Annotated in this window: 104 protein-coding genes, 1 pseudogene and 2 riboswitches (2 of these 107 only partly in view); of the genes and pseudogenes, 57 read left to right on the forward strand and 48 right to left on the reverse strand. The window is 72.1% G+C overall.

Annotated elements, in window-relative coordinates:
- The 3 genes and pseudogenes from ACLQ3K_RS07945 to ACLQ3K_RS07955 form a co-directional block, all read left to right on the forward strand.
- Positions 1-57: the final stretch of a FecCD family ABC transporter permease gene (locus tag ACLQ3K_RS07945; protein ID WP_425998391.1), read on the forward strand. The gene continues 1,044 nt to the left of window position 1, outside the view; the window shows 57 of its 1,101 coding nt (coding positions 1,045-1,101); its start codon lies off the left edge, out of view; it ends in the stop codon at positions 55-57.
- Positions 54-1,145: a FecCD family ABC transporter permease gene (locus tag ACLQ3K_RS07950; protein ID WP_224645288.1), complete on the forward strand. Its 1,092-nt coding sequence runs from the start codon at positions 54-56 to the stop codon at positions 1,143-1,145. The genes ACLQ3K_RS07945 and ACLQ3K_RS07950 overlap by 4 nt, the downstream gene beginning before the upstream one ends.
- Positions 1,142-2,004: pseudogene (locus ACLQ3K_RS07955) on the forward strand (ABC transporter ATP-binding protein). Before ACLQ3K_RS07950 ends, ACLQ3K_RS07955 begins: the two are co-directional and overlap by 4 nt.
- 104 nt (positions 2,005-2,108) lie before the next feature.
- Here the strand turns inward: ACLQ3K_RS07955 and ACLQ3K_RS07960 are convergent.
- From ACLQ3K_RS07960 to ACLQ3K_RS07970, 3 genes are read right to left on the reverse strand one after another with little or no spacing between them, the layout of a single operon-like run.
- Positions 2,109-4,439 carry a serine/threonine-protein kinase gene (locus ACLQ3K_RS07960; RefSeq protein ID WP_336670957.1) on the reverse strand — a complete coding sequence of 777 codons (2,331 nt, stop codon included), beginning with the start codon at positions 4,437-4,439 and terminating at the stop codon, positions 2,109-2,111.
- Positions 4,440-4,445: 6 nt separating this feature from the next.
- Positions 4,446-5,426: a glutamate ABC transporter substrate-binding protein gene (locus ACLQ3K_RS07965; RefSeq protein ID WP_336670958.1), complete on the reverse strand. Its 981-nt coding sequence runs from the start codon at positions 5,424-5,426 to the stop codon at positions 4,446-4,448.
- A complete protein-coding gene (locus tag ACLQ3K_RS07970) occupies positions 5,423-6,760 on the reverse strand; it encodes a hypothetical protein (protein WP_224645284.1) in 1,338 nt (445 codons plus the stop codon). The genes ACLQ3K_RS07965 and ACLQ3K_RS07970 overlap by 4 nt, the downstream gene beginning before the upstream one ends.
- Positions 6,761-6,913: 153 nt before the next feature.
- Here ACLQ3K_RS07970 and ACLQ3K_RS07975 point away from each other — a divergent pair, with 153 nt between their 5' ends.
- Together ACLQ3K_RS07975 and ACLQ3K_RS07980 are read left to right on the forward strand one after the other, a co-directional pair.
- Entirely contained in the window at positions 6,914-7,384 is a 471-nt protein-coding gene (locus ACLQ3K_RS07975; RefSeq protein ID WP_224645283.1) for an NUDIX hydrolase, read from the forward strand.
- A gap of 6 nt (positions 7,385-7,390) precedes the next feature.
- Positions 7,391-7,516 carry a hypothetical protein gene (locus ACLQ3K_RS07980; RefSeq protein ID WP_255602884.1) on the forward strand — a complete coding sequence of 42 codons (126 nt, stop codon included), beginning with the start codon at positions 7,391-7,393 and terminating at the stop codon, positions 7,514-7,516.
- Positions 7,517-7,565: 49 nt separating this feature from the next.
- Here the strand turns inward: ACLQ3K_RS07980 and ACLQ3K_RS07985 are convergent, their stop codons facing one another.
- On the reverse strand, positions 7,566-7,973 hold the full coding sequence (locus tag ACLQ3K_RS07985; RefSeq protein ID WP_425998395.1) for a YybH family protein: 408 nt from the start codon (positions 7,971-7,973) through the stop codon (positions 7,566-7,568).
- Between the two features lie 39 nt (positions 7,974-8,012).
- On the opposite strand from ACLQ3K_RS07985, the gene ACLQ3K_RS07990 reads away from it, so the two are divergent.
- A complete protein-coding gene (locus ACLQ3K_RS07990) occupies positions 8,013-8,387 on the forward strand; it encodes a winged helix-turn-helix transcriptional regulator (RefSeq protein WP_425998397.1) in 375 nt (124 codons plus the stop codon).
- Positions 8,388-8,396: 9 nt separating this feature from the next.
- On the opposite strand, the gene thiE is transcribed toward ACLQ3K_RS07990, so the two are convergent.
- Entirely contained in the window at positions 8,397-9,062 is a 666-nt protein-coding gene (gene thiE / locus ACLQ3K_RS07995) for a thiamine phosphate synthase (protein ID WP_224645280.1), read from the reverse strand.
- A gap of 33 nt (positions 9,063-9,095) precedes the next feature.
- Positions 9,096-9,207: riboswitch (TPP riboswitch) on the forward strand.
- Here thiE and thiO point away from each other — a divergent pair.
- From thiO to ACLQ3K_RS08020, 5 genes are all read left to right on the forward strand, one after another.
- Positions 9,203-10,240 carry a glycine oxidase ThiO gene (gene thiO / locus ACLQ3K_RS08000; RefSeq protein WP_425998399.1) on the forward strand — a complete coding sequence of 346 codons (1,038 nt, stop codon included), beginning with the start codon at positions 9,203-9,205 and terminating at the stop codon, positions 10,238-10,240. (Overlaps the previous riboswitch by 5 nt.)
- Positions 10,231-10,428, forward strand: a complete 198-nt coding sequence (thiS, locus tag ACLQ3K_RS08005; RefSeq protein ID WP_425998401.1) for a sulfur carrier protein ThiS — start codon at positions 10,231-10,233, stop codon at positions 10,426-10,428. Before thiO ends, thiS begins: the two co-directional genes overlap by 10 nt.
- Positions 10,421-11,224 (forward strand): thiazole synthase, encoded by an 804-nt coding sequence (locus ACLQ3K_RS08010; RefSeq protein WP_425998403.1) that lies wholly within the window; start codon positions 10,421-10,423, stop codon positions 11,222-11,224. Before thiS ends, ACLQ3K_RS08010 begins: the two co-directional genes overlap by 8 nt.
- Positions 11,211-12,626 (forward strand): ABC1 kinase family protein, encoded by a 1,416-nt coding sequence (locus tag ACLQ3K_RS08015; protein ID WP_425998405.1) that lies wholly within the window; start codon positions 11,211-11,213, stop codon positions 12,624-12,626. Before ACLQ3K_RS08010 ends, ACLQ3K_RS08015 begins: the two co-directional genes overlap by 14 nt.
- A gap of 11 nt (positions 12,627-12,637) precedes the next feature.
- A complete protein-coding gene (locus tag ACLQ3K_RS08020) occupies positions 12,638-13,993 on the forward strand; it encodes a TetR/AcrR family transcriptional regulator (RefSeq protein ID WP_224645275.1) in 1,356 nt (451 codons plus the stop codon).
- Between the two features lie 4 nt (positions 13,994-13,997).
- Here the strand turns inward: ACLQ3K_RS08020 and ACLQ3K_RS08025 are convergent, their stop codons facing one another.
- From ACLQ3K_RS08025 to ACLQ3K_RS08040, 4 genes are all read right to left on the reverse strand, one after another.
- Positions 13,998-15,347: an MFS transporter gene (locus ACLQ3K_RS08025; protein WP_425998969.1), complete on the reverse strand. Its 1,350-nt coding sequence runs from the start codon at positions 15,345-15,347 to the stop codon at positions 13,998-14,000.
- 144 nt (positions 15,348-15,491) lie between these two features.
- Entirely contained in the window at positions 15,492-16,337 is an 846-nt protein-coding gene (locus ACLQ3K_RS08030) for a LuxR C-terminal-related transcriptional regulator (protein ID WP_224645274.1), read from the reverse strand.
- An 81-nt stretch (positions 16,338-16,418) separates the two neighbouring features.
- A complete protein-coding gene (locus ACLQ3K_RS08035) occupies positions 16,419-17,315 on the reverse strand; it encodes a hypothetical protein (protein WP_425998408.1) in 897 nt (298 codons plus the stop codon).
- The gene (locus ACLQ3K_RS08040) at positions 17,293-18,798 is read right to left on the reverse strand and encodes a serine/threonine-protein kinase (protein ID WP_425998410.1); all 1,506 of its coding nucleotides are present in this window, start codon (positions 18,796-18,798) and stop codon (positions 17,293-17,295) included. The genes ACLQ3K_RS08035 and ACLQ3K_RS08040 overlap by 23 nt, the downstream gene beginning before the upstream one ends.
- Positions 18,799-18,889: 91 nt before the next feature.
- On the opposite strand from ACLQ3K_RS08040, the gene ACLQ3K_RS08045 reads away from it, so the two are divergent.
- The 3 genes from ACLQ3K_RS08045 (at position 18,890) to ACLQ3K_RS08055 (ending at position 21,831) form a co-directional block, all read left to right on the forward strand.
- Entirely contained in the window at positions 18,890-19,828 is a 939-nt protein-coding gene (locus ACLQ3K_RS08045) for an ABC transporter ATP-binding protein (protein WP_425998412.1), read from the forward strand.
- On the forward strand, positions 19,825-20,583 hold the full coding sequence (locus ACLQ3K_RS08050; protein WP_425998414.1) for a hypothetical protein: 759 nt from the start codon (positions 19,825-19,827) through the stop codon (positions 20,581-20,583). Before ACLQ3K_RS08045 ends, ACLQ3K_RS08050 begins: the two co-directional genes overlap by 4 nt.
- 108 nt (positions 20,584-20,691) lie before the next feature.
- Positions 20,692-21,831 (forward strand): AbrB family transcriptional regulator, encoded by a 1,140-nt coding sequence (locus ACLQ3K_RS08055; protein ID WP_425998416.1) that lies wholly within the window; start codon positions 20,692-20,694, stop codon positions 21,829-21,831.
- A gap of 7 nt (positions 21,832-21,838) precedes the next feature.
- Here the strand turns inward: ACLQ3K_RS08055 and thiD (ACLQ3K_RS08060) are convergent, their stop codons facing one another.
- Positions 21,839-22,681 (reverse strand): bifunctional hydroxymethylpyrimidine kinase/phosphomethylpyrimidine kinase, encoded by an 843-nt coding sequence (gene thiD, locus ACLQ3K_RS08060; RefSeq protein ID WP_425998418.1) that lies wholly within the window; start codon positions 22,679-22,681, stop codon positions 21,839-21,841.
- Positions 22,682-22,811: 130 nt separating this feature from the next.
- Between thiD (ACLQ3K_RS08060) and ACLQ3K_RS08065 the strand changes: the two genes are divergently transcribed.
- Positions 22,812-23,276, forward strand: coding sequence for an HNH endonuclease (locus ACLQ3K_RS08065; RefSeq protein WP_425998420.1), 465 nt, complete (start codon positions 22,812-22,814; stop codon positions 23,274-23,276).
- Between the two features lie 66 nt (positions 23,277-23,342).
- Here ACLQ3K_RS08065 and thiD (ACLQ3K_RS08070) read toward each other — a convergent pair whose 3' ends face one another.
- From thiD (ACLQ3K_RS08070) to ACLQ3K_RS08085, 4 genes are all read right to left on the reverse strand, one after another.
- The gene (gene thiD / locus ACLQ3K_RS08070) at positions 23,343-24,236 is read right to left on the reverse strand and encodes a bifunctional hydroxymethylpyrimidine kinase/phosphomethylpyrimidine kinase (protein ID WP_425998422.1); all 894 of its coding nucleotides are present in this window, start codon (positions 24,234-24,236) and stop codon (positions 23,343-23,345) included.
- Positions 24,233-25,915: a phosphomethylpyrimidine synthase ThiC gene (gene thiC / locus ACLQ3K_RS08075; RefSeq protein WP_425998424.1), complete on the reverse strand. Its 1,683-nt coding sequence runs from the start codon at positions 25,913-25,915 to the stop codon at positions 24,233-24,235. The genes thiD (ACLQ3K_RS08070) and thiC overlap by 4 nt, the downstream gene beginning before the upstream one ends.
- A riboswitch (TPP riboswitch) is annotated at positions 25,911-26,023 on the reverse strand. It overlaps the preceding gene by 5 nt.
- 31 nt (positions 26,024-26,054) lie before the next feature.
- The gene (locus ACLQ3K_RS08080) at positions 26,055-27,182 is read right to left on the reverse strand and encodes an ABC transporter permease (protein ID WP_425998426.1); all 1,128 of its coding nucleotides are present in this window, start codon (positions 27,180-27,182) and stop codon (positions 26,055-26,057) included.
- Entirely contained in the window at positions 27,179-28,018 is an 840-nt protein-coding gene (locus tag ACLQ3K_RS08085; RefSeq protein ID WP_425998428.1) for an ABC transporter ATP-binding protein, read from the reverse strand. The genes ACLQ3K_RS08080 and ACLQ3K_RS08085 overlap by 4 nt, the downstream gene beginning before the upstream one ends.
- A gap of 133 nt (positions 28,019-28,151) precedes the next feature.
- On the opposite strand from ACLQ3K_RS08085, the gene ACLQ3K_RS08090 reads away from it, so the two are divergent.
- Complete coding sequence (locus tag ACLQ3K_RS08090; protein WP_224645262.1) at positions 28,152-28,493, forward strand: GNAT family N-acetyltransferase; 342 nt, start codon at positions 28,152-28,154, stop codon at positions 28,491-28,493.
- Here the strand turns inward: ACLQ3K_RS08090 and ACLQ3K_RS08095 are convergent.
- Genes ACLQ3K_RS08095 through ACLQ3K_RS08105 form a run of 3 tightly spaced genes read right to left on the reverse strand, consistent with a single transcriptional unit; the run spans position 28,490 to position 30,454 of the window.
- A complete protein-coding gene (locus ACLQ3K_RS08095) occupies positions 28,490-28,975 on the reverse strand; it encodes a DUF1990 family protein (RefSeq protein WP_425998430.1) in 486 nt (161 codons plus the stop codon). The two genes, ACLQ3K_RS08090 and ACLQ3K_RS08095, sit on opposite strands and share 4 nt — an antisense overlap.
- Positions 28,972-29,862 carry a GNAT family N-acetyltransferase gene (locus tag ACLQ3K_RS08100; RefSeq protein WP_425998432.1) on the reverse strand — a complete coding sequence of 297 codons (891 nt, stop codon included), beginning with the start codon at positions 29,860-29,862 and terminating at the stop codon, positions 28,972-28,974. The genes ACLQ3K_RS08095 and ACLQ3K_RS08100 overlap by 4 nt, the downstream gene beginning before the upstream one ends.
- Before the next feature lies 1 nt (position 29,863).
- Positions 29,864-30,454, reverse strand: coding sequence for a peptide deformylase (locus ACLQ3K_RS08105; protein WP_425998434.1), 591 nt, complete (start codon positions 30,452-30,454; stop codon positions 29,864-29,866).
- Positions 30,455-30,626: 172 nt separating this feature from the next.
- On the opposite strand from ACLQ3K_RS08105, the gene ACLQ3K_RS08110 reads away from it, so the two are divergent.
- The 11 genes from ACLQ3K_RS08110 to ACLQ3K_RS08160 all read left to right on the forward strand — a co-directional run bounded on the left by ACLQ3K_RS08110 (position 30,627) and on the right by ACLQ3K_RS08160 (position 40,267).
- Positions 30,627-30,953: a DUF3263 domain-containing protein gene (locus ACLQ3K_RS08110; RefSeq protein ID WP_425998436.1), complete on the forward strand. Its 327-nt coding sequence runs from the start codon at positions 30,627-30,629 to the stop codon at positions 30,951-30,953.
- A 19-nt stretch (positions 30,954-30,972) separates the two neighbouring features.
- Positions 30,973-31,440 carry a LytR C-terminal domain-containing protein gene (locus ACLQ3K_RS08115; protein WP_425998438.1) on the forward strand — a complete coding sequence of 156 codons (468 nt, stop codon included), beginning with the start codon at positions 30,973-30,975 and terminating at the stop codon, positions 31,438-31,440.
- 118 nt (positions 31,441-31,558) lie between these two features.
- The gene (gene sodC, locus ACLQ3K_RS08120) at positions 31,559-32,293 is read left to right on the forward strand and encodes a superoxide dismutase[Cu-Zn] (protein WP_425998440.1); all 735 of its coding nucleotides are present in this window, start codon (positions 31,559-31,561) and stop codon (positions 32,291-32,293) included.
- Between the two features lie 2 nt (positions 32,294-32,295).
- Positions 32,296-33,432 carry a glutamate--cysteine ligase gene (locus ACLQ3K_RS08125; RefSeq protein ID WP_425998971.1) on the forward strand — a complete coding sequence of 379 codons (1,137 nt, stop codon included), beginning with the start codon at positions 32,296-32,298 and terminating at the stop codon, positions 33,430-33,432.
- 69 nt (positions 33,433-33,501) lie between these two features.
- Entirely contained in the window at positions 33,502-34,569 is a 1,068-nt protein-coding gene (locus ACLQ3K_RS08130; RefSeq protein WP_425998442.1) for a FecCD family ABC transporter permease, read from the forward strand.
- Positions 34,566-35,315, forward strand: a complete 750-nt coding sequence (locus ACLQ3K_RS08135; RefSeq protein ID WP_425998444.1) for an ABC transporter ATP-binding protein — start codon at positions 34,566-34,568, stop codon at positions 35,313-35,315. The genes ACLQ3K_RS08130 and ACLQ3K_RS08135 overlap by 4 nt, the downstream gene beginning before the upstream one ends.
- 27 nt (positions 35,316-35,342) lie before the next feature.
- Complete coding sequence (locus ACLQ3K_RS08140) at positions 35,343-36,344, forward strand: ABC transporter substrate-binding protein (protein ID WP_425998446.1); 1,002 nt, start codon at positions 35,343-35,345, stop codon at positions 36,342-36,344.
- Positions 36,341-37,147, forward strand: coding sequence for a Rossmann-like domain-containing protein (locus tag ACLQ3K_RS08145; RefSeq protein WP_425998448.1), 807 nt, complete (start codon positions 36,341-36,343; stop codon positions 37,145-37,147). The genes ACLQ3K_RS08140 and ACLQ3K_RS08145 overlap by 4 nt, the downstream gene beginning before the upstream one ends.
- Positions 37,144-38,349, forward strand: coding sequence for an MFS transporter (locus ACLQ3K_RS08150; protein WP_425998450.1), 1,206 nt, complete (start codon positions 37,144-37,146; stop codon positions 38,347-38,349). Before ACLQ3K_RS08145 ends, ACLQ3K_RS08150 begins: the two co-directional genes overlap by 4 nt.
- A complete protein-coding gene (locus ACLQ3K_RS08155; protein WP_425998452.1) occupies positions 38,346-39,266 on the forward strand; it encodes a hypothetical protein in 921 nt (306 codons plus the stop codon). Before ACLQ3K_RS08150 ends, ACLQ3K_RS08155 begins: the two co-directional genes overlap by 4 nt.
- Entirely contained in the window at positions 39,263-40,267 is a 1,005-nt protein-coding gene (locus tag ACLQ3K_RS08160) for a pyridoxal-phosphate dependent enzyme (protein ID WP_425998454.1), read from the forward strand. Before ACLQ3K_RS08155 ends, ACLQ3K_RS08160 begins: the two co-directional genes overlap by 4 nt.
- Before the next feature lie 16 nt (positions 40,268-40,283).
- Here the strand turns inward: ACLQ3K_RS08160 and mnhG are convergent, their stop codons facing one another.
- The 6 genes from mnhG to ACLQ3K_RS08190 are packed head-to-tail and all read right to left on the reverse strand — an operon-like array spanning position 40,284 to position 46,775.
- The gene (gene mnhG, locus ACLQ3K_RS08165; protein ID WP_068522911.1) at positions 40,284-40,616 is read right to left on the reverse strand and encodes a monovalent cation/H(+) antiporter subunit G; all 333 of its coding nucleotides are present in this window, start codon (positions 40,614-40,616) and stop codon (positions 40,284-40,286) included.
- A complete protein-coding gene (locus ACLQ3K_RS08170) occupies positions 40,613-40,936 on the reverse strand; it encodes a monovalent cation/H+ antiporter complex subunit F (RefSeq protein ID WP_224645249.1) in 324 nt (107 codons plus the stop codon). The genes mnhG and ACLQ3K_RS08170 overlap by 4 nt, the downstream gene beginning before the upstream one ends.
- Positions 40,933-41,631, reverse strand: coding sequence for a Na+/H+ antiporter subunit E (locus tag ACLQ3K_RS08175; RefSeq protein ID WP_224645248.1), 699 nt, complete (start codon positions 41,629-41,631; stop codon positions 40,933-40,935). Before ACLQ3K_RS08175 ends, ACLQ3K_RS08170 begins: the two co-directional genes overlap by 4 nt.
- A complete protein-coding gene (locus ACLQ3K_RS08180; RefSeq protein WP_425998973.1) occupies positions 41,624-43,279 on the reverse strand; it encodes a Na+/H+ antiporter subunit D in 1,656 nt (551 codons plus the stop codon). The genes ACLQ3K_RS08175 and ACLQ3K_RS08180 overlap by 8 nt, the downstream gene beginning before the upstream one ends.
- A gap of 11 nt (positions 43,280-43,290) precedes the next feature.
- Positions 43,291-43,881 carry a Na(+)/H(+) antiporter subunit C gene (locus tag ACLQ3K_RS08185; protein WP_425998457.1) on the reverse strand — a complete coding sequence of 197 codons (591 nt, stop codon included), beginning with the start codon at positions 43,879-43,881 and terminating at the stop codon, positions 43,291-43,293.
- A complete protein-coding gene (locus tag ACLQ3K_RS08190) occupies positions 43,878-46,775 on the reverse strand; it encodes a Na+/H+ antiporter subunit A (protein WP_224645246.1) in 2,898 nt (965 codons plus the stop codon). The genes ACLQ3K_RS08185 and ACLQ3K_RS08190 overlap by 4 nt, the downstream gene beginning before the upstream one ends.
- 71 nt (positions 46,776-46,846) lie before the next feature.
- Between ACLQ3K_RS08190 and ACLQ3K_RS08195 the strand changes: the two genes are divergently transcribed.
- Positions 46,847-47,296, forward strand: a complete 450-nt coding sequence (locus ACLQ3K_RS08195; protein WP_224645245.1) for a hypothetical protein — start codon at positions 46,847-46,849, stop codon at positions 47,294-47,296.
- Positions 47,297-47,298: 2 nt separating this feature from the next.
- On the opposite strand, the gene ACLQ3K_RS08200 is transcribed toward ACLQ3K_RS08195, so the two are convergent.
- The 6 genes from ACLQ3K_RS08200 to ACLQ3K_RS08225 are packed head-to-tail and all read right to left on the reverse strand — an operon-like array spanning position 47,299 to position 54,136.
- Positions 47,299-49,512, reverse strand: a complete 2,214-nt coding sequence (locus tag ACLQ3K_RS08200; protein ID WP_425998460.1) for an AAA family ATPase — start codon at positions 49,510-49,512, stop codon at positions 47,299-47,301.
- A 54-nt stretch (positions 49,513-49,566) separates the two neighbouring features.
- Positions 49,567-50,421, reverse strand: coding sequence for a CDP-alcohol phosphatidyltransferase family protein (locus ACLQ3K_RS08205; RefSeq protein ID WP_224645386.1), 855 nt, complete (start codon positions 50,419-50,421; stop codon positions 49,567-49,569).
- 38 nt (positions 50,422-50,459) lie between these two features.
- Positions 50,460-51,182, reverse strand: a complete 723-nt coding sequence (locus tag ACLQ3K_RS08210) for a phosphatidylserine decarboxylase (RefSeq protein WP_425998462.1) — start codon at positions 51,180-51,182, stop codon at positions 50,460-50,462.
- Positions 51,183-51,241: 59 nt separating this feature from the next.
- Positions 51,242-51,547, reverse strand: a complete 306-nt coding sequence (locus ACLQ3K_RS08215) for a GlsB/YeaQ/YmgE family stress response membrane protein (protein ID WP_374201266.1) — start codon at positions 51,545-51,547, stop codon at positions 51,242-51,244.
- Positions 51,548-51,560: 13 nt separating this feature from the next.
- The gene (glp, locus tag ACLQ3K_RS08220; RefSeq protein ID WP_425998464.1) at positions 51,561-52,766 is read right to left on the reverse strand and encodes a gephyrin-like molybdotransferase Glp; all 1,206 of its coding nucleotides are present in this window, start codon (positions 52,764-52,766) and stop codon (positions 51,561-51,563) included.
- Positions 52,763-54,136, reverse strand: coding sequence for a M20/M25/M40 family metallo-hydrolase (locus ACLQ3K_RS08225; protein WP_425998466.1), 1,374 nt, complete (start codon positions 54,134-54,136; stop codon positions 52,763-52,765). The genes glp and ACLQ3K_RS08225 overlap by 4 nt, the downstream gene beginning before the upstream one ends.
- Before the next feature lie 77 nt (positions 54,137-54,213).
- Between ACLQ3K_RS08225 and ACLQ3K_RS08230 the strand changes: the two genes are divergently transcribed.
- On the forward strand, positions 54,214-55,377 hold the full coding sequence (locus tag ACLQ3K_RS08230) for a DUF7373 family lipoprotein (protein ID WP_425998468.1): 1,164 nt from the start codon (positions 54,214-54,216) through the stop codon (positions 55,375-55,377).
- 8 nt (positions 55,378-55,385) lie between these two features.
- Positions 55,386-56,570 (forward strand): DUF7373 family lipoprotein, encoded by a 1,185-nt coding sequence (locus ACLQ3K_RS08235; protein WP_425998470.1) that lies wholly within the window; start codon positions 55,386-55,388, stop codon positions 56,568-56,570.
- Positions 56,571-56,639: 69 nt separating this feature from the next.
- On the opposite strand, the gene ACLQ3K_RS08240 is transcribed toward ACLQ3K_RS08235, so the two are convergent.
- Positions 56,640-57,101 carry an SRPBCC family protein gene (locus tag ACLQ3K_RS08240; RefSeq protein WP_224645237.1) on the reverse strand — a complete coding sequence of 154 codons (462 nt, stop codon included), beginning with the start codon at positions 57,099-57,101 and terminating at the stop codon, positions 56,640-56,642.
- 253 nt (positions 57,102-57,354) lie between these two features.
- On the opposite strand from ACLQ3K_RS08240, the gene groL reads away from it, so the two are divergent.
- Positions 57,355-58,977 carry a chaperonin GroEL gene (gene groL / locus ACLQ3K_RS08245; protein ID WP_425998472.1) on the forward strand — a complete coding sequence of 541 codons (1,623 nt, stop codon included), beginning with the start codon at positions 57,355-57,357 and terminating at the stop codon, positions 58,975-58,977.
- 155 nt (positions 58,978-59,132) lie between these two features.
- Here the strand turns inward: groL and ACLQ3K_RS08250 are convergent, their stop codons facing one another.
- Positions 59,133-59,954, reverse strand: coding sequence for a helix-turn-helix transcriptional regulator (locus ACLQ3K_RS08250; protein WP_425998474.1), 822 nt, complete (start codon positions 59,952-59,954; stop codon positions 59,133-59,135).
- Between the two features lie 102 nt (positions 59,955-60,056).
- Here ACLQ3K_RS08250 and ACLQ3K_RS08255 point away from each other — a divergent pair, with 102 nt between their 5' ends.
- From ACLQ3K_RS08255 to ACLQ3K_RS08270, 4 genes are all read left to right on the forward strand, one after another.
- The gene (locus tag ACLQ3K_RS08255; RefSeq protein WP_425998476.1) at positions 60,057-60,794 is read left to right on the forward strand and encodes an SDR family oxidoreductase; all 738 of its coding nucleotides are present in this window, start codon (positions 60,057-60,059) and stop codon (positions 60,792-60,794) included.
- Positions 60,795-60,867: 73 nt separating this feature from the next.
- A complete protein-coding gene (htpG, locus tag ACLQ3K_RS08260) occupies positions 60,868-62,793 on the forward strand; it encodes a molecular chaperone HtpG (protein ID WP_425998478.1) in 1,926 nt (641 codons plus the stop codon).
- A 27-nt stretch (positions 62,794-62,820) separates the two neighbouring features.
- Entirely contained in the window at positions 62,821-63,387 is a 567-nt protein-coding gene (locus ACLQ3K_RS08265) for a hypothetical protein (protein ID WP_425998480.1), read from the forward strand.
- Between the two features lie 40 nt (positions 63,388-63,427).
- On the forward strand, positions 63,428-63,940 hold the full coding sequence (locus ACLQ3K_RS08270) for a mycothiol transferase (protein WP_336670978.1): 513 nt from the start codon (positions 63,428-63,430) through the stop codon (positions 63,938-63,940).
- Here the strand turns inward: ACLQ3K_RS08270 and ACLQ3K_RS08275 are convergent.
- Positions 63,918-65,141, reverse strand: coding sequence for a helix-turn-helix domain-containing protein (locus ACLQ3K_RS08275; protein WP_425998482.1), 1,224 nt, complete (start codon positions 65,139-65,141; stop codon positions 63,918-63,920). The genes ACLQ3K_RS08270 and ACLQ3K_RS08275 overlap by 23 nt on opposite strands.
- 126 nt (positions 65,142-65,267) lie before the next feature.
- On the opposite strand from ACLQ3K_RS08275, the gene ACLQ3K_RS08280 reads away from it, so the two are divergent.
- Positions 65,268-67,223 carry a GMC family oxidoreductase N-terminal domain-containing protein gene (locus ACLQ3K_RS08280; RefSeq protein WP_425998484.1) on the forward strand — a complete coding sequence of 652 codons (1,956 nt, stop codon included), beginning with the start codon at positions 65,268-65,270 and terminating at the stop codon, positions 67,221-67,223.
- Between the two features lie 88 nt (positions 67,224-67,311).
- Here ACLQ3K_RS08280 and ACLQ3K_RS08285 read toward each other — a convergent pair whose 3' ends face one another.
- Together ACLQ3K_RS08285 and ACLQ3K_RS08290 are read right to left on the reverse strand one after the other, a co-directional pair.
- A complete protein-coding gene (locus ACLQ3K_RS08285) occupies positions 67,312-68,238 on the reverse strand; it encodes an LLM class F420-dependent oxidoreductase (RefSeq protein WP_425998486.1) in 927 nt (308 codons plus the stop codon).
- A 17-nt stretch (positions 68,239-68,255) separates the two neighbouring features.
- Positions 68,256-69,539 carry a hypothetical protein gene (locus tag ACLQ3K_RS08290; protein WP_425998488.1) on the reverse strand — a complete coding sequence of 428 codons (1,284 nt, stop codon included), beginning with the start codon at positions 69,537-69,539 and terminating at the stop codon, positions 68,256-68,258.
- Between the two features lie 125 nt (positions 69,540-69,664).
- Here ACLQ3K_RS08290 and ACLQ3K_RS08295 point away from each other — a divergent pair, with 125 nt between their 5' ends.
- A complete protein-coding gene (locus tag ACLQ3K_RS08295) occupies positions 69,665-70,651 on the forward strand; it encodes a Fe2+-enterobactin ABC transporter substrate-binding protein (protein WP_425998490.1) in 987 nt (328 codons plus the stop codon).
- An 82-nt stretch (positions 70,652-70,733) separates the two neighbouring features.
- On the opposite strand, the gene ACLQ3K_RS08300 is transcribed toward ACLQ3K_RS08295, so the two are convergent.
- Genes ACLQ3K_RS08300 through ACLQ3K_RS08310 form a run of 3 tightly spaced genes read right to left on the reverse strand, consistent with a single transcriptional unit; the run spans position 70,734 to position 79,743 of the window.
- Positions 70,734-79,283: an amino acid adenylation domain-containing protein gene (locus tag ACLQ3K_RS08300; RefSeq protein ID WP_425998492.1), complete on the reverse strand. Its 8,550-nt coding sequence runs from the start codon at positions 79,281-79,283 to the stop codon at positions 70,734-70,736.
- Between the two features lie 26 nt (positions 79,284-79,309).
- Positions 79,310-79,510, reverse strand: a complete 201-nt coding sequence (locus ACLQ3K_RS08305; protein WP_224645226.1) for an MbtH family protein — start codon at positions 79,508-79,510, stop codon at positions 79,310-79,312.
- Positions 79,507-79,743, reverse strand: a complete 237-nt coding sequence (locus ACLQ3K_RS08310; protein WP_068522885.1) for a phosphopantetheine-binding protein — start codon at positions 79,741-79,743, stop codon at positions 79,507-79,509. The genes ACLQ3K_RS08305 and ACLQ3K_RS08310 overlap by 4 nt, the downstream gene beginning before the upstream one ends.
- Before the next feature lie 77 nt (positions 79,744-79,820).
- Here ACLQ3K_RS08310 and ACLQ3K_RS08315 point away from each other — a divergent pair, with 77 nt between their 5' ends.
- On the forward strand, positions 79,821-80,441 hold the full coding sequence (locus tag ACLQ3K_RS08315) for a GNAT family N-acetyltransferase (RefSeq protein ID WP_425998495.1): 621 nt from the start codon (positions 79,821-79,823) through the stop codon (positions 80,439-80,441).
- Between the two features lie 3 nt (positions 80,442-80,444).
- Complete coding sequence (locus ACLQ3K_RS08320) at positions 80,445-81,341, forward strand: siderophore-interacting protein (protein WP_425998497.1); 897 nt, start codon at positions 80,445-80,447, stop codon at positions 81,339-81,341.
- 22 nt (positions 81,342-81,363) lie between these two features.
- Here ACLQ3K_RS08320 and ACLQ3K_RS08325 read toward each other — a convergent pair whose 3' ends face one another.
- On the reverse strand, positions 81,364-83,169 hold the full coding sequence (locus tag ACLQ3K_RS08325; RefSeq protein WP_425998499.1) for a DUF222 domain-containing protein: 1,806 nt from the start codon (positions 83,167-83,169) through the stop codon (positions 81,364-81,366).
- Positions 83,170-83,250: 81 nt separating this feature from the next.
- Entirely contained in the window at positions 83,251-84,285 is a 1,035-nt protein-coding gene (locus ACLQ3K_RS08330) for an iron-siderophore ABC transporter substrate-binding protein (RefSeq protein ID WP_425998501.1), read from the reverse strand.
- 117 nt (positions 84,286-84,402) lie between these two features.
- Between ACLQ3K_RS08330 and ACLQ3K_RS08335 the strand changes: the two genes are divergently transcribed.
- From ACLQ3K_RS08335 to ACLQ3K_RS08370, 8 genes are read left to right on the forward strand one after another with little or no spacing between them, the layout of a single operon-like run.
- Positions 84,403-85,695 (forward strand): lysine N(6)-hydroxylase/L-ornithine N(5)-oxygenase family protein, encoded by a 1,293-nt coding sequence (locus ACLQ3K_RS08335; RefSeq protein WP_224645221.1) that lies wholly within the window; start codon positions 84,403-84,405, stop codon positions 85,693-85,695.
- Positions 85,695-86,630, forward strand: coding sequence for a methionyl-tRNA formyltransferase (locus ACLQ3K_RS08340; RefSeq protein WP_425998504.1), 936 nt, complete (start codon positions 85,695-85,697; stop codon positions 86,628-86,630). Before ACLQ3K_RS08335 ends, ACLQ3K_RS08340 begins: the two co-directional genes overlap by 1 nt.
- Positions 86,631-86,645: 15 nt before the next feature.
- A complete protein-coding gene (locus ACLQ3K_RS08345) occupies positions 86,646-87,395 on the forward strand; it encodes an SDR family oxidoreductase (RefSeq protein WP_425998506.1) in 750 nt (249 codons plus the stop codon).
- Positions 87,392-89,008, forward strand: coding sequence for a (2,3-dihydroxybenzoyl)adenylate synthase (locus tag ACLQ3K_RS08350; protein ID WP_425998508.1), 1,617 nt, complete (start codon positions 87,392-87,394; stop codon positions 89,006-89,008). Before ACLQ3K_RS08345 ends, ACLQ3K_RS08350 begins: the two co-directional genes overlap by 4 nt.
- Positions 89,005-89,628, forward strand: a complete 624-nt coding sequence (locus ACLQ3K_RS08355; RefSeq protein WP_224645217.1) for an isochorismatase family protein — start codon at positions 89,005-89,007, stop codon at positions 89,626-89,628. The genes ACLQ3K_RS08350 and ACLQ3K_RS08355 overlap by 4 nt, the downstream gene beginning before the upstream one ends.
- Positions 89,625-90,713, forward strand: coding sequence for an isochorismate synthase (locus ACLQ3K_RS08360; RefSeq protein ID WP_224645216.1), 1,089 nt, complete (start codon positions 89,625-89,627; stop codon positions 90,711-90,713). Before ACLQ3K_RS08355 ends, ACLQ3K_RS08360 begins: the two co-directional genes overlap by 4 nt.
- A gap of 2 nt (positions 90,714-90,715) precedes the next feature.
- Positions 90,716-92,425: an ABC transporter transmembrane domain-containing protein gene (locus tag ACLQ3K_RS08365; RefSeq protein ID WP_425998511.1), complete on the forward strand. Its 1,710-nt coding sequence runs from the start codon at positions 90,716-90,718 to the stop codon at positions 92,423-92,425.
- Positions 92,422-94,200: an ABC transporter ATP-binding protein gene (locus tag ACLQ3K_RS08370; RefSeq protein WP_425998513.1), complete on the forward strand. Its 1,779-nt coding sequence runs from the start codon at positions 92,422-92,424 to the stop codon at positions 94,198-94,200. Before ACLQ3K_RS08365 ends, ACLQ3K_RS08370 begins: the two co-directional genes overlap by 4 nt.
- A 15-nt stretch (positions 94,201-94,215) precedes the next feature.
- On the opposite strand, the gene ACLQ3K_RS08375 is transcribed toward ACLQ3K_RS08370, so the two are convergent.
- Entirely contained in the window at positions 94,216-94,866 is a 651-nt protein-coding gene (locus tag ACLQ3K_RS08375; protein ID WP_425998515.1) for a TetR/AcrR family transcriptional regulator, read from the reverse strand.
- An 87-nt stretch (positions 94,867-94,953) separates the two neighbouring features.
- Here ACLQ3K_RS08375 and ppk2 point away from each other — a divergent pair, with 87 nt between their 5' ends.
- Genes ppk2 through ACLQ3K_RS08390 form a run of 3 tightly spaced genes read left to right on the forward strand, consistent with a single transcriptional unit; the run spans position 94,954 to position 97,647 of the window.
- Positions 94,954-95,892 (forward strand): polyphosphate kinase 2, encoded by a 939-nt coding sequence (gene ppk2 / locus ACLQ3K_RS08380; RefSeq protein WP_224645384.1) that lies wholly within the window; start codon positions 94,954-94,956, stop codon positions 95,890-95,892.
- A gap of 52 nt (positions 95,893-95,944) precedes the next feature.
- Positions 95,945-96,811, forward strand: coding sequence for a hypothetical protein (locus ACLQ3K_RS08385; RefSeq protein ID WP_224645212.1), 867 nt, complete (start codon positions 95,945-95,947; stop codon positions 96,809-96,811).
- Positions 96,808-97,647: an alpha/beta fold hydrolase gene (locus tag ACLQ3K_RS08390; protein ID WP_425998518.1), complete on the forward strand. Its 840-nt coding sequence runs from the start codon at positions 96,808-96,810 to the stop codon at positions 97,645-97,647. Before ACLQ3K_RS08385 ends, ACLQ3K_RS08390 begins: the two co-directional genes overlap by 4 nt.
- A 360-nt stretch (positions 97,648-98,007) precedes the next feature.
- On the opposite strand, the gene ACLQ3K_RS08395 is transcribed toward ACLQ3K_RS08390, so the two are convergent.
- Both ACLQ3K_RS08395 and ACLQ3K_RS08400 read right to left on the reverse strand, forming a co-directional pair.
- Complete coding sequence (locus tag ACLQ3K_RS08395) at positions 98,008-98,403, reverse strand: L,D-transpeptidase family protein (protein WP_425998520.1); 396 nt, start codon at positions 98,401-98,403, stop codon at positions 98,008-98,010.
- Positions 98,313-98,699: a hypothetical protein gene (locus tag ACLQ3K_RS08400; protein WP_425998522.1), complete on the reverse strand. Its 387-nt coding sequence runs from the start codon at positions 98,697-98,699 to the stop codon at positions 98,313-98,315. Before ACLQ3K_RS08400 ends, ACLQ3K_RS08395 begins: the two co-directional genes overlap by 91 nt.
- Positions 98,700-98,800: 101 nt before the next feature.
- Here ACLQ3K_RS08400 and ACLQ3K_RS08405 point away from each other — a divergent pair, with 101 nt between their 5' ends.
- On the forward strand, positions 98,801-99,238 hold the full coding sequence (locus ACLQ3K_RS08405; protein ID WP_425998524.1) for a DoxX family protein: 438 nt from the start codon (positions 98,801-98,803) through the stop codon (positions 99,236-99,238).
- A 12-nt stretch (positions 99,239-99,250) separates the two neighbouring features.
- On the opposite strand, the gene ACLQ3K_RS08410 is transcribed toward ACLQ3K_RS08405, so the two are convergent.
- Genes ACLQ3K_RS08410 through ACLQ3K_RS08420 form a run of 3 tightly spaced genes read right to left on the reverse strand, consistent with a single transcriptional unit; the run spans position 99,251 to position 102,014 of the window.
- The gene (locus ACLQ3K_RS08410; RefSeq protein ID WP_425998526.1) at positions 99,251-99,637 is read right to left on the reverse strand and encodes a VOC family protein; all 387 of its coding nucleotides are present in this window, start codon (positions 99,635-99,637) and stop codon (positions 99,251-99,253) included.
- The gene (locus tag ACLQ3K_RS08415; protein WP_224645207.1) at positions 99,634-99,948 is read right to left on the reverse strand and encodes a thiamine-binding protein; all 315 of its coding nucleotides are present in this window, start codon (positions 99,946-99,948) and stop codon (positions 99,634-99,636) included. Before ACLQ3K_RS08415 ends, ACLQ3K_RS08410 begins: the two co-directional genes overlap by 4 nt.
- On the reverse strand, positions 99,948-102,014 hold the full coding sequence (locus ACLQ3K_RS08420) for a prolyl oligopeptidase family serine peptidase (protein ID WP_425998528.1): 2,067 nt from the start codon (positions 102,012-102,014) through the stop codon (positions 99,948-99,950). Before ACLQ3K_RS08420 ends, ACLQ3K_RS08415 begins: the two co-directional genes overlap by 1 nt.
- Between ACLQ3K_RS08420 and lpdA the strand changes: the two genes are divergently transcribed.
- Positions 102,003-103,385 carry a dihydrolipoyl dehydrogenase gene (gene lpdA / locus ACLQ3K_RS08425; protein WP_224645205.1) on the forward strand — a complete coding sequence of 461 codons (1,383 nt, stop codon included), beginning with the start codon at positions 102,003-102,005 and terminating at the stop codon, positions 103,383-103,385. The genes ACLQ3K_RS08420 and lpdA overlap by 12 nt on opposite strands.
- Before the next feature lie 213 nt (positions 103,386-103,598).
- Complete coding sequence (gene thpD, locus ACLQ3K_RS08430) at positions 103,599-104,474, forward strand: ectoine hydroxylase (protein WP_425998531.1); 876 nt, start codon at positions 103,599-103,601, stop codon at positions 104,472-104,474.
- A 77-nt stretch (positions 104,475-104,551) separates the two neighbouring features.
- Here thpD and ACLQ3K_RS08435 read toward each other — a convergent pair whose 3' ends face one another.
- The 3 genes from ACLQ3K_RS08435 to ramB form a co-directional block, all read right to left on the reverse strand.
- Positions 104,552-104,905 (reverse strand): VOC family protein, encoded by a 354-nt coding sequence (locus ACLQ3K_RS08435; protein WP_224645203.1) that lies wholly within the window; start codon positions 104,903-104,905, stop codon positions 104,552-104,554.
- 2 nt (positions 104,906-104,907) lie between these two features.
- Positions 104,908-105,432 carry a carboxymuconolactone decarboxylase family protein gene (locus ACLQ3K_RS08440; RefSeq protein WP_224645202.1) on the reverse strand — a complete coding sequence of 175 codons (525 nt, stop codon included), beginning with the start codon at positions 105,430-105,432 and terminating at the stop codon, positions 104,908-104,910.
- A gap of 145 nt (positions 105,433-105,577) precedes the next feature.
- Complete coding sequence (ramB, locus tag ACLQ3K_RS08445; protein ID WP_224651743.1) at positions 105,578-106,978, reverse strand: acetate metabolism transcriptional regulator RamB; 1,401 nt, start codon at positions 106,976-106,978, stop codon at positions 105,578-105,580.
- A 402-nt stretch (positions 106,979-107,380) separates the two neighbouring features.
- On the opposite strand from ramB, the gene aceA reads away from it, so the two are divergent.
- From aceA to ACLQ3K_RS08465, 4 genes are all read left to right on the forward strand, one after another.
- Positions 107,381-108,673: an isocitrate lyase gene (gene aceA, locus ACLQ3K_RS08450; protein WP_224651744.1), complete on the forward strand. Its 1,293-nt coding sequence runs from the start codon at positions 107,381-107,383 to the stop codon at positions 108,671-108,673.
- 157 nt (positions 108,674-108,830) lie between these two features.
- A complete protein-coding gene (locus ACLQ3K_RS08455; protein ID WP_224651746.1) occupies positions 108,831-109,700 on the forward strand; it encodes a 3-hydroxybutyryl-CoA dehydrogenase in 870 nt (289 codons plus the stop codon).
- A 77-nt stretch (positions 109,701-109,777) separates the two neighbouring features.
- Positions 109,778-110,728 (forward strand): NAD(P)/FAD-dependent oxidoreductase, encoded by a 951-nt coding sequence (locus tag ACLQ3K_RS08460; RefSeq protein ID WP_425998534.1) that lies wholly within the window; start codon positions 109,778-109,780, stop codon positions 110,726-110,728.
- A 35-nt stretch (positions 110,729-110,763) separates the two neighbouring features.
- On the forward strand, positions 110,764-110,896 hold the 5' end (the start) of the coding sequence (locus ACLQ3K_RS08465) for a class I SAM-dependent methyltransferase (RefSeq protein ID WP_425998536.1). 620 nt of this gene lie beyond the right edge of the window; the window shows 133 of its 753 coding nt (coding positions 1-133); the start codon lies at positions 110,764-110,766; its stop codon lies off the right edge, out of view.

Here is a 110,896-nt window from a genome sequence, read left to right on the forward strand (position 1 = left end):
TTCGGTGCGCCCTTCTTCGTGGCTCTCGTCTGGTGGCGGAAGGCGGTCAAGGTATGAGCACCACCCTCGACACGGTCGACGAGCAGAAGAAGCCGCCGATCCGGCCCGGCCTGCGGTTCGGGAACGTCGTCTCCTTCGTGTGGCGGCCCTGGCCCGTCGCAGTCACCCTGGCCCTCGCCCTGGTGGCGTTCGTCGCCTTCTGCGCGAGTATCCGCCTCGGTGCCTTTCCGATGACCTTCGGCGAGGTCCTGCAGGCACTGACCGGCACCGGCGATTCGACGACGCACTTCATCGTCATGGAGCTGCGCATGCCGCGGGCGCTCGTCGGGCTCCTCGTCGGCGCGGCCCTCGGCATGTCCGGCGCCATCGTCCAGTCGATCGCGCGGAACCCGCTGGCCAGCCCCGACATCCTCGGCGTGACCGCCGGCGCCGGCGTGGCCGCGGTCTTCCTGGTCACCTCCACCGGCACCCTCGCCGCCACCCTCAACACCGACTTCGGGCTCCCCGTCGTCGCGGTCACCGGCGGCCTGCTGACCGGCGGGTTGGTCTACCTCCTCGCCGTCCGGGGCGGCGTCGACGGTATGCGGCTCATCCTCGTCGGCATCGCGATCACCTTCCTCATGCGCGCGCTCGTCGACTGGATGCTGGTGCGCGCCGACATCCGCGACGTGGCGCGCGCGCAGACCTGGCTCGTCGGCTCGCTCGAGAGCCGCGACTGGTCGGACGTGTGGACCGCGCTCGGCCTCGGCCTGCCCGCCGCTCTGCTGGCGCTCGCCGCAGCCTTCCCGCTGCGCGCCGTCCAGCTCGGCGACGACGTGGCGCTCGGCCTCGGCGTCCGCCTGGGCCGCAACCGCGCAGTGCTGCTCATCGCGTCCGTGCTGCTCGCCTCCGCGGGCGTCGCCGCAGCCGGCCCGATCGGCTTCATCGCTTTCGTCTCGCCGCAGTTGGCGATGCGCCTGACCCGACTGCCCACGCCGCCGCTGATCCCGTCGGCGCTCATGGGCGCGGCGCTGCTGTCGTGCGCCGACCTCGCCGCCCGCACGATGTTCTCCGTCGCGCTGCCCGTGGGCATCATCACCGCCGCCGTGGGCGGCCCGTTCCTCGTCTATCTCCTCGTCCGCCAGAACCTCAAGGGGGCCAAGTGACCACCACAGAAACCGCGACGACGGCACCGTCGCGCCTCGGCGCCCGCAAGGTCACCTCCGGCTACGGGCAGGTGACGGTCCTCGATGACCTGGACCTCGACATCCCGTCCGGCGTGGTCACCACGATCATCGGCCCCAACGGCTGCGGCAAGTCGACGCTGCTGCGCACCCTGGCCCGGCTGATCAAGCCCTCGTCCGGGCACGTGGTGCTCGACGGGAACGACATCGCCAAGCTCAAGTCGAAGCAGATCGCCACCACCATGGGCCTGCTGCCGCAGAGCCCCCTCGCGCCCGAGGGGCTCACCGTCGGCGACCTCGTCGCCCGCGGCCGGCACCCGCACCAGTCCTGGCTGCGGCAGTGGAGCTCCGACGACGCAGAGGTGGTCGACGCCGCGCTCGAGCAGACCGGCGTCCGCGACCTCGCGGATCGCGCCGTCGACTCCCTCTCCGGCGGCCAGCGGCAGCGGGTGTGGATCTCCATGACCCTCGCGCAGGGCACCGACCTGCTGCTCCTCGACGAGCCCACCACCTACCTCGACCTCTCGCACGCCCTCGACGTGCTGGACCTCGTCGACGAGCTCAGCAGCCAGGGGCGGACCGTCGTCATGGTGCTGCACGACCTGAACCTCGCCATCCGGTACAGCGACAACATCATCGCCATGAAGGACGGTGCCGTGGTCGCCCAGGGCGCGCCGGCGGACGTCATCAGCGAGGAGATGCTCCGCGAGACCTTCGGACTCCACTCCAAGGTGATCGACGATCCCGTCGCTCCCGGCCGGCCCTGCATCGTGCCGATCGGCACCCGCCGCACCGGCGAGGCGTAGCGGGGCGCCCGGCACCGTCGGGGCGCGTTCCCTAGCGGGACGTGAATCGCCCTCGCGCGCCGTGCATTCCCCACGTCCATGGACATGGGGAGGTGGCCGCCCCGCTAGGGAGCGCGCGAGCGCAGCGAGCGGGCGCGCCTCAGAACAAGGTGCGCGGGCGGATCGCGTTCGCCAGGTCGACGAGGGCGTGCCGCTGCCGCTTGCGTTCGGCGAGCGCCGCGATGTCGCGCAGCGACTTCTCCGTCGCCTTGCGCAGGCCGCGCTCCGTGAGCGCGTGGTCGAGCAGGGTGCGGGTGCCGTCCAGCCGGCCGTGCTGGTTGCGGTGTTGTACCCAGCCGAGGGCCACGCCGAGGACCAGGGCGCGCAGCTGCAGCCGGCGGAACTCGGACTTGGGCAGGGTGCGCACGCGCCGCGCCGCCTCGTGCAGCTGCGCCTCCGTGACGTCGGCCAGGTCGCGGCCGTGCACCAGCGCGACCACCGACGAGCACAGCGCGTTGTGATAGTGCCGACTGGTCGACGGCACCTGGTCGAGGATCTCGACGGTGCCCACGATGTCGCCCGCCGCACGCCTCATCCGAGCGGCGCCGAAGGCCGCAGAGATGATGCCGCGGTCGGTGCGCCACACGTTCTCGTACCGGCATCGCGCCCGGTCCAGCCAGCCTTCGGGGTCGGATTCGCCGGAGACGTAGCAGAATTCGGCGGCCACGGCGGCGGCCAGCTTGGGGGCCGCCTCGCCGGGCGCCTGGTCGGTCACCGTCTCGAAGTAGTCGTAGGCGGCCGCGTAGTCGCCCTGCATGAGAGCCGTCTCTGCGCGGTACCAGGTCACCTGCCAGCGGTGCGGCTCGCGGGAGGCGAGCGAGTCGAGCAGCGTCGTCGCCGCGTCCACCTCGCCCAGCTCCAGGTGCGCGCGGGCCTCCGCGAGATCGATCTCGACGGTGCCCGCCATCGCCTCCCGCAGCTCGGCGAGCGAGTCGAGGATCTGCGTGGGGTCGCTGCGCATGGTCAACGCGAGTACGCCGGCCGCGGGGTCGGCCGGGTTGGCGATCGGGATCGGTAGCGCCGCCAGGACTTCCGGTGCCCGCAGTCGGTCGTCGTGGACCTCCGGGTCGGGATCGACCGCCCGCAGCATCAGCTCGACGCCGAAGGTGGAGCGCTGCGGCGTGAAGACCACTGAGAGGCCGGGACGCGGCTCACCGGACTTGGTGGACAGGCACTCCCGGAGCACGCCGAGCAACTGATCGGTGAGCTCCGCCGCCGAGGAGAAGCGTTCGTCCGGGTCCTCCGCCGTGGCCTTCACCAGCAGCCGGTACAGCGAGTTGTACTTCGCGAGCGTGTCGTCCTCGGTGGGAGAGGGCAGACCGTCGACGTACCGGCCCCCCTCCATCGGCACCTTGGCGACCAGGACCGCGAGGGTGCGGCCCACCGTGTAGACGTCCGAGGCCACCGACGGCCCCGTCTTCGCGATCTCCGGCGCCTGGAAACCCGGTGTGCCGTAGATGTATCCGTAGCCGCCGAGCGGGGCGACGGCGCCCAGGTCGATGAGCTTGACGTCCTCCTCGCTGATCATGATGTTGTCGGGCTTGAGGTCGTTGTAGGCCAGGCCCAGGCTGTGCAGGTAGCCGAGGGCGGGCAGCACCTCGAGGATGTAGGCGATCGCCTGCTCGACCTCCACCTTGGCGCCCGCGTCGGCGTCGTCCGCGGCCTCGGCGAGGATGTCCTTGACCGTCTTCCCCGGGACGTACTCCATGACGATGTAGCCGATCTGGGTGCCGTCCGGATCGGGGTGCTCGACGAAGTTGTAGATCTTGACGATGGACGGGTGCGTCATCTCGGCGAGGAACCGTCGCTCCGAGACGGCGACGGCCTGCGCCTGGGCGTCGCCCGAGTTGAGCAGGCCCTTGAGCACCACGGGCCGGTCCACCACGTTGAGGTCGGTGGCCAGGTAGATCCAGCCCATGCCGCCGTGCGCGATCGCGCCCTTGATCTCGTACTGGTCGGCGACGATGTCGCCGGGCTTCAGCGCCGGCTCGAAGGAGAACCGGGCGCCGCAGTGCGGGCACGAGCCGATGAGCTGGCCGGGCTCGCCGTCGTGCGCGCGGCCGACGGGCTTGCGACAGTTCCAGCAGTACCGCTTGCCCTCCGCGATGATCGGGTTGGTGCGGATCGCCTCCGACGGGTCGACCTCGGTGATCCGAGGGATCTCGACGAGGCCGCCGCCCACGCGCCGCCGCGCCGCGACACGGGTGGTGCTCGCGGTCCGCACGGGACCGTTGCCGAACCGCGGCGTGGCCTCGGTCGCCACGGCGGGGGCGGGCGGCGGCACCGTCGTCACCTGGGTGCCGACGGGCGGCGGCTCGGTGTCGTCGAACAGGTCCACCATCGGCGCGCCGACGGTGCCCTGCTCGGGCTCCTCGTCGTCGTCGAAGGAGACGGCCTGGGCCTGCGTGTGTTCCTCGACGTCGTCAGTCATCGTGCATCACCCCTCGTACCTCGCCGCCGGCGCCGACCAGACCTGGCCGAGCGACGGCGCGAACCACTGGTTGTACAGGCGCATCCACGTCCCGTCGAAGGCCATCCGCAGCAGCACCCCATTGATGAAACGCACGAGGTCGGTCCGGTTCTTCCCGACGCCGACCGCGTAGTACTCGAGCCCCATCGACGGCCCGGTGATGGTGAGGTTCGGGTCCTGGTCCTCGAGCCCGGCGAGGATCGCGTCGTCGGTGGAGATCGCGTCCACCTGCGACTGCTGCAGCATCACGAGGCAGTCCGACCAGGAGTCCACCGCGACGACGGAGGCGCTCGGCACCAGCCGGCGCACCCGGTCGAGCGAGGTGGTGCCCCGCACCTCGCACACCCGCCGGCCGGAGAGGTCGCCGACGGTGTTGATCGGCGCGCCCCGCGGCGCGAGGATGCGCTGCTGCGCGATGAAGTAGGTGGCGGAGAAGGCCACCGACTTCGCCCGCTCGCAGGTGGCCGACATCGTCTTGACCACCACGTCGACGGTGCCCTCCTCGAGCGCCTTCTGCCGCTCGGCGGTGGAGAGGATCCGGAAGTGGATGCGGTCGGGGTCGCCGAAGATCGCGGCGGCGATCTGGTGCGCGACGTCGGCGTCGAAGCCCTTGATCTCGCCCGTGATGGGGTCGCGGAAGGAGAGCAGGTTCGAGCCGATGTCGATGCCCACCACGAGGCGGCCGCGGTCCTGGATGTCGGCCATCGTCGTGCCCGGCACCATCTGCCCCGGCGCGGGCAGGCCCGACGGGGACGGCGTGGCGGTGCACATCGACACCTCGGACGGGATAGGCGCGTCGGTCGGGACGAGGGAGCCGGAGCCGGGCACCGGCTGGACGACGCCGGTCACCGCGTCGCCGGGGGCCTCGGGGGCGGCGACGACGCAGCCCGTCGACGCCAGCGCGACGGTCAGCGCGAGGGCGATCCCCTGCAGTGTGCGGCGCATCATCGGTACTCCCTGACCCGGGGGTAGAAGCCCGCGGCGACCCCGGCGGCCGCGAGCACGCAGAGGATGAACGCGCCCGGGCCGGAGAAGGCGATCGCGAAGCGGGCGGTGTTGACGTTGTCGCGGTACAGGGTGCGGGCCCGGTCGATCGCCGCCGTGAGGTGCCCGTCGAGGGAGCGGTAGGCGACGGCCGCGGAACCGGGGTCGGTGCCGATGGCCAGCCGCGTCGCACCCAGGTAGTCGCCCGTCGCCTCGCGCGCGGCGATCTGCTGGTGCGCGGTGACCCAGCGCTGCGCGTCGGCCCGCGCCGCCTCGACCGCGGCGGCGATCTGCGGGTCGGAGTCGCCGACGGACTCGAGGTCCTTCTCCGCGCTCTGCAGCGTCTCGGCGAACGCCGACGCGGGCACGCCGCGGCCGGCGCCGCGCTGCACCAGCCCCATCGTCTCCATGGATCGGGCCTTCTGCGTCAGGGTGCGGGCCTGCGAGAGCGCGTCGACCGCGGCGGTCCCGCGCTGCTCGGCGCGCAGGGAGTAGGTCGACGAGGTGAAGCCCGCGACCACCACCCAGGTCATCGCGATCGTCAGCGCCGCGGCCGCGACGACCAGGCCCCGGTTGACCCGGCGCTGCGTGCGCCGCGCGAGATACTGGTGGGTGAGCAGCACCGACGCCAGCGCGATGCCGAGCACCCCGTAGATCGCCCATGGCGGCGAGGCGAACTGATCGTGCGTGCGGCGCAGGTTCTCGGTCTCCTCGCGGTAGAAGCTCTCCGCCGCGGGCAGCAGGGTGTCCTGCATCAGGGTGGACGCGGTCGCCAGATAGGCGGCCGCCACCGAGTTGTCGAGCCGGTTGTTCGTGCGCGCCGTCTCGACCAACCCGGTGTACACGGGCAGGTTCATCGCGATGGTGTCGAGGTTGTCGTGGGCGCGGCCGTCGTCGGCGGGCAGGCTCGTCGCGGAGGTGATGAGCGCCTTCCCCGCCGTGGCGAGGGCGACGCTGTAGCTGCCCTGGATCTCGTCGGACGGGAGGCCGCCCGCGACGAAGGCGGCGTTGGCGGACTCGTTGGCCGCCGACAGCGAGCTGTAGAGCACCTGCGCCGCGTGCGCGCGGGGCTCGTAGTCGGCGAGGTTCTGCTGCAGCACCTCGGTCCGGGACAGCTGCGCCGCGGAGGTGAACCAGCCGGCGAACAAGCACATCGTGATGAGCACGAGCGCCATGGAGACGAGCTTGCCCGGGCTCGAGGTGAAGAACTCCCGCAGTTCCGCGAATACCGAGGATTCCGGGAAGGATCGGAGGCGCAGGGACGACAGCTGCCGATTCTTCGACGCCTGGGCTGTCACCGTCTGCTCCTTCCCTGAGAGCCACCCTTCGGCCGGGGTCGGGCCACTGCGAACTTCGTGCCTTCGACCCTATCGCGAGACCCCCTCCCGAAGACGGGATGACGCGCATTGTGCGCGCCCCGAGTGGCCCCTTCGTCCGCTACGGTGGGTGTCGTGTTGGGTGACGGGAACGGCTGGGTCCGCGACCCGGACGGCTCCCGGTTCTGGGGCCGGTTCGGCGCCGCGGGTCTGTTGGCTCTGTCGCCGGACGAGAGCCGGGTGTTACTGCAGCACCGCGCGTGGTGGAGCCACCAGGGCGGAACCTGGGCGCTGCCCGGCGGAGCGCGCGACTCGCACGAGTCCGCCGCCGACGCCGCGCTCCGCGAGGCCTTCGAGGAGACGGGCCTCCCGCCCACGTCGCTCGAGGTGCTCTCCGAGGTGGTCACCGCCCGCTCGCAGGTCGGCTGGACCTATACGACGGTGCTCGCCCGTCTCGTCGAGCCGCGGGACCTCGTGCCCAACGAGGAGTCCACGGCGCTGGAGTGGGTCTCGCTGGGTTCGGTGACCGACCGCAAGCTGCACCCCGCCTTCGCCGCCGCCTGGCCGGACCTGCAGGTCCAGGTCCGCGCCCTCGCCGAGGACTGACCGTCCGTGTACGGGGTAGCGCTGTGGGCGCTGCTGCTGGTCCTCGTCGTCACCGCGGTCGTGCTGATCTTCCTCGTCCCACCGCGCTCGCGTCGCCGCGGCGAGCGGCCGCGTTCGCCCCGCCGGCACTGATGCCCACACGGCTCGTGCAAGCGCCGTCGATGGCAGGCGGTAGGCGACGTCACGAACGTTCGGCCACACCGAACGGGTTGTCGATGACGTACCTCCACCGCCCGTCCCGCCCGCGTCGAGCCACATCGGTGGCAGTTCCGCTGACGTCGACGTCGTCTCCTGCGGCGGTTCGCCCGACGATCTCCCAGTCGACGATCAGCAGCGCGAGTGCGTCGTCGAACACGTGCACCTGCTGCACCGCAATGCGGATCGGGACGCCGAGCGACTGCAGAGCGGTGTTCGCGGACCGTCGTTCGTCGCCGGTGACCGCGGCGCCTTCGCGCGGGATGAAGACCGCACTCGGCTCGTACACCCGCTCCAAAGCCGCCGGATCGCCGGAGTTGAAGGCCGCGGCGAAGACGTCCGGATGCAGATGCGGCTCGGTGGTCAGCTCGATAGCGTGGGCTGTGTGGTCCATGAGCACACGCTGGCAGCCGTTTCCGTGGCTCACCAAACGGTGAGTGCGGCAGTGGTCGACGATCTCGTCCCGGACGGTGCGGGAAACCACAGCGCGCCCTCGGACGACTGCCCGGTGGAGACCGCGCTGGCAGCGATCGCGGGGAAGTGGACGACGCTCCTCCTGCGGGAACTGAGCCGCGGCGAGCTCACCTTCGGCGGCCTGAAAGCGGCGCTTCCCGACCTCTCCGACAAGGTGCTCGCCGAGCGCCTGGCCGCACTGGTCGACCTCGGCATCGTCGATCGGATCGCCCATCGCGGCTACCCGAATCGCGTGACGTACTCGCTCACCGAGGCGGGACGCACTCTGCGGCCCCTACTGATCGAGCTCTACCGGACGGGAACCCGACTCCAGGAGCTGCACCGCGGTCGGTGAACCGTGCGGCTATCCGAGGGCGGCCTTGAGGGCGCGGGCGGCGGACTCGGGATCCTCGGCGGCGGTGATGGCGCGGACGACGACGATGGCATCCGCGCCGGCGGCGGTCACCTCGGGAACGCGGGCCAGGTCGATGCCGCCGATCGCGAACCACTTCCGCGTGGGTGCGGCCGCCGCGGTCTCGCGGACCAGCGGCAGCCCCGGCGCGTAGCGACCCGGCTTGGTGGGCGTGGGCCAGCAGGGACCGGTGCAGAAGTAGTCGACGCCCTCCTCGGCGGCGGCCGCGAGGGCCTGGGCACCGTCGTGCGTGGACCGCCCGATCACGACGTCCGGCCCGACGATCTCCCGGGCGACTGGCACCGGCAGGTCGTCCTGGCCGAGGTGCAGCACGTCGGCCCGGGCCGCGAACGCGACGTCGGCGCGGTCGTTCACCGCGACCAACGCGCCGTGCGCGTGCGCGATCTCCCGCAGCTGCGCGACGATCTCGATCTCCTGCGCGGCCTCGATCGCCCCGAACTCCCGCTCGCCCGCCGAGCCCTTGTCGCGCAGCTGCACGATGTCGACGCCGCCGCGCAGTGCAGCGGCGACGAACTCGGCCAGGTCGCCGCGCTCGCGGCGGGCGTCGGTGCACAGGTACAGGGAGGCGGAGGCGAGCCGCTCGCGGGGGGAGATCATGGCCCCAGCGTAGGCCCGGCGGAGTAGGCTGGATCACGTACACACGGGAGCTCCCGCCGCGGGGCTGAGAGTGGGGCACGTCGCGCCCCTGACCGTCAGACCTGATCCGGGTAATGCCGGCGAAGGAAGGATTCATAGGTGTGAAGAAGACTGTGACCGTCGTGGGCGGAGGCGCCGTCGGCCTCACCGTCGCCTGGACGCTGGCGCGGCGCGGGAGCACCGTCACCGTCGTCGATCCCCGGCCCGGCTCGGGCGCCTCGTGGGTGGCGGGCGGCATGATCGCCCCGTACTCGGAGGCATGGCCCGGCGAGGAGGAGCTGTACCGGCTCGGGGTCGAATCCCTGGGCCTGTGGGAGGGATTCGCGCGCGACCTGCAGCCCTACGCCGACGGTCCGCTCGTCACCTCCCGCGGCACCGTGCATCTCGCCGTCGACGAGGGCGACGCCGCGGACCTGCAGACCGTCGCCGATGCCGTCGGCGATCCCGCGGTGTTCGCGCCGCTGCGTCCGTCGGCCGCCGCCCGCGCCGTTCCCGGTGCGGCGCCGCGGATCCGGGCCGCCGCGACCGCGCCCGACGAGATCTCGGTCGACAACCGCCTACTGCACCGGGCACTCCGCGCGGCGTGCGCGGCGGAGGGCGTGGCCTTCCGCGCCGAGGAGGTCGACGGTGCCGCGGCGCTCGACGGCCTCCCGGGTGACGCCGTGATCGTCTGCGCGGGTGCGGATTCCGCCGCGCTCGCGCCGGGGCTGGGCGTGCGGCCGGTGAAGGGCGAGGTGGTGCGGCTGCGGCGCGGCCCCACCTGCCTGCCGCCCCCGACGGTGACGGTGCGCGCCCGGGTCCGCGGCCGGCAGGTGTACGTGGTGCCCCGCGCCGACGGCGTGGTTGTCGGCGCGACGCAGTACGAGAACGACCACGACCTCGGCGTGCGGATCGGTCCCGTGGTGGAGCTGCTGGACGACGCCTTCGCCGTGCTGCCCTTCCTCCGCGAGTACGAGTTCGTGGAGGTCGCGGCCGGACTGCGGCCGACGACGGCGGGCAACGTCCCCGTGATCGCGCCGCTCGGCGGCCGCGTCTTCGCGGCGACGGGGCACGGCCGCAACGGATTGCTGCTCGCCCCGGTGACCGGGGCGCGAGCGGCGGATATGGTTCTGAAGCAGGAGGTGCAGGCATGGAACTGACGGTGAACGGTGACGACCGGCAGGTGCTCGACGGGACGTCCGCGCAGACGCTGCTCGAGCAGCTCGGGCTGCCGGACAAGGGCGTCGCGATCGCAGTGAACGGCGCCGTCTACCCGCGCTCGCGGTGGGACGAGGCGCTGCCGGCCTACGCCGACATCGAGGTGCTGACGGCGGTCCAGGGTGGCTGAGCACTCCGATCCGCTGGTCATCGCCGGCCGGGAGTTCGGCTCGCGTCTCATCACGGGCACCGGCGGCAGCGCCAACCTCGAGCATCTGCGGGCCGCCCTCGTGGCGTCCGGCACCGAGCTGACCACCGTCTCGCTGCGGCGCACCAGCCTGGCCGAGGGCGGCGGCGTCCTCGAGACAATCCGCGAGCTGGGCGTCATGCCGCTGCCGAACACCGCGGGCTGCCTCGGCGCCGCCGAGGCGGTCCTCACGGCGCGCCTCGCCCGCGAGGCGCTGCACACGGATTGGATCAAGCTCGAGGTGATCGGCGACGAGCGGACCCTGCTGCCCGACGCGGTCGCCCTCGTGGAGGCCGCCGAGGAACTGGTCGCCGACGGCTTCACGGTGCTGCCCTACACCAACGACGACCCGATCCTCGCCCGCCGCCTCGCCGACGTCGGGTGCGCCGCGGTCATGCCCGCCGGCTCGCCGATCGGCACCGGCCTCGGGATCCTCAACCCGCACAACATCGAGATGATCGTGGCGCAGAGCTCCGTTCCGGTGATCCTGGACGCCGGGATCGGCACCGCGAGCGACGCCGCGCGCGCGATGGAACTCGGCTGCGACGCCGTGCTTCTCGCGTCCGCGGTCACCCGCGCCGCGGATCCGGCGGCCATGGCGACCGCCATGCGGCTCGCGGTGGAGGCCGGCCGGCTCGCCCGCGGTGCCGGCCGGATCCCACAGCGCCGCTGGGCCGTGCCCTCCTCCCCGATGGACGGCCGGATGGCCGCGGCGACGGGCTCCCGTGGCGGGGCCTGAGCGGGGCGGGCTGCCGGACGGGGCGTCGGAGGCACCGTCGGGCCGGATCCGCCGCAGCGCGCAGATCGGCGGTGTCGCGGTGCGCCACGCCGCCCGGACGGCGGGCACCCTGGCCACCGGACGGTTCCGCGACGATCGGGCGGCCCGGGACGCCCGCGACGCGACGCTCCTCGCCCTCGCCGACGACCTGGTGACGGTGCTCGGCGGCATGCGCGGCGCGGCCATGAAGCTGGGCCAACTGATGGCCGTGATCGACATCGGGATCACCGGGAGCTCGGCGCGGGAGGCCTTCGCGGAGCGCCTGCAGCCGCTGTTCCGGTCGGCGCCCCGGTGGACCGACTCCGCCATGATGACGGTGCTCGACCGGGAGCTGGGGGAGCGGCGGGGGCGCATCGTCCGGCTCGACGGGCCGATCGCGTCGGCGTCGATCGGGCAGGTCTACCGCGGCGTTCTCGACGACGGTCGCGCCGTGGCGGTGAAGATCCAGTACCCGCGGATCGACGCGATGGTCCGGGCGGACCTGAAGAACATGCGACTGCTGCTCAAGGTGTTGGGCAAGTACATCCCCGCGACGAACGCCGCGGCGCTGTCCGAGGAGATCGCCCGCCAGGTGCTCGCGGAGCTGGACTTCGTCGCCGAGCTGCGCCACCACCGCTACTTCGCCGACCTCTTCGCCGGGCACCCCGGCATCGTCGTCCCGCCGCCCGTCGACGAGCTGTGCACCGGCCGGGTCCTGGTCACGGAGTTCCTCGAGGGCGAGCCCTTCGCCGCCGCCTCCGCGCTGGACGGGCCGGCGCGGGACCGGATCGGCGAGGCCGTGTACCGCTTCTACTGCGGCGAGATGTACCGCACCGGACGGTTCTGCGCAGACCCGCATCCCGGCAACGTGCTGGTGCTGCCCGACGGTCGCGCCGGATTCGTCGACTTCGGGATGACGGTGCACCTGACCGACGAGGAGCACGCCTTCGAGCGGGACCTGTTCACCTCGCTGCTGCGCGGCGACACCGAGCGGGTGCACGACCTCGCCGTGCAGGCGGGTTTCATCGGCCGCCCGGACCTCATGGACGCCGACGACCTCGCCGAGTACATCGACCACGTCGTCGGCTGGCACCTGCGCGAGGGCACGGTGACCATCACGCCGAAGACCGCGCGCGACGCCGTGATCGCCGCGACGCTTCCCGCCGGCGGCTTCTACGACAAGTTCGAGGGCCAGATGCTGCAGGCGGAGCACGCCCTCGGCCGGCGCACCGACATGTCGACGGTGGCGCTGCTCGGCGAGCTCCGGGCGAGCGCGCCGTGGCGGGCGATCGCCTGCGAGGTCCTGGAACTGGGGGAGCCCGCGACGCCGATGGGCGTTGAGATCGCAGAGTGGCGGACTCGCCGGGAGGCCGAACCGCGATAGAATCTTCAACCATGTCGGTAACGGAGTCGGGCGTCGCGGAGGCCCCCAGGCCGCGCCGCGGCCGTCCGCCGTCCGTCGGCCTCGCCGAGCGGCGCCGCGAGGAGCTGACGGACGCCGCCTTCACCGTCTTCGCCGAGCAGGGCTACGAGCACGCCTCGGTCGCCGACATCGCCAAGCGCGCCGGCATGGGGCAGGGCACGCTGTACCGCTACGTCGAGGGCAAGCGCGAGCTCCTCGACCTCGTCTTCGATCGCTGCGTCGACGAGCTGATGACCGCCATCGCCCCGGACCGCGTCGTCGACGTGACCGCGAGCGGCGACCTCGCCGCCGCCGAGGAGATGGTCGAGGGCGTCGCCGGCCGGCTCTTCGGATTGGTCGATTCGCGGCCCGACATCCTCAAGGTGGTCATGGTGCAGTCCGGCACCGTCGACGAGGAGCTCCGCTTCCGGATCCAGGGCCTCTACCAGACCTTCGACTCGATGATGGGGCGCGCGCTCGGCCACGCCCGCGAGCTCGGGTGGATCGTGACCCGCACCGAGCACCCGGAGACCGAGACCGTCCACCTGGGGCGCCTGCTCCCGGCCCTCGGTGTGCCCGGCCTGGTGATGGCGCTGACCGCCGGCGACGATCCCGAGCGGCGGCGGGACTACGTGCGCGCCGCGGTCCGGATGTCGGCGAGCGGGATCCTGTCCGGCGAGGCGCGGGCGGCACTGCCACCCCTGGCACCGTCGGGCGAAGAGGCGCCCGCGGAGCCCGACGCCGCCGCGCCGGTGCCGGTGGCCGGACGGTCCGCCGAGCTGCTCGACGCCGCGATCGCCGAGTTCGTGGAGAAGGGCTACGCCGCGGTCGGGGTCCGCGAGATCACCGAGCGCGCCGGGGTCAGCCACGGCACCTTCTACAACTACTTCGACAGCAAGCGGCACATGCTGACGGTGCTCGTGGAGCGGAACCGGCAGGCCGTCCTCGGTCGGCTCGATCGCGTCGTGGCCGATCCGCCCGCGGCCACCGTGGAGGCGCTGCAGGCCGCGGTGTTCGACCTGAATCGGGATGTGCTCCAGGACATCGCGGAGCGACTGGACGAGTTCCGCTTCCTCGCGCTGGAAGTACCCGGCGTCGACGTCGAGGCCTTCGACACCTACCTGGTCCTGTACCGGGAGGCCGCGTCGAGATTCGAGGAGATCCTCGGCGGAGCGCTGGCAGTGGGCCTGCTGCACGAGAGTCTCGGCATCGGCGACATCGCGGAGGTGTGGCTGGGCTACATGCTCGGCACCGCGGCGGCGATGGTGAGCGACGTCGACGTGACGAGCCCCGCCGAGAGCGCTCGTGTGGTCACGAATCTGCTTCTCGGCGGGGCCCGTACGCTCTGATCGGTCAGACGCTGGCGAGGTCCTCGCCGGGGCGCGCGTCGTCGCGGTCGGCAGGCGTGGACTCGACGATGTCGTGGTCCTTGGTCTCCGCCATCAGGTAGCAGCAGAGCACGCTCACCGCGGAGAGCCCGGCCAGCATGAAGCCGACCCACAGCTGGTTGCCGTCCGCCACCCACTTCGCGGCGATCAGCGGCGGGATGGCGCCGCCGAAGATGCCCGCGAGGTTGTAGCCCAGGCCGGCGCCGGTGTAGCGGTAGCGTTCGTGGAACATCTCGGGCAGTGCGGCACCGGCCGGGCCGTAGGCGATGCCGAAGATGATCAGCGTGCCGATCAGCCCGACGGCGTACATCGGAAGGCTCTTGGTGTCGAGGATCGGGAACAGGACGAGCGACCACACCACGGCCAGCCCGCAGGAGGTCATGATGACCTTGCGACGGCCGATCTTGTCGGAGTAGATCGCCGACGCGGCGATCGCGAGGCCGAAGAAGACCGCGCCGGCCATGCCCATCGCGAGCACCGTGGTGCGCGGGAAGCCGAGGTTCTTGGTGGCGTAGTTCGTGAGGAACGCGGTGCCCATGTAGAACAGCGAGAACAGCGACGCCAGCGCACCGGCGGCGACGAGGATCTCCTTCCACTGGAAGCGGATCGCGTCCAGGAAGGGCAGCTTGGTGCGGTTGATCTCGCTCATCGCGCGCTTGCGGACCTCGGTGAAGACGGGGGTCTCCTCCACGGTCAGGCGCACCCACAGGCCGACCAGCACGAGCAGTGCGGACAGCAGGAACGGGACGCGCCAGCCGATCGTCATGAAGGCGCTCTCGGCGTTCTTGGTGTCACCGGCGGTCAGCGTGAACAGCAGGAACGTGCCGCTGGAGAGGAAGAACGCGAACGACGGGCCCAGCTGCGGGAACATCGCGTACAGGCCGCGCTTGCCCTTCGGGGCGTACTCGGCGGTGAGCAGCGTGGCGCCGGCCCACTCGCCGCCCACGGCGAAGCCCTGGAAGAAGCGCATCACCACGAGCAGCACCGGCGCGAGCGTGCCGATGCCGTTCGGGAACAGCCCGAAGACGCCGGTCTCGCTACCGGGCAGCAGGCCGATCATCACCGTCGCGGCGCCCATGATGAGCAGCGTCCACACCAGGGTGCGCTTGCGGCCGATCCGATCGCCGAAGTGCCCGAACAGGATCGCGCCGACGGGCCGGGCGAAGAAGGCGACCGCGAAGGTGGCGAACGAGGCCAGCGTCGCGACGCCGGGGCTCATGTTCGAGAAGAAGATGGTGGGGAACACCAGGGCGGCGGCGGTGCCGTAGATGAAGAAGTCGTAGAACTCGATCGTGGTTCCGATCGAGCTGGCCATCGCCACCCGGCGGAGCCGGGCTTTCGGGACGGCGGGGAGTTCGGGTGCAGTCACGTGCGCTCCTCGGGTCGGTGAACCCCACGAACGGTAGTGACCGCGGTCACACCCCCGATACCCCCGAAAGGGGGTAGACGGTGCCCGGGCCTACGGCAGGAGTCCGAGGCTGCGGGCGCGGGTGACCGCCTCGAACCGGGTGCTCGTGCCCAGCTTCTGGCCGGCGCTGCGCAGGTACGCCTTGACGGTCTCCGCGCTGATCGACAGGCGCTGCGCTACCTCGGCGTTCGTGCAGCCCAGGGCCACGTGGGCGAGGGCGTCCAGCTCGCGGGCGGTGAGCGGACGCTCGGGCCGGGCGGCACCGCCGGACGGGCGGCCGAGGTCGGTGATCCGGCCGCACGCCGATTCGAGGCGGGTCCGCACGGCACCGTCGGTGATCTCCCCGGCGAGGGCGCGGAGCTCGGAGAAGACCTCGCGCAGGAGCTCCCGGTCGACGCCCCCGAGGGCGGAGCGCTCCGCTGCGGCGGCCTCGGCGAACTGCATCCGCCGCTCCACCTCGTCGCGCACGCGGAGCTCGTAGGCGAGATCGCGGACGGTGCGCGCGACGGCGCCCAGGACCGCATCGCCGAAGGTGGACTGCCGGTGGTCTGCGGCGTAGAAGACGGCCCGCACCACCCCGTTCACCGCGAGTGGGACCGCGACCATCGAGCGCAGGCCCTCCGCCTGGACGTGGGCGTGGTAGTGCTGGGTGATCCCGGCGGTGCCGTAGTCGGCGACGGCGGTGGGGCGGCCGGTGCGCAGGACGTGCCCGCCGAGGCCCGCGCCGCGCGCGACCGGGAGGCCGTTGAGCGCGGGGGTGCGCAGCCCGACGCCGCCGCCGAGGACGACGTGGTCCTCGTCGACCAGGCCGACGAAGGCGACCGGAAGTTCTGTGCGCGTACGAATGGTTCGCAGGGCGGACCGGGTGACGTCGGCGTCGATCGTGCTGGCGGTCATCGGTCTCTCCGGGGTCACAGCGGGTGATTCATCATCGCATGACCGGTTCGTCCGTGTGATGGGAACCACAGCCGGGCGGCGTCAGCAGGGCGCCGCCGGCAGGGCCCCGAGCTGCGCGCGGACCGTCTCCGCGAGCCGGGTGAGTGCGTCCTTGCCGGATGCGAACGAGCCGTCGGCGGGCCGCGCGGACAGCATGAGCCCGGTGTAGCCGCGCGGCGTCTGCACGACGGCCAGCTGTCGGACCACGTAGGCGCCGTCGGTGCCGGGGCCCCAGCCGCCCTTCACACCCACCGACTGCGCGCCGCGCAGACCGAACGCGCCCCACTGCTGGTTCGCGTCGACCTCACGCATGAGTCCGGCGGCGATCCGGCCCGACGGCGAGCAGGGGAGGCGGGCGGCGAAGGTCGCGGCGGGGCCGTCCTCCCAGAGGGTCTGGCCGAAGGCGGAGTACTCGGGGCGCACCTTGCTGGACTGCACCACGGTCTGCGCGTCGCCGCCCTCCCGCAGCACCTGCTGCACCGCGAGGCCGGCCTTCGCGGGCGGGCCGAGGGAGTCCCAGATCGCCTCCGCGGCGGCGTTGTCCGAGTGGGTGATCGCGGCACGCATGTCCGCGGTGGCGGTGGGCTTCTCCGCCCGCTCGAGCGCCGCCATGACCAGCGGCACCTTGGACGTCGACCATGCCGGGAAGCCGGTGACGTTCCCGGCGGTCACGACGCGCCCGTCGCCCGCGACGGCGATGCTCGCCTGTCCGGGGATCCGCTCGACCGCCCGGTTCAGCGCCGCCAGCAGTGGATCCGCGGCGCGCGATGCGGCACTCGACGACGGTCCGACGGGCGCGCCGGAGCGCGCGCTCGCCGCGTCGTGCGGCGCCTCGGACGATGACGGAGTGGTGGAGCCCGCGTCGCCGACCGTGCACGCGGCGGAGCAGAGCGCGACCGCGAGAAGCGCTGCGGCCCTAGTAGATGTAGACGATCGCATTGTTCCCTCCCCGGCACGTCACGACGTTCGTCGTGCCGGTGCACGACATGGCGATCGATCCGAGGTTCGTCGCGTTCGGGCTCACCCCCGAGACCGATCCGGATTGGGGCGCGGTGAACTGCGCGCGATAGGCGGCCGCGATGACGTTCGCGAAGCCGCACGAGGTGTAGGGCTCGCCGGGGACGCCGCTGCCCCTGTCCGCGGCGACCGTGCCGAAGACCGCGCTCGTACTCCCGACGCAGACCTCGACGTTCGGCGGCTGGGCGGCCTTCGTCACCGTCGGCGTGGCCGACGGTGACGTGGTCGTGGTGGCCTCGGAGGTGGGCGCGACGGTGGTCGTCGTCGCCGCGACGGGCGTCGACGGTCCGCCGCCGCCCAGCAGGACGACGGCGGCGACGATGCCCGCGACCAGCAGGATCGCGCCGACCGCGAGTGCGGGGATCAGTATTGGACTGCGTCGCGGCGCTGCCGCGGCGGGCGGGTACGCGGCGGGCGGCGCGTAGCTCGGGGTGACGTACCGCGGCTGCCCACCCGAGGACGGCCCGCCGTGCGGGTACGAGATCTGCGTGGGCAACGGCGCGGACGGCGGGCCCGCCGCGCGCGGCGCCGAGGGCACCGTCGTCGTGGTGCCCCAGCTCTGCGGCGTGCTCTGCAGGGCGGCGGTGGCGGCCCGGGCGAGCGAGCCGCAGGTGGGATACCGATCCTCCGGACGCTTGGCCATGCCCTTGGCGATCACGGCGTCGAGCGCGACGGGGACGGGGCGGGGCGCGTCGACCGACGCGCGGGGCGGCGCCGAGAGCAGGTGGTGCCGCATCATCTCGGAGATCGAGCTCGCGGCGAACGGGGGCCGGCCGACGAGCAGCTCGTACAGGACGCAGGCGAGCGAGTAGACGTCGCCCGCGGGGGTGGCGCCGCCACCGTCGAAGCGCTCCGGGGCGGCGTAGGCCTGCGAGCCGACGAACAGGCCGGCGGAGGTGAGCCGGTCCGCGTCGCCGACCACGACCAGGCCGAAGTCGAGGAGGTACGCGAAACCCGACGGGGTGACCTGGACGTTGGCGGGCTTCACGTCGCGGTGCACCAGGCCCTGTAGATGCGCGGAGTCGAGTGCGGAGGCGACCTGTGTCACCAGGTCGACGGCCCGCTCGGGCGGCAGTGGCCCCGCGGCGACGAGCTCGGCGAGGTTGCCGCCGTCGACGAGGCGCATGTCCAGATAGAGGGTGCCGTCGATGTCGCCGTAGTCGTGGATCGGGATGACGTGGGGGTCCGACAGCCGCGCGGCGGTCCGCGATTCGTTCGTGAAGCGCTCGCGGAATCCGGGATCCTGCGCGACGCCGGCATGCAGCAGCTTGAGCGCCACGTCGCGGCCCTTGACGGTGTCGTGTGCGAGGTACACCTCGCCCATCCCGCCGCGGCCCAGCAGCCGCACCAGCCGGTACGGGCCGAAGGTCGTGCCCGCCCGGTCGCTCGTCGAGTCCCCACTCATCGCTCGCCCCCTCCGCGGAGTCCGGTCGGGCCGAGTCTATGGCCGGGCGCGCGTCACGGCGGCGCGGCCGAAGAATTGTTAGCGTGAATCCATGATCGAAGTCGCGGGTTTGACCAAGACCTACGGGGCCGTGCAGGCGGTGAACGACCTGTCGTTCGCGGTGCGGCCCGGTCGCGTCACCGGGTTCCTGGGGCCGAACGGCGCGGGCAAGTCGACGACGATGCGGTGCATCCTCGGGCTCGACCGCCCCACCGCCGGGCGCGCGACGATCGGCGGCAGCGAGTACGGCGCCATCGACCGTCCGCTGACGAAGGTGGGCGCGCTGCTCGACGCGAAGTGGGTGCACCCCAACCGGACCGCGCGCGACCACCTGCGCTGGCTCGCGGTCGCGAGCGGCATCCCCACCGGTCGCGCCGACGAGTGTCTCGCGGCCGTCGGCCTCACGGACGCCGCGCGGAAGAAGGCCGGCGGCTTCTCGCTCGGCATGGCGCAGCGCCTCGGCATCGCCGGTGCGCTGCTGGGGGATCCGGGGGTCCTCCTCTTCGACGAGCCGGTGAACGGCCTCGACCCCGAGGGCATCGTCTGGGTGCGTACCTTCATGAAATCCCTCGCGGCACAGGGGCGCACCGTCTTCGTCTCCAGTCACCTGCTCGCGGAGATGGCCCTCACCGCGGACGACGTGGTGATCGTCGGCCGGGGGCACCTCGTGTGGAACGGCACCATGGCCGACTTCATCGCGCAGAACTCGGAGCACACCGTGCGCGTGCGGAGCCCGCGCGACCGCGAGCTGGCGCAGGCGCTCACGTCGCGCGGCCTCGCGGTCGACGCGGCGGCCGAGGCCGCGCCCGGTGGCGGCGGGCGGACCGTCCTCACCGTCCGCGGCACGACGAGCGACGCCGTCGGTGAGATCGCCGCGGCGGAGGGGCTGCCACTGGCCGAGCTGGCCCCGCAGAGCAGTTCACTGGAACAGGTCTTCATGCGCCTCACGGGCGGAGCCGTGGAGTACCGCGGAACGGGAGGCATCGGATGATCGTCCGCGCTGTACAGGCCGAGTTCGTCAAGCTCGCGACGGTCCGCGCCACCAAGTGGCTCCTCATCGGATCGTCGGCGGCGGCGCTGGCCATCACCGTGATCGTCGCGCTGGTGGTCCGCAACATCGGGGAGACCATCGACGACATCGGCGTGGTCGCCCTCGCGCCCCTCTCGGGCTTCGCGGCACTGCCCGGTATCGCCATCACCTTCGCCGGGGTCATCGGCGTCCTGTCGGTGACCACCGAGATCCGGTACAACACGCTGCGGACGACCTTCCTCGCCGTCCCGAACCGGTGGATCGCCCTGCTGGCCAAGACCTTCGTGGTCGCCGTGGTGTGCGCCGTGACCTACGCCGTGGCGATGGTCGTCGCGGTCCTGCTGTTCGGCGTGATCGTGGACGGATCCCCGGTGGAGGTCCTGCGCTCCGGTGCGGGCTCGTTCCTCGCCTTCCCGATCGGGACGGCCTTCGCGGCGGTGCTGGGCGTGGCGGTGGGCTGCGCGCTGCGGAACGGCGCGGGTGCCATCACCCTGCTGCTGGGCTACCTGTTCGTGGTCGACAACGTGATCACGACGATCCCGCAGACCCGGGAAGCCGGGCCCTACCTGCCGCTGTCGAACCTGCAGAACTTCATGGGCGTCCTCTTCGACGAGAGCTTCCCGTGGGGCGCGCCGGTGTCCTTCGTGTACCTGGTCGTGGTGATCGGCGCGCTGTGGGCCGGGGGTGCGGCGCTGGTCGCGCGACGTGACGCATGACTCATTGCGCCTTCACATCGACGCAGCTCACAGGGTCCATGTAAGCATCGCGTGAACGTTCGTCGCCGCCCCTTTTCCGCTGATCGTTCGCAGTGCTACATAGGAAGGGTGACCGTCGAGAGCGCCGCCCCGCCGACCGCCCCGGACGCGCCCGTGCGGGACCCCGCGCCGGGGCTCGTGCGGCGCACCGTCGGGCGACGGGGCGTGCGGTACGTCGCGGTCCTCGTCGGGGCCTGGCTGCTGGCGGAGGCGATGGGGCTGTTCGGGGTCCCCGCGCCCGCGCTCCTCGCGGCGCTCGTGCTGGGTGCGACGCTGCGCATGGCGATCGGGCGGGAGGTCGCCGTCCCCGCCGAGGTGAGCCGGTGGACGCAGGCGTTCATCGGCGTCATGCTGGGCGGCTACCTGAATCTGGAGGCGATGCGGGCCGTCGGTCCTGTGCTCGCGCCCTTCCTGGCCATCTCGGTCCTCACCGTCGTCCTCTCCGTCGCCGCAGCCTGGGTGCTCAGCAGGTGGGTCTCCGGGCTCGACCAGCGCACGGCGACACTGGGCCTCATGGCCGGAGGCTCCTCGGCGGTGGTCACCCTCTGCGACGAGCTCGGAGCGCGCAAGGACGTCGTCGGCGTGATGCAGTACTCGCGCGTGCTGCTGGTGAGCCTCACTGCGCCGTTCGTCATGGTGGGCCTGGCCGGCGGCGCCACGGCGTCCTCGCAGTCCTGGCTGCTCGACCTGCAGATCGTGGGGCGCGGCGACCAGGTGGCGGGCCTGTCCACGGCCTTCGTCTTCGCGCTGGCGGGCATGTGGCTCGGGCGCAGGCTGCACCTGCCCGGCGGCGGGCTGATCGGGCCGATGCTCCTGGCCGCCGTGATCGGCGGCGCCGAGCTCACGCGCGGCTTCGCGCCGCAGGGCGCCTTCAAGGAACTGCTGCTCATCGTCGTCGGGCTGGAGGTCGGGCTGATGTTCGACCGGCGCCTGCTGCGCCGGTTGGCGCACCTGCTGCCGGCGATCGCGGGCGGCATCGTCGTCCTGTGCGGGCTGGTCGCGCTCCTCGCCGCCGCAGCGGCGTACCTGACCGGGGTGCCGCTGGCCGACGCCTACCTCGCCACGACCCCCGGCGGTATCAACGCGGTCGTCGCCAGCGCGACCGGCAGTGCCGAGGCCGATATGGCGCTGATCGCGACGGTCCAGAGCCTGCGGCTCATCATCGTGGTGCTCGCGCTGCCGTTGGTGGTGGCCGCGATGAACAGGTAGACGGGCCTCAGGAACGCTCGCGCAGCCGCCACGACGCGTTGACGGGGCCGTGGCCGGCGCCGACGGGGTAGGCGGCCGCGAGGGACCGGGTGACCCACTCCTTGCCGAAGGCCACGGCCTCCGGGACGTCGTAGCCGTGCGCGAGCGCGCAGACGGTGGCCGCGCCCAGCGTGTCGCCCGCGCCGTGGTCGTGCCGGGTCGCCAGGCGCGGCGCCTCGAACTCGAGGAACTCGGCACCGTCGTACAGCACGTCCGTGCTGGTGGACGCGGTCCGCAGGTGGCCGCCCTTGACCAGGGCCCAGCGCGGCCCGAGGGCGTGCAGGGCGCGCGCGGCGTCGCGCTGCGTGGCCTCGTCGACGACGTCGATGCCGGTGATGAGCCGCACCTCGTCGAGGTTGGGGGTCACCAGGTGCGCGAGCGGGAACAGGCGGCGCAGCAGGGTCTCCAGCGCCTCCGGCGTGAGCAGCGGGTCGCCGTGCTGCGACGCGCAGACCGGGTCGACGAGGAAGGGGATGTGCGCGCCGATCCCGAGTTCCTCGGCGGTGTCGGCGATCGCGTCGATGATCCCCGCGGTCGCGAGCATGCCCGTCTTCGCCGCCCCGATCCCGATGTCCTCCACCACCGCCCGGATCTGGCCCGCCACGGTCTCTGGCGGGATCGGGTGGAAACCGGTGACGCCCAGGCTGTTCTGCACCGTGACGGCGGTGATCGCGCTCGTGCCGTGCACGCCGGCGAGCGCGAAGGTTCGCAGGTCCGACTGGAGTCCCGCGGCGCCGCCCGAATCCGAGCCCGCGATCGTCATCACCCGCACGGGGGTCTCGCCGTCCGCGGGCAGGGGGAGGAACTGCATGGGGTGAGGATACCGCCGGGAACCGGCAGGTCGGCGGGTGCGTCCGCGCGGAAAAGGCGTTGCGGGCGCAATCGCCCGCTCCTATCCTCGACCTGCTCGCCACGCCCTGACGACCGGAAGGAGGTGCGGTATGAGCACGTTCGTCCCCGCTCCGCCGGTGCGGGTCTTCAACGCCGACTACAGCCCGCTCGACGCGGTGCACTGGCAGGACGCCGTGGGCATGATGCTGCGCGAGGTCGCCCTCGCCCTCGAGCCGCACGACCCGCCCAGGGTGCTGCGCTCCCCGAGCACGGTGATCGAGGTGCCCAAGTCGATGCTGCTCGTGCGGTACGCGGCGGTTCCCTACCGCCGCACCGCCGATCACGCGAGCCGGTCCGAGATCCTGCGCCGTGACGACTACACCTGCCAGTACGCGGGCTGCTCCGCGCGGGCCACGACGATCGATCACGTCTTCCCGCGCTCCCGCGGCGGCGGCAACACGTGGACGAACCTCGTCGCTTGCTGCGCGGAATGCAACCACCGCAAGGCCGACCGCACGCCGGCCGAGGCGGGCATGCGCCTGGTGCGCGAGCCCTTCCGCCCCGCGGCGGTCTGACCCCCTGCTCCGATTGAACGCTGTTTTGGAGATTCCGACCTGCGGTTTTCCTCTCCAGAACATCGTTCAATCGGGGGTGGCGACCGCCCAGAGAGGGTTGACGGGGCCGTGGCCGGCGCCGAGCGGGTACGCCCAGCGCAGGCCCTCGGTGACCCACGCCTTGCCGAAGGCGACGGCGGCCGGCACCGATGCGCCGTGCGCGAGGGCCGCCGTCGTCGCCGCGGCGAGGGTGTCGCCGGCGCCGTGGTCGTGCCCCGTCGGGACCCGCGGCGCAGTGAACGCGATGGACTCGGTGCCGTCGGTGAGCAGGTCCGGGCTCTCCGGCGAATCGCGCAGGTGACCGCCCTTGACCAGCGCCCACTGCGCCCCGAGCGCCAGCAGGGCGTCGGCGGCGGCCGCCTGCGTGGCGGAGTCCACCACGCCGATCCCGGTGATCAGCCGGACCTCGTCGAGGTTCGGGGTGACCAGCGTGGCGCGGGGGACGAGCACGGAGCGCAGCGCGTCGAGGGCCTCGGTCGCGAGCAGCGGGTCGCCGTGCATCGACGCCGCCACCGGGTCGACGACGAGCGGCACCGCCCGGCCGTGGCCGATGCCCTCCGCATCCGCCGCGGCGGCGACCGCCTCGATGATTTCCGTGGACGCCAGCATCCCCGTCTTCGCCGCCTCGACGCCGATGTCGCCCGCCACCGAACGGATCTGGGCCGCCACGATCGCCGGCTCGACGCCGCGGAAGTCCTGCACGCCCACGCTGTTCTGCACCGTGACGGCGGTTATCGCCACGCAGGCGTGCAGTCCGAGCACGGCGAAGGTCCGCATGTCGGCCTGGATGCCCGCGCCGCCACCGGAATCCGAGCCGGCGATGGTCAGCACCCGGTGCGGCGCGGAGCCTCGCGGGGCGGTCGGCAGGCGCGACGGTGCGCCGACCGTCACCGTGGTCGGCTCGGATGGGCGCTCCGTCATGCCCGGGAGGGCTCCAGCGGGATGTACACGCGCCCACCGGCGTCGGCGAACTCCTGCGACTTCGCCGCCATATCGGCCGCCAGCTTGGCGTCGATGTCCTCCTGCGTCACCAGGTTGTGCTCCTGCGCGTAGGCGCGCACGTCGGCGCTGATCCGCATCGAGCAGAACTTCGGGCCGCACATCGAGCAGAAGTGCGCCGTCTTCGCGGGCTCGGCGGGCAGCGTCTCGTCGTGGAACTCGCGGGCCGTGTCCGGGTCCAGCGACAGGTTGAACTGGTCGACCCAGCGGAACTCGAAGCGCGCCTTGGACAGTTCGTCGTCCCGGGATTGCGCACCGGGGTGCCCCTTGGCGAGGTCGGCGGCGTGCGCCGCGATCTTGTAGGTGATGACGCCGGTCTTCACGTCGTCGCGGTTGGGCAGGCCCAGGTGCTCCTTGGGCGTGACGTAGCAGAGCATCGCCGTGCCCGCCTGCGCGATGATCGCCGCGCCGATCGCCGAGGTGATGTGGTCGTACGCCGGCGCGATGTCGGTGGCGAGCGGGCCGAGCGTGTAGAACGGCGCCTCCTCGCACAGCTCCTCCTCGAGCCGCACGTTCTCCACGATCTTGTGCATCGGGACGTGGCCGGGGCCCTCGATCATCACCTGCACGCCATAGGACTTCGCGATCTTCGTCAGTTCGCCCAGGGTGCGGAGCTCGGCGAACTGCGCCTCGTCGTTGGCGTCCGCGATGGAGCCGGGGCGCAGGCCGTCGCCGAGGGAGAAGGTCACGTCGTACTCGCGGAGGATCTCGCACAGCTCGCGGAAGTGCGTGTACAGGAACGACTCCTCGTGGTGCGCGAGGCACCACGCGGCCATGATGGAGCCGCCGCGGCTGACGATGCCGGTGACCCGGTTCGCGGCGAGCGGCACGTAGCGCAGCAGCACGCCGGCGTGCACGGTCATGTAGTCGACGCCCTGCTCGCACTGCTCGATCACGGTGTCCCGGAAGATCTCCCAGGTGAGCTTGGTCGGGTCGCCCTTGACCTTCTCGAGCGCCTGGTAGATCGGGACGGTGCCGACGGGGACCGGCGCGTTGCGCATGATCCACTCGCGGGTCTCATGGATGTCCTTGCCGGTGGAGAGGTCCATGATGGTGTCGCCGCCCCAGCGGGTGGCCCACACCATCTTCTCGACCTCCTCGGCGATGGAGCTGGTCACGGCCGAGTTGCCGATGTTCGCGTTGATCTTCACGGCGAAGGCCTTGCCGATGATGGCGGGCTCCAGCTCGGGGTGCTTGCGGTTGGCCGGGATGACCGCGCGGCCGGCCGCCACCTCCTCGCGCACCTTCTCGGGGTCGAAGCCCTCGCGGGACGCGACGTAGCGCATCTCGTCGGTGATGATTCCCGCACGGGCCCAGGCGAGTTGGGTGCTCGCGCCGTCGACCGGGGCGGGTGTGGTCCAGGCGTCGCGGGTCTGGGGGAGGCCCTCGGCGAGGTCGTGCAGCTGATCCTCGGCGGTGTACTGGGTGTACGGGCCGGAGGTGTCGTAGACGTCGTGGTGATCGCCGTTGGTGAGAGCGATCCGCCGGAACGGGACGTGCAGGTCACCGTCGGTGCCCGGGACGGTGCGGTACCGCTTCTCGGAGCCCTCGATCGGGCCGACGGTGACGGTGGAGACGGGGGTGGACGACGAAACAGGCATGCGGGACTCCTCTTCCCTACGCCGGCATTACCCGGACAGGTTCGTACGGTCGACGCCCGCGATAGACGTCCTCTCAGCTCACTGCGGTGAGCTCCCGTGTGGTGTGCGCTACCGAGGGTAGCGCACACACGGCGGAGTCTCAGGCGATCCGCACGCCCCGCGGCAGGTTCGCCGCGGGAACCCGCAGGCGGCGGGCCGCGAAGGCGAGCCCGATCCCACCCAGCGCCAGGTTCGCCAGCAGGCCCCAGTACCAGGTGCGGCCCACGTTCTGGGTCGTGTCCCAGTCGTCGTACCGAGAGGACGGGTACCGATTCGCGTACTGCTCGGAGCACGTCCGGTCCTGGTCGGGATTCGGGCCGGTGCGAGTGTCGGACACGATGTCGGCGAGTGCGCCGAGCGCGGTCTCGTCGGGTTCGTCGCCGGTGTAGTCGGCGTAGCGGCGGGGGAAGCCGTCCGACCGCCTGCCCGGCTCGGACTGCGAAGCGGCGTCCGCGAAGATCACCGCGGGGTTCGGTGCCAGGATCCACCAGATGCGTTCGGTGTGCGTGACCTCGACCTGCTCGCGCACCTCGGTGCATTTGCCGCTGCTGTCGGAGTCGTTGTACTCGAACCTGGTCTGCATCGCGCTCTGCTGGGAGACGGTCGTCGGCACCAGCATCAGGGTGATGAGCGGAAGCCCGATCAACAGGAACAGCATTGCCAGCTGCGTGACGGCGGCGGAGCCGATCGGCCTCGACAGTAGGGCCGAGAAGCCAAGGCCGATACCGCAATAGCTGAGGAACAGCAACGCCACCACGACGACACCGAGGATCGACGCCCACGCCGGATACGGCGCCTCGACCGTCGCCCAGATGATGTAGGGCGTCGAGACCAGAAGGAGTGCGCAGGAGGCGATCCATGCGCCGAGTAGCTTTCCGGCAGCGATCTGCGACCCGCTCGCGGGCGTGGCCTGGACGACGGCGAGGGTTGCGTCCTTGCGGTCGCCGTTGATGGAGGTCGCCGTCATCGTCGGCGAGATCACCAAACCGAGGAAACCGACGAAGCCGAGGACGATGAAGTAGAGGTTCTCGGACCAGCCGTCGTACGCCCAGCCCTTGCGCTCCGGGCTCATCGCGAGTGCGAACCACAGCGAGCCGAAGACCACGGCGGAGACCACGAGGAAGAACACGCCGAGCAGCACGCGCCAGCGGGTGGCGCGGGTGCGTTGACGGAGTTCCAGTCCGGTGAGCACGCCGACGGTGCGCCACCACTGCGTGAAGCCGTTCATGTGCGATCAGCCTCCAGTGCGAAGTACGAGTCCTCGAGGGCGTTGGTGGCGCGGGCGAACTCGACGATCCGGGCACCGTCGGCGATGCTCTGCGCGAGGTGTGCGGCCGCGTCGGCCTCTGAATCGAAGGTGAGATACGTTCCGCCGCTCGGTGGTTCACCGAGGAGCCGGATCCGCCACCGGGTGACCGCGGACTCCGGCGGCGCCTCGGTGCGGCCGCGCGCCATCATCACCACGTCGTCGACCATCTCGCCGAGCTCGGAGAGGATGTGCGAGGAGACGAGGACGGCGACGCCGCTGTCGGCGAGGGCGCGCAGCGAGTCGCGCAGCTCGAACCGCGAACGCGGGTCCATGCCGGAGGCGGGCTCGTCGAGCAGCAGGATCGGTGGGTGGTGCACCATGGCGCGGGCGAAGCCGAGGCGTTGCTTCTGACCGCGGGAGAGGACCTGCGCCGGCCGGTCGGCGAACTCGGTCAGGTGCACGCGGGCCAGCAGGTCCGTCGCCCGGGCGCGGGCCTCGCCGGACGGGACGCCGTACAGCTTCGCGAAGGTGGTCAGGATCTCGGTCGGAGTCAGTGAGTCCCAGGTCCCGAAGACGTCGGGCATCCACCCGACGCGGGACCGGAGCGCATCGGGGGCGATGGGCGCACCGTCGAGCTCGATGGCGCCCGACGACGGCTGCAGCAGCCCGGCGAGCATGAGCAACAGCGTCGTCTTGCCCGCGCCGTTCGGGCCCACCAGTCCGGTGATGCGGCCAGGGGGCAGCGTGAGCGTCGCGTCGGCGACCGCGACGTGCTGTTTGAAGTTCCGCGTGAGCCCGCGGGCGACCAGCGTCATGCGGTTCACAGTAACCGCGTTCCGAAGTTCACGATCGAGAAATGTGACAGATGTGAAAACACCGGTCGCGAGTACGCCGACTTGTCGGGGTTCGGGCGTACGGTGGGGTGATCCGCATCACATGGAGGTGTTCATGGCTGACAAGGTCGAGGTTCCCCCGCCCACGCTGGAACTGGGGGAGTCGTTGCGTCTCTTCGACAATCCGGTGCGCGACCGGTACGAACTCTGGTCGGGCGACGAGCTCATCGGGGTCGAGGGCTACGAGGTCACCGACCACGGTGACGTGATCCTGCTGCACACAGTGGTCATGGAGAAGTTCGGCAAGCAGGGCTTCGCCCGCGCCCTCGTGTCGGGGGTGCTGGACGATCTGCGCTCCCGGAACCGGCGCGTGATCCCCGTGTGCACCTACGTGCGCTCGTTCATCACCCGGTTCCCGCAGTACCAGGACGTCGTCGACTCGGCGGCGCACACCTAGGAGCCGGGACGGCGCAGCGCCCGGACGTACCGGGCGCGCGCCACCTGCTGCGCCACGAGGAGTGCGGGGAACGCCGCGCGCCAGAAGCCGCGCGGCGCGGGCCGGGTCAGCGACCGGATCGTCAGGCGCACGGTGGCGCCGTCGCGGTGCACGACGAAGGCCTCCTCGCCGCGCACCGGATGCCCGGGGAGGGTGCGGTACGAGAAGCCGACCCGATCGAGGGCGTCCACCACCTCGACGACCTCGACGGGCTCCCGGATCGTGATCCCGGCGACCCGGGCTGTCACCGTCAGCCGCTGACCGGGTTCGACGGGGCCCGCGGCCGAAACGGCGAAGCCGCTGCGCGTCTTCACCGCCCACCGCAGGACGTCGTGTGCAGCGCGGGCGAAGTCCTCGTCGCCGAAGCCGAGCACCGTGGTGATCTCCGCGCGACGGTGACCGTCGGGACCAGGACCCCACGCCGGGGCGCCCGGCGCCGTCACCGCTGCTCGGCCCAGTAGTGGTAACCGTGATGGCGGGTGAAGCCGGCGGTGCGGTAGAGATCGCGGGCGCCGCTGTTCTCGAGGGTGACCTCGAGGAACACGCGCGGCGCGCCTTCCTCGGCCGCGCGCGCCCGGAGTGCCCCGAGCAGCCGGGTCGCGAGGCCCCGTCGACGGTGCTCGGTCGCGACGGCCATCGATCCGATCCCGCCCCACACCGTCCCCGCCGCGTCCACGGTGAGCGCGAGGCGCCCGGCCGCGACGGGCGCACCGTCGGGCCCGGCGATCGATGCGAAGAACGCCGCCCCGTCGACCGAGGTCACGAGGGGCTCGGCCGTGCCGGTGAGCGACAGCCAGGCGCCGTCGGGGGCGCCGGCGAAGCGGACCTCCGGGTCGGCGCTGTCGGCGACGGCCGGCGCGATCAGCACCTCCGTCGGCTGCACGACGGGCGCGAGGCCGGATGCTCCCGGCAGTACGCGGTCGGACAGCGTCAGGCGCAGCGGCAGGTCGCGGGCGGCGTACCAGGCGCGCACCCCGTCGAGCCGGTCGAGCGCGGCATCGGGGTGCAGGGGCGCGGCGGCGTTCGCGCGGTGCCCGGGCAGGCCCACCGCGGCGCGGCACAGCCAGCCGTCGATCCACTCGCGTTCCACGGACCACCACGACCGGGCGCGCGCCAGGTCCAAGGACCGGATCTCGCTCGCCCGGACGGGGCGCGGCGGCACTGTCTTCCACCGGATGATCTCGGCGCGGGGAACGGCGTGCTCGGCGCCGTCGCGGTCAGCGCGGACGAGCAGCGGGTCACCGTCGGACAGCAGGGTGCCGATGACGTCCGAGGCCTGCCCGGACGGCAGCAGCCGCCGGACTACCACCCGGTCGCCGGGCGCGGGCACGTCAGTGACCGAAGGGATCTTCGACGGTGCCGGGCATCCAGGTCAGGCCCGGCACGGTCCAGCCCTGCTTCTTGATGAACTTCTTCGCCTGGCGCGCGTACCGGCCGGTCAGGACGTCGGTGTAGAGGAAGCCGTCGAGGTGGCCGGTCTCGTGCTGCAGCATCCGCGCGAAGAAGCCGGTGCCCTCGATCTCGACCTTCTCGCCGTCGCGGTCGGTGCCGACGACCTTGGCCCAGTCGGCGCGGCCCGTCGGGAAGGACTCGCCCGGGACGGAGAGGCAGCCCTCCCAGTCGTCGTCCGGGTCCGGCATGGTCTCGGGGATGTCCGAGGTGGTGAGGACGGGGTTGATGACCTCGCCGCGCCGGCGCTCGCCGGTCTCCTCGTCCGGGCAGTCGTAGACGAAGAGGCGCAGGTCGCGGCCCACCTGATTGCCGGCGAGCCCCACGCCGTTGGCGACGTCCATGGTCTCGTACATGTCGTCCAGGAGGGTCACGATCTCGGCCGACGGCTTGCCGCCCGCGTCCAGCTCGACGGGCGTCGTGGGGGAGTGCAGCACGGGGTCGCCGACGATGACGATGGGGAGAACGGACATGGCATACACGGTAGTCGGGGGCGGTGCGGGCCGCACCGGCGCACCGGGCGTCGTGGGGGCCCGGCGGCGCGGGAGCTGCGCGACACGCGCCCGTAGCCCCGCGACGGCGCCGCCGGCCGTGGTTAGATTGACGCGAACTACAGAAGTGTTATTTCGAATGCGAGGGGAACGCATGGAGGGCGCCGGTGCGGCCGCGCAGAAGACGGTCCGAACTGACGCGCAGCCCGTCGACGAGCGCGGCGAGGACGGCCTGACCAGGCGCGAGCACGACATTCTGGCCTTCGAGCGCCAGTGGTGGAAGTACGCGGGCGCCAAGGAGGACGCGATCAAGGAGCTCTTCGGGCTCTCCGCGACCCGCTACTACCAGGTGCTCAACACCCTGGTCGACACGCCCGAGGCGCTGGCCGCGGACCCCATGCTCGTCAAGCGCCTGCGCCGCGTCCGCGCCGGCCGGCAGAAGGCCCGCGCCGCCCGCAAGCTCGGCTTCGAGATCACGTGATCCGATACAGTCGGGTGTCGTGAGCACTCAGAACACCCGCGCCGTCCCGATCCGGACCATCATCATGATCCTGATCTCGGCCGCGATCATCCTCGCGGCGGTCGGGGTCCACGGGCTCGTGACCCGCAACGACGATCCCCAGGCAGCGCTCAACGCGCAGGAGGCCAAGATCAAGGCCGCCGCCACCGAGACCGCGGCTCCCGCCGCCGACAAGCCGACGGTGTGCCTGATCTCCGTGGCCAAGGCGCCGGTCGCCGACACACGCGACAAGCTCACGAAGGCCGGCTTCACCGTGCAGGGCGAGGCCGCCGCGGCCTGGCCGAACCGGCCCGCCGCGCCGCGCGCCACCACCGTGTACTTCGCGGACGGCGGCGAGGACGCCGCCGAGACCGTCTCCACCGCCCTCCCCGGCTCCGCCACCGCCGCCCGCCCCGCCGGGCTCGAGGCGTGCGAGGGCGCGCTCGCCGTCGCCGTCGTGAAAAAGTAGCCGGCGACGGGCGGAGCGGGGTCCTGTCCCTCGCTGCGAGAGCGGCCCCGATATGATTTCGGGCAACACCAGCCCCAGGGCGGCCCAGCCCCGGTAGCCGTCGCATAAGGAGTCATCGATGACGAAGCGTCAGTTCCTCGCCCCGATCGCGATCCTTCCGGTGGCGGCCATCGCCCTGGCCGGCTGTACCACCAACGAGAAGCCCTCGGACACGCCCGGGACGAACCCCGCGGTCGTCACCGGCGCGACGGTGCCCGCGCAGGGCCCCGTCCGCAGCCTGGACCCGAACGCCGCGCACGGCGAGGACACGCCGGGCGAGAGCTCGCCGTCGGCCGGCGCCGCCGAGGCCTCGCTCGTCAAGCCCGACGGCAGCAGCGCCGGCAAGGCCACCTTCTCGGAGAAGGACGGCGTCGTGGTGATCGACGTCCGCGTGACCGGCCTGCCCGCCGGCTTCCACGGCATGCACATCCACGAGGTGGGCAAGTGCGAGGCGAACTCGGTCGCCAAGAACGGCGCCCCCGGCTCCGCCACCAACTTCGGCTCCGCCGGCGGCCACTGGCAGAAGCCCGGCGCCTCCGGCCACCCCATGACGGGTGACCTCGTCTCGGTCTACGTCAACGCCAACGGCACCGGCCAGACCGTCACCAGCACCGGCGCCTTCACCCTCGCCGACATCAAGAAGAACACCGAGGGCAACGCGCTCATGATCCACGCGGGCCCCGACAACTTCGGCAACATCCCGTCGGCGCGCTACACCAACATCGTCCCGGGTCAGCCCGTGCCGGACGAGACCACCCTCAACACCGGCGACGCCGGCGGGCGGATCGCCTGCGGCGTGATCAAGGTCGGTTAATCATCGAGCCCGTCGCCTTCGAGGCGTCGCCGCGGCCGACGATCGGCGTCGAGTGGGAGTTCGCCCTCGTCGACCGGGAGACCGCGGAACTGGTCAGTAGGGCCGGGGAACTGTTCGACGGCATCCGCGCCACCCATCCGGACATCGCGCCGCAGGTGCATTCGGAGATGCTGCGCAACACCGTCGAGGTGGTGACGGGCGTCTGTGAGAACACCGCGGAGGCGATGGCGGACCTGGCGCGCATCATCGCGGCGGTGCGCGAGACGTCGGACGCGATGGGCGTCGATCTGTTCGGCGCGGGTACCCACCCGTTCGCGCAGTGGAACGCGCAGCAGCTCACGGAGAATCCCCGCTACGACGAGCTGATCGCCCGCACCCAGTGGTGGGGCCGGCAGATGCTCATCTGGGGCGTTCACGTGCACGTCGGGGTGAACCACCGCGACAAGGTGCTGCCGATCATCTCGGCGCTGCTCAACCACTACCCGCACCTGCTGGCACTGTCGGCCAGCTCCCCGATGTGGGGCGGGCACGACACCGGGTACGCCAGCACCCGCGCCATGATGTTCCAGCAGCTGCCGACCGCGGGCCTGCCCTTCCAGTTCGAGCAGTGGAGCGAGTTCGAGCGCTTCGTGCACGACCAGAAGACCACCGGGATCATCGACCACCTCAACGAGATCCGCTGGGACATCCGTCCCGCGTGCCACCTCGGCACCATCGAGGTGCGGATCTGCGACGGCATGTCGTCGTTCGCGGAGCTCGAGGCGATCGTCGCCCTCATCCACTGCCTCGTCGTGTGGCTGGACTCCCGGCTGGACGCGGGGGAGACCCTGCCGACGCTGCCGCCCTGGCACGTGCAGGAGAACAAGTGGCGCGCCGCTCGGTACGGCCTGGACGCCATCATCATTCAGGACGCGGACAACAACGAGCGCCTGGTGACGGAGGACCTCGACGACCTGCTCGAGCAGCTCGCGCCCGTCGCGGCCCGCCTCGGCTGCTCCCGCGAGCTGGCCGCCGTCGCCGACATCGCCCGTCGCGGCGCCTCCTATCAGCGGCAGCGTGCCGTCGCCGGCGGCGTCTGCAACGTGGACACCTACCGCGACGTGGTGCGGTCTGTGACGAGCGAGCTCGTCCTGCCGTAGCCGCGTGTCGATGCACGCATAGCCGCATGCGTCTTTGTTAACGAAAATGATTCTCGTTAACTTTGTCGCGTGCTCACCACCTCGCTCGGCCGTCGCGCCGGCGCCTCCCCGCTGCTCCTCGCCGGAGTCCTCGCGGCGGTCCTCGTCGTGTCGATGGGCGTCGCGGTGTCGCAGGGCGCGGCGACGGTGCCGCTCGGCGACGCCCGGCGCCTGCTCTGGGCGGGCCTGACCGGCGGCACCCTCGCCCGCGAGGACCAGTCGACCTACTCGATCCTCTGGGACCTGCGCGTGCCGCGGGTGCTGCTCGCGGCCCTCGTCGGCGCCGGCCTCGCCATCGCGGGGGTCGCGTGCCAGGCCCTGGTCCGGAATCCGCTCGCCGACCCCTTCATCCTCGGAATCTCCAGCGGTGCGTCCGTGGGCGCCAGCTTCGTCGTCACCACCGGCGTCGTGGCGGGCCTCGGCATCGCCGGCACGGCCGGGGCGGCGTTTGCGACCGCCGTGCTCGCCTCGCTGCTGGTCTACCTGCTCAGCCGGACGGCCGACGGTGCCCTCAGCCCGGTCCGGCTGGTGCTCACCGGCGTGGTGCTCGCCTTCGCCTTCCAGGGCCTCGCGGGCGCGATCGTCTTCTTCGACCCCGTCGGCGACGCCGCGCGGTCCGTGATGTTCTGGCTGCTTGGCGGTCTCGGGGGAGCGCAGTGGTCCGTGCTCCCGCTGGTCGCCGTGACGGTGGCGGTGTGCGCCGCCACCACCGGGCGCCTCGCGGGCGTGCTCGACGTCCTGGCGCAGGGCGACGAGGCCGCCGCGGCGCTCGGCCTCGACCCGCACCGCGCGCGCCGAATGCTCTTCCTGGTCATCGTGGTCATGACCTCGGTGCTCGTCGCGATCGCGGGCACGGTCGGCTTCGTCGGGCTCGTCGTCCCGCACGCGGTCCGCATGATCGTCGGCCCGGCGCACCGGGCGGTGCTCCTGCTCGCCCCGCTCGTCGGCGCCCTGCTGCTGGTGTGGGTGGACCTGTTGAGCCGCCTGGTGGTGGCGCCGCGCGAGCTACCGCTGGGCATCGTCACCGCGCTGGTCGGCGTGCCCGTCTTCATCGTCCTGCTGCGGCGCCGCGGCGGACTGCTGGGCGGCGCGGCGTGAGGATCGAACTGGATCGGATCACCGTGGAGCTCGGCGGAACCCGAGTGCTCCATGACATCTCGCTCGACATCGCCGCGGGTGCAAACGTCGGGCTGATCGGACCGAACGGCAGCGGAAAGTCGACGCTGCTGCGCTGCCTCTACCGGGCGATCGCCCCCGCCGCGGGGACGGTACGCGTGGGCGGGCGGGACCTCGCCGCTATGCGTCGGCGCGACGGTGCGCGCCTGGTCTCCGCCGTCACCCAGAGCGAGACCGGGCATCTGGGGTTCACGGCGGAGGAGACGGTGATGCTGGGGCGCTTCGCCCACGGCGACGCCGGCAGCGCAGCGGCGATCGGCGCCTGCGAGGCGGCGCTCGTCGCGGTGGACGCCACCGCGCTCCGGCGCCGTAGCGTGCTCGGGCTCTCCGGGGGCGAGCGGCAGCGCGTCCTCATCGCCCGCGCCCTCGCGCAGGACACACCGGTCCTCCTGCTCGACGAGCCGCTCAACCACCTCGACGTGCGGCACCAGCTGGACCTGCTGCGCCTGCTCCGGGCGACGACCAAGACGACCGTCACCGCCATCCACGACATCGACCTCGCCGCCCAGAGCTGCGACCGCCTGGTGCTCCTCGACCGCGGCCGGGTGGTCGCCACCGGCACCCCGGGCGAGGTGCTCACGGCCGACCGGATCGCCGAGGTCTACGGCGTGCGGCCCGTGGTCGCCGCGGCCGGCACGGGTCCGCCGCGCATCCGCTTCGAACTGTAGAAACCGACCGATCGAAAGGATCGACCGATGCACCCCCGTCCCCTGCTCGCCGCGGCCCTCGCGGCGGGCACCCTGCTCGCCGGCACCGCCTGCGGCGCCCGCCCCGCCGAGACCACGACCGACCTCGTCGACGTCACCAACTGCGGTGTGCACCAGCAGTACCGGTCGCCCACCGCCGCGGTGCCGTACGACGTCTCGGCGATCGAGAAGATGTTCGCGCTCGGCCTCACCGACCGCATCAAGGGCATCGTCCTGCCGAAGACGGTGCACGGCGTGATCGCGAAGTCGCCGTACCGCGACGAGTACGCCAAGGTCCCGATTCTCAGCGACGGCGTGCTCACCCAGGAGCCGCTCGTCGCCGCCAAGGCGGACTGGGTGTTCGCGGGCTGGCAGGCGGGGTTCAGCCCCGCCCGCGGCGTCACCCCGGAGTCGCTGGGCAAGCTGCGGATCGACAGTTACATGCAGGAGGAGACCTGCTACAACTACGGCGACAAGCCCGCCGCGCGGGAGGTGAATCCGTTGGCGGACACGTACACCGACCTCACCAACCTGGGCGCGATCTTCCGCGTCCCGGACCGCGCCACGAAGCTGGTCGGCGACCTGCGCGCCCGCGAGCGCGCGCTGCAGGAGCGCGCCGACCGCAAGACGGTGAAACCGTCGGTGTTCGTCTACGACTCGGGGACGGCGGAGCCCTACACCGCCGGCCGCCGCGCCGCGGCCGACCAGGTGGTCTCCCTCGCGGGCGGTCGCTCCGTGACCCACGACGTGGACGGCCGGTGGACCTCCGTCGGGTGGGAGTCCGTGGTGCAGGCGCAGCCCGAGGTGATCATCATCGTCGACTACGACAAGCAGCCCGCGCAGCAGAAGATCGACTACCTGCGACAGTCGTCGCCCATCAAGGACTCGCCGGCGGTGCGCGAGAACCGGATCCGCGTGGTGGACTACGCCGAGCTGGTCGCCGGTCCGCGCAACCTCGATGCCGCGGCGGCGCTCGCCGACTACCTGGAGCAGAGCGGAGCCGCCCGATGACCGCACCCGACACCGCCCCCGGCTCCGTCGCCGACGTCCTCGACCTCGCCCGCGAGGTCGCGCCGGACGAGGTGGCCCGCAGCGTCTTCTTCGTCGCGCACGGCACCCGCCTCGCCGGGAGCGAGCAGCGCTACCGCAACCGGTACGTCCTCGTCCGCGTCGGGGATTCCTTCGGCGCGTGCGCCTTCGAGGAGGGTGAGCTCGACCCCGATATCGCGGACCTCTCCGGCGAGCCGCTCGCCGCCCTGCTCGAGCACGCCGCGCAGCCCCTGCGGATCGCCGCGGCCGACGCCGCGCTCGGCGCCGCGGCGCCGCACCGCGAGGACCCCCGCGCCGAGCTCCGGACGTTGCCCACCGGCACCCCCGACGTCCGCGCGATCGCCCGCGACGCCGCGGTGGCGGAACTCCTCTCGGTCGCCCCGGGTGCCCGCGTCGCGCTCATCGGCGTGGTGAACCCCCTCGTTGCGGCCATCCGCGAGCGCGGCGGCGAGCCCCTGCTCGCGGACCGGAACCTGCAGCGCACCCACTGGGGCGACCCCGTCGCGGACGATCATCGTGCGGTGCTCGCCGAGGCCGACGCGGTGCTCGCGACCGGGATGACCCTGGGCAACGGCAGCTTCGACGAGATCCTCGCGACCTGCCGGGAGCGCGACGTGCCGCTCGCCGTGTACGCGCAGAGCGGGTCGGCCGTCGCCCGCGCCTTCCTCGGGGCGGGCCTGAGCGCGCTCTCGGCCGAGCACTTCCCGTTCTCGCAGTTCTCCGCCGACGCCTCGCCCATGTACCTCTACCGGGGCCGGGCATGAGCGCACCCGGGGACCGCCCCGTGCCGGACCGGGTGCTGGTCCGCGCGATCTGGCCGATGCTCGCCGCCGCCGCGCTGGGCCTCGTCCCGTTCACCGTGATGGCGAACTTCCTCGTCGCCATCGCCGCCGACGCGCACGCGGGCGTCGACCTCATCGGCGGCCTGCGCGGCCTCGGCGGAGTCGCCGCCCTCCTGGTCGGCGTCGCGGCCGCGCCGCTGCTGGACCGGCTCTCGCGTTCGTCGGTGGCCGCGCTGGCCCTGCTCGTGCTCGCGCTGGGGTGCGGGCTCGCGCTGCAGGGCAGCACCGTCGCGTGGATCGCCTTCTGCCTGCTGATCGGCGCGGGCACGGCCGTCCTCAACCCCGCGGTGTCGGCCATGGCAGCCGACCGGTTCGACACCCCGGCGGCCTCCGCGCGGGCCGCGACCCTCGTCTCGTCGACCATGACGCTGACGGCGGTCCTCGCGGCCCCGGTCCTGGCCCTGCCCGCCGTGCTGTGGGGCTGGCGCGCCGACATGGCCGCGACCGCCGTGGTGCTGCTCGTGGTTGCGGCGCTCATCGCCCGCCGCCGCGATCCGCGCGGCGGGAACACCTCCGTGAGCTACCTCCAGGCCTTCCGCACCGTGCGGGCGATCCCCGGCGCCCTCGACACCCTGGCGGTCTCCCTGTTGCGCACGCTCGCGTTCATGGGCTCCCTCGCGTACATCGCCGCCGCCTTCGGCCAGCGCTTCGGCATCGGGACGGGCTGGTTCTCCCTGGTGTGGGCCACCTCCGGGCTGGCCTTCTTCCTCGGGAACTTCCTGGGCGGCAGGGTGATGCAGGACCGCGGTGCCGACCGCCTGCTCGGCACGGTGCTCGCGGCGATCCTCGTCGCCTCCGTCGCGATGGTGGCGCTCTACACCGCGCCGCACGTCGCCGTCGCCTGGCCGATGGTGGCCCTCGTCTCGGCCTCGCACGCCGTCATCGCCGCCGCCGTGACCACCACGCTGGTCCGCGGGGCGGGACCGGTGCGCGGCACCGTCCTCTCGCTCAACGGGGCGGCGCAGAGCGTCGGCGTCTTCGTGGGCGCCTCCCTCGCCGGCGGGGCCCTCGCGCTCGGCGGCTGGACCGGCGTCGGCCTCGTCCTCGGCGGCGCCACCGCGCTCTCGGCCTTCTTCGCCCGGCGCGCGCTGCGCGGGGCCCGCGCGGAGGAGCGCATCGGATGAGCGCACCGCGCAGCACCTCCCGCGGTCGCGGGGTGGGCCGGAGCACCGGCCACCACGGCGAGTTCCTCCAGGGCCGGTTCCGCTGCCCGGTTGAGGGCGAGTGCCCGGGCCTGGTGACGGTGCCGATCGGCACCGTCGGGTCCGTGGCGGTCTTCGCCCCGGACGCCTCCGGTGCGGTGCGGGCGCGGACCACCGGCGGTGCGCGCGACCTGGGCAAGGCGCGCAGGGCGGCCGAGGCGACACTGGCCCACCTGCGGGAGCGCGGCGCGCTCGGCTGCACCGGCGGCGAGCTCCGCATAGCCCGGACGACGGCCGTGGGCCTGGGGCTGGGCTCCTCGACCGCCGACGTCCTCGCCGCGGTCCGGGCGGTCGCCGACTGCGCGGACGTCGAGCTCGACGCCGACACCGTCGCCCGCCTCGCCGTCGCCGCCGAGGGGGCCTCGGACCCGCTGTGGGCCGACCGCCCGATCCTGTTCGCCCACCGCCACGGCCACGTCATCGAGGACCTCGGGGCGACGCTGCCGGGAATGCTGCTGGTGCGATGCGTGCTCGGCGGTCCCGTCGACACGCTGGCACTGCCCCCGGCGGGATCCGGCGACGTGGCGGAGTACGAGGAGCTGCGCGGTCTGCTGCGCCACGCGGTCGCCGCCGGCGACGCGGCGGGGATCGGCGCGGTCGCGACCCGCAGCGCGCTGCTCAACCAGAGTCGGCACCACAAGCCCGGTCTCGACCGCCTCATCGCGGCGGCCGAGCGCGGCGGAGCGCTCGGCGTGCAGGTGGCCCACTCCGGGAACGTGGCCGGGCTGCTGTTCGAGCGCGAGCACCCGCGGGAGCGCCTGCGGCGGGCGTGCGCCCGAGTGCGCGCCGTCGGCTTCCGCGTGTCCGACGCCCCGATCGTGATCGGCGGCGCCGCATGAGGATCGACGGCCACATCGCCGAGGCGCTGAGCCGCCCCGCCCTGCTCCGCGCTACGGACGACCGGTACCTCCTGCGGTTCGAATCGATGAAGGTCGCCTCGGCGCGGGCCGCGCTCCGCGCCGCCCTCGACGCGGGGCGGGTCCGGCCGGGCGGCACCGTCATCGACTCGTCGTCGGGCATCTACGCCTACGCCCTGGCCCTGGCCTGCCACGAGGCGGGCGTGCGCTGCCGCATCGTCGGATCGACCACGATCGACGAGGGCCTACGGGTCCAACTCCTCGCCCTGGGAGTCGAACTCGAACAGATGCCGCCGTCGGCGTCGCTCAAGCTCGACCAGGACCGCCGCGTCCGGCGCATCACCGAACTGCTCGCGCAGGACCCGTCGCTGCACTGGATGCGGCAGTACCACGACCCGGTGCACTACCTCGGCTACCGCGACATCGCCCGCGGCGCAGCGGCGGAGCTGGCGGCCGAGGGCGTCGCGTCGGTACGGCTCGTCGCGCCCGTCGGTTCGGGCGTCTCCAGCGGCGCACTGCGACTCGGCTTCGAGGAGGCGGGCCTGACGGTGGAGCTGGTCGGCGTGCAGCCCTTCGGCAGCGTCACCTTCGGCGCCGAGCACGTGGAGGATCCCGCCATGCTCATCGCCGGCATCGGCTCGTCGATCCCGTTCGACAACGTGCGGCACGGGCTCTACGACGTGATCCACTGGGTGTCGTTCGAGGTCGCCCGCGCCGGCACCCACCGGCTGCTCCGTGAGGCGGCGCTCTTCGCCGGCCTGTCCTCCGGCGCCGGGCAGGTGGCGGCCGGCTACGAACGGCAACACGGCACGTCGGTCGACGCCACCGTCCAGGTGCTGCCCGACACGGGGCACCGCTACCTGCGCGCGCTGGCCGACCACGTCGACACGGCGGAACCGGTGGGGCCGCGGCTCGTCGACGACCCGGCGGAGATCGCGCTGCCGTGGTCGCGAATGCGCTGGTCCGGGCGGTCCGGAGCCTGACGGCCCGGAGGAGCCGCTAGTCGCGGCTGCCCGTCTCCATCTGGTCCGGGTCGATGGTGCTGTCGCGCAGCCGCTGCTCCTGGTAGGCCACCCGGCCCACCCGGTGCGCGACCGCGGGCGCGGTGATCATCGTGAACAGCCCGGCCAGCACCAGCATCCACACGTCGACCGAGTCGGTCATCCGGACGATCGCGCCGGCCAGCAGCAGGAGCATGCCCAGGGTCTGCGGCTTCGTCGCCGCGTGCATGCGGGTCAGCGTGTCCGGGAAGCGGATGATGCCGATCGCGGCGGTCACGGCGAAGACGGCGCCGGTGAGGAACAGGATCGAGGAGACGACGTCGACGATCATCGCAGGCCCCCGTTCCGCGGCGCGATGTCCGGCGTCTCGTCCGGCGGCGACGGGGCCGTCCCGGCATCGTCGGGCACCCGGAACCGGACCACCGAGACCGAGCCGACGAAGCCGACGAGCGAGAGCGCCACGATCCCGGGGATGACCGATGAGTTGCGGCTGTACGCCGCCCACACGGCGAGCCCGCCGACGGCGATCGCGACGAGCGCGTCCACCGCGACGACGCGGTCGAGGGTGTTCGGGCCGCGCAGCAGGCGGTAGGCCGTGAGGAAGGCGGCGGTCATGAGGATCACGCCGGTGATGACGAAGACGACGGTCACGACTTCTCCTCTCCCTCGGTGCTCTGTGCCTTGCGGTAGGCGATCTCCGGCGCGGCCATCCGGCGGGCGTCGCCCGCAAGGCCGCGGGCGCCGGGCGTGACGTGGTGGAAATCGTCGTCGTCGATGCCGTGCATCGGGCTGGCGTGCCACTCGTTGTCGCGCTCGAAGGCGTTGATGAACAGCCGCTCGAGACGCGCTGTGCTGCGGTAGAACTGCCGCACCGCCTTCTCGCTGCTCACGTCGACCACGTGCACGTAGAGCAGCCGCCGCTTGGTGTCGATCTCCAGCACCATCGTGCCGGGGATCAGGTTCATCATGTCGACCAGCAGCGTGAGCACCAGGTCGGACTTGATCGAGACCTTGGCGCGGAGCACCGCGCTCAGCGGCATCCCGCCGGGCCGGATCGCCAGCCAGGCCACCTCGATCGACGAGCGGAACATCTCCACGAGGAAGACGCCGATCAGCTTGAGCAGCGAGCCGACGTGCACGCGGCCCTCGACCGGGACCGGCGGTAGGGGGAGCAGCAGCAGGATCGCGAGGCCCACCAGCAGGCCGCCGGCGATGTTGCCCCAGGTCACGCTGCCCCACAGCATCACCCACACCGCGTCGAGCCAGATCAGCTGCGCCACCTTGACGCCGACGGCGCGGCCGTCGCGCAGGTCCGGCAGGACCCTCGTCACGAGTCGCCTAGCCATGCGCGCCTCCCTGCGGCCCGACGGTGACGGGCGCACCGTCGGGCGTCTTGAGCTTCTCCAGGGCCTCGGGGCCGAGCACGGCCTCGATGTAGTCCGCCCGGCCCATGAGCTGGTCCGCGGCGCGGTCCGTGACGTCGAACATCGGGCCCGCGAAGATCGCGAGGATCAGGCCCACGCCGAGCAGGCCGGCGGTGGGCGCGACCATGCTCATCGGCATGCGGCCCGGGTCCTCGCGGTCGGCGAACTCGATGACGTCGGCGTCGTCGAGCAGGGCCTCCGGGTGCGCGACCGCCAGTTCTCCCTCGGGAGCGTCCGAGCGGGGGCGCCAGAAGGCCTTGGTCCACACCCGGGTCACCGCGTACAGGGTGAGCAGGCTGGTGATCACGCTGCCCGCGACCAGCACCCACGCCAGCACCGAGCCCTGTCGCACGCCGGCCTCGATGAGGCCCACCTTGCCGACGAAGCCCGAGAACGGCGGGATGCCACCGAGGTTCAGGGCCGGCAGGAAGAACAGGATCGCGAGCACCGGGCTGGCCGCGGCGAGCCCGCCGAGGCGGCGCAGGGAGGCCGCGCCCGCCTGCCGCTCGATGAGGCCCACCACGAGGAACAGCGTCGTCTGCACGAGGATGTGGTGCACCACGTAGTAGATCGTCGAGCTCAGGCCCAGTGGCGTGGAGAGACCGATGCCGAAGATCATGTAGCCGATGTGGCTGACCAGCGTGAACGAGAGCAGGCGCTTGATGTCGGTCTGGGCGATCGCGCCGAGGATGCCCACGATCATGGTGAGCAGGCCGGCGATCATCAGCACGTCGTCGAGCGAGCCGCCCGGGAAGAGCAGCGTGTGCGCGCGGATGATCGCGTACACACCGACCTTGGTGAGCAAGCCGGCGAAGACCGCGGTGACCGGGGCGGGCGCCGTCGGATACGAGTCGGGCAGCCAGGTCGAGAGCGGGAAGACCGCCGCCTTGATCCCGAAGGCCACGAGCAGCACCGCGAACAGCGTGGTCCGCGTGCCCGACGGCAGGTCCTGCAGCCGGATCGCCATGTCCGCGAGGTTGAGCGTGCCCGTCGCGAAGTAGGCGTAGCCGATGCCGAGCAGGAAGATCACCGACGAGACCATCGAGACCATCACGTACGAGACGCCCGCCCGGATCCGGTCGGCGCTGCCGCCGACCGTCAGGAGCACGAACGATGCCGCGAGCAGCATCTCGAAGGAGACGAACAGGTTGAACAGGTCGCCCGCCAGGAAGGCGTTGCACACGCCCGCCGCGAGGATCAGGTAGGTGGGGTAGAAGATCGAGACGGGCTGGTGCTCGTCGCCGTCGCGGATACCCTGGCCGACCGAGTACACGAGGACGCCCAGCAGCACGATCGCGGAGACCAGCACCATGAGCGCCGCGAGCTGGTCGGCGACGAGGGCGATGCCCAGCGGCCCGCCCTTGCCGTCGCGGTCGCCCCAGCCGCCGACGTGCAGCGCGACGGTGCCGTGCCGGTCGGTGTAGTAGAGCATCAGCGCCGCGACCGCGACGATCGCCACGAGGGAGACCAGCGAGATCAGGCGCTGCAGCCGCGGGTGCCGGCCCATCACCATGGTGATCGCGGCCGCCACGATCGGCAGCACCGTGGGCAGGGGGATGAGGGCGAGCATCATCGATTCGGTCATCGCTCGCCCTCCTGCTCGCTCTTCTCGCCCGGCGGGAGTTGCTTCTCGCGCGGCACGGCGGGCAGCGGCAGCGCCCCGGTGTCGACGACGTCGACGCGGGCCCGCTTGAGCTCCTCGGCGGAGAGCAGCTCGCCGTCGGGGCCGTACGCGTCGCCCAGGGCCGACGGTGCGCCGGTGATCGGATCGTCCGAGGCGTCGTAGTCGGGATCGTCGGCCGCGACGTCGACGTCGCGCTCGAGGACCTTCGTGTCCTCGGGGTCGTCGTCGACCTCGTCGTCGGTGTTGATGGTGAAGGAGCGGTAGGCCAGCGCGAGGATGAACGCCGCCATGCCCATCGTGATGACGATGGCGGTGAGGATCATCGCCTGCGCCAACGGATCCGCGTCCGTCAGGCGTCCCTCCGAGAAGTACCCGACGATGGGCGGGTTCCCGGGCGGGGAGGACAGCGCGAGGATCAGCAGGTTCACCGCGTTGCCGAACAGGATGATGCCCATCAGCATGCGGGTGAGGCTGCGGTCCAGGAGCAGGTACACGCCGGTGGCGACCATGACGGCGATCGCGGCGAAGAGACCGATGTCGACGATCATCGCGCGCCACCTCCCGTCTGGACGGGCAGGGGCGAGGTCATGTCGGCGGGGGATCCCTCCAGGTCGAGTCGTGCTCCCAGGCTGCGCAGGACGTCGAGCACCAGGCCCACGACGATGAGGTACACGCCGGCGTCGAAGATCAGCGCAGTCACCACCTTGACGTCACCGAAGACCGGCAGGGTGAACTCGAAGGCGACCGACGACATGGCCGGCGCGCCCGCGAGCAGCGAGACGATGGTGCCGCCCGCCGCGAGCAGCAGGCCCGTGCCGAGGATCCGGCCCGCGTCGAGCGGGAGGGCCTCGCCGATCTCGTACCGGCCGCCCGCGAGGTAGCGCAGCACCAGCGCGAGTCCGGCCGTGAGGCCGCCCGCGAAGCCGCCGCCCGGCGCGTTGTGGCCCGCGAAGAAGAAGTAGACCGAGACCACCATGATCGTGGGGAAGGCCATGCGGGAGGTGATCTCCAGGACCAGCGAGCGGTGCCGCGGATCGCGGAGCGCGCTGCCCCGCAGCCAGGTGGTGCCGGGAGCGGCGGCGGCCGCGGCGGCGGCCTCCGCGCTGACCCGGGGCGCCGAGCCGAAGCGGCGGTTGCGGAACACCAGCGAGGCGACGCCCGTCGCCGCCACCAGCAGCACCGAGATCTCGCCGAAGGTGTCCCAGGCGCGGATGTCGACCAGGATCACGTTGACCGTGTTGTGGCCGTAGCCGAACTTGTAGGCCTGCTCCGGCAGCCGGTCCGCGACGGGGGCGGCCACTCGCGCGGCGCGCGCCGCGATCGCCACCACGACCACCATCGCCGCCACGGCGACGCCGAGCAGCGCGCGCGCCACCCGCGACGGACGGCTGCCGGTGATCGGCGCCTCCGCGGGCAGCTTGCGCAGCACCAGCACGAAGATCACCAGGGTCAACGTCTCGACCAGGAACTGCGTGAGCGCCAGGTCGGGGGCGCCGTAGATCGCGAAGATCACGCCCGTGCCGTAGCCGGTGACGCCGACGACGAGCACCGTCGCCAGGCGGTTCCGCAGCAGCACCGCGGTGAGCGCGGCGGCGCACATGAGCAGCGAGATCGCCAGGAACAGCGGCGAGGCCTCGATCCGCATGTCGGGTCGCGCGCGGGTGCCGAAGGCCAGGACCACGAGTGGCAGCAGCACCAGCGTCAGCAGGATCGTGCCCTGGGTGAGCGGCAGCGAACCGCGCTGCGTGCTCTGCGTCATGCGCAGCGACAGCACGTCGGCGCCGCGGAGCGTGGCGTCGTAGAGCCGGTCCGCGTTGCCGAGCAGGACGCTGTTGCGCTGGCGCAGCCGCGAGAACGGGCTGTGCGGCTGCACGATGACGATGCCCGTCGCGATGATCAGCACGGTCAGCAGCAGCGGCAGCGTGAAGCCGTGCCACAGCGCGAGGTGGTACGGATCCTCGGCGGGCGGGAAGGACCGGTCCGGGTACTCGGCCAGCACGTGATCGAGCCAGGGCGAGAAGATCCCGTCGATCAGGCTGAGCACGGCGAGCAGCGCGGGGCCGGCCAGGAACAGCGGGCTGATCGCGTGCATGTTCTCGACGGCACTGGTGGGCTTGGCCTGGCCTTTGCGGCCGAAGGCGCCCCACAGGAAGCGGATGCTGTAGGCCACCGTCAGTGCCGAGCCGGCGCACATGCCCACCAGCAGGATGAGCGGGAGCGGCGACGGCAGCGAGGCGTGCAGCATCGTCTCGAGCGCCGCCTCCTTGCCCACGAAGCCGTACAGCGGCGGGATGCCGGCCATCGACGCGGCGGCCAGCGCGGCGATCACCGCGAGCACCTTCTGGCGGTCGCCGAGCCGGGCCAGGCGCCGGATGTCGCGCGTGCCGGTGGCGTGGTCGATGATGCCGACCACCATGAACAGCGTCGCCTTGAACAGGGCGTGCGCGGTGAGCATCGTCATGCCCGCGAGCGCGACGTTCCGCTCGCCCGTGCCGACGAGCACCATGAGCATGCCGAGCTGGCTGACCGTGCCGAAGGCCAGGATCAGCTTGAGGTCGAACTCCCGCAGGGCGCGCCAGCCGGCCAGGATCATCGTGAGGATGCCGAGACCCAGCACGATGACCCGCCACGACGTGAGGTGCGCGAAGGCGGGCGCCAGCAGCGCGACCAGGAAGACGCCGGCCTTCACCATCGCGGCGGCGTGCAGGTAACCGGAGACGGGCGTCGGCGCGGCCATGGCGCCGGGGAGCCAGAAGTGGAAGGGCACGATCGCCGACTTGCTGATCGCGCCGATGAGGATGAGCACGACGCCCACCTCGACGCCGATGGAGATCGTCGACGGGTCGCCGACCGCGCGGGCGATGACCTCGGAGAACAGGTATGTGCCGTAGTGCTCGCCCAGCTCGATGATGCCGACCAGCATCGCGAGGCCGCCGAGCGTGGTCACGAGCAGCGCCTGCGTCGCGGCGCGGCGGCTGGTGGCGCGCTCGGCGTAGTAGCCGACGAGGAGGAAGCTCAGCACCGAGGTGAGCTCCCAGAAGACGTACATGACCAGCATGTTGTCGCTGACCACGAGGCCGAACATCACGGCCATGAAGGCGACCAGTTCGGCCGCGAAGGTGGGCAGCTTGCGAGTGTTGGTGACGCCCGTGAAGTAGCCCGCGCAGTAGACGAGGATGACCGCGCCGATACCGAGCACGAGGACCGACATGACCGCGGCGAGCGGCGTGAGCCGCAGGTCGACGTTCATGTTCAGTGCCGGGACCCACTGCAGGGACTCCGTGCGGTCGGGCTCGCCGGAGACGGGCCAGACGGTGACGATCCAGACCAGGGCCGCGGCGGGCGCCAGGGCGAGCGCCAGGAATCCGCGCGCGCCGAAGCGACCGACCACGATGGGTGCGGCTAAGGTCGCCAGTGACAAACAGACAAGGATGACAAGCAAGGGCACTCCGTCCTTTTGTGAGCGGGGTGTCGTTCTTTTGGAATTCTACCGGTAGGCATGTCGGGAGCTGCATGGACCAGTCGACGGATCGTCCGACCACTTCGATCGCGCGGGTTGCGCGGGGCGTCTTCGGCGCCCTGACCGCGGCGGCGCTGCTCCTCGGGGCCGCCGGCTGCGGGGACGAGACCAAGGACACGCCCGCCGCCACCGTCACCCTGCCCGCGTCCTTCCCGAAGGCCGAGGTGCCGATCGTCGACGGCAATCTCATCGACGCCGGGGAGCGCTCGCAGGGCGGCGTCACGGTCTACAACGTGACGGTGCAGGCCGGCGACGGTGGCTACGACGCCGCGACGCGCAAGCTCACCGACGCGGGCTACCTCGCGCTCGGCGCCGGTGCCGGCACGCCCGACAATGCCACCCGGTCCGCGCAGTTCTCGGGCAAGGGCTACGTCGTCACCGTGAGTTCGGTCCAGGCCGGCGCCGTCCCCAACGCCGTCTTCTACTCGGTCAGCAAGGCCTAGGTCTACGTCGCCCGACGGTCCGCGTACGCCTGCAGGTCCGCGACCTGCACCGGGTCCAGCGACGGCCGCACCGCCAGCCGCGCGGCCTCCACATCCGCCGCGGTGACCGTGGCCGCGTCCATGTCGCGCCGCATCGCGGTGAGCGCGGCCTCGCGCAGCAGGGCGCTGCAGTCGGCGGCGGAGTAGCCGTCCAGCTGCTCGGCCAGCGCCGGGAGGTCCACGTCGTCGGCCAGCGGGATGGAGCGCGAGCTAGTCTTGAGGATCTCCGCGCGGGCCTCGGCGTCCGGCGGCGGCACGAAGATCAGCCGCTCCAACCGGCCCGGACGCAGCAGCGCGGGATCCACGAGGTCGGGGCGGTTCGTCGCGCCCAGGACCACCACGTCCCGCAGGGGCTCCGCACCGTCGAGCTCGGTGAGCAGCGCGGCGACCACCTTGTCGCCGACGCCCGAATCGCTCGACTGCCCGCGCCGCGGCGCGAGCGCGTCCACCTCGTCGAGGAAGATCAACGACGGCGCGCTGCCCCGCGCCCGCGCGAACAGGTCGCGGACGGCCTTCTCCGATTCGCCGACCCACTTGTTCATCAGCTCCGCGCCTTTGACCGCGTGCACCGACAGCTGCCCGGACGCCGCGAGCGCGCGGACCACGAAGGTCTTGCCGCAGCCGGGCGGGCCGTAGAGCAGCACGCCGCGCGGCGGCTCCACGCCGAGCCGCGCGAAGGTGTCCGGGTGACGCAGCGGCCACAGCACCGTCTCGGTGAGGGCCTGCTTGGTCTCGACCATGTCGCCCACGTCGTCGAGGGTGATCGACCCGACGGACACCTCCTCGGTGGCGGACCGCGACACGGGCCGGATCACGCCGAGCGCCCCGAGCAGGTCCGGCTGGGTGATGGCGATCCGCTCGTCGGTGCCGACCACCCGCGCCGCGGCGCGCAGCGCGCCCTCCCGGCACAGCGCCGCGAGGTCGGCGGCGACGAAGCCCGGGGCCCGCAGCGCGACCTCGTGCAGGTCCAGGTCCAGGGTCGGCGCGTCGCGCAGCAGCAGGTCCAGCAGCTGCTCGCGCTGCTTCGCGTCCGGGAGGTCGACGGCGACCGTCCGCTCGGCGAGGTCGGGCTCGCGCAGCCGTGAGTCCAGCTCGCCCGGCGCGGAGGTGGTGGCGAGCAACGCGACCCGCGGCGTCCCGACGGCGCGACGCAGCTCGTCGAGGATCATCGTCGAGACGGGCTCGCGGGTCGCGGGCAGCAGCGCCTCCACGTCGCGGACCAGCAGCGCCGCGCCCGAACCGTTCACCGCCTCCCGGACGCGCGCCACCGCGGAGCGCACGCGCTCGAGCCGCGCCTGCGGCTCCAGGGCGCCGGTCAGCGCACCGTCGAGCTCGACGATCGGCCGCGGCGCCACGACGGACCGGGCCACGGTGGCCTTGCCGCCGCCCGTGGGGCCGGTGATGAGCACGCCGAGCCGGGCGGGCGCGCCCAGCTTCTCCAACAGCTCGGGCTCGTCGAGCGCGAGGGACAGCCACTCGGTGAGGCGGCGGACCGCGCCGTCGGCCCCGACCAGGTCGGCGACGGGGCGGACGGCCGGCGTCTCGACGTCCGGGACCTCCTCCGTGAAGGTCACGACCTCGGTGGCGGACGATGCGACGGCCGGCGCGGCCGGAGCGCCGGAATCGTCGGCCCACAGCACCGCGGAGTTCGGCTGGATCGACACCGGCCCCGGCGACGGGTCGACGGAGACCACGGTGAGCAGCTCGTTCGTCCACGTGATCCCGACCAGCCGCGACAGCTGCTGCACCGCCTCCGCGGTCGACGTGCCCGGCCCCAGGTCGCGGGGCAGCAGCGAGACGCTGTCGCCGGGCATCATCACCTTGCCGAGCAACGCCTGCCGTAGCGCCGCGCCGTCGAGGGCGTTGCGGGTGAGTGCGCTGCCGCGCAGGAGGACCCGCTTCGCGCCGTAGACCGTGGCGGGCGTGATCACGACGGTCGCGTCCTCGCGGAGGCCGCAGTTGGTGATCGTCAGCTCGTCCAGCAGCGCGACGCCGGGAGCGCTGCCCGCCGGCGCCGCCGCCACGACCGCGGCGGTGCGGCGCGCGCCGAGCAGCTCGATCCCGTCCCACTCGCGCAGGCCGAGCGCCGCGAGGGCCTCGGGGTGGATCCGGACGATGCCCCGTCGCGCCTCGAGGGCCGAGGTCTGCAGGCGGACGGTGAGCGAGAGGTTCGACACGCGATCCACCCTAGTTCGCGTCGCCGGACGGCGGCGGGCCGCGACGCGACCGGTTCAGTCCTCGCGCGTCGGGCGGCGCAGGCCCAGGCGGGCGGTGGAGCGCCGGGGACCGCGGCCGGCGGTGGCGGCGCGACGGTGCGGGCGCACCGCGCGGCGCTGCTCGCGGCGCATCTGCCGGCGCTCGGCGGGCTTGTTGTCCCAGGCCTCGGGGCGAGCGGTGACCCACCGCTTCGACCGCCACGCGAAGGGGATGTGCAGCAGGTACAGCGCGATCACCAGGAGCAGCGCGATGTACGGGTAGGTCAGCATCAGCGCTGCGAGGCCCGCGACGGCGACCAGCACGCCGGCGGCCTTCGCGGGCTGCACGGTCATCGTCTTGAAGCTGGAGGTGGGAATGCGGGAGACGGTGAGTGCGGCGACGAACAGCGTCCACGCCGCGACCATCGGGGTGCTGACCCACCAGCCGTCGCCCCACTCCTGCTGGGCGGCCAACGGCGCCAGGACCAGCAGCGCGCCGGCGGGCGCGGGCACGCCGACGAAGAAGTCCTTGGTGTACGCGGGCGCCGTCGGGTCGGCGGCGAGGGTGTTGAACCGGGCCAGCCGGAGCACCATCGCGACGACGTAGAGCAGCGCGACGATCCACCCGGCGGGCGAGCCGGGGAAGCACACGAAGTACAGGATCAGCGCGGGCGTGACGCCGAAGTTGATGGCGTCCGCGAGGGAGTCCAGCTCGGCGCCGATCCGGGTGGAGGCGCCCAGCAGCCGCGCGACGCGGCCGTCGAGCCCGTCGAGGATCGCGGCGACGACGACCAGCATGATCGCCAGATCGACCTTGCCGTCCGCCGCGAACCGCACGCCCGTCAGGCCCGCGCACAGCGCGGCCACCGTCAGCATCGACGGCAGGATCATGACCCCGACGGGGCGGTGCGGCGCGGTGGACGAGTCGGTCACGGCAGGCGCGCGATCACGGTCTCGGCCGCCACCGCGCGCTGGCCGCTGTAGACGGTCAGCTCGGTGCCGGCGGGGAAGTACGTGTCGACGCGGGAGCCGAAGCGGATGATCCCGTAGGTTTCGCCCAGCTCCAGGGTGTCGCCGGGGGCGCAGTCGGTGCGGATACGCCGCGCCACGAGGCCGGCGATCTGCACGACGCCCACGGGGCCGTGCTCGGTGGCGAGGCGCACCGAGTTCCGCTCGTTCCGGTCGCTGGCCTCGGGGAGGTCGGCGGGCAGGAACTTGCCGTCGGTGTGCACCACGGAGTCGACGACGCCGGCCAGCGGCGCGCGCTGCACGTGCGCGTCGAAGACCGACAGGAAGATCGACACGCGGGGCAGCGGCGCGTCGCCGAGGCCCAGCTCGCGGGGCGGGATGTGCTCGTCGACGAGGGTCACCTCGCCGTCGGCGGGGGCCACGGCGATGCCCTCGGTCTCCGGAACCACGCGGGCGGGGTGCCGGAAGAAGCCGGCGCACGCGGCCGCGGTGAGCAGGGCGGGAACCCGGATCCAGCTCTTGCGGTAGCCCGCCGCGGCGACCCCGAGGGAACCCGCGATGAACGGGGTCCCCGCGGGGTGCAGCGGAGGAACGGTGTGCCGGATGAGCTCGGTGATGTGCTCGATGCCGGAGGTGTGCTCGGTCAGATGGCCGTCGACCGGCGTGCGAGGTCGGCGTGCCACCTAATCGTCCTTACTGTTCGCTGTCATATCGGGTGACATCTTCTCACCCGAGGGTGTGATCACTTGCGTCCGGTGACCAGCTTCACTGCTCCGATCACCACGCAGGCGCCGACGAGCGCGGTGACGAAGGTGAGGACCCAACCGAAGGTCCCGGTGTCGACGCCGGCCAGGCGTAGCACGTAGCCGCCGAGCCAGCCGCCGATGATGCCCGCGAGGACGTTCTTGATGATGCCCATCTGGCCGTCGGACTTCATGATCTTGCTGGCGATCCAGCCGGCGAGGCCGCCGATGATGATCCACGCGAACCAGCCGGGGCTGAAGTTGGCCGATGCGAGCATGACGGTGTCTGCGTACTGCGCGACCATGAGAATCTCCTCGTTAGTGGGTCAAGAGGATCAGTTCCACCGGGGTTCCCGCGGCCAGATGCTCGACCTCGGCGGGGACGTCCAGCAGGCAATCCGCCTGTGACAGCCATCGTAGGTAGTGCGAACCCGGCCCGCCGAGAACCGAGACCGAATCGGTACCGTCGTCGTTCCTCGTGAGGAGTCCGCGCAGGTACTGGCGCTTCCCGGGGATCGAGTCGACGGGCTCGGCGAGCCTCGCGACGCGACGGGCGCGGTCGGGCAGTCCCAGGGCGGCCCGCAGCGCCGGCCGCAGGAAGACCTCGAAGGAGACGAGCGCGCTCACCGGGTTCCCGGGGAAGGTCACGAACTTCACTCGCACGCCGCCCAGGTCGACGGTGCCGGAGCCCTGCGGCATGCCGGGCTGCATCGCGACCTTGACGAAGTCGACGCCCCGCGACGCGAGGGCGTCCTTGACCACCTCGAACGCGCCGGCGCTGACGCCGCCGCTGGTGACGACCAGGTCGACGCCGCCCGCGGAGATCCGCTCGGCGAGCCGGGCGAGGAAGGCATCGGCGTCGTCCGCCACGAACCGCACGACCTCCGCGGTGGCCCCGGCCTCGCGGATCGCGCTCGCCAGCATCGGGGCGTTCGACTCGTAGATCTGCCCGGGCCGCAGCGGCGTGCCCGGCTCCACCAGCTCGGATCCGGTGGACAGCACGGCGACGTGGGGCGGGGCCAGCACGGGCACCGTCGTCAGGCCCAGGGCCGCCGCGAACCCGACGACGGCGGGCCCGACGGTCTCGCCGCCGCGCAGCGCGGTCTCCCCGGCCTCGATGTCGCTGCCGGCGGCGCGGAAGAACCGTCCGGGCTCGGGCGCCTCGTCGATCCGGACGCGTTCGACGCCGCCGTCCGTCCGCTCGACGGGGACGATGGCGTCGGCACCGTCGGGCACGGGGGCGCCGGTCATGATGCGACACGCGGCCCCCGGCGGGAGCGCGGGCACGTCGGTGCGGCCGGCGGGCACGTCGAAGGCGACGGGCAGCACGGCGCCCGCGACGGCGTCGGCGGCGCGGACCGCGTAGCCGTCCATCGCGGAGTTGGTGAACGGCGGCAGCGAGAGCGGCGCGGGCACGTCGCGGGCCAGGACGAGGCCCAGGGCGTCCGCCACCGGCAGGTCGACGGTCCGCGGTGCGGGGACCAGCGCGGCGACCGCGGCGCGGTGCTCGTCGACGGGCCTCACGCGCCGGCCAGCCGGGTGAGCAGCAGCGCCTCGGCCAGCGCGGTGCGCCGCAGCTCGGACGGGTCGACGGACTCGTTGGGCGCGTGGATGCGGCACTGCGGCTCCTCGACGCCGAGCAGCGCGATCTCGGCCGTCGGGGCGGCCTTGCGCAGCTGGGTGCACAGCGGGATCGAGCCGCCCTGGCCGCTGAAGGCGACCTCGGCACCGTCGTACGCCTCGACGAGGGCCTCCTGCAGCACCCGGTAGGCGGGGCCGGTGGTCTCGGCGGCGAAGGGCTCGCCCACGGATTCGACGACCGCGTCGACGTGCGCGCCCCACGGGGCGTGGTTGGTCAGGTGCGCGACGAGCAGCTCGCCGGCGTGGTGCGGGTCGGTGCCCGGCGGCACCCGCAGGTTCAGCAGGGCCGCGGCGCGGGGCTGGATCGCGGCGGCGGCGGTCGCCGTCGCGGGGGCGTCGAGGCCGATGACGGTGACCGCGGGCCGCGCCCACAGCTGGTCGGCGATGGCGCCGGAGCCGAGGATCGCGGCGTCGTCGTAGATCGCGGCGTCGGCGGCGAACTGCGCCGGCTCGTAGGGCTCGCCGGCCCAGCGCGCGGAGCTGTCGAGCCCGTCGATCGTGGTGTTGCCGAAGCCGTCCCGCAGCGTCGCGAGCAGCGCGATGAGGGCGGCGATCGCGTCGGGGGCGGCGCCGCCGAAGGCGCCGGAGTGCAGGTCGGAAGTGCCGGTGCTGAGCTCGACCCGCACGCTCGCGACGCCGCGCAAGGAGGTGGTGAGGGTCGGGCGGCCGACGGCGACGTTGCCGGTGTCGCCGATGACGATGAGGTCGGCCTGCGCCAGCTCGGGGCGCTCGGCGACGAGGTCCTCGAGGCCCGCGCCGCCGCCCTCCTCGGAGCCCTCGATGATGATCCGCACGCCGACCGGGAAGGCCCCGTCCTCGCCGCGGACCGCCCGCAGCGCGGTCAGGTGCGCGACGAGGTTGCCCTTGCAGTCGGCGGACCCGCGGCCGTACCAGCGGTCCGCGCCGTCGGGGCCGGGACGGGTGGTGAGGGTGAACGGATCGGACTCCCAGGCCTCACGCGGCCCGGGCGGCTGCACGTCGTGGTGGCTGTAGAGCAGCACCGTCGGGGCGCCCTCCGGCGCGGGCGTGTGCCCGACGATCGCGATCGACCCGTCGGACGTGGTGACCTGCTCGATGCCCGCGATCCCGGCCTCCGTGAAGGCCTTCGCGACCCACGCCGCCGACGCCGCGTTGGGTTCGGCGCCGAACTCGGGGGAGTCGTGCACGGACGGGTGCGCGACCAGCTCCGCCAGGTCCGACCTGGCCCTGTCCATCAGGTTCTCGACGGTGTCCTGCAGGCTGCGCGCGGTCATCGGCTCACCTTAGCGCGGCATAAGTACGCGGCAGGCCGGTCGTGGTTCACTTGTGTGAACTCTTGGAGGAGGAATCCATGCTGCGTAAGTCGCTGTGCGTGGTGGGGGCCGCGGTGCTGCTCGCGGGATGCTCGACGACGGTGCCGGGCTCGCCCGTCGCCGACCCGTCGGGGGTGCCGAAGCCGGACACGGGGTCCTACGCGACCGCGCCGCGCCAGCTCGGTGCCATGACGGAGAAGATGCACATCGCGGCGGAGGCGTTCCGGATGGTCGAGATCATCCCGTTGGCGTCGGAGGTCGACCCTGCGCTCCGGTACGGCGGGCGCCCGTCCGTGGGACGGATCGAGAGCACCGTCAAGATGGCGTTCGGTGACGGGGTCGCAACCGCGGTCGGCGGCATGGAGGTCGGCGCCTACATCTCGGCGGACGACAAGGCACCCGGGTCCGATGCCAAGTCCTCGAGGAGCCTGATCACCGGCCTGTTCCGGTTCAAGGACGAGGCCGCGGCGCGGGCGGCGGTGGCGAACCCGGCGGTCCTGTCGCCCGACAAGGCGTTCGGTTCCGAGACACCGAGGCCCAAGAAGGCGGAGACCGTACCCGGTTACTCGGAGGCGACGGCGTACTCCAAGTCCGCGGGGGACTCGACCTCACGGGTCGGGCTCCTCGCGAGCGGCCGGTACGTGATCGGCGCCTGGACGAACAGTTCCGTCGACCTGATCAAGAAGTACTTCGACCTGCAGGTCAAGTCCCTCGCCGGCTTCGTGCCGACGCCCGTCGACAAGTTCTCGACCCTCACCCGCGCGGACGAGGACCTGTTGCGGTACACGCTCGTGGAGGCGTCGCCGACGGTGTTCGAGACGACCTACTCGCCGCGGGGCTTCGCGCCGTTCGCCTCGGACACGACGGGCGCGCTGGCGGACTTCGCCGCCGCGGGCGTCGACCGGATCGCGAACGCGGACAACGTCGTCTACCGGGCGCGCGACGCCGCTGGTGCATCGCAACTCGCGGACAGATTCATCGCGGAGAACACGCGCTTCTATCCCGGAGGTGAGTCCTCCACGGTGCGGGGCGTTCCGGGAGGTCGATGCCGGTCGTTCCCGCAGTACACGGGCTCGAAGGACAAGCGGACGTACTGCGTCGTGCCGGTGGGGCGCTATCTGGCCGAGGTCAGCGACATGCAGGACGCACGGGCGAAGCAGGCTCTCGGCGCCTCGTATCTGATTCTGCAGCAGGCGAAGTGAGGATGAACATGAAGAAGTCCCTGGCGGCGCTCGCGGCGTCGGCCCTGTTCCTGGCGGGATGCTCGTCGACGGTGGCCGGCACCCCCGTCGCCGATTCGTCCGGCGTGCCCAAGCCGGAGACCGGATCGTTCGCGACCGCGTCCCGGACCATCGGCTCGACGACTCAGGCCGACGGGGAGACGCTCGAGGGATACCGGATGGCGGAGACCGTGCCGTTCATCCACGAGATCGATGCGGCCATGCATTTCCGCGGCAGTGCGCGCGCCACGTCCCGGTCGGCCATTCAGGGGATGGTCAAGGGCGTCTTCGGTCAAGCGGCGGGAGATGTACTGGGCACCAAGGCCGAGGTCGCGGCTTCGGTGGGCGCCAGTGACACGCAGCAGGGCACCAAGTACGACTCGAAGAGGAAGGAACGCGGCGAGACCGTCGTCCTGGTCCGCATGGCGAGCCCGGCCGACGCTTCGGCCGCCGTCGGCCAGGCGCTGCGGGCGCGCGAGAAGGACTCCTCCGGCGACGATCTGCCGGCGAAGGTGGAGACAAGGATTCCCGGCTACGACGCAGCCGTCGCCTACACGCAGACGTACGGCGCCCCCGTCGGCACCGCGACGGTGGGCTTCCTCGCGTACAAGCAGTACGTGATCGGCGCCTTCGGCGACCTCTCCGTGGATCAGCTGCGCACCTACTTCGACCGGCAGACCAAGGCGCTCGACGGCTTCCAGCCGACGCCGCTCGACAAGGTGAGCACACTGCAGCTCGATCCCGAGGGCGTCGCGAAGCTGACCCTCGCGCCGTCGAAGGGCGATGGCGGCTACTCCCTGCCCGCCCGGTCCGCCGTACTACGGCAGACCGACGTCTCGCGATCGGTGAAGACCTTCGCCGATGCGGGCGTCGACGTCGTCGGCATCGGTGGCAGCACCGTCTACAGGGCGAAGGACGCGAAAGGCGCGCAGCACGTCGTGGACGAGTTCACCGACGAGACCCGGAAGGCCTTCACGAAGGTCGAGGAGGAGAAGATCAAGGGCGTCCCGGGCGGGATCTGCCTGACCTTCGCCACCTACGAGGGCGCGACCTCGAGGCTCACCTGGTGCTCGGTCGCCGTCGGGCGGTACGCGGCGGAGTTCACCTCGTCGCAGCGGCAGCAGGCGGTCCAGGCCATCGGCGCCGCCTACCTGATTCTCAAGAGCGCCGCGTAGCCGCGCGGGCTTCCGCAGACGAGAAAGGGGCGCACCCACCGGGTGCGCCCCTTTCTCGATCTCGGGAGGCTACTTCGCCTCGGACTCGGTCTTGATGTGCGAGAGCGTCTGCTTCATGCCGACCAGCAGGCCGCGCTCGAAGTCCTCGTTGCCGCCGAGGAGCGCGGCGATGAGGCCGCTGCTCAGCGCGGTGGTCTTGCCGTCCTTGGCCTCGCGGCGCTCGACGACGGTGGTCTTGTCGCCGTCGGGCACCAGGGTGAAGCTCCAGGTGGTGTGGTTCTCGGCCACGCGGAACGCGACGCGCTCGTTCGGCGTGAACTCGGTGACCTGGGTGTTGGTGGGCCAGACCTTCCAGCCCTGCCGGTTGATGTTCAGCATGCGGGTGCCCACCTTGAGCGGGCCGCCGAAGACGAACACCTTCTTGCACTGCGGGCTGCGACGGCCCATCGCCTCGAGGTCGGACACGACCGACCAGACCTTCTCCACGGGCGCGTCGATCACGACGCTCGACTCCAGAACGGGGGTTGCCATGACCGGATCCTACCCAGGAGTAGGAAGGGTCCGTCCAGCCCACGGCGAACGACCTTGCACTCGACCCTGCCGAGTGCTAGAAACGACTTAGCACTCGGATTACGTGAGTGCTAGGTCGAAGAGGTGAGACCGGGCCCTGTGCGCAACCCGCGCAGGTGACACGCCGGGTCGTCCGTCGCGGGCATCGAATCGACCTAGAAGACGTGTCCAAAGTAGGGCCGAACCGGCCCCTATCTGGAGGAATCACTTCGCAATGGCCAAGATCATCGCGTTCGACGAAGAGGCCCGCCGCGGTCTCGAGCGGGGCCTGAACGCCCTCGCCGACGCCGTCAAGGTGACGCTCGGCCCCAAGGGCCGCAACGTCGTGCTGGAGAAGAAGTGGGGCGCCCCCACGATCACCAACGACGGTGTTTCCATCGCCAAGGAGATCGAGCTCGAGGATCCCTACGAGAAGATCGGCGCCGAGCTCGTCAAGGAGGTCGCCAAGAAGACCGACGACGTCGCGGGCGACGGCACCACCACCGCCACCGTTCTGGCCCAGGCGCTCGTGCGCGAGGGTCTGCGCAACGTGGCCGCGGGTGCGAACCCGCTGGGCCTCAAGCGGGGCATCGAGAAGGCCGTCGAGGCCGTCACCGAGCACCTGCTGAAGGCCGCCAAGGAGGTCGAGACCAAGGAGCAGATCGCTGCTACCGCGGGCATCTCGGCCGGCGACCCCGCCATCGGCGAGCTCATCGCCGAGGCCATGGACAAGGTCGGCAAGGAAGGCGTCATCACCGTCGAGGAGAGCAACACCTTCGGTCTCCAGCTGGAGCTCACCGAGGGCATGCGCTTCGACAAGGGCTTCATCTCGGGCTACTTCGCCACCGACGCCGAGCGTCAGGAGGCCGTGCTCGAGGACGCCTACGTGCTGCTCGTCTCGGGCAAGATCTCGACCGTCAAGGACCTGCTGCCGCTGCTGGAGAAGGTCATCCAGTCGGGCAAGCCGCTCGCGATCATCGCCGAGGACGTCGAGGGCGAGGCCCTGTCGACGCTCATCGTCAACAAGATCCGCGGCACCTTCAAGTCGGTCGCCATCAAGGCCCCCGGCTTCGGTGATCGCCGCAAGGCGATGTTGCAGGACATGGCGATCCTCACCGGCGGCCAGGTCATCTCCGAGGAGATCGGCCTGTCGCTCGACACCGCCGGCCTCGAGGTCCTGGGCCAGGCGCGCCAGGTCGTCGTGACCAAGGACGAGACCACCATCGTCGACGGTGCCGGCTCCAAGGAGCAGATCGCGGGCCGCGTCTCGCAGATCCGCGCCGAGATCGAGAACAGCGACTCGGACTACGACCGCGAGAAGCTCCAGGAGCGCCTCGCGAAGCTGGCCGGCGGCGTCGCCGTCATCAAGGCCGGTGCCGCCACCGAGGTCGAGCTCAAGGAGCGCAAGCACCGCATCGAGGATGCCGTGCGCAACGCCAAGGCCGCCGTCGAGGAGGGCATCGTCGCCGGTGGTGGCGCTGCTCTCGCGCAGTCGGGCACCGTCTTCGACACCCTCGCGCTCGAGGGTGACGAGGCCACCGGCGCGAACATCGTCAAGGTCGCGCTCGACGCCCCCGTCAAGCAGATCGCCGTCAACGCCGGCCTCGAGCCCGGCGTCGTCGCCGAGAAGGTCCGCAACTCGCCCGCCGGCACCGGCCTCAACGCCGCCACCGGCGTGTACGAGGACCTGCTGGCCGCCGGCATCAACGACCCGGTGAAGGTCACCCGCTCGGCGCTGCAGAACGCAGCCTCGATCGCGGCTCTGTTCCTCACCACCGAGGCCGTCGTCGCCGACAAGCCGGAGAAGGCCGGTGCCCCGGTCGATCCGACCGGCGGCATGGGCGGCATGGACTTCTAAGTCCTGTCACTCGGCAGGGATTTCAGGGCCCGGCATCGTCGTTTCGATGGTGCCGGGCCCTTCCCGTTTCCCGGTTTCCGAAAGTCGAGTCGTACGAGCCGCCGCGGCAGTATTCGGTGGTGATGCCCGTAGAACTCGACTTTCGAAAGCGCGGGCTAGGACGAGCGCGCGACGCGGGCGATGAGCTCGGCCAGGGTTCGTTCCGACGCAGAGCCCTGCTGCGCCTGGTACGCCACGACCAGCTGCCCCGGTGCCGCCGCCACCTCCAAGGTCGACCACTCCGGCTCGACCACACCCAGGTCCGGGTGCGCGATCACCTTGCCGCCGTTCGTCTTCGCCTGCACTTCGCCGTCACCCCACAGCCGCGCGAAGTGCGGGCTCCGCACCGAGAGTTCGCCCACCAGTGCCATCAGCCGCGGGTGCGAGGGATTCGGGCCCGACAGCGCCCGAAGATTCCCGACCGACTCCCGAGCGACGGTGTCGAAATCGAGGAAGACCTCACGGGACCGCGGATCGAGGAACAAGGACCGCACCATGTTGTCCCCCACACGGAGTCCGATCCCGCAGTGCAGCTCCTCGCCGGCGGCGTTGGTGCCGATCAGGTCCAGGAGGGAATTGGTGACGATGGTCGGGTTCGGCCACGAGTCGAGGAGGCGTCGCACGACACCGGACATCTCGTCGACCACCTCGCCTCCCCGGCCGTCGGGGAGTTCGGCCAACTGCGCGAGATGCGCCGCAGCGTCGGGGTCGAGCTGGAGGACTTCCGCGAGCGCGGCGACCACGGCGGGCGACGTCCTACGGTCCCTGCCTCTTTCCAGCCGCACGAGGTACTCGACGCTGATCCCCGCCTGCGCGGCCACCTCCTCCCGTCGCAGCCCGGGGGTTCGACGCACCCCCATGGTGCGCAGCCCGAGCGTCGCTGGGTCGACGCGCTCGCGCCGGGCGCGTAGGAATTCGCCGAGGAGGTTCACGTCCACTCGTCCCACGCTACCCATCGGCCCAGGTCCAGCCAGGTAGTGCGGCTACCCCGCAGCGTCACGGCCTGTCGTGCCCCGCCCAGACGGGGCAGCGTCATGGGCATGACCTCGTTGACTGAACGCACAGCCCTCATCACCGGCGCCGGAAGCGGCATCGGTGCTGCCACCGCCGCCGCCCTTGGCGCGGCCGGAGCGCGAACGGCGGTGATCGGCCGCCGTGCCGACCGCCTCGCCGAGGTCGCCGCCGCGACCGGCGCCGCCCACGCTGCCGCGGACGTCACGGATTGCGCGGGATTCGCCGGCGCCGTCGACCAGCTCCGCGACCGCGTTGGCCGGTTCGACCTCGTCGTCGCCAACGCCGGCGCCATGCTTCCCGCGGCGTTCGACACCGCGGCCGAGGGCGACTGGGACCGCATGGTGTCCACCAACATCACAGGCCTGCTCACCACTGTCCGCGCGACGATCGATGACCTCGTCGCTGCGGCGGAGAGCGGACCCGCCGACCTGGTCCTGGTCGGTTCCATCGGCGCGCACATGGTGCTGCCGGGCTACTCCGTCTACAACGCGACAAAGGCCGCCGTCGCGCACCTGACGAACCACCTCCGCGCGGAGTTCGGCCCCCGCGGTGTCCGAGTCCGGGTCATCGAACCCGGCATGGTCGAGTCGGAGCTCGCGGCGGGCGTCACGGACCCGCACGCCGCCGAGGCCCTAAAGCGGTACGCCGTCGAGAACCCGCCGATTCCGGCGTCCGCGATCGGCGACGCCGTTGTCTGGAGTGCATCGCTGCCCGCCGCCGTCAACGTAGCCTCGATGATCGTCCTTCCGACCGTGCAGGGGTGAGGCCGTGGTGAGCCCGTCTCACCCGGTTGGCAGAATCGATCCCAGCACCGTCCGTGATGAGAAAGGCGACGACGTGACCGCAGAGACCCTCCAGTTCCAGGCCGAGACCGATCAGCTGCTGTCGCTGATGATCCACTCCGTGTACTCGGAGAAGGACGTCTTCCTGCGCGAGCTGATCTCCAACGCCTCGGACGCCTTGGACAAGCTGCGGCTGGAGGCATACCAGGACAAGGACCTCGAGGCCGACGCTTCGGACCTGCACATCGAGCTGCGCACGGACCCCGAGGCGCACACGCTCACGATCTCCGACAACGGGATCGGCATGAGCCGCGCGGACGTCGTCGACCTCATCGGCACCCTTGCCAAGTCCGGCACCGGCGAGCTCCGGCGCAAGCTCGAGGCCGCGAAGCAGGCCAAGGAGCAGGGCGCCTCCGCGGAGCTCATCGGCCAGTTCGGCATCGGCTTCTACTCGGCGTTCATGGTCGCCGACCGCGTGACCCTGGTGACCCGCAGGGCGGGCGAGGACACAGCCACCCGGTGGGAATCCGAGGGGCACGGCACGTACACCGTCACCGACCTCACCGGCGACGACGTCCCCGCGGGCCACGGCACCACCATCACGCTGCACCTGCGCGCCGCCGACGGCGACGAGAGCCTCCACGACTACACCTCCGAGCACGTGCTGCGCTCGGTCGTGCGCCGCTACAGCGACTTCATCGCCTTCCCGATCCGCCTGGCCCCCGCCCCGGTCGCCGAGGCCGACGACGCCGAGGCCGACGATGCCGAGGCGCCCGGCCCGGAGACCCTCAACTCCATGCAGGCGCTGTGGGCGCGCCCGAAGGAGGAGGTCTCCGACGAGGAGTACGCCGACTTCTACCGCCACGTCAGCCACGCCTTCGACGAGCCGCTGGAGACCATCTCGGTCCGCGCCGAGGGCACCTTCGAGTACCAGGCGCTGCTCTTCATCCCGACCATGCCGCCGTTCGACATGTTCTACCGCAACACCAAGTCCGGCCCCGCGCTGTACGTCAAGCGCGTCTTCATCATGGACCACTGCGAGGCCCTGCTGCCGCCGTACCTGCGGTTCGTCGCCGGTGTCGTGGACGCGCAGGACCTGTCGCTCAACGTCTCCCGCGAGATCCTGCAGAACGACCGGCACCTGGTCATGATCCGCAAGCGCCTCGTCAAGCGGGTCCTGCAGACGGTCACCGCGCTGCGCGAGAACGAGCGGGAGAAGTACGACACCTTCTGGTCGGCGTTCGGCGCGGTCTTCAAGGAGGGCCTGCTCGACGATCAGGACAACCGCGAAACCCTGCTCAAGGCATCGTCGTTCGAGTCGACGTTCAGCGAGACCGGTACCACCGGACTCGCCGACTACGTCGCCCGCATGCCCGAGGGGCAGGACGTCGTCTACTACGCCGCCGGCGACTCCCGCGCCCGGCTGGAGTCCTCGCCGCACCTGGAGGCCTTCGCCGCCAAGGGCTTCGAGGTCCTGCTCCTCACCGATCAGGTCGACGAGCTGTGGACCACCGGCGCCGAGTTCGACGGTAAGCGGTTCGTCTCCGTCGCCAAGGGTGAGGCCGACCTCGGCGACGACGTGCCGGAGACGGAGGGCTTCGAGCAGCTGACGGAATGGCTGGCGACGACTCTTGACGAGGACGTGGCCGGCGTGCGCCTCACGTCGCGCCTCACGACCTCGGCGGCCTGCCTGGTCGGCGGCGAGTTCGACCTCACCCCGCAGCTCGAGCAGATGTACCGGGCGAGCGGCCAGGAGGTGCCCCGCACGCGTCGCACGCTGGAGCTGAATCCGGAGAACGAGCTCGTCAAGAGCCTGCGCGACCGGGTCGCCGCCGCGGAGGCGCCCGCCGAGGACGAGGCGCTCACCGATGCCGCCGAGATCCTCTACGGCACAGCCCTCCTCGCGGAGGGCGGCTCGGTCGCCGATCCCGCCGCCTTCGCCGCGGTCCTGTCTCGCCAGCTCGGCCGCAGCCTGGGCTGATGGACGGGGGCGGGTCGCTGCGCAGGTGTGCCGCCTTCAGCCCGGCGCAAGTATCGCGAAAGACGTTCCCGGCACTCTGTCCTCGACGCGCCGATCGGCGCCGAGGACGAAGGAGTGGATGTGGCGTTTCCAGCGGTGCCTGCGCAGGGGTGGATCCGTTTGATCTGCGTGCCGGGTGACTCGGCGAACGCGTTCATCAAGTACGAGCACGGCGTGAACGTCAGCGCCTTCGTCGACAGCGTCGCCCGGATGTCGAACTGGGGCGAGAGCTTCCTTCCCGTCACCCCTGGGGACCGCGTACTCAGCGTTCAGTTGGGTGCCTTCGGGAGTTTCGGCGGCACTCCCGGCAGCGCGGTGCTCAACACGCAGTTCGGCACCGCGAGCATCCCGCTCAGGGTGGCCGCAGGACAGACGGTCACCGTCTTCTACGCCGCCCCGAACGGTATCGGGACGCCCGGGCGCTTCAGCTTCACTCCGCCGCCCCCACCGCCGGTCAACGGCGTCAAGATCGCGCAGATCGCGATCCTGTCGCTCTGCGGCGCCTTCCTGCTCCTCATCATCGGCTTCTGTCTTCTCCTGCTCGTGGGTTCCTGATGGGCCCTGCCTGTGGCGGTAGCGGCGTACCGTCGGAGACATGGACTCAGCCGCTGCACGGGACCTGCTGATCGACGCGTTCGCCCGGATCCGCGAGCACGTGGAGGACGTCACCGAGGGACTCGACCCCGACATCGCGAACAGACGGATCGTGCCGGACGCCAACACGATCGCATGGCTCGTGTGGCACAGCGCCCGGGTGATCGACGCCCAGCTCGCGCCGATCGCCGGCGTCCCGGAGGTCTGGACCGCGAACGACTGGTACGGCCGGTTCGGCCTCGACCTGCCGCCGGAGTCGACGGGCTACGGCCACACCCGTGCCGAGGCGGCCGAGGTGCACGGCAGCGATGCGCTGCTCATCGGCTATTTCCGCGACGTCGATGCCATGGCGACCCGCTACCTCGACGGCGTCACGCCGGACGAGCTGGCCCGCGTGATCGACGCGGCCTGGGACCCGCCGGTCACCGTCGCGGTCCGCCTGGTGAGCATCGTCGACGACTGCGCCCAGCATCTCGGCGCCGCCGCGTATCTCAAGGGTGCGCTGCAGGACTGACGCCGAAGGTGCGCACCGAGTGCAGCGCCAGCTCGACGTACACGCGGCGCTCGTCGATGGGGTGCCCCAGCACCTGCTCCACCTGGCGGATCCGGTAGCGCACGGTGTTCGGGTGCAGCATCAGGGCCGCGCCGGCCGCGCGCGCGTCGCCGCCGGCGCCGAGGTAGGCGAGCGCCGTCTCGCGGAGCCTCGCCGCAGCTGCGGTGTCGGCGGCGAGGTCGCCCAGCTCGCGCTCTACCAGCGTCGACGGCCCGTCCGGCCCCGCGATGCCGTGCGCGAGGCAGGCGAGCTCCACGTCCCGGTAGGCCACGAGGCCGCGCCCCGTCCGCCGCGCGACGGTCAGCGCCGCCGCGGATTCCGCGTGGCTGCGACGGAAGCCGTCGATCCCGGGATGCGCGGTGCCGAGCGCGCAGCGCACCGTCGGCGGCAGGTCGAGAGCGCTGGGTACGCCCGATCCCGAGCTCCAGCAGCGCAGCGAGCGCGCGCCGATCCGCTGCGCCAGGCGGTGCTCGCCGCGGACCTCCCGATGCACGGCCGTCGCGGCGCGCTCGAGGAGCCGCTGCACGTCGGCGTCGGCCACGGCCTCGTCCACCCACAGCGTGTAGGCGGTGTGCGCCGCCGCGACGGGGTAGTTCAGGGCGGCGGTCGCCTCCGCGGGATCGACGTCCTGCCCGGCCAGCACCGCGTCGACGGTGGCGGCTTGCCGTGCCAGGGCGCCCCGCTGCCACTGCTCGCGCTCGGCGACGAAGGTGCCGATCATCTCCTCGATCGAGGCGTCGAGCCACTGGGTCACGCGCGGCCAGAAGTGCAGCAGCACCTGCGAGCGCACCTCGGCGTCGGCGATCTCGACGGCGGCGCGCGCGGTGAACAGGTCCCACGCCGCGTTCTGCCCCACCCGGTACACCGCGAGCAGCACGCGCAGCTCGAAGCCGCGCCGCGCCATCGTCCGCGCGAGATCGTGTGTCTCCTCGCCGGGGCGCACGACGATGGATTCGCGGGTGGCGTTGCCGAGGACGCCGCGCCAGTGCGCCCGGGTGCTGGCGTCCAGCTCGGTGCGCAGGAGCGGCTCGTCCATCTCCGGCAGCGCCGCGACGATCGCGTCGTCGACCTCGCCGACCATGGCGTCGAGGGCCTGCTCGTTCTCGCCCGCCCGCGCGAACTCCGCGAGCCACTCCCGGGCCGGCGGTGTCAGCCCCGCCACGACGGCCCGTTTTGTTCCGGCGGACAAATGTCGTCGCGAATCTTGCTCATGACGCCAAGACTATGACGCGCATCACAGTGAGTATTGGAACTCCCGAACAATGTCGCACACCCAGGGAGCACCGAGATGACCTTCGCCTTCGATCCTCGCCAACGCGCCGCACTCACCGCCGTTGTCGACACCTTCGTCGCGTCGGTGCCCCGCGACGACGACCCGACCGGCTTCTGGGCGGTGAAGGGCAGCGACCTCCTGGTCGACGCCGCCGTGGAGGAGTACCTGCTCGGGCACATGTCCGGCGAGCAGCTCGCCGGTCTGGCCGGACTGCTCGGTGCCGCCGCGGACGCCGGGCTGGCCGAGGGCGAACAGGACGCCCGTGAGGCGATCCTCGCGGGTCTGGCGGCGTCGGGGGCCGAGGCGGCGCTGGCGATCGCGAGCCTGTGCCAGCTGTCGACGATGATCGCTTACGGCCTCATGGACGAGCAGGGCCGCAACCCGCTGTGGGCGGGAATGGGCTACCCGGGACCGGTCTCCGCGCCGCCGGCGACGCCCAAGACCATCACCGCGATCACCCCGCCTGCGGACGAGACCCTCGCCGCGGACGTGGTGATCGTCGGGAGCGGCAGCGGCGGCGGGGTCGCCGCCGCGATCCTGGCGCAGGCCGGTAAGCGGGTGATCGTGGTCGAGGGCGGAAGCTACCGCAACGAGGCGGATTTCGTGCAGAACGAGCTGTTCGCCTACCAGACGCTGTTCCTGCGCGGCGGCTTCTTCCCCTCCGCGGACGGCATGGTGATGCTGGCCGCGGGTGGCACCGTCGGCGGCGGCAGCACCGTGAACTGGTCCAACTCGCTCAGGACCCCGGAGACGGTCCGCAAGGAGTGGGCCGGCGCGGGTCTCGACGACGCCCTCGGCCCCGAGTTCGACGAGCACCTGGACGCGGTCTTCGCGCGGATGGGCTGCAACCAGGACGTCGCGCTGCAGAACGGCCCCCACGAGCGGCTGTCCGACGGCGCCGCCGGGCTCGGCTACTCCTACAAGAAGGTCGATCTCAACGTGAACCCCGATCGGTTCGACCCGGTGCGCAGCGCGTACAGCGGCATGGGCGACCAGACCGGAGCCAAGAACGGCGCCCTGCGCACCTTCCTGCAGGACGCGTCCGACGCGGGCGCCCGGCTGCTACCGAACACTCGCGTGCAGCTGATCACCACGGCCGACGGCGCCGCCACCGGCGTCGATGCGACGTACACCGACCCGGCGACCGGCGCGCAGACCGCCGTCCGGATCGACGCGCCCACCGTCGTCGTCTCCGCCGGCAGCCTGGAATCGCCCGCGCTGCTGCTCCGCTCGGGGCTCGGCGGCCCGGCTGTCGGCACGACGCTGCGGCTGCACCCAGCGACGCTGGTGAGCGGCATCTACGACGAGCCGCAGGACCCGTGGCACGGCCCGGCGATGGCGGGCGTGATGACCGAGTTCGCCGACGCCGATTCGGGTTACGGCTTCCTCGTCGAGTGTGTGCAGCACCTGCCGGGCCTCTTCACCAGCGTCGTCCCGTGGCTCGGCGGCGCCGCGCACAAGGAGCTCACGGCGCAGTACCGCAACCGCGCCGACTGGGTGGTGCTCGTCAAGGACCGCGGCGTCGGCTCGGTGACGATCGACGAGGACGGCGAGGCCGTGCACGCCTACCCGTTCGACGACGAGCTGGACCGCAAGCACTTCCGCGAGGGCATCGCCGCCTCGATCCGGATGCAGGAGGCCGCCGGCGCGCGGCAGATCTACGTGGCCGGCCAGCGCTTCGCGCCGTGGACCCGCGGCGACGATCTCAACGCCTTCATCGCGCAGGTGAACGAGATTCCGATCGGACCCGGCGGCACCCCGGTGTTCAGCGCGCACCAGATGTGCAGCGCCCCGCTCGGCGCGGATCCCGTCACGTCCGTGGCGAATCCGTCGGGCGAGCTGCACGACACCCGCGGCGTGTGGATCGCCGACGCCAGCGGCATGCCCACCTGCTCCGGCGTGAACCCGATGATCACCACGATGGCGCTCGCGCGCCGCACCGCGACCAACCTCCTGGCCGCCGGCGCCTGACCTGCGTACAGAAACCGGCCCTCAGCTCGTCCTCGACGGAAATACTTCCGCGCGACCGAGCTGAGGGCCGGTTTCGGTGGCGTAGCGGCTACAGGTCGGCGACCTGCGGCAGCACCTCGGCGCCGATCCACTCGACGTGGTCGAGGTCGCTCTGGTCCAGCACCTGCAGGTACACCCGCGAGGCGCCGGCCTCGGCGAAGGTGCCCAGCTTGTCGACGATCTCGCCGGCGGAGCCGGTGAGCCCGTTCTCCCGCAGCTCGGGCAGCTCGCGGCCGATGGTCGCGGCCCGCCGCGCGACGGTCGCCTCGTCCGAACCGCCGCACACCACCTGCGCGGCGGACTTGATGATCGACTGCGGGTCGCGCCCCGCGGCGACGGCGTCGGCGTCGACCCGGGCCCACACCGCGGCGGCCTCGGCGACGGGCACGAAGGGCGTGTTGTACTCGTCGGCGAAGCGCGCGGCCAGGGCGGCGCTGCGCTTCTTGCCGGCGCCGCCGAGCACGATCGGCACGTGCTTCTGCGCGGGCTTGGGCAGCGCGGGGGAGTCGGTGAGCGAGAAGTGCTCGCCGCGGAAGGTGTAGGGGCCCTGCGCCTCCCACAGGCCGGTCACGATCTCGAGGGTCTCCTCGAAGCGGTCGAAGCGCTCCTTCACGTCGGGGAAGGGGATCGCGTACGCGGCGTGCTCCTCCGCGAACCAACCGGCGCCCAGGCCCAGCTCCACGCGCCCGCCCGACATCTCGTCGACCTGCGCGACCGAGATCGCCAGCGGTCCGGGGAACCGGAACGTGGCGGAGGTGACCAGCGTGCCGAGGCGGATGGTGGAGGTCTCACGGCCGATCGCGCCGAGGGTGATCCACGAATCGGTGGGGCCGGGCGCCCCGTCGACGTTCATCGCCACGTAGTGATCCGACCGGAAGAAGGCCCCGAATCCGGTCTCCTCCGCGGTCCGCGCGACGGCGAGCTGGTCGGCGTAGGTGGCTCCCTGCTGGGGTTCGACGAAGATGCGTAGCTCCATGGAAGACCACTGTGCCACTAGAGCCGAGGGCGCGTGCGATCGAAGGGGGCCTGCACGAAGCGGATGTCGTGATGCCGTTCCAGGGAGCGCCGCTCGTACCGCGCGTCGAGCCGCCGTCCGTCGACGGTGCCGGACAGCCGCAGCCCGTCGGGCACCGTCGTGACCTGCAGATCGACGGGCGCGGCGCCGGCGCCCCGGCGCACGGTGAACCGGTCGCCGTCGGCCCGCAGCCCCCAGGCGGTGACCGCACCGTCGGGGGTCTGCGTGACCAGGCTGTCCTGCGCCGATCCCTTCGCCGGACGGTCCGCGGTGCCGCGCAGGGTGATCGCGATCGACGTCCAGACGGGGCCCGCATCGCCCGTGGCGAGGGCGGGCGCGCCGTCGATCGTGAGGGCCGTGGCCCGCCAGACCCCGTCGCGCGGGTCGCGCGGGGTGTTCATCGTGTCCACCCGCGCCAGGTTCCCGGCGACGGTGGCGGCGATGAGGACCACGGCGAGGACGGCGGCGGCCACGGTTCCGGTGCGCCGCGCGGGCGAGGCCGTGGCGGGGAGGACGGCGCGCAGCAGCGCGCGGCGGTACGGGAACACCAGGACCAGCGCGATCACCAGGAGCTCGGCGGCGAGCAGCTTGACCGGGACGTCGTAGAACAGGTTGAGGAGAACGATCTGGGTGAGCGCGACGACCGAGAGCAGCGCCCCGGCGAGGCGGGTGCGGGGAGCGATCAGCAGCAGGCCGGCGGTGAGCTCGATCGCGCCGGTGACCACCGTGTAGGGCGTCGAGGCGGCCATGTACCCCCAGAGCAGGGAGAAGGGCTCGGTATCGCCGACGGCCTGCAGTTGGTACGCGGGCAGGTTCATGTGGCCCATCTGCGCGGGGATCACCTTGGCCAGGCCGTAGAGCAGCATCGCGACCGCGAGCACGGCGCAGGCGATCGCGCGGAGCACGCGGGCGGCGCGGTCGACGCCCGCCGCTCCCCGCGTGCCGGACCGCACGGCGAGCGCGCCCCAGACGAGGCCCGCGACGATGCCGATGACCAGTGCGCCCGCGTGGAACTGCCAGGCCCAGGCGAGATCGCTGCCGGTGGCCACGTCGACGGGGGCTGGGTCGCTGCCGGTGACCAGGGCCCCGACGGTGCCGATCGCCCGCCAGACCGGTGTGAACACCGACGCCGCGGAGACCGCGGCGAAGATCTGGGAGAGGAGGACGGCGGCCGTGAACAGGACCAGGACGAGGCCGGCGACGGCGAGCGCGACGGTGCGGGCGACCGTGCCGGCGGGGGTGGGGGACTCTGCGCGGCTCATGGCACCACCGTACCGATCAAGCTTTGGTTACCCTAACCTCATCGATGAGTGGGGCGGGGTGCCGCGTCAGCGCCTTCATATGCTTTGATAAGCCTGTCCTAAATATCCTGAGAAAGGGCTAGTTCATGGCCAAGCACGTGCGATACCTCGTCGCCATCCTGTGCGCCGTCGGCCTGGTCGCCGGCTGCGGGGGCGGTTCGACCGACTCCGGCACCGAGGCGTCCGCGACGCGCACCGTCAGCACGGTGAAGGGGGACATCACGATCCCCGTCAAGCCGAAGCGCGTCGTGCTGCTCAACTACAACCTCGCGGGCTACCTCTACGACCTGGGCCTCCCCGTGACCGCGATGGTCACCGAGTACACCGATCGTGATCCTGCGAAGGCCCAGCCCTTCGACGCGTGGAAGGACGACTTCACCAAGGCCGGCACGAAGTTCATGCACTGGCCCGCCGGTGGCTACGACATCGAGGCCATCGCGGCGGAGAAGCCCGACCTCATCGTCGGCGGCGGCCTCGGCTTCCCGTTCAAGCAGACGGGCGACGCCTACGACCGGCTCAAGGCCATCGCGCCGACGCTGGTGGTCGACAACAAGCTGGAGAGCTGGAACCAGCAGTTCGAGTTCCTGGCCAAGGCGTTCGACCAGCCGCAGGTCTACCAGGACGCCGTGAAGAAGTACGACGACCGGGTCGCACAGGTCAAGGCCGGCATCACGCCGCCCCCCGGCCCCGTGGCCTTCCTGTCGATGACCGCGCAGGGCAAGGCCTACGGCCTGATCGAGAACCGCGGCGTGCCTACCGAGTTCGCCAAGCTGGGCATCGAGGCCGCGCCGATCTTCGCGAGCGGCAAGTTCAAGCCGTACACCGCCGGTGGCGACTCCTACGAGATCACCCAGGAGGCGCTGCCCAGCACGGTGACGCAGCCCTCGGTCTTCATCGTGGGCTTCAGCGGCCAGACCTTCACCGCGGATTCGCTGCGTTCGCAGCCGGTCTACGCCTCGCTCCCGGCCTTCGCCGCGAACCGGGCCTTCGACCTGCCCTACTGGGTGCAGCGCCCCGACTTCGACAAGGCCATCGCCACGCTCGACGTCGTCGAGAAGATGTTCAAGAAGTAACGGCTCCACCCGCTCCACAACGCGAACAGCCGCGGTCCGGATATCACTCCGGCCGCGGCTGTTCGCGTTCCCACTCCCGAGGTCAGTCCGGGAGCACCTGGACCATCGCCTCCTGGGTCACCGTGGCCACCAGCTCGCCGCCGGCGTAGAAGTGCCCGGTGGACAGGCCTCGTCCCCCTCGGGCGACGGGGGAATCCACGACCAGCAGATGGAACTCGTCGAACCGGGTGTGCCGGTGGAACCACAGCGACTGGTTCAGCGTCGCCGCGCCGACCCGGTCGTACCCCCACGCCAGGCCGTGCCGGGCGATGATCGGGTCCTGCACGGTGAGGTCGGACGCCCACGCCAGGGCGGCGTCGTGGAGCACCTGATCGTCGGGCAGCGCACCGTCGGCGCGCATCCACACCAGGTTCCGGCTATCGGCGCCGTCGGCGTCCCGCTTGTCCCACACCGGATCCGACGCGAACCGCATCTCGATCGGGTGCGAGGCGTCGACGAGGGCGCGCAGCCGCGACTCGTGCCCGGCGAACCGCTCCGCCATCGTGGGCAGGGCCAGGGGATCGCCGGCCGCCGGCGCGGCTTCGGTGTGCTCCAGCGGGTTCGAGGCGTCCGCCTGGTAGGCGAGCGTCATGACCGCCAGGATCCGTCCGTCCTGTTCGACGGTGACCTGCCGGTTCGCGGCGGTCCGGCCATCCCGCAGGCGGGTCACGCGATAGGTGAGATCCTCCGTGACCGTGCCGAGTTCGACGAAGTGGGTGTGCGCGGCGTGCAGCGGAAGGGGCGCAGCGGAGAGCGTCGATGCCGAGGCCACGATCGCCTGCGCCAGGATCTGGCCGCCGAAGGTGTGCACGCCGACCTTGGCAGGATGCCGCCCGGTGAAGACGTCCGGAGCGTCGGTCCCGCCGAGCCGCAGCACGTCGAGGAACTGCTCGAAGTCGCTGCCCGCCGGGGCGTCCGGCGCCTCGGATTCCACCGCGCGAGCGGCGATCCCGGCGATCGAGCGACCCTCCAGCACGTCGCGCGCGCTGAGCTCGAAGCCGAGGCGACGCGCCCGCGAGACCACCTGCAGGGAGACGAGCGAGTCGCCGCCCAGCTCGGTGAAGTCGTCCGACAGCCGCACCTCCTCGGTGTCCAGCAGCTCGCGGAAGACGGCGAGGAGCGCCGCCTCGGCCGCGGTCGCGGGCTCCCGGTCGGGGCCGGCGTCGGCCCGCGCCGCGGGCTCCGGCAGGGCGTCCCGGTCCAGCTTGCCGGTGGGGCCCAGGGGGAGCCGGTCCAGGACCACGTAGGCCGCGGGGACCATGTGCGCGGGGAGCTCCGCGCCCAGCGCCGTGCGGATCGCCTCGGGATCGGGCTGCGCGCCGTCGTTGCGGACCAGGTAGCCGACGAGCCGGTCGCCGCGCACCAGCACGGCCGCGGCGCGCACGCCGGGCTGCCGCGCGAGGGCGGTCTCGATCTCGCCCAGCTCGATCCGCAGGCCGCGGACCTTCACCTGGTGGTCGGCGCGGCCGTGGAAGGAGAGGTTGCCGTCCTCCCGCCACGCGACCAGGTCGCCCGTGCGGTACATCCGGGATCCGGGCTCCCCGAACGGGTTCGCCACGAAGGTCGCCGCGGTGAGGTCCGGGCGGTGCAGGTAGCCCTGGGCCAGCGAGTCGCCCGCGAGGTACAGCTCGCCGAGCACGCCCGTCCCCACCGGGTTGAGGCCCTCGTCGAGCACGTAGCAGGGCAGGTTCGGGTCGGGCCGGCCGATGGGCAGGGGGCCCGGGTCGTCGGGCTCGTACCGCCAGGTGACGGCGTTGATCGTCGCCTCGGTCGGGCCGTAGCAGTTGAACAGGGCGCGCCGGCCCCGCCCCCAGTGGTCCGCGAGCTCCGGGTCGAGGCGCTCGGCGCCCACCATGAAGATCACCGACGGGTCCACCTCGGCGTGGTCCGGCATCGCCGCCAGGAAGGAGGGCAGCAGGTTGATCACCGAGACCCGTTGCCGCTCGATGTACTCCAGCAGTTCGTCGCCGGGAACGCGCACGGCGTCGGGCGCGATCACGGAGGTGGCACCCGCCATGAGCGGGCCGAGGACCTGCAGCACGGAGATGTCGAAGCTGGGCGAGCCGGTCTGCAGGACCCGCTCGTCGGAGCGGAATCCCAGCGCCTCCATCACGAAGGCCATCAGATCGGGGAGGCCGCGGTGGCTCACCGCGACGCCCTTCGGCCGGCCCGTGGTGCCGGACGTGTAGATGATGTACGCCAGGGCGTCCGGCGTGAGGCCCTCCCGCGCGTGCGCCGGGTCGGTCGCCTCGCCGGCGACGTCCCACGGGTCCACCGCGCGCACGGGCACCCCGTCGGGCACGGAGGCCGTGGTGGCCTCCGGGATCGCGCCGCACGTCAGCACGGCCGACGGTGCCGCGTCCTCCAGGAGGAACTGCAGCCGCGCCGCGGGATACGAAGGATCGAGCGGCAGGTACACCGCGCCCGCCTTGAGCACGCCGAAGACCGCGACGTACCAGGGCAGTCCGCGCTCGGCGAAGACCGCCACCACGTCCTGCTGCCGCACCCCGTCGGCCAGCAGGCGGTGGGCGATCCGGTTCGCGGCCTCGTCCAGCTCGCGGTAGGTCAGCTGCTCGTCGTCGCAGACCACGGCGGGGTGGTCGGGCGTCGCGGCGACGTGCGCGCCGAATTCCTCGAGCAGCGGCCCGTACGCGCCGCGCAGGGGCACGTCGCCCAGTGCTAGCATCGTGGCCCGCTCGTCGGCCGGCAGCGTGCCGATCGCCCCGACCGGGGTGTCCGGCGCGGCGACCACGGCGCGCAGCACCGCGGTGAGCCACCGGCCGTAGGCGCGCACGGTCTCCTCGGCGAGCACGTCGGTGCGGTAGCCCAGGCCCAGCGTCAGGCGCTCGCCGGGGAGGACGACCACGGTGAGCGGATAGTGGGTGGCGTCCGTGATGTCGACGCCCGTGAGGTCGAGGCCGGGCTCGACCGGCTGCACGCTGCGGTCGGAGAGCGGGAAGTTCTCGGTGACGACCATCGTGTCGAAGAGATCCCCGAGCCCTGCGGCGCGGGTGATCTCGACGAGGCCGAGGTGATGGTGGTCGGAGAGCGCGAGGGCGCGGCGGTGCACGTCGGCGAGGACCTCGCCGACCGGCTGCTCCGGCGTGGCCCGCACGCGGATCGCGATGGACTCGCCGAGCTGCCCGACCATCGTGCCCACGTCGGGCACTTCTACCGGGCGGCCCGAGACGGGGCAGCCGAAGACCACGTCGCGGCGGCCGGTCAGCCGGCCCAGGAGCAGTCCCCACGCGGTGTGCAGCACGCTGGTCAGCGTGACGCCGCGGGTGCGCGCCAGCTCGGCGAGGCCGCGGGTCAGGTCGTCGTCGAGCTCGACGAGGATGCGCTCCGGCGCGGCGTCGGCGGCACCGGAACCGGTGGGCGCCAGCAGCGTCGGCGCCTCCAGGCCGGCCATCTCGGCGGCCCACGCCGCGCGGGCGGCGGGGACGTCCCGGTCCGCGCGCCAGCGGTAGTAGCCGTCGAGCGGCGCCGACGCCGGTGCCGCCGGGCCGCCGCCCAGCTCCGCGTAGATCGCGAGCAGGGTACGGCCCGCGATCGGCATGGACCAGCCGTCGAGCAGCGAGTGGTGATTGGTGAGCGCCAGCCGGTGCCGGTCGGGGCCGGTGCGGCACAGCAGGAACCGGATGAGCGGCGCCGTCGACGGGTCGAAGCGGCGGGCCTGCTCGGCCGCGGCGACCGCGGCGAACGCCGCCGCCGGATCCTCGCGGTCCGCGACGTCGACGAACGTGAAATCGGGGCGCACCGTCTCCGGGATCACCTGCACCACGTCGGACGAGGCCGTGTAGCCCAGCCGGGTGCGCAGCGAGGGCACTCGGCGCAGCAGTTCCGCCGCCGCGGCCGCCATCCGGTCGGGGTCGACGGGGCCGTCGAGGTACGTCGCGGCCTGCACCGTGTAGACGTCGGGCTCGCCCTCGGCCAACACCTGCGAGTGGTACGCGAGACCCACCTGCAGCGCGGTCGCCGGCAGCACGTCGGCGATCGGGCCGTCCTGCTCCAGGTGATCGATGTCGGCCTGGTCCAGCGTCACCAGCGGCAGGTCCGACGGGGTGAGACCGCCACCGTCGGGCCCGATCCGCGCGGCGTGCGCGGCGAGCGCGCGCACGGCCTCGGCCCAGCATGTCTGGAGCTCGGCGACCGCGGCGGCGTCCAGCACGCCGCCCGCGGCGGTCCACTCGACGGTGAGACCGTCGGCGCCGTCGAAGCAGTTGATGGCGAGCACCTGCTCGAGCGCCTTCGTGGCCGGGTCGAGCACCGCGAACGGGGTGTCGCCCGGGAGCCGCCAGCCGTCGTCGGGCGCGGCGAACCGGCCGAGGTAGTTGAAGACCACGTCCGGCGCGGCGCCCAGCGGCCCCGCCTCGGAGTCCAAGTGCCGGAGGACGCCGTAGCCGATGCCCTGCCCGGGCACGCCGCGGCGGGCCTCCTTGACGGCGCGGACGAGCCGCCCGGCCGCGGCGCCGCCCGCGAGGGCGTCGTCGAGCTCCGCGTCGTCGAGCGGGACGGGAAGGCGGACGGGGTGTTCCACGGTGAACCAGCCCACGGTCCGGGCGAGATCCGCGGAGCGCAGCACCTGCTCGCGGCCGTGCCCCTCGACGGTGACCGCCGCGGCCGCGCGCGGGGCGAGCCCGGCGCGGCGGCGCCGCAGTCGGAGCGCCAGGGCGAGGGCCGCCAGGAGCGTCTCCTCGGCATTGGCGCGGTACGCCCGTGCCAGCCCGGAGGTCACCGGCTCGGCGAGGGGCGCGGGAGTCCGGGTTCGGGTGACCGCCGCGGTGGCGACGCGGTCGACGGCCGGGTCGAGCAGTCGCGCGCCGAGCCGCTCGGCGTCGTCGAGTGCGGCCCGCCACAGGTCGACTTCGCCTCGGTACGTGCCGCGCTCGCCCTGTTCGGCGAGGGCCAGGGCGTGTGCGCGCCAGGGCGTCGCCTCGGCGCGGACGGCGGGCGCGCGGCCGGCGGCCGCGTCCCGGTGCGCCTGCGGGAGGTCCTGCAGCAGCACGCGCCAGGAGACGCCGTCGACGGCGAGGTGGTGGATCACCAGGACGAGACGGTCCGGGGTGTCGTCGCCGCGCACGATCCGCGCGCGCAGCACGGTACCGGCGGCGGGGTCGAGTTCGGCGGCGAGCTCGGCCGCCGCGGAGTCGACGGTGCCGTCGCCCGCGGTGACCTCGACGGGCGGGGCCGCCTCGTCGATCGTGAGCATCGAGGGGCCCGAGAGACGCAGCCGCAGTGCGGGATGCGCGGCGACGACGGCCTGCAGAGCCGTCCGGACCGTCTCGAGCGTGGCCCCGACGGGCAGCTCGGGGGCGATCCACTGCGCGTAGCCCGCGACGTCCCTCGGGTCAGGGTTGAGACCCAGCAGGGCGGCGACGATCGGCGGCACGGGGAACTCGCCCTCGGCGGGGACGACGGGGCCCTCGTCCACCGCGGCGGTCTCGGCGGCGCCGGCGGCCAGCGTCGCGAAGCTGCTGCCGGAGAGGAAGTCCCGGGGCCGCACGTCGAGCCCGGCGGCCCGGAGCTCGCTGCACACCGTGATGGCGCTGATGCTGTCGCCGCCCAGGCTGAAGAAGTCGTCGTCGACGCTCACCTCGGGGACGTCGAACGCGGCGGCGACCACCGCGCAGAGCAGCCGCTCGCGGTCGGTGCGGGGCGCCCGGCCGGCGGTCTGCACGGCGGGCGCGGGCAGGGCGGCGCGGTCGAGCTTGCCGTTGATCGTCACCGGCAGCTCGTCCAGCACGACCACCGCCGAGGGCACCATGTGGTCGGGCAGGGCCTCGCCGAGTGCGGCGCGGACGTCGTCGGCGGTCACCGAACCGGTCACGTAGCCGACGAGGCGGTCTCGGCCGGCGTCGGTGCGTACCACGGCGGCGGCGCTCGTCACTCCGGACACGGCGGCCAGAGCGGTCTCGACCTCGGCCAGTTCGATCCGGTAGCCGCGGATCTTCACCTGGCCGTCGCCGCGTCCCAGGTATTCGTAGCCACCGTCCCCGGCCCACCGCACGCGGTCGCCGGTGCGGTACATGCGGGAGCCCGGTTCGCCGAAGGGATCCGCGACGAACCGCTCGGCGGTCGCCGCGGGCAGGTTCAGGTAGCCGCGCGCCAGGTGCGGTCCGGCGAGGTACAGCTCGCCGATCTCGCCGTCCCGGACCGGTTGCAGCGCACCGTCGAGCGCGTAGGCGGCGGTGCCGGGCACGGCGCGCCCGATGACCGGCGTCTCCCCGGCGACGAGCGCGGCGGTGGCGTCCACGGCGGCCTCGGTGGGCCCGTAGACGTTCACCGCGGGCACGCCGGCGGCCGCGATCCGGCGCCACAGCGCGGGCCCGGTCGCCTCGCCGCCCAGGATCAGCAGGGACGGGCGGTGCTCGCCGTCGATCAGCCCGCCGTCGATGAGCGGCGCCGCCATCGACGGGGTGGTGTCCACGACGTCGATCCGGTCGGCGCGGTACGCGGCCAGCAGGGCGTCGGCGTCGCGGGCGGTCTCGGTCGAGTACAGGTGCAGCGCATGGCCGCTGAGCAGCCACAGCAACTGGTCGAGGGAGGCGTCGAAGGAGAACGAATAGGTGTGCGCGCAGCGCAGGCGGCGCTCGGCGTCGCGGGCCGTCGCCAGATCGGCCAGCGTCGCGCGGTGGTGTCGCAGCAGGCTCGTGAGCCCGCCGGTGCGAGCCGCGACGCCCTTCGGGCGACCGGTGGAGCCGGACGTGTGGATGACGTAGGCGAGGTGGTCCGGGTCCCGCGGCGCGGCGAGCTCCGACTCGCTGAGCGGGGCGCCGGACAGCTCGTCGAGCCGCGCGCCGATCGCCGGATCGTCGAGCCGAAGCTGCGGGACACCGTCGGGCGCAGCGGAACCAGTGACGCCGACCAGGAGCACGGGCCGCGAGTCCGCGACCAGCTCGGCGTGCCGGGCGGCGGGGTGCGCCGGGTCGAGGTACTGGTAGGCGGCGCCCGCGTCGAGGGCCGCGAGGATCGCCACCACCAGGTCGACGCCGCGCGGCAACGCCAGGGCGACCACGTCGTCGGCCCCCGCGCCCTCCGCGCGGAGCAGGCGGGCCGTGCGGTGCACCCGATCGGCGAGCTCGCCGAAGGTGAGCCGGTCGTCGCCGTGGACGAGGGCGAGGGCAGCGGGATCGCGGCGGGCCTGCGCCTCCAGCGCGGCCGGGACGTCCTGGACGGGGTGCGCGGATTCCGGTGTGCGGGAGCGCTTGATCAGCTTCTCGCGCAGGCCGGCGGGGAGCAGCTCCACTTTGCCGAGCGCGGGCGCGGCGGGGGAGGCGAGCTCGGTGATGAGCGTGACGACGGCGTCGAGCCGGCCCTCTACCTGCTCGTGCGTCGCGGAACGCGCGTCGACCTCGAAGCCCACCAGGAGCCCGCCGTTGCCGGTGGGGATGACGCTCAGCCCGTAGTCCTCCGGGGGGCCGCCCGCCACGTTGCGCATCGTGCCGGCCGAGCCGGCGAAGTCGAGGGTGAGGTCGAAGGCCTTGAGGTTGATGCCCCGTCCGTGCAGCAGCGCCCCGACGGTGGGGGAGCCCAGGTCGCGGGGGAGGTCCTCGCCGCGGTAGCGCTGGTGGGCGCGCATGCGCCGCATGGTCTCCGCGACGCGGGCGCTGAGGTCGGCCAACCGGTCGTCGGCGCGCACCGGCAGGCGCAGGGGCAGCACGTTCACCGCCATCGCGGGGGTGCGCAGGGCGACCCCGCCGCTGCGGCACATGAGCGGCATCGCGAAGACCACGTCGGACTCGCCGAGCGAGCGGTGCAGGAAGGCGGCGTAGCAGGCGATGAGGGCCTCGCCCCAGGTGGTGCCGGATTCGTCGGCGACCCGGCGCAGGGCGTCGAAGATCTCGGGGGACAGCTCCGTGCGGGCGGTGAGTACCTCGCTCGCCGGGCCGTCGAAGCCGGGGCGCTCCGGCGGCTCGGGCAGCGGGGTGAGCTCGTCGCGCCAGTAGGCGCGGTCGGCCTCGTGCCGCGCGCTCGCGCGGTACTCCTGATCGGCCGCGACGAACTCGGCGAAGGAGCCGAACGGGGACTTCGGCGGCTCCGCCCCGCCGATGAGCGCCGTGTAGTGCGCGGCGACGCGGCGGGAGAGCATCGCGGCGGAGTAGCCGTCGAAGACGAGGTGGTGCCCGAGCTGGGTGTACCAGACCTCGGTGTCCGACAGGCGCAGGATGCGGAAGGCGAAGAGGTCGCGGTCGGTCATCGCCGTGCAGTGCGCCGCCAGTCGCGCGCGCTCCGCGGCCACGGCGGCCTCGGCCTCGGCCCGCGGGTCGGGCTCGCCGCGCAGGTCCACCACGATCGGCTCGGAAACGGTACCGTCGTCGATCCACTGCTGCGGACCGTCCTCGGTCTCGACCACCCGCAGGCGGAGGCTGCCGGCCTCCGCGACGGTGCGCGTGATCGCGGTGCGCAGGGCGCCGAGGTCGACCGCGCGGTCGCCGACGATCTCCAGCACGTCGCCCACCACGTAGTACGGCGAGTCCGGTTCCAGCCGTTGCGCGTTCCAGATCCCGTGCTGGGCCGCGGTGAGCGGCAGCAGGATCGGTGCGTCGGTGCCGGCCGATGCCGGGGAAGGGGCGGCCTCTGCGAGGGTCACGTAGGGGGCTCCTGAGCGGTGGGTGGCTAGCGGGGGAGGTCGGCGCGCTGTGGGCGGAGGTCCGTCCACGCGGCCTCGATGTGCGTGCGGCAGTCCTCGCGCGAGGACGGGCCGAACTCGACGGTCCAGCCCGCCGGGATCTCGGCGAAACGGGGCCACAGCGAGCGCTGCTCGAGGTGGTTGCGGAGGACGAGGAAGCCCGCGTCGGGCTCGTCGAACGGGTTCATCCGCCGACCACGAGCCGCTGCCAATGGGCGAGCTCGGGCTGCTCGGCGAGGTCGGGGAACTCGAGCTCGGCGGCGCCCGCGTCGCGCCAGCGCTGGATCAGCGTCATCACGCGGACCGAGTCCAGGCCCAGGTCGAAGAGGTTGTCGTCGTCCGCGATCGACTGCGCGGGGACCTGCAGCAACTCGGCGACGTCGGCGCGCACGCGGTCTGCGGTCAGCGGGGAGGTGGACATATCGGAAACCGTCTCCTTGGGGTAATCTGCGGTGCGATCAGGTAGGTAAGCCTACACTTCGCTACTGGGGGTTGTGCATGCTGGACCACGCCGCGGTCGGCCGCCGGCTCGAGGGCCGCGAGCATCCGCCCATCGGCGATTTTCTCGCCGCGCTGCACCTGCCGGGCTTCGACCTGCGGGTCGTCGACCCCGATTCCGCCGACGTCGACCTCGTGCACGGCTGGATGAACACCCCGGCCGTGGCGGCGGCGTGGGGACAGGCGTGGCCCCGCGAGCGCTGGCGCACCCACCTGATCGGGCAGCTCGACGGTGGCCACACGGCTCCCGCGATCGTCGCGCACGGCGGCGTCGACATCGCCTACGTGGAGCTGTATCGCGCCCATGCCGACGTGGTCGCGCGGTGCTACGAGTCCGACCCGTACGACGTGGGCGTGCACCTCGCCATCGGCTCGCCCGCTCACCGCGGCCACGGCTGGGGCGCCCGCATCGGCGCGGCCCTCATCGACGCGGGTTTCCGCGCCGAGCCGCGCTGTCGCCGGATGCTCACCGAACCCGACGCGCGCAACACCGCCGCCGTCGGCGTGAGCGCCGCGCTGGGCATGACCCGGCTCGGCGTCATCGAGCTCCCGCACAAGACCGCCGTCCTGTTCGCCGCGGAGCGAGCGCGTTTCGCGCCGCGGCCCGACCTATCGGAGTGACCCATGAAGTGGAACGATTTCGTCCTGACCCTCACCGCGACCGCGCAGGTCGCGGAGAACCTACTGCGCCTCGAGTTCGAGGTGGGCGACGGCACCGCCGGGGGCTACGTCCCCATCGCGCCCGGTGACGAGTCCATCGCCTTCTACTTCTCGCCGGACGGCACCGAGCTGACGGCCCGCCCCTCCGACGACCCCGGCGCGCTCGGGGGCTGGGAGATCGCCGATCCCGAGCGCAGCCTGGGCCACCGCAACTACTCGGTGCGCGCCTACGATCCGGCGACCCGCCGCATGCTCGTCGACGTGGCCGAGCACGGCCACGGTCCCGCCATCGACTGGTTCCGCGCCGCCCGCCCGGGCTGGCGGCTCCTGGCCGCCGGCCCCCGCTCCTGGTACGACCCCGCGGAGGACGCGTCGCGGCACGTGCTCGCGGGCGACCTCGCGGCGCTGCCCGCGCTCGCCCGGATCCTCGAGAAGACGCCCGCCGGCGTCGACGTCACTGTCATCGCCGAGGTCCTCGACCGCAGCGAGATCGCCTACCTCCCGGAGCGTCCCGGTACCGAGGTGATCGAGGTGATCGGCAGCGGCAACGGCGCCGCGCCCAGCCGCCTGCCCGAGGTGCTCCGCACCGTCGACTTGCCGGCCGACGGCTACCTCTGGCTGGCCGGGGAGGCGGCCGACACCCGTGCTGCGAAGAAGCACGTGCGCGGCCTCGGGTGGGCGCGCGACCGCGCCGACGTCGTCGGGTACTGGCGGCACGACGCCGAGGCGTGGACCAAGCGCTTCGAGGCCGCGGGGGAGGAGAAGCTGCGCGCCGTCTTCGCCGACGCCCTCGCCGCGGGCAAGTCCCGCGACGAGGCGACGGACCTCTACGAGCAGGCCCTCGAGGCCGCGGGGCTGTGAGGCCGCTCCGCCGGCCCGGCGCCTAGAAGGGCGGGGGCTCGAGGGGTGCGGTGTCGTCGTACTCCTCGCCGGCCGCCTCGGCGCGGGCGCGTTCGTGTTCTCGTTGCCGGGCTTCGGATTCGGCCTTCTGTCGTTCGTGGTTCCGGTGGCGTAGGAGTTGGTTCTCCGCGCGGAGGGCGCGGCGGGCTTTCGCGCGTCGTTTCGCGGCGGTGGTGAGTCCGTCGGGGTTCTTCGGCTTGGGTGGTGTGGGGTCGGGGGCGTCCCAGATGATCCGTTCGAGCCCTGGGAGGAGGTCTCGGGCGGTGCCGGGTGGGACGGTGTGCACTCCGCCTGCGGGGTGTCGCCATTCGACGGTGCCGTCGGGTAGGAGGTCGGAGAGCCAGCCGGTCTCGGTCTTGATGCGGTGATGGAATCCGCACAGCGGCACCAGGTTCCCCGCGGTGCCTTTTCCCGCGACCGTCGTCGACCCGCCCTCGGAGGGATCGTGGCGGTCGAACTCGGTGACGTGGTCGGCCTGGCAGCGGTCCGACGGCACGGTGCAGCCGGGGAAGACGCAGGTGGGGTAGGTCAGGCGCATGACGAGCAGTTGGTACCAGGTGGGCCGGTACCCGCCGGCGCCGCGGGCGTGGACCTCCCCGGTTTCGGGGTCGCGGCGGCCGAGGACCCGCCACTGGGTCTGGCTGGCGGCGATCAGCGCCCGGGCCTGCTCGACGGTGACCGGGCCGGTGATGCCCGGATCCCCGGTCAGGACGACCGCTCCGCGGCCCGCATCGATGCCGGTACCGGCATCGATGCCCTCGTCGTGCTCGACTGCAATGTCACCGGTCGCGACGTGACCCGTCTCGTCCGCGGCGTCATCAGTGAACAAATCAGGTTCGGGTTCGGGCGGGGCCGCGTCGTCGTCGAGCGCGTCAGTGGCGTCGGCCATGGCATCGGCGAGGTCGGATTCGTTGAGGACGATCACTGCCAGGGCCCGGATGTCCTGCGAGACCGCGCCGGTCCTGGGGCGGGCCGCGCGCAGCTCGCACGATTGCTTGCCGCACAGGCATGCCAAACTCTCGTACCCCTCCGTGAGGGCGACGAGGGCGGCGACCTGCCGCTGTCCCAGGGTGCGGCCGTCGTCCCGGCACACCGACTGCGCGACCGGGCCGATGAGCGCGGACAACCGCAGTGCCTCCTGCTTCGGCATCACCGCCTCCAGATCGACCAACCCGTCCGCGCGGGTATGGAACTCGAGCCGCTCCCGCGGCGGCGCCGGAGGTGTCTCCCGCGCCGCTGCGGGATCGAGCCGGACCAGGGCACCTTTCGCCGCATCCGTCACCGCCCGCACCGACAGGGATTGCCCGCTGCGGGCGGTCAGCCAGGCCGTGATCCGCTCGTCGAAAACCAGCGCGACCTCGTCGTCGAGGACCGCTGCGGATGCGCGCAGCACCTCCCGCACCACCGCCGGGCTCACCGCCCCAGAGGCGAACAACTCGAACAACCGCGGGCACCGCTCCCGCAGATCCAGCCCACGATGCACCGCCGACCCGGCAGCCGTCCGCCCGACCCCGAGGGCGGCACCGACCTCCGCGACCAGCTCATCCCAGTCGTCGACGAACCGACGCGAGGACTCCTCCCGCACCCGCCGCGCGTCATCGCGCAGCTCGTAGAGCCTGGTCAGCACCGCCGACCGCTCCGCCTCCAACCGGTTCTGCTCCACCGTCAGCCGCCGCAACCGCGTCACCGCGCCCGCCGCACTGAGCCCGGACACCGCACCGTCGAACACCCCAGGCAGCGGCGTGACAACCCGCCTGCCCAGCGTGAACGCGTCGTCCGAATAGCTCATACCTTCTATTTTATGAGTCGATATCGAACGAAGATAGATCTTGACAGTGCTCTTCTACGATGGCATTCGAAACTGTGAGACTCAGTTGGCGGATTGCTTCGCCGCAGCCGATAGGGCGGGGACGTAGCGGTCGAGGAGCCACGGCAGGTCGAGCACGTTGGGCGAGCTGACGGCGTACACGAGCGGCGGATCCGTCAGGGCGACATAGGACTTGCGCTGCACGGCCTTCAGGCTCGCGAACGACGGGTTGGCCTCGGTGGCCTCGCGCTTGGCGGGGTCGAGGTACCACGAGGTCAGCACGTCGGCGTTGTACTTCGGAACGTTCTCCCAGCTCACCGGCGCGGCGAACTTGCCGGGGGGCGTGGCCTCGCGCAGGGCGGTCAGCTCGGGCAGCACGGTGAAGCCGAAGCTCTGAAGCAGCATCACCCGCGGGTCGGTGTCGAAGTAGAAGTTGAGGCTCTCGGGGGTGGTGCCGCTGGCGGCCGCCACGGTCTTGCCGGCGAACTCCGGGTGCGCGGCCTTGACCTCGGCGATGCGCTTGTCGGTGTCCGCGATCAGCGTCTTCGCCTCGGCCTCGCGGCCCAGCGCCTTGCCGACCAGGGTCGTCTGGTCCTGCCACGAGGTCTGCCAGTTGCGGCCGGGCTGCGCGACCGTCGGCGCGATCTTGCTCAGCTGCGCGTACTGGTCCGCGGTCAGGCCTGCCTGGACCGACAGGATCACGTCGGGCTTGAGGGCCGCGATCTGCTCCAGCGGGAGCGACTTGCTCGACTCCGGCAGCAGGACCGGCTTCGCGTCGCCGAGCTTCTCCTGCACCCACGGCATGATCCCGCCGGCGTCCTTGCCGAGCTCCGAGGACATGTCGCGCATGCCCACGGGCGTCACGCCGAGCGCGATCGCTGCCTCCGTGCTGCCCCATCCGAGCGTGACCACGCGCTCCGGGCGGGCCTTGATCTCGGTGGTGCCCAGCGCGGAGGTGATCGACACGGGGAAGCCCGCGTCGTGCTGTGCGTGCTCGTCGGTCGACGAGCCGGATCCGCACGCCGCGGCGCCCGTGACCAGGGCGGTAGCGGCGGCAAGGGCAAGGGCGGTACGAGTGATGCGGGATGACCCGAACACGGTTTCTCCTCTTCGAAGGGTCGCCTGTGTCGATGGACACAGACGTTCGCACGACTGGCGAATGGTCTCTACTTTCAGGTATGCCTATCCTATCTAGATAGTCGACGAGGGAGATACATGGGACAGCAGCACGCGATCGCCGATGTGGTCGGGATCGGGGCCGGACCGTCGAATCTGGGGCTCGCCGCGGCCCTCGATGAGCGGAACCGGACGGGCCTGCCGCCGCTGTCGATGACGATCCTCGAACGCAAACCCGCCTTCGCCTGGCACCCCGGCATGCTCCTCGACGGCGCCACGATGCAGATCGCCTTCCTCAAGGATCTGGTGACGCTGCGCAACCCGCGCAGCCCGTTCACCTTCCTGAGCTACCTCGAGGCCCGCGGCCGGCTCGTCGACTTCATCAACCACCAGACCTTCTTCCCGACCCGGGTGGAGTTCACTGACTACCTCTCCTGGGTGGCCGAGAGCGTCGCCGCCCGCATCGACTACGGCACGACGGTGACCGCCGTCGAGCGCGTGGACGGCGCCGTCGACGGTGCGCGATGGCTCGTCCGGTTCACCGGTCCCGACGGTGACGGCGCCCTGCGCGCCCGGTCCGTCGTGGTGGCGACCGGACTGCGCGAGCGGCTGCCCGAGTGGGCCGCCGCCGGCCCGCGCCTGTTCCACAACCACCGGCTGCTCGAGCACCTCGCCGCGGCCGACCTGGATGTCGAAGCGCCGCACCGCTTCCTCGTCGTGGGCGGCGGGCAGAGCGCGGCCGAGGTCGCCCAGTACCTGCACCGGAGCTACCCGAACGCCGTGGTGGAGAGCGTCTACAACTCCTACGGCTTCCAGCCTGCCGACGACAGCCCGTACGCCAACCGGGTCTTCGATCCCGACGCTGTCGACGACTTCTACGACGCGCCCGCGGACGTCCGCGAAGAGCTGATGGCCCGGCACGCGACCACCAACTACGGCTGCGTCGACATCGAGCTGATCAACGAGCTCTACGCCGTCGAGTACCAGGAGAAGGTGAGCGGCCATCGCCGGTTGCTGATGCGCCCCGCCACGGTCGTCACCTCGGCGGTGGCCTCCGACACCGGCGTGCGGGTCACGCTGCGCGACCGGATCGCCGGCGAGACCACCGGCGAGGACTACTCGGCCGTCGTGTGCGCCACCGGCTTCCGCTCCATCGGCGTCTCCGACGTCCTCGCCGGCTGGGACGTCGCGCCCGAGCGGATGCAGGTCGGCCGCGACTACGTGCTCACCATCGACGGCGAGCCGCTCGACGGCCTGTACGTCCAGGGCGCCACCGAATCCACTCACGGTCTCGGATCGACGCTGCTGTCGAACGTCGCCGTCCGCGCCGGCGAGATCCTCGACGGACTCGCCGCCGACACCCGCCTGACCACCGTCGCGAAGGGAGCATGATGCGCGTCGTCACCTTCGGCTTCCAGACCTGGGGCCACCGCACACTGTCCGCCGTCCTCGATGCCGGCCACGAGGTCGCGCTCGCCGTGACCCACCCCGTCTCGAACAACCCGTACGAGATGATGTGGAACGACTCGGTCGAGGAGCTCGCCACGTCCCGCGGCGTGCCCGTGCACCTCGCCAAGAAGCCCGACGAGGCCCTCTTCGAGGCGGTCTCGGCCGCCGAGCCCGACATCATCGTCGCCAACAACTGGCGCACCTGGCTGCCGAAGTCGATCTACTCGATGCCGCGCCTGGGGACCCTCAACATCCACGACTCGCTGCTCCCGAAGTACGCCGGCTTCTCGCCGCTGATCTGGGCGCTCATCAACGGCGAGACCCACGTGGGCGTCACCGCGCACCTCATGGACGAGGGCCTCGACACCGGGCCCATCATCGCCCAGGAGTCCGTCGCCGTCGGCCCGAAGGACCGCACCGTCGACCTGTTCCATCGCACCGTCGACCTGATCGCTCCGCTCGTGGCCCGGTCGCTCGGCGAGCTGGAAGCCGGGACGGCGCAGCCGATCCCGCAGGACCCGGCCGCCGCCACGTATTTCCACAAGCGCTCCGACGCGGACAGCGCGATCGATTGGTCGTGGCCCGCCGATGCGATCGAGCGGCTCATTCGCGCGCAGTCCGATCCGTACCCGAACGCCCACACGGTCTTCCGTGGCGAGCGGCTCGCGATCACCGGCGCCTCAGTGTCTACCAAGCGGTACGGGGGCACGCCGGGCCGCGTCTGCGTGCCCGACGGTGACGGCATCGCCGTGGTGGCGGGGCAGGACTCCTGGCGCGGTGGCAACCCCGCGCTGATCGTCGAGACGGTGCGCACCGCCGACGGTGCCGAGCACCCCGCCGCCAAGATCCTCGGCGACTCCGGCGCCTATCTCGGCTGACCCGGGGACGCTGATATGCACGCATTCATCACCGGCGCAGCCTCCGGGATCGGCGCAGCGACCGCCCTGCGGCTCGCGCGGCGGGGCCCCGTCGCCCTCGCGGACCGCGACGCCGACGGGCTGGTCGCGACCGCCCGCGCCATCGCCGACGCGGGCGGAACCGCCACCTCCCACGTCCTCGACGTGACCGACGCCGACGCCGTCGCCGCGGCGCTGGACGCCGCCGAGAAGGCGGGCGGCCCCGTCGACGCGCTCGCGCACTGCGCGGGAATCCTCGTCGCCGGAACGGTTCTCGACACCGCGGCCGAGGACTGGGCCGCCGCGCTGGCCGTGAACCTCACCGGCACCGTGCACGTGCTCACCGCCGCCGCCCGCCGCATGGCGGAGCGCGGCGCCGGCGCCGCCGTGGTCGTCGGCTCCAACGCCGGGAACGGCCCGCGCGTCGGCCTCGGCGCCTACGGGGCGTCGAAGGCCGCGGCGCACAGCGCGACCCTGACCCTCGCCCTCGAGCTCGCGGGCAGCGGCGTGCGGATCAACGTGGTCGCGCCCGGCTCCACCGCCACGCCCATGCAGACCGCCTTCGGCGGCGCCGCCGCCGCGGAGGCCGCGATCGCGGGCGACCTGGCGCGGCACCGGCTGGGGATCCCCCTGGGCCGCATCGCCGACGCCGACGACATCGCCGGTGCGATCGACTACCTGCTCTCGCCCGATGCGCGGCACGTGACCGCGCAGGTACTCACCGTCGACGGAGGCGCCACCGTATGACCAGCACCGAGACCCGCTACTTCCCGGAGGAGTTCGCCGCGCGCTACCGCGCGGCGGGCCACTGGACCGGCGAGACCTTCGCGTCCTTCCTGCCCGAGGCCGCAGAACGCTTCGGCGACGCCGAGGCGCTGGTCGCGCAGGACGTCGCCGGTGCCCCGGTGCGACTGAGCTACCGCGAGCTGGACACGGCGGCCGCCGTGACCGCCGCGGGGTTGCGCGCCGCGGGAATCGCCGCAGGCGATCGGGTGGTACTGCAGCTGCCGAACACCGCAGAGTTCGTCACCGTGCTGTTCGGGCTCTTCCGGATCGGCGCCATCCCCGTGTTCGCGCTGCCCGCGCACCGCCGCAGCGAGCTCGTGCACTTCGTGCAGACGTCGGGCGCGAAGGCCATGATCACCGCGGCGACCATCAACCGCTTCGACCACCGTGCGCTGGCCGCCGAGGTCGCTGCGGAGACCGGCGCCGAGATCCTCGTCGTCGACGACCTGCCGTTCGTGGGTGACGTCGCGGAGGGGACACCGGTCACCGCCGACCCGGAATCCCTGGCGTTCCTGCAGCTCTCCGGCGGCACCACCGGTGTGCCGAAGCTGATCCCGCGCACCCACGCCGACTACCTGTACTCCGTCCGCGAGTCCGCGAAGATCTGCGGGCTCGGGCCCGGCGCACGGTTCCTCGTGGTGCTGCCCGTGGCGCACAACTTCCCCATGAGCAGCCCCGGCATCCTCGGCGTCCTGTGGGCCGGCGGCACCGTCGTGCTCGGGACGGACCCGGCACCGTCGAAGGCCTTCCCGCTGATCGAGGCGGAGAAGGTGACCATGACGTCGCTGGTCCCGCCGCTCGCGATGCTGTGGCTGCAGGCCGTGCCCGGCTCGACCGCCGACCTGGGCAGCCTGGACGTGCTGCAGGTGGGCGGGGCGAAGTTCCCGCCCGAGGCGGCGCGGCGCGTGACCCCGGAGCTCGGCTGCCGCCTGCAGCAGGTCTTCGGCATGGCCGAGGGCCTGGTCAACTACACCCGCGACGACGACCCCGAGGAGCTCGTCCTCGGCACGCAGGGCCGCGCCATCTCGCCCGACGACGAGGTGCGCGTCCTTGACGAGGACGGTGCGCCCGTCCCCGAGGGCGAGGCCGGGCTGCTGTGGACCCGCGGGCCGTACACGATCCGCGGCTACCTGGGCGGCGTCGACGCCGAGTCCTTCGACGCCGAGGGCTTCTACCGCACCGGCGACATCGTGCGGCGGCTGCCGAGCGGGCACCTCGTCGTGGAGGGCCGCGCCAAGGACCAGATCAACCGCGGCGGCGAGAAGATCGCCGCCGAGGAGGTGGAGAACCACCTCATCGCCCACCCCCTGGTGATCGACGCGGCCGTCGTGGCCGTCGCCGACGAGTTCCTCGGGGAACGCACGTGTGCGGTGGTGCTGACCGGGGGCGAGCGGCCCACGGTGCCCGAGCTGAAGAAGTTCGTCCGCGCCCGCGGCGTGGCCGAGTACAAGGTGCCCGACCGGGTGGAGTTCGTCGACGAATTCCCCACGACGGGCGTCGGAAAGATCAGTCGCCGCGAACTGCGGCGCGCGCTGGCGGATCTCGTCGGGCGTAAGGACGAGGAGAAGCTGTGAGCCTGCCGAAGACGGTCGTCTACGACCTGCCCGAGATCGAGTGCCCCGACACGGTCGACTGGACCGTCGACCCGGCGCGCTCCGTCCTGCTGATCCACGACATGCAGGAGCACTTCGTGGGGCCGTTCGAGCGGGACGCGGAGCCGCTGCGCACCGTGGTGCCGAACATCGTGGCGCTGCGCGCCGCGGCCCGCGCCGCCGGGGTGCCCGTGGTGTACACCGCGCAGCCCGGCGACCAGGACCCCGAGGAGCGCGCGCTGCTCACCGATTTCTGGGGACCCGGCCTCAAGACGGCGAACCAGGACATCATCGGCGAGCTGACTCCGGCCGACGACGACGTTCTGCTCACCAAGTGGCGCTACAGCGCCTTCGCCAAGTCGGATCTCGCCGAGCGGATGCGGGCCTGGGGCCGCGATCAGCTGGTCATCGCGGGCATCTACGCCCACATCGGGATCATGACCACGGCGCTCGACGCCTTCATGCGCGACGTGCAGCCCTACGTGGTCCGCGACGCCGTCGCCGACTTCTCCGCCGAGGATCACGCCAACGCGCTCACCTATGTGGCGGGCCGATGCGGCAGAGTGGAGACTACGGACAAGGTTCTGGAGGCACTGCGATGACGGCGAGCACGAGCGGGGAGAGCGACCATCCGCATTTCCTGCTGACCGCCGCCGGGCAGCGCCTCGCGGCGCGCGGCAGCGCGGGGGCGTTCACCGACCCGCACGCCGCGGCCGCCGCGCTCCGGGCCGGCACGGTCCCCGCCGTGGTGGGCGCGCTGCCCTTCGACCTGGCCGATCCCGCCGCGCTGACGGTGCCGGAGCACTTCGGCGACGTGGCCGCGGCTCCCGCCGGGACGGCCGCCGAGCTGCCCACGTTGACGCAGACCGCCCAGCACCCCGAGCCGGCCGAGCACGTCGACCGGGTGCGCCGTGCCATCGAGCTCATCGACGACTCCGAGCTGCAGAAAGTGGTGCTCGCGCGCGCCGTCGACTTCGAGGCCGCCGCGCCGCTCGACCCGCTCGCCGTGGCCGCCGCGCTCGAGCAGCGCGACCTGGAGGGCAACGCCTTCGCCGTCGACCTCGCCGCCGCCGGCGACGCCTACCGCGGCCGCTGGCTCGTGGGCTCCAGCCCGGAGATCCTCGTCGGGCGCATGGGCAACACCGTCTTCTGCCATCCCTTCGCCGGCACCGCGACCACGCCCGAGGGCCTGCTGGACTCGGAGAAGGACCGCGAGGAGCACGCCTACGTCGTCGACGAGATCGCCGCCGCGCTCGCGCCGCTGTGCGCGGAACTGGACGTGCCCGCCGCACCGTCGGTGACGAGGGCCGGGCCCGTGTGGCACCTCGGCACCAAGATCGAGGGCCGGCTCGCCGACCCCGCGACCAGCGCGCTCGACCTCGCGCTCGCGCTGCACCCCACCCCCGCCGTCTGCGGCTTCCCGCGGCGGACCGCCGCCCGCGCGATCGCCGACATCGAGGGCGAGCGGGGCTTCTACGCCGGCGCCGTCGGCTGGACCGCCGCGAACGGCGACGGGCACTGGCGGGTCAGCATCCGGTGCGCCGAGCTCGACGGTGCGCGGCTGCGCGCCTACGCGGGCGGCGGCATCGTCGGGGCCTCGGATCCGCAGGCCGAGCTGGCCGAGACCCGCAACAAGCTGCGCACCGTGCTGGGCCCGTTCCGGCTCACCGAGTCCGCGCGGAGCTGAGGGTGGCGGATTGGACCGGCAGCCGGCTGCCGGTGTTCTTCGAGGCGCCCGAGCAGCAGCCCGACCACCGGCCGCTCGCGGTCGATGCCGACACCACGCCGCGGCAGCTGGTGCTGCGCACCATGTTCGGCAACCCGTCGCGGACGCTGCCCGCGGGCCTGCTCATCATCGGCCACCAGGTCGGCGAGGCGCTGGTGCCCGTGGTGATGGGCCTCGCGATCGACCGGGCCATCCAGACCGGGGACTGGGCGGCGACGATCCGCTGGGTCCTCGTGCTCGCGGTCCTGTTCGCCTTCCTCTCGTTCAGCTTCCGGTTCGGCTCGCGCATCGGCTTCCTCGGCATGAACACCGTGCAGCACCGGCTGCGCACCCAGGTGACCGACCGGATCCTGGACCCGCGCGGCCTGGGCGGGGGCCACTCGCCCGGCGTGCTGCTCTCCATCGCCACCTCCGACGTGCAGCGCCTCGCCATGTCGGTCGCGCTCGGGCTCTACCCGGTGGGCGAGCTCGCGGCGATCGTCTTCTGCGGCGTCGTGCTCCTGTCGATCTCCTGGCAGCTGGGCCTGCTCGTGCTGCTCGGCGCGCCCGCGATGCTGTGGTGCCTCGACAAGGCGGGCGGCGCCCTGCGCGCCCGCAGCGAGGCCGAGCAGCGGGCCGCCGGCGAGGCAGCGGGGTCCGCGGCCGACCTGGTCGCCGGATTCCGCGTGGTCAAGGGCATGCACGCCGAGGCCGAGGCCGACCGTCGGTACCGGGCGGCGAGCGCCCGCGCCCTCGCGGCCGTCATCAAGGCGCGCCGCTCCGAGGGCGCCTACGTGGGCGCGATGGAGGCCGTCGCCGCGGCCTTCGTGGTGCTCGTGGGCGTGCTCGCCGGCGTCCAGACCGTGCACGGCGACCTCACCGTCGGCCAGCTCATCACCGTCGTGGGCCTCACCCAGGTGGTGATGGCGCCGCTGCAGGCCATGGGCACCAACTTCGGCAAGTTCTGGGTGGCGGGCAACGCCTCCGCCAAGCGCGTGCTCATGGTGCTGCAGGCGCCCTTCGCGCGCGACGAGGGCGTGCTGCACGCGCACGACGGGGACGAGGTGCCCGTGCGGCTCTCCGGCGTCCCCGCGGGCGAGGGCGTCGTCGACCTGGAGTTCCCGCCCACCGGGGTCACCGCCGTGGTGTGCGGCGCCGAGACCACCGCCGCCGCGACCGCGCTGCTCGCGCGGTCCGGGGCGCCGCGGCCGGGCGCCGGGGTCACCGTCGGCGGCACCGACCTGTACACGCTCACCCAGCCCGTGGCGCTGCGGACCGTGCGCGTCGCGCCGCACGCGACCACCCTGTTCGAGGGCACCGTCGAGGAGAACGTCGCCGCCGGCGGCGCCCCCGACCGGGTCGCGGCGGCGCTCCTCGCGGCCGCCTGCGACGACGTCCTGGAGGTCCTGCCCGACGGGCTGCAGACCTCCGTGGGCGAGGCCGGGCGGCTGCTCTCGGGCGGCCAGCGTCAGCGCGTCGCGCTGGCCCGCGCCCTCGCCACCGACACCCGCACGCTGGTGCTCGTCGACCCGACCAGCGCGGTCGACTCCGTCACCGAGGCCGCGATCGCCGACCGGCTGGGCGCCGCCCGCGAGGGACTCGCCACCGTCGTCTTCACCGGCTCCCCGACGCTGATCGCCGCGGCCGACACCGTGCTCACCGTCAGCCCCGCCGGAGCGGAGGTCCGCGCATGAGCGCCCCCACCACGACCGGCACCACCGGCGCCCTGCCGATCGCCGACGGGGCGGAGACCTTCCGCTTCGCCCGCGGCCTGCTCGCGGGGAAGCGCGGCGCCCTCGCCCTCGTGTTCGTGGTCCTGCTCGTGGGCGCCGCCCTCGGGCTGGCCGTGCCGTGGGGCTTCGGCGCGATGGTCGACGTCGCGATCGACGGCGGCGGCTACCCCGACGTACTGCGGATCGGCGGTCTCATGGCGGCCGCCGCGATCGCCTCGGCGGTGTTCACCGGCCTCGGTATCGCCCTCTCCGCGCAGGTCTTCGAGACCGCGCTCGCCCGGCTGCGCGAGTCGATGGTCGGTGCGGCGCTGCGACTCTCCCAGTCGCGGGTCGAGGAGGCCGGGTCCGGCGACCTGGTCTCCCGCGCGACGGACGACGTCGGCGCGGTCAGCCAGGCCATCTCCCGCGGCGTGCCCGCGCTCGCCCGGTCCGGCTTCTCCGTCGCCGTGACCGTCGCCGGTTTCGCCGCGCTCGACTGGCGGTTCCTGCTGGTGGTCGTGGTGGTGCTCCCGGTCTACGTACTCGGCGCGCGGATGTACGTGCGCGTCGCGCCGCCGGTCTACCGCTCCGAGCGGGCGGCCATGGCGGAGCGGGCGCACCACATGCTCGGGTCGATCCGCGGCCTGCCCACCGTGCACGCCTACGACCTCATGGACCGCGCGAGCCTGCGGGTCAGCGACGGTTCGTGGCGCGTCGTGCGCTGGACCATGCGCGCGCGGATCGTGCAGAACCGGCTCTTCGGGCGGGTCAACCTCGCCGAGTTCGTCGGCATGGCCGCGATCCTCGTGCTCGGCTTCGCCCTCGTCGACGGGGACCTGGTCACCGTCGGTGCCGTCACCACCGCGATGCTGCTGTTCCTGCGCCTGTTCGGGCCGATCGGCGCGCTGCTGCTGGTGATGGACGACATCCAGTCCGCCGGAGCCTCTCTCGCCCGCATCGTCGGGGTGATCGGGGTGGCCGACAACGAGGCATCGGGACCGGCACCGTCGGGCGTGGTGGACGTGCGCGGCGGGCCGCCCAGCGTCGAGGTCGACGGGGTCGCCTTCGGGTACGGCGGCGGGCGCCGCGTGCTCGACGGGGTCACCGTGCGCCTCGAACCGGGGGAGACGGTGGCCGTGGTCGGCACGTCGGGCGCGGGGAAGACGACCCTCGCCGCGCTCATCGCAGGCGTGCACGTGCCCGACGCCGGAGTGGTGCGGATCGGCGGTACCGACCTCGCGACGCTGCCGGATTCCGCTGCGCCGGTACTGCTCACGCAGGACGTCCACGTCTTCGCCGGCTCGCTGGCCGAGGACCTGCGGATGGCGGCGCCGTCGGCGTCGGACGCGGAGTTGCACGCCGCCCTGGCGCGGGTGGGCGCGCGGGAGTGGGTGTCCCTGCTCGATGCCGGGCTGGACACGGTCGTCGGCGCGGGCGGACAGGCGCTCACCCCGCAGCGGGAGCAGCAGCTCGCGCTGGCCCGCCTCGTGCTGCTCGACCCGCCCGTCGCGATCCTCGATGAGGCCACCGCCGACGCCGACAGCGCCGACGCCGACCTGCTCGAGGAGGCCGCGCAGGCCGCGCTCGCCGGGCGCACCGCCCTCGTCGTCGCGCACCGTCTCAGCCAGGCCGCCCGGGCCGACCGGATCCTGGTGATGGAGCGCGGCGCCATCGTCGAGCAGGGCACGCACGACGAACTCCGCAGCGCGGGCGGACGGTACGCCGCCCTCTGGGCGGCGTGGAGCCGTCACCGGTGAGGTGACGGCGGACCGTCAGGCGCCGTGGAAGGCGCGGTAGACGGCGGAGCCGTAGAACGCGCCGATCCGCTCGGAGTCCCCGCGCCAATCCTTGCCCGCGTCGTCGGGGCGGTCGGCCAGCATCGACCGGACGGCGGCCTCGCACGCCGAGACGAACAACTCCATGAGCATCGGCAGCTTGGCGTCCAGGTCCTGCATGTCCCACCAGCGGATGAGCGCGGGCCGGATCCAGTCCTCGGCCTGGCGGGCCAGGGTCGCGCGCGCGCCCTGCACGCGGTGCACCACCTCCGGGTCGGTGACGCCGGAGAACAGCAGCTGCCAGGTGTCGGCGCGCTCGTTGACCGCGGCCAGCAGGCCGCGCATGCCGATGATGAACGCCGTCTCCGGGTCCTCGCCGTGGGCGTTGTGGAGCGATGTGAGGACGTAGGTCATCATCGTCTCGGTCTCGCGATCGAGCAGCTCGGTGATGAGCGCGACGCGGTCCGGGAAGCACGAGTAGATGACGGGGCGCGTGACCTGCAGACGGTCGGCGACGGTGCCGATGGTGACGGCGGCGAGCCCGTCGCGCGCGGCGATCTCCAGCGCGGCGTCGAGGACCTGGGGGCGGCGGCGCTCGGGCCCGAGGTGTTCGGCGCGCCGGCGTCCGCGGTTGGCGGTGGTGGGCATTCCGCACAGTTTACCGATCACAGGGCACCGCGCGTTCACGCGACGTTCACCCGCCGGTCCGCGCCTGCCCGTAGCCTTCGGCGCGTGATGGATCTCGACCTGCCCGTGGGCATCGACTTGAGCGCGGTCAGCGGCCGCGAGGCGCTGCAGAAGATCGTCGACCTGCGGGCGACCGAGGGCTTCTCCGTGAACGACGACGATGACGACGATCCGGTGCTGCTCACCCCCGAGCGGCACGTCGTCGACACCTGGCGCGAGGGCTACCCGTACTCGGAGCGGCTCGCCCGGTCCGAGTACGAGCGGGACAAGCGCCTGCTGCAGATCGAGCTGCTCAAGCTGCAGCGTTGGGTCAAGGACACCGGGCAGCGGCTGGTCATCGTGTTCGAGGGCCGCGACGCCGCCGGCAAGGGCGGCACCATCAAGCGCTTCATGGAGCACCTCAACCCCCGTGGCGCGCGCGTGGTGGCGCTGGTCAAGCCCACCGAGCGCGAGGCCGGCGAGTGGTACTTCCAGCGCTACATCGACCACTTCCCGACCAAGGGCGAGATCGTCCTGTTCGACCGCTCCTGGTACAACCGCGGCGGCGTCGAGCGGGTGATGGGCTTCTGCTCCGACGAGCAGCACGAGCGCTGGACCCACCAGGTGCCGCTGTTCGAGAAGATGCTGGTCGAGGACGGTATCGACGTCACGAAGTTCTGGTTCTCCGTGACCCAGCTCGAGCAGCGGACCCGCTTCGCGATCCGCCAGATCGACCCCGTGCGCCAGTGGAAGCTCTCGCCGATGGACCTCGCCTCGCTGGACAAGTGGGACGGCTACACCGCGGCGAAGGAGGAGATGTTCACCGCGACGGACACCGACTACGCGCCGTGGACCGTGGTGAAGAGCAACGACAAGAAGCGCGCCCGCCTCAACGCCATGCGCTACATCCTCGACAAGTTCGACTACGACAACAAGGACATGGACGTCCTGGCCGCCGGCCCGGACCCGCTCATCGTCGGGCGCGGTCGCGACCTGATCAGCGACTGACGGTGACCCGAGTCGACCGGGGCCGACGGCACCGTCGAGTACCGTTGTCGCCGTGCGTTCTCTGACGGCCTTCCTCCTCGTTCTCGTGGCGATCGCGGCCACGTTCGTGGCGGTCCCCGCGGCGTGGGCGAAGAACACGGTGCTCGACCGCGCCGAGTTCATGAAGCTCATGGAGCCGCTGGGTCGCGACAGCGCCGTGCAGGACGCGATGGCGCAGGAGATCGCCCAGCAGGTGCAGCGGCTGCTCACCGAGCAGGGCGACGCCCGGCCGCCGCTCGACGCGATCACGCCCTACGTCTCGACCTACGTGCACGGCCCGCAGTTCCCGGGCGCCTTCACCGAGGCCGTGGGCCAGGTGCACACCTGGCTGCTGGTGCGGCCCACCGCCGAGCAGCGGCTGCGCGGCGCGACCACCGCGGAGATCGACCTCGCGCCGATGATCCGCGACGTCGCCGCCGCGAACAACGTGAAGGTGACCGTGCCGGAGCGGGTCACCATCGACCTGTCCGGGACCGGCGCCAACCGGGACCTGTTCCGGGCCGGACGGTACGCGTCCGTCGCCGACACCATCCGGTCGGCGGCGTGGATCGCGCCTCTGACCGCGCTCGCCGCGGCCCTGCTCGCGCTGCTGGCAGCGCATCGCCGCGGGTTCATGATGTTCTACCTGGGGCTCGGCGTCGCCGTCGCCGCGGGCGTGACGTGGATGCTGTGCGTGGCGGCACCGTCGTACGTGTCGAGCCGCAGCGGGACCGGGGGGCTCAGCCCCGTGGTGGACGCCGCGCTCGCGCAGGTGACGAAGAGCCTGACGCCGTGGATCGCGACCGAGGCCGCGGTCGGCGGTGCGCTGGCCCTGCTGGGGCTGATCTTCGGCGGGCTGGGCGCCGTGGCCGCGCGGCGGGCGGAACGGCGCGCCTGGTGACGTCGACGGCGCGGCCCACCGTCGCGACGCTCACTTACAAGGACGGCACCACCAATCCCGTCCGGATCTTCCGCGGCCCCGATCCCACGGCGCCCGTGCTGATGATCTGGCCCGGCGTGAACGTGCCCGCCGGCTACTTCGACGACTTCGGACGCGGGCTCATCGACGCCGGGTTCAACGCCGTCGTCGCCGAGCTGCGCGGACAGGGCGATTCGCGGCCCCGCGGCGCCGGGGGAAAGCACGGCTTCCAGGACGTGGTGGTCGAGGACTACCCGGCCGTCTCCGCGCTGGCCCGGCAGAAGTTCCCCGGCGCGCCGCGGATCCTGCTGGGACACAGCCTCGGCGGGCTGATGGGCGCCATGTACGCGGCGCGGGCCCGCCGGAATCTCGCCGGGGTGATCCTGATCGCCTGCGGCACGGGGTATTACAAGCTCGACGGGCTGTCGGGGGCCGCGCGCCGGATCGGGACGTCCGTCGCCGCCCGCGCCGCCGCCCGGCGGGGCCACTGGTCCGGCCCGGACGGGCTCGGCGAGGTGCCCGCCGGGATCGTGGCCGATTTCGATCACCTGGTGCAGACCGGCGACTTCAACGTCGCCGGCGCGGACGTGGACTACGAGGCGCGTCTGGCGGGGACGAGGACGCCCGTGCTCACCGTGGCGATCGCCGGCGACGAGCTCGTCTCGGATCGGCAGTCGCGGTTCGTGGGGGAGAAGTTCCCGTCGTCGGTGCACCGGCGGATCGCGGATCCGCTGGGGCACAACCAGTGGATCCTCTCGCCCGGTGCGGTGATCCCCGCGCTGTCGGGGTGGATCGCGCAGTCCGTGCCGCGCGGCTGAGGGCCACCGGCTCCGAGTCCGCGGCGCCGGTGGGTAGTCCCGCACGGAAGTGATGCGCCCCGCGCATCCCCTGTGAATGTGCTGGTCAGCGCTGTATCTCGACGATCGGGCTATGCAAGAACTGCATAGCCTCGCGCGTGGACGTCGTTCGTGGCGGAATCGGTGATCGTGCGAGGAAATCCGTGGTGGGTATGCAGTCTTCGCATAGCCCGATCGTCGAATTCTGCCTTCGACCAGGGCATTCCAGGGTATGCGTCGCACGCATCACTTCTCTGCGCGACTACACCCCACGCCTGTGGCCCTACTCCGTGGCCTCGCCGGCCCACCGTCGGAGGTTGTGCGCCGGCCGGGTACCGCGGATCAGCCGGCGAGACCGGTGACCAGGACCGGGTTGTGCGCGGGCGCCAGCCATTTCAGCAGAGTGATCATGCCGTCGCGGCTGATCGCGACGCAGCCGAGCGTCGGCTTGCCGTCGGTGACGTGCAGGAACATCGCGCCGCCCTTGCCCGGGGTGTGGGTGGGGTTGTTGTCGAAGTGCACGGCGTAGTCGTAGACGGGGCCGATGTCGTAGAGGTTCTCGCTCTCGGGCCCGGGGCTGGCGGCCTGCACGACCATGCGGTCGTAGGTGGGGGAGTTGACGTTCCCGTCCCACCAGTGCTGATTCGTCACCTTCGTGTAGGGCAGGGTGGTGCCCGGGTTGTCCTGGCGGCCGAACGCGAGGTCGAGCTTGAAGACGCCGAACGGGGTGCGGGGCACGCCGTCCTGGCCTCGCCGATGCCCTGCTGCCCGACCTTGCCGGAGACCGGCCCGTAGACCTTGGTCCAGCCCTGCGCGAGCAGTGCCCACGCCGAGACCTGGACGTCCGTCGAGGAGAACGACGGTGCCGCCACCGTGATGACCTCGCGGGCCGTCGGCGCGGCCGCGACGGCGGCGTCGAGCAGCGCCTTGTCGGCGTCGGCAGCGGCGGCGTGCGGGACCGTCAGCGACGTGGCGACCGCGGCGGCGGGCAGCGCAGCAAGTCCCACCAGCACCTGACGCCTCTTGAGCAACATGCGTCACAGTATGGCACGAGCTGGGGTTTCACGTGAAGCCGGCGAGTCCACTGCCGCATGGCGCGCTGCGATGGGGGCTCGTCTTCCGTACCTTCGGGGGCGTGAACACGACGAGGGACATCTGGTTGCTGGTGGCGCGGGCGAGCGTCGGGGTGATGTTCTTCCTCAGCGGATGGGGGAAGGTTGCGAACCCGAAGCGGTTCGCCGCGGACTTCGCCGCGTGGGGGATCCCGGAACCCGACCTCGCGTCGACCGTGACGGCGTGGGCGGAGCTGGTCCTCGGCGCCCTGCTGGTGCTCGGGCTGCTCACTCGGTTCGCGGCCGCGGGGCTGGCGGTCACGATGGTGGGCGCGATCTACTACTCGGTCTGGCCCGCGGCGACCGAGGCGTCCACCACGGTCACCGGATTCCTGAGCCGGTTCTTCTACAGCCCCGAGTGGCTGCTGCTCCTGGTACTCCTCGCCCTCGCGGGCGCGGGCCCGGGCCGCGTCGCCCTCGACGAGCCGTTCGGCATCGAGGCCCGACTGCAACGCCGGTGACGGTCCGCCGGATCAGTCCGACGGGGCCGCGAACAGCAAGCGGTTCCCGTCCGCGTCGCGGACGGTGACGGTGTCGGAGCCCCACGGCTGCCGAGTCAGCGGCTCGGCGATCTCCGCGCCCCGCGCGGCGAACTCGTCCGCCAGCGCGGAGAGATCCGCCGCGGAGGCGAGGCCGAAGGTCGCCGCGAGCAGGTGCTCGCGGTCCCGGAGTTCCGGCGGGATCACCGGCTCGTCGACATGGCGGAGATTGAGCGCCAGCCCGTCCCGCGCCACCTGCGCGTAGAACGCGGGCTCGCCGTGCACGAACCGCGCCTCGAAGCCGAGGCGGTCGACGTAGTACGCGACCGCGGCGACGACGTCGGCGACGAACAGCTGCGGCTCGACGGAGCGGAGCGTCATCGCCCGGAATCCCGGAGGTGCTGCTCGACCCGCTCCAGCTTTGCCGTGAGCTGGCCGGTGTGCCCGGGCCGGATGTCGCACTTGACCACGAGGGAGACGCGCGGGGCGCTCTCGGCGAGGCGGTCGACGCACGCCTTGATCACGCCCATCACCTCGTCCCACTCGCCCTCGATGGTGGTGAACATCGCCGTGGTCTCGTTCGGCAGGCCGGACGCGCGGACGATGGCAACAGCTTCCGCGACGGCGGCGGCGACGCCACCGTCGGCACTCTGGTCCCCGCCCATCGGGCTGATCGAGAATGCTGCGAGCATCATTCGCCTCCCAGCTCGCGCCACAGGAATTCGTAGGCGAGGGCGGATTTGAAGGCGGCCTGCTTGTTGTCGGCCGCGCCGCCGTGGCCGCCCTCGATGTTCTCGTAGTAGTCCACCTCGATGCCGCGCTCACGCAGCGCCGCGACGAACTTGCGGGCGTGGCCGGGGTGCACGCGGTCGTCGCGGGTCGACGTGGTCACCAGGAGCGCGGGCAGATCGCCCGGGCCGTCCGGCAGGTTCTGGTACGGCGAGTACTCGCTGATGTACGCCCACTGCGCGGGATCGTCCGGATCGCCGTACTCCGCCATCCACGACGCGCCGGCGAGGAGCTGGTGGTAGCGCCGCATGTCGAGCAGCGGCACCTGGCAGACGATGGCGCCGAACAGCTCCGGGTACCGCGTGTACATCACGCCCATGAGCAGCCCGCCGTTCGAGCCGCCCTGCGCGCCCAACTGCTCGCGCGTGGTGATGCCGCGGGCCACGAGATCCTGCGCGACAGCGGCGAAATCCTCGTAGGCGCGCAGCCGGTGCTCCTTCAAAGCGGCCGTGTGCCAGTCGGGTCCGTACTCGCCGCCGCCGCGGATGTTCGCCAGTACGTAGACGCCGCCGCGCTCGATCCACGACGTCCCGGACACCGCCGTGTAGTCCGGCGTGAGCGAGACCTCGAAGCCGCCGTAGCCGTACAGCAGCGTCGGCTGCGGCCCGTCCGCGGGCTTGCGCACGACGAAGTAGGGGATCTGCGTGCCGTCGTCGCTGGTGGCGAAGAACTGCTCGGCCGTGACGCCCGTGGCGTCGTAGAACGCCGGCGCGGACTTCAGCGGCTCGACCGACCCGCCGGCCGTCCCGTGCAGCAGCGTGGGCGGCAGGGTGAAACCGCTGGCGGTGGCGAAGATCTCGTCGCCCTCCCGCGGATCGGTGTAGTACACGCCGATCTCGGCCAGCTCGGGGAAGCCGCGGGTCTCCCGCTTCTCCCACGTGCCGGGCTCGAGCGTGTGCAGCTCGGAGCGCACGTCCCGCATCGTCGACAACAGCAGGTACGACTTGGTCCACGAGTAGCCCGCCAGCGCGGTGTGCGCGTCGGGGGTGAAGACGGTGCTGTACTCGCGCGAGCCCGCCCGGTAGGCGTCGAAGTCGAAGGCCACCAACGCACCCGGGGGCACCGTCCCGGTCGGCAGCTCCCACGCGGACTTCGGGCGCACCAGCAGCCGCGACTCGTGCACGTCCGCATCGGAATCCGTCGGCACGTCGATCCGCTCCAGCGCCAGCGTGTCCGGCGAGAGCAGGTAGATCTCGCTGTTGTAGAAGTCGATCGCGCGCGAGACGAAATGCCGCTCGTAGCCGGGGGTGTCGTCGTAGCCGGCGCCGATCGAGACGTCAGAGTGATGGCCCTCGTAGACCAGGTCCGCGTGCCCGAGCGGGGTGTCGCGGCGCCACCGCTTGACCAGCCGCGGGTACCCCGAATCCGTGAGCGAGCCGGGCCCGAAGTCGGTGCCCACGTAGACGGTGTCCTTGTCGATCCACGAGATCCGGCTCTTCGCCTCCGGGAGGGAGAAGCCACCGTCGACGAACTCGCGGCGCGAGATGGAGAACTCCCGCACCACCGTCGCGTCGGCGCCGCCGCGCGAGAGGGAGACGAGCGCGCGGTCGTACCGCGCACCGTCGGGCGACTCCGCGCGGAGGACGGCGGCCCCGCCCCAGACCCAGTTCTCGCCCTCGGCCTCGCGGAGGGCGTCGACGTCGATGACGACGTCCCACTCGGGGCTGTCGGTGCGGAAGGACTCAAGGGTGGTGCGGCGCCACAGGCCGTACGGGTGGTCGGCGTCGCGCCAGAAGTTCCACAGGTACTCGCCGCGGCGCACCGGGTAGGGGATGCGCTGGTCGGTGTCGAGGATGGCGAGCACGCCCGCCTCGAGCTCGTCGAACCTCGGTCCGGTCAGGCGCGCGGTGCTCGCGGCGTTGCGTTCCCGGGCCCAATCCAGGGCAGTGGCGGATTCCACTTCTTCGAGCCATGCGTACTGGTCCATGGACTCCACACTAGGGCTAGGCTGAAAGCCGTGGCTGATCACTTTGACACTGTTGTACTCGGCGCCGGCCCAGGAGGCTACGTCGCCGCTATTCGCGCCGCCCAACTCGGGCAGAAGGTCGCGGTCATCGAGGAGAAGTACTGGGGCGGTGTGTGCCTGAACGTGGGCTGCATCCCGTCGAAGGCGCTCCTGAAGAACGCCGAGCTGGCGCACACCTTCACGCACAAGGCGCAGCTGTTCGGCATCTCCGGTGACGTCTCGTTCGACTTCGGGGCGGCGTTCGACCGCAGCCGCAAGGTGTCGGAGGGGATCGTCAAGGGCGTTCACTTCCTGATGAAGAAGAACAAGATCACCGAGATCAACGGCTACGGCACGTTCGTCGACGCCAAGACCATCCAGGTTGGCGACCAGACGGTGACGGGCGACAACATCATCATCGACACCGGCTCGACGGTGCGCCTCCTCCCGGGCGTGACGCTGTCCGACAACGTGGTCACCTACGAGGAGCAGATCCTCACCCGCGACCTGCCCGAGTCGATCGCCATCGTCGGCGCCGGCGCCATCGGCATGGAGTTCGCGTACGTCCTCAAGAACTACGGCGTGGACGTCACCATCATCGAGTTCCTGGACCGCGCGCTGCCCAACGAGGACGCGGACGTCTCCAAGGAGATCGCCAAGCAGTACAAGAAGCTGGGCGTGAACATCCTGACCTCCACCAAGGTCGAGTCGGTCGACGACCAGGGCTCGCAGGTCGTCGTGAAGTACACCGGCCCGAAGGGTGCCGGGGAGATCACGGTCTCCAAGGTGCTCATGTCGATCGGCTTCGCGCCGCGCGTCGAGGGCTTCGGCCTGGAGAAGACGGGCGTCGCCCTCACCGAGCGCGGCGCCATCGCCATCGACGACTTCATGCGGACCAACGTGCCCGGCGTGTACGCCATCGGCGACGTCACCGCGAAGCTGCAGCTGGCGCACGTCGCCGAGGCGCAGGGCGTCGTGGCCGCCGAGACCATCGCCGGCGCGGAGACCCAGGCGCTGGGCGACTACCGCATGATGCCGCGCGCCACCTTCTGCCAGCCGCAGGTCGCCTCGTTCGGCCTCACCGAGCAGCAGGCCAAGGACGAGGGCTACGACGTCAAGACCGCGACCTTCCCGTACTCGGCGAACGGCAAGGCCCAGGGCCTCGGCGAGCCCGTCGGCTTCGTCAAGCTGGTCTCCGACGCCAAGTACGGCGAGCTGCTCGGCGGCCACCTCATCGGCCCCGACGTCTCCGAGCTGCTGCCCGAGCTGACCCTCGCGCAGAAGTGGGACCTCACGGTCAACGAGCTCGCTCGCAACGTCCACACGCACCCGACGCTGTCGGAGGCGCTGCAGGAGTCGATCCACGGCCTCGCCGGCCACATGATCAACCTGTAGGCATCGCGCTTTCCGGCGGCCCGGCACCGATCCACGGTGCCGGGCCGCCGTGCGCTTCCAGCCGAGTTGGACACTCGTGCCGGACCCTGGCAGGGTCGGGACCGCGGCGTGGCGTTGCCACGGCGCCGGGTCGAGAAGGGGCATCGGTCACCGTCGGGGACGTCCGCGCCGTGAGGCACGCAGTGGAACGCACTGCCCGGACGGAAGGAATCGATGACCCACGCAGCGACGCTCACCGACCACTACCCGACGCGCGTCGACCGGAGCGAGATCCACGACCGACCCGACCCCGTCGTCTGGCCCGGACGGTCCGGGCCCTGGCCCGACGGTGCCGTCGACGACTTCGCCGCACACGGCTTCCGCAGCGTGGAGGGCGTGCTCGACGCCGGTGGCATCCGCGACGTGCGCTCCGAGATCGATGCGGTGACGACCCGGCTCGGCGCCGATGAGCGGGTGATCCGGGAGACCTCCGACGGCAGCGTGCGGTCGGTCTTCGCGGTGCACGAACTGAGCGAGAGGATCGCGTCGATCATCGCGCGCGAGGAGATCGCCGGGGTCGCCCGGCAGCTGCTCGGCGACGACGTCTACGTGCACCAGAGCCGCGTCAACCTCAAGCCCGGCTTCGCCGGCGGACCCTTCTACTGGCACAGCGACTTCGAGACCTGGCACGCCGAGGACGGCATGCCCACGCCGCGCGCGGTGAGCGTCTCGCTGGCGCTCACGCCGAACACCCCGTTCAACGGCTCGCTGATGATCATGCCCGGCTCGCACCGCCGGTTCGTCTCCTGCGTGGGGCGCACGCCGGGCGAGTACCACCGCGAATCGCTCAAGTCCTACCGGCCGCCGTTCGGCACGCCGGAGGAGCGCGACATCGCCGCGATGGCCGACGAGTACGGGATCGAGCAGGTCACCGGCGGCGCGGGCAGCGCGCTGTACTTCGACTGCAACTGCCTGCACGCCTCGGCGGGGAACATCTCGCCGTACCCGCGGTCGAACCTGTTCGTCGTGTTCAACGCCGTGTCGAACGGGCTGGGTGAGCCGTTCGCCGCCGACGCCCGTCGACCGGATTACCTGGCGGCGCGGGAGTAGCTCACGAATTCGAGTTCTGCGGCGTCACGTGTGCTCCTGAGCACCTGTGGTGCCGCAGAACTCGACATCGTGAGCGGTCAGTGCGGGTGGCCGACGACGTTGACGACGGTGCCGTCGGGGGCGCGGACGAAGAACCGGCGCGGGCCCCACTCCTCGCTGGTGAGCGGGTGGACGATCTCGTAGCCGGAGCGCTGCGCTTCGGCGTAGGCCGCCTCGACGTCGTCGGTCATCACGGACAGGTCCGAGTCGATCTCCGCGGTCCGGTCGCCGGTCACGAGCTGCACGCTGGCGCCGTGGTCGGGGGAGGAGAAGCGGGCGACCCAGCCGAGGTTGAACTCCTCGTCCGTGAGGCCGAGGAAGTCGGCGTAGAAGCCACGGGCGGTGGCGATGTCGTCGACGGCGATGTTCGGGATCACCTTGTGCACCCGCATGATCAGGCCTTCTCGGGCTGGATGCCGAGGACGTCGATGGCGGTGGCGAGGCCGTCGTAGTTGGTCGCCAGCATGACGATCTCCACCAGCTTGCGGTCGTCGTAGAACGCGGCGAGGCGGGCCCAGGACTCGTCGGTGACCGCCTTGTCCTCGACCAGCTCGGTGACCACGTCGAGCAGCGCGGCGCTGCGCTCGTCCCAGCCCGAGCCGTCGAAGATGCGCTCGAACTGCGTGTCCGTCAGGCCGGCCTGCGCGCCGATGCGGCGGTGGTGGCCAAGCTCGTAGGCGTTCTCCCGCAGGAAGGCGACGCGGACGATGACCGTCTCCGACTCCGAGCGCTTGAGCGCACCGAAGGGCATGAGCATGCCCGAGTAGCCGAGCCAGCCGACGAACAGCCGCTTGGTGCGGCCGAGGGTGGAGAACAGGTGCATGTCGTCGGCGCGGATCGCCTTCGCGCCGATCTTGGCAATGGCGTAGTTGATGGGGCCGAGCTGGCGGAGTCCGCCGGGAGTCACGCGGGGTGTCATGACTCGACGCTACCGCCTGCGGAGCGCCGCCGGGAGAGAGATATGAACGAAGTTCACTTCCGGGCCGGGGCTGGGAGGGCGGAGCTAGCGGACGAGGGAGGGGGGAGTTGGTGGAGCGGTCGGCGGGGATGTCGAGGACACGTCCTCAACGGACGAGGTACGGCGAGATGGTGGAGCGGTGCTCGTCGATGTCGAGGGCCTTGCCGATGGCGGGGAAGGCGCGCTGGGGGCAGCCGGCGCGCTCGCAGACGCGGCAGCCGGCGCCGATGGGGGTGGCGTTGGCGTCGGAGAGGTCGAGGCCGCGGGCGTAGACCAGGCGGTGCGCGTGCCGCAGCTCGCAGCCGATGCCGATCGCGAAAGTCTTGCCGGGCTGGCCGTACCGCGCGGCCCGCCGCTCGACAGTGCGCGCGACCCACAGGTAGTTCCGTCCGTCGGGCATCTCGACGATCTGCGTGATGATCTTGCCCGGCCACGCGAAGGTCTCGTAGACGTTCCAGAGTGGGCAGGTGCCGCCGGATGCGGAGAAGTGGAAGCCGGTGGAGCTCTGCCGCTTGCTCATGTTGCCCGCGCGGTCGACGCGGACGAAGGACAGCGGCACGCCGCGCAGGTTGGGACGCTGGAGCGTCGACATGCGGTGCGCGATGGTCTCGTAGCTCACGGAGAAGAACGCGGACAGCCGCTCGATGTCGTACTCGAACTCCTCCGCGGCGCCGTGGAACTGCGTGTACGGCAGCACGACGGCCGCGGCGTAGTAGTTCGCGAGACCCAGCCGGGCGAGGGCGCGGGCCTCGTCGGAGCCGAAGGCGGCACCGTCGACCAGGGCGTCGATCTCCCGGCCGCACTCCAGGTACGCGAGCTCGGCCGCCATCTTGAAGACCTGCTGCCCGCTCGACAGGTGGCGGTTGATCTCGAGAACGCGCGTGCGCGGGTCGTAGCGGTGCAGCACCGTCTCCCCGAGGTCGACGCGGCGGCGGATCGACACGTTGTGCACGGCCTCGAGTCGCGTGACGATCTCGGTGCGCACGTCGGCGTTGTGCATGCGCATCCGCGCGGTGAGCTCCTCGGCGGCGACGTCGAGCTCGTGGAAGTAGTTCTGCCGCTGGTAGAAGAAGTCCCGCACCTCCTCGTGCGGATTCGGGATGCTTCCGCGGGCCCCCGGATCGTTGCGGCCGTCCGTCACCTGGGCCAACTGATCGGCGGCGCCGAGGTAGCGGCGGTGCAGGGCGACCATCGCGCGGGCGAAGCCGGGGTGGTCGCGCGCGAGCTCGGACAGCTCGTCGGTGCTGGTGGGCGCGTCGACATCCATCGTCACCTCGCGCAGCTCCGCGATCAGCCGCGTCTGGTCCTGGGAGTTGAAGAAGGAGGTGTCGACGCCGAAGACGTCGGTGATCTTCAGCAGCACCGGGACGCTGAGCGGCCGCACGTCGTGCTCGATCTGGTTCAGGTACGACGGCGAGATCTCCAGCGCCTCCGCGAGGGACGCCTGCGACAGCCCGCGCTCCTTGCGCAGGCCGCGGAGTCGTGCCCCCACGAAGGTCTTGGACATGCGGCGAAGTTTAGTCGCGGAGCCGCAGCTACCGACGGGTTACGAGCGTTCGGGCGGAGCTTTGCAGTGAGGTGTGTCACAACGATGGACCGGCGACGAGCGGTGCGCGGCGGCGGACCGTCGGGAATGGGGTCGAGAGGCCCGACGCCCCGCGTCGGCAAACTCCCAGTACGGGCGTACTTTTTTCGCCGGGCGTTGCCATAGACCTTCGCAGGATTAGCAGGATCGGCGTGATTTCATGGCTTGCTTTGGCATCTTCGACCGCCTTGGCCTGCGGCTTTAGGTATGGCACAGTAGGCGAAGGCGCAACGCCGGGACAGCGAATCGGGTTAGCGATAGCCCTCGCTCAGCCTCCCGGTGGCCGATCAGATCCACATCGACGCAGAGAAGAACGGGGAGCCAATGAGCACCGTCGGACAGCCGCGGACCGCCGCCGAGATCCAGCAGGATTGGGACACCAACCCGCGTTGGAAGGGCATCACGCGCGAGTACACCGCCGAGCAGGTCGCCGAGCTGCAGGGCAGCGTCGTCGAGGAGAACACCCTCGCTCGCCGCGGCGCGGAGATCCTGTGGGACGGCGTCACCAAGGGTGACGGCTCCTACATCAACGCCCTGGGTGCCCTCACCGGCAACATGGCCGTGCAGCAGGTGCGCGCCGGCCTCAAGGCGATCTACCTCTCCGGCTGGCAGGTCGCCGGTGACGCGAACCTCTCGGGCCACACCTACCCCGACCAGTCGCTGTACCCGGCCAACTCGGTGCCGGCTGTCGTGCGTCGCATCAACAACGCCATGCTCCGCGCCGACGAGATCGCCCGCGTCGAGGGTGACAAGTCCGTCGACAACTGGGTCGTGCCGATCGTGGCCGACGGCGAGGCCGGCTTCGGTGGCGCCCTGAACGTCTACGAGCTGCAGAAGGCCATGATCGCAGCGGGTGCCGCCGGTACCCACTGGGAGGATCAGCTCGCCTCGGAGAAGAAGTGCGGCCACCTCGGTGGCAAGGTGCTCATCCCCACCCAGCAGCACATCCGCACCCTGACCTCGGCCCGTCTGGCCGCCGACGTGGCGAACACCCCCACCGTGGTCATCGCGCGCACCGACGCCGAGGCTGCCACCCTGATCACCTCGGACGTCGACGATCGCGACAAGCCGTTCGTGACCGGTGAGCGCACCGCCGAGGGCTTCTACAACATCAAGAACGGCATCGAGCCGTGCATCGCCCGCGCCAAGGCCTACGCGCCGTACGCGGACATGATCTGGATGGAGACCGGCGTTCCGGACCTCGAGGTCGCCAAGAAGTTCGCCGAGTCGGTCAAGGCCGAGTTCCCGGACCAGCTGCTGTCCTACAACTGCTCGCCGTCCTTCAACTGGAAGCAGGCGCTGGACGACGCGACCATCGCCAAGTTCCAGAAGGAGCTGGGCGCGATGGGCTTCACCTTCCAGTTCATCACGCTGGCCGGCTTCCACGCCCTCAACCACTCGATGTTCGACCTGGCCTACGGCTACGCCCGCGAGGGCATGACCGCCTACGTCGACCTGCAGGAGCGCGAGTTCGCGTCCGAGGCGCGCGGCTACACCGCCACCAAGCACCAGCGTGAGGTCGGCGCCGGCTACTTCGACCGCATCGCCACCACCGTCGACCCCAACACCTCGACGGCTGCTCTCAAGGGCTCCACCGAGGAGGGCCAGTTCCACTAGGAACTGGCAGGCCCGCCTCTCCGGGAATCTAGCCGATCGCAGGCGGTCCGTGACTTTCGTCGCGGGCCGCCTGTGGCGTATGTGGGTACGTTCTGGGCGTACCCCTGCAGAGTTACCTCCGTCTCACCTCTAGTCGTTGTTACGTTAGGAAGTTCTTATGAGCGAAGCAGTTTCGCGGGTCGGCGTCGTCGGCGCGGGCCAGATGGGCGGCGGCATCGCCGAGGTGTCCGCGCGCGCGGGCGCCGACGTGCTGGTCTGGGAGGCCACCGAGGAGCTCGCGGCCGGCGGCCGCGCCCGCATTCTCAAGTCGCTGGACCGCGCGGTGTCCAGCGGCAAGATCACCGAGCGTGAGCGCGACCAGGCCGCCGAGCGGCTGAAGTTCACCACCGACCTCGCCGACTTCGCGGACCGCCAGCTGGTGGTCGAGGCGATCGTCGAGAACGAGGCCGTCAAGGCCGAGATCTTCGGAAAGCTCGACGCGGTCATCACCGACCCCGACGCCGTGCTCGCGTCCAACACCTCGTCGCTGCCGATCCAGCGCATCGCCACCGCCACGAAGAACCCCGGCCGCGTGCTGGGCCTGCACTTCTTCAACCCGGTGCCCGTGCTGCCGCTGGTCGAGGTGATCAGCTCGCTGTCGACGTCGGAGGCCGCAGCGGCGCGCGCCGAGCAGTTCGCGTCCGAGGTGCTGGGCAAGCAGGTCGTGCGCGCGACGGACCGCTCCGGCTTCATCGTCAACGCGCTGCTGGTGCCGTACCTGCTCTCGGCGATCCGCATGTACGAATCGGGCTTCGCCACCGCCGAGGACATCGACAAGGGCATGATGCTCGGCTGCGCCCACCCGATGGGCCCGCTCAAGCTGGCCGACCTCGTCGGCCTGGACACGGTGAAGTTCATCGCCGACGCGATGTACGCCGAGTACAAGGAGCCCACCTACGCCGCGCCGCCGCTGCTGCTGCGCCTGGTGGAGGCCGGCTACGTCGGCAAGAAGTCGGGCCGCGGGATCTACGAGTACCCCGCGAAGTAGGTTCGCCCCGGGCGAGAATGTTGCTGAACCGGCAAGGAAACTTGCCGGTTCAGCCGTTTCCGGCGCACGGTGGAGCCATGAACGCAACGCAGATCCTGGACACCGTCATCGTCGGCGGCGGGGCCGCCGGCCTCACCGCCGCGCAGGTCCTCGGCCGGGCGCGACGGGACGTCACCGTCGTCGACGCGGGCGCGCCCCGCAACGCCCCGGCCGAGCACATGCACGGCTACCTCGGCCACGACGGACTGAACCCCGCCGAGCTCCTCGCCATCGGCCGGCGCGAGGCGCAGGCCTACGGCGTGCGCATCCTCGCCGGCGCCGCGACCGGCGTGCGCCGGGACGGAGACTTGATCGAGGTCACCGTCGGCGACGAGGTGCTGCGCGCCCGCACCCTGCTGGTCGCCACCGGCCTCACCGACGTACTGCCCGACGTCCCCGGCGTCGCCGAGCGCTTCGGCCGCGATGCCATCCACTGCCCCTTCTGCCACGGCTACGAGGTGCGTGACCGGCCACTCGCCGTGCTCGGTGGCGACAACCCCGCCATGTCGGTGCACCAGGCGCTGCTCATCCCGCAGTGGTCCCGCGACCTGATCTTCTTCACCAACGGCCTGGAGATCGACGACGCCGACCGGGCGCGGATCGAGGCGCGCGGGACCCGCATCGTCGACGGTGCCGTGGCAGGCCTGGTCGTCGAGGACGATGCCCTGCGCGCCGTCCGCCTCGCCGACGGAACCGAGATCCCGCGCGAGGCCGTCTTCGTCGGCCCGCGATTCGTGCCGCAGGACGACCTGCTCCTGCAGCTGGGTGCCGAGCGCGGCGCCGCCGGGCCCTTCCCGACGGTCCCCGTCGACCCGATGGGTGCGGTCGCCGGGCAGCCGGGCGTGTGGGCGGCCGGCAACGTCGTGAACCCGATGGCGCAGGTCATCGTCGCGGCCGGAGCGGGCTCCGTCGCCGCGACCGCGATCAGCGCACACCTGCTCGAGCGCGACATCGCGGCGGACCTCGCCCGGGTCGCGCCCGCGATCTGACCCGGCCCGGGAGGGCGGCGCGCTAGCGTGGCCGCATGACCAGCGCACTCGACCGGGTGGAGGCACTCCTCGACCCCGGCCGGCTCGGCCGGGAGCCCGACCGCAGCCACGGCTACCTCGACGTCCTCGGCCCCGACAGCGCGAAGCCGACGGGCCTGAGCAACGCGC

The sequence above is a fragment of the Tsukamurella sp. DT100 genome (assembly GCF_049844855.1).
Taxonomy (GTDB): domain Bacteria; phylum Actinomycetota; class Actinomycetes; order Mycobacteriales; family Mycobacteriaceae; genus Tsukamurella.

What these genes read in the sequence shown, in the direction of transcription:
- ACLQ3K_RS07950 (WP_224645288.1), top strand. Translation starts at nt 54, where the DNA reads ATGAGCACCACCCTCGACACGGTCGACGAGCAGAAGAAGCCGCCGATC.
- ACLQ3K_RS07960 (WP_336670957.1), bottom strand. Translation starts at nt 4,439, where the DNA reads ATGACTGACGACGTCGAGGAACACACGCAGGCCCAGGCCGTCTCCTTC.
- ACLQ3K_RS07965 (WP_336670958.1), bottom strand. Translation starts at nt 5,426, where the DNA reads ATGATGCGCCGCACACTGCAGGGGATCGCCCTCGCGCTGACCGTCGCG.
- ACLQ3K_RS07985 (WP_425998395.1), bottom strand. Translation starts at nt 7,973, where the DNA reads ATGGACCACACAGCCCACGCTATCGAGCTGACCACCGAGCCGCATCTG.
- thiE (WP_224645280.1), bottom strand. Translation starts at nt 9,062, where the DNA reads ATGATCTCCCCCCGCGAGCGGCTCGCCTCCGCCTCCCTGTACCTGTGC.
- thiS (WP_425998401.1), top strand. Translation starts at nt 10,231, where the DNA reads ATGGAACTGACGGTGAACGGTGACGACCGGCAGGTGCTCGACGGGACG.
- ACLQ3K_RS08020 (WP_224645275.1), top strand. Translation starts at nt 12,638, where the DNA reads ATGTCGGTAACGGAGTCGGGCGTCGCGGAGGCCCCCAGGCCGCGCCGC.
- ACLQ3K_RS08025 (WP_425998969.1), bottom strand. Translation starts at nt 15,347, where the DNA reads ATGGCCAGCTCGATCGGAACCACGATCGAGTTCTACGACTTCTTCATC.
- ACLQ3K_RS08030 (WP_224645274.1), bottom strand. Translation starts at nt 16,337, where the DNA reads ATGACCGCCAGCACGATCGACGCCGACGTCACCCGGTCCGCCCTGCGA.
- ACLQ3K_RS08035 (WP_425998408.1), bottom strand. Translation starts at nt 17,315, where the DNA reads ATGCGATCGTCTACATCTACTAGGGCCGCAGCGCTTCTCGCGGTCGCG.
- ACLQ3K_RS08040 (WP_425998410.1), bottom strand. Translation starts at nt 18,798, where the DNA reads ATGAGTGGGGACTCGACGAGCGACCGGGCGGGCACGACCTTCGGCCCG.
- ACLQ3K_RS08045 (WP_425998412.1), top strand. Translation starts at nt 18,890, where the DNA reads ATGATCGAAGTCGCGGGTTTGACCAAGACCTACGGGGCCGTGCAGGCG.
- ACLQ3K_RS08050 (WP_425998414.1), top strand. Translation starts at nt 19,825, where the DNA reads ATGATCGTCCGCGCTGTACAGGCCGAGTTCGTCAAGCTCGCGACGGTC.
- thiD (WP_425998418.1), bottom strand. Translation starts at nt 22,681, where the DNA reads ATGCAGTTCCTCCCCCTGCCCGCGGACGGCGAGACCCCCGTGCGGGTG.
- ACLQ3K_RS08065 (WP_425998420.1), top strand. Translation starts at nt 22,812, where the DNA reads ATGAGCACGTTCGTCCCCGCTCCGCCGGTGCGGGTCTTCAACGCCGAC.
- thiD (WP_425998422.1), bottom strand. Translation starts at nt 24,236, where the DNA reads ATGACGGAGCGCCCATCCGAGCCGACCACGGTGACGGTCGGCGCACCG.
- thiC (WP_425998424.1), bottom strand. Translation starts at nt 25,915, where the DNA reads ATGCCTGTTTCGTCGTCCACCCCCGTCTCCACCGTCACCGTCGGCCCG.
- ACLQ3K_RS08080 (WP_425998426.1), bottom strand. Translation starts at nt 27,182, where the DNA reads ATGAACGGCTTCACGCAGTGGTGGCGCACCGTCGGCGTGCTCACCGGA.
- ACLQ3K_RS08085 (WP_425998428.1), bottom strand. Translation starts at nt 28,018, where the DNA reads ATGACGCTGGTCGCCCGCGGGCTCACGCGGAACTTCAAACAGCACGTC.
- ACLQ3K_RS08090 (WP_224645262.1), top strand. Translation starts at nt 28,152, where the DNA reads ATGGCTGACAAGGTCGAGGTTCCCCCGCCCACGCTGGAACTGGGGGAG.
- ACLQ3K_RS08105 (WP_425998434.1), bottom strand. Translation starts at nt 30,454, where the DNA reads ATGTCCGTTCTCCCCATCGTCATCGTCGGCGACCCCGTGCTGCACTCC.
- ACLQ3K_RS08110 (WP_425998436.1), top strand. Translation starts at nt 30,627, where the DNA reads ATGGAGGGCGCCGGTGCGGCCGCGCAGAAGACGGTCCGAACTGACGCG.
- sodC (WP_425998440.1), top strand. Translation starts at nt 31,559, where the DNA reads ATGACGAAGCGTCAGTTCCTCGCCCCGATCGCGATCCTTCCGGTGGCG.
- ACLQ3K_RS08140 (WP_425998446.1), top strand. Translation starts at nt 35,343, where the DNA reads ATGCACCCCCGTCCCCTGCTCGCCGCGGCCCTCGCGGCGGGCACCCTG.
- ACLQ3K_RS08145 (WP_425998448.1), top strand. Translation starts at nt 36,341, where the DNA reads ATGACCGCACCCGACACCGCCCCCGGCTCCGTCGCCGACGTCCTCGAC.
- ACLQ3K_RS08150 (WP_425998450.1), top strand. Translation starts at nt 37,144, where the DNA reads ATGAGCGCACCCGGGGACCGCCCCGTGCCGGACCGGGTGCTGGTCCGC.
- ACLQ3K_RS08155 (WP_425998452.1), top strand. Translation starts at nt 38,346, where the DNA reads ATGAGCGCACCGCGCAGCACCTCCCGCGGTCGCGGGGTGGGCCGGAGC.
- ACLQ3K_RS08160 (WP_425998454.1), top strand. Translation starts at nt 39,263, where the DNA reads ATGAGGATCGACGGCCACATCGCCGAGGCGCTGAGCCGCCCCGCCCTG.
- mnhG (WP_068522911.1), bottom strand. Translation starts at nt 40,616, where the DNA reads ATGATCGTCGACGTCGTCTCCTCGATCCTGTTCCTCACCGGCGCCGTC.
- ACLQ3K_RS08175 (WP_224645248.1), bottom strand. Translation starts at nt 41,631, where the DNA reads ATGGCTAGGCGACTCGTGACGAGGGTCCTGCCGGACCTGCGCGACGGC.
- ACLQ3K_RS08180 (WP_425998973.1), bottom strand. Translation starts at nt 43,279, where the DNA reads ATGCTCGCCCTCATCCCCCTGCCCACGGTGCTGCCGATCGTGGCGGCC.
- ACLQ3K_RS08185 (WP_425998457.1), bottom strand. Translation starts at nt 43,881, where the DNA reads ATGATCGTCGACATCGGTCTCTTCGCCGCGATCGCCGTCATGGTCGCC.
- ACLQ3K_RS08195 (WP_224645245.1), top strand. Translation starts at nt 46,847, where the DNA reads ATGGACCAGTCGACGGATCGTCCGACCACTTCGATCGCGCGGGTTGCG.
- ACLQ3K_RS08205 (WP_224645386.1), bottom strand. Translation starts at nt 50,421, where the DNA reads ATGATCCTGCCGTCGATGCTGACGGTGGCCGCGCTGTGCGCGGGCCTG.
- ACLQ3K_RS08215 (WP_374201266.1), bottom strand. Translation starts at nt 51,547, where the DNA reads ATGGTCGCGCAGTACGCAGACACCGTCATGCTCGCATCGGCCAACTTC.
- ACLQ3K_RS08225 (WP_425998466.1), bottom strand. Translation starts at nt 54,136, where the DNA reads ATGACCGCGCGCAGCCTGCAGGACACCGTCGAGAACCTGATGGACAGG.
- ACLQ3K_RS08230 (WP_425998468.1), top strand. Translation starts at nt 54,214, where the DNA reads ATGCTGCGTAAGTCGCTGTGCGTGGTGGGGGCCGCGGTGCTGCTCGCG.
- ACLQ3K_RS08235 (WP_425998470.1), top strand. Translation starts at nt 55,386, where the DNA reads ATGAAGAAGTCCCTGGCGGCGCTCGCGGCGTCGGCCCTGTTCCTGGCG.
- ACLQ3K_RS08240 (WP_224645237.1), bottom strand. Translation starts at nt 57,101, where the DNA reads ATGGCAACCCCCGTTCTGGAGTCGAGCGTCGTGATCGACGCGCCCGTG.
- groL (WP_425998472.1), top strand. Translation starts at nt 57,355, where the DNA reads ATGGCCAAGATCATCGCGTTCGACGAAGAGGCCCGCCGCGGTCTCGAG.
- ACLQ3K_RS08255 (WP_425998476.1), top strand. Translation starts at nt 60,057, where the DNA reads ATGACCTCGTTGACTGAACGCACAGCCCTCATCACCGGCGCCGGAAGC.
- ACLQ3K_RS08270 (WP_336670978.1), top strand. Translation starts at nt 63,428, where the DNA reads ATGGACTCAGCCGCTGCACGGGACCTGCTGATCGACGCGTTCGCCCGG.
- ACLQ3K_RS08280 (WP_425998484.1), top strand. Translation starts at nt 65,268, where the DNA reads ATGACCTTCGCCTTCGATCCTCGCCAACGCGCCGCACTCACCGCCGTT.
- ACLQ3K_RS08285 (WP_425998486.1), bottom strand. Translation starts at nt 68,238, where the DNA reads ATGGAGCTACGCATCTTCGTCGAACCCCAGCAGGGAGCCACCTACGCC.
- ACLQ3K_RS08290 (WP_425998488.1), bottom strand. Translation starts at nt 69,539, where the DNA reads ATGAGCCGCGCAGAGTCCCCCACCCCCGCCGGCACGGTCGCCCGCACC.
- ACLQ3K_RS08295 (WP_425998490.1), top strand. Translation starts at nt 69,665, where the DNA reads ATGGCCAAGCACGTGCGATACCTCGTCGCCATCCTGTGCGCCGTCGGC.
- ACLQ3K_RS08305 (WP_224645226.1), bottom strand. Translation starts at nt 79,510, where the DNA reads ATGAACCCGTTCGACGAGCCCGACGCGGGCTTCCTCGTCCTCCGCAAC.
- ACLQ3K_RS08310 (WP_068522885.1), bottom strand. Translation starts at nt 79,743, where the DNA reads ATGTCCACCTCCCCGCTGACCGCAGACCGCGTGCGCGCCGACGTCGCC.
- ACLQ3K_RS08315 (WP_425998495.1), top strand. Translation starts at nt 79,821, where the DNA reads ATGCTGGACCACGCCGCGGTCGGCCGCCGGCTCGAGGGCCGCGAGCAT.
- ACLQ3K_RS08320 (WP_425998497.1), top strand. Translation starts at nt 80,445, where the DNA reads ATGAAGTGGAACGATTTCGTCCTGACCCTCACCGCGACCGCGCAGGTC.
- ACLQ3K_RS08325 (WP_425998499.1), bottom strand. Translation starts at nt 83,169, where the DNA reads ATGAGCTATTCGGACGACGCGTTCACGCTGGGCAGGCGGGTTGTCACG.
- ACLQ3K_RS08335 (WP_224645221.1), top strand. Translation starts at nt 84,403, where the DNA reads ATGGGACAGCAGCACGCGATCGCCGATGTGGTCGGGATCGGGGCCGGA.
- ACLQ3K_RS08340 (WP_425998504.1), top strand. Translation starts at nt 85,695, where the DNA reads ATGCGCGTCGTCACCTTCGGCTTCCAGACCTGGGGCCACCGCACACTG.
- ACLQ3K_RS08345 (WP_425998506.1), top strand. Translation starts at nt 86,646, where the DNA reads ATGCACGCATTCATCACCGGCGCAGCCTCCGGGATCGGCGCAGCGACC.
- ACLQ3K_RS08350 (WP_425998508.1), top strand. Translation starts at nt 87,392, where the DNA reads ATGACCAGCACCGAGACCCGCTACTTCCCGGAGGAGTTCGCCGCGCGC.
- ACLQ3K_RS08360 (WP_224645216.1), top strand. Translation starts at nt 89,625, where the DNA reads ATGACGGCGAGCACGAGCGGGGAGAGCGACCATCCGCATTTCCTGCTG.
- ACLQ3K_RS08370 (WP_425998513.1), top strand. Translation starts at nt 92,422, where the DNA reads ATGAGCGCCCCCACCACGACCGGCACCACCGGCGCCCTGCCGATCGCC.
- ACLQ3K_RS08375 (WP_425998515.1), bottom strand. Translation starts at nt 94,866, where the DNA reads ATGCCCACCACCGCCAACCGCGGACGCCGGCGCGCCGAACACCTCGGG.
- ppk2 (WP_224645384.1), top strand. Translation starts at nt 94,954, where the DNA reads ATGGATCTCGACCTGCCCGTGGGCATCGACTTGAGCGCGGTCAGCGGC.
- ACLQ3K_RS08400 (WP_425998522.1), bottom strand. Translation starts at nt 98,699, where the DNA reads ATGTTGCTCAAGAGGCGTCAGGTGCTGGTGGGACTTGCTGCGCTGCCC.
- ACLQ3K_RS08410 (WP_425998526.1), bottom strand. Translation starts at nt 99,637, where the DNA reads ATGACGCTCCGCTCCGTCGAGCCGCAGCTGTTCGTCGCCGACGTCGTC.
- ACLQ3K_RS08415 (WP_224645207.1), bottom strand. Translation starts at nt 99,948, where the DNA reads ATGCTCGCAGCATTCTCGATCAGCCCGATGGGCGGGGACCAGAGTGCC.
- thpD (WP_425998531.1), top strand. Translation starts at nt 103,599, where the DNA reads ATGACCCACGCAGCGACGCTCACCGACCACTACCCGACGCGCGTCGAC.
- ACLQ3K_RS08435 (WP_224645203.1), bottom strand. Translation starts at nt 104,905, where the DNA reads ATGCGGGTGCACAAGGTGATCCCGAACATCGCCGTCGACGACATCGCC.
- ACLQ3K_RS08440 (WP_224645202.1), bottom strand. Translation starts at nt 105,432, where the DNA reads ATGACACCCCGCGTGACTCCCGGCGGACTCCGCCAGCTCGGCCCCATC.
- ramB (WP_224651743.1), bottom strand. Translation starts at nt 106,978, where the DNA reads ATGTCCAAGACCTTCGTGGGGGCACGACTCCGCGGCCTGCGCAAGGAG.
- aceA (WP_224651744.1), top strand. Translation starts at nt 107,381, where the DNA reads ATGAGCACCGTCGGACAGCCGCGGACCGCCGCCGAGATCCAGCAGGAT.
- ACLQ3K_RS08455 (WP_224651746.1), top strand. Translation starts at nt 108,831, where the DNA reads ATGAGCGAAGCAGTTTCGCGGGTCGGCGTCGTCGGCGCGGGCCAGATG.
- ACLQ3K_RS08460 (WP_425998534.1), top strand. Translation starts at nt 109,778, where the DNA reads ATGAACGCAACGCAGATCCTGGACACCGTCATCGTCGGCGGCGGGGCC.